Annotated in this window: 98 protein-coding genes, 4 tRNA genes and 1 pseudogene; 64 read left to right on the forward strand and 39 right to left on the reverse strand. The window is 51.5% G+C overall.

Translation table 11 applies throughout. The features are described from left to right. Window positions 1-62: 62 nt before the first annotated feature. The 3 genes from BOW06_RS06330 to BOW06_RS06340 form a co-directional block, all read right to left on the reverse strand. Complete coding sequence (locus BOW06_RS06330; RefSeq protein WP_179116188.1) at window positions 63-794, reverse strand: polysaccharide deacetylase family protein; 732 nt, start codon at window positions 792-794, stop codon at window positions 63-65. A 4-nt stretch (window positions 795-798) separates the two neighbouring features. Further along, the gene (locus BOW06_RS06335) at window positions 799-1,623 is read right to left on the reverse strand and encodes a formyl transferase (protein WP_078452991.1); all 825 of its coding nucleotides are present in this window, start codon (window positions 1,621-1,623) and stop codon (window positions 799-801) included. Window positions 1,624-1,729: 106 nt separating this feature from the next. Then, a complete protein-coding gene (locus BOW06_RS06340) occupies window positions 1,730-2,407 on the reverse strand; it encodes a sulfotransferase (protein ID WP_078454115.1) in 678 nt (225 codons plus the stop codon). Window positions 2,408-2,627: 220 nt separating this feature from the next. On the opposite strand from BOW06_RS06340, the gene BOW06_RS06345 reads away from it, so the two are divergent. Together BOW06_RS06345 and BOW06_RS06350 are read left to right on the forward strand one after the other, a co-directional pair. Continuing rightward, the gene (locus BOW06_RS06345; RefSeq protein ID WP_078452989.1) at window positions 2,628-2,813 is read left to right on the forward strand and encodes a zinc-finger domain-containing protein; all 186 of its coding nucleotides are present in this window, start codon (window positions 2,628-2,630) and stop codon (window positions 2,811-2,813) included. Window positions 2,814-2,843: 30 nt separating this feature from the next. Next, on the forward strand, window positions 2,844-3,506 hold the full coding sequence (locus tag BOW06_RS06350; RefSeq protein ID WP_078452988.1) for a sulfotransferase family 2 domain-containing protein: 663 nt from the start codon (window positions 2,844-2,846) through the stop codon (window positions 3,504-3,506). 34 nt (window positions 3,507-3,540) lie between these two features. Here BOW06_RS06350 and BOW06_RS06355 read toward each other — a convergent pair whose 3' ends face one another. The 6 genes from BOW06_RS06355 to BOW06_RS06380 all read right to left on the reverse strand — a co-directional run bounded on the left by BOW06_RS06355 (window position 3,541) and on the right by BOW06_RS06380 (window position 9,137). Next, window positions 3,541-4,257 (reverse strand): hypothetical protein, encoded by a 717-nt coding sequence (locus tag BOW06_RS06355; protein WP_078452987.1) that lies wholly within the window; start codon window positions 4,255-4,257, stop codon window positions 3,541-3,543. Window positions 4,258-4,411: 154 nt separating this feature from the next. Then, the gene (locus tag BOW06_RS06360) at window positions 4,412-5,473 is read right to left on the reverse strand and encodes a glycosyltransferase family 2 protein (RefSeq protein WP_078454528.1); all 1,062 of its coding nucleotides are present in this window, start codon (window positions 5,471-5,473) and stop codon (window positions 4,412-4,414) included. Between the two features lie 134 nt (window positions 5,474-5,607). Continuing rightward, a complete protein-coding gene (locus BOW06_RS06365) occupies window positions 5,608-6,672 on the reverse strand; it encodes a glycosyltransferase family 2 protein (protein ID WP_078452985.1) in 1,065 nt (354 codons plus the stop codon). A 72-nt stretch (window positions 6,673-6,744) separates the two neighbouring features. Continuing rightward, on the reverse strand, window positions 6,745-7,050 hold the full coding sequence (locus BOW06_RS12940) for a hypothetical protein (protein ID WP_143555887.1): 306 nt from the start codon (window positions 7,048-7,050) through the stop codon (window positions 6,745-6,747). A gap of 293 nt (window positions 7,051-7,343) precedes the next feature. Beyond that, a complete protein-coding gene (locus BOW06_RS06375) occupies window positions 7,344-8,072 on the reverse strand; it encodes a putative nucleotide-diphospho-sugar transferase (protein ID WP_078454529.1) in 729 nt (242 codons plus the stop codon). A gap of 195 nt (window positions 8,073-8,267) precedes the next feature. Next, window positions 8,268-9,137: a phosphoribulokinase gene (locus tag BOW06_RS06380; RefSeq protein ID WP_043117592.1), complete on the reverse strand. Its 870-nt coding sequence runs from the start codon at window positions 9,135-9,137 to the stop codon at window positions 8,268-8,270. Between the two features lie 362 nt (window positions 9,138-9,499). Here BOW06_RS06380 and trhP point away from each other — a divergent pair, with 362 nt between their 5' ends. From trhP to BOW06_RS06465, 17 genes are all read left to right on the forward strand, one after another. Further along, the gene (gene trhP / locus BOW06_RS06385) at window positions 9,500-10,819 is read left to right on the forward strand and encodes a prephenate-dependent tRNA uridine(34) hydroxylase TrhP (protein WP_078452982.1); all 1,320 of its coding nucleotides are present in this window, start codon (window positions 9,500-9,502) and stop codon (window positions 10,817-10,819) included. Window positions 10,820-11,024: 205 nt separating this feature from the next. After that, on the forward strand, window positions 11,025-12,275 hold the full coding sequence (locus BOW06_RS06390; RefSeq protein WP_043117589.1) for a LamG domain-containing protein: 1,251 nt from the start codon (window positions 11,025-11,027) through the stop codon (window positions 12,273-12,275). Window positions 12,276-12,466: 191 nt separating this feature from the next. Then, the gene (locus BOW06_RS06395; RefSeq protein ID WP_179115131.1) at window positions 12,467-14,428 is read left to right on the forward strand and encodes a LamG domain-containing protein; all 1,962 of its coding nucleotides are present in this window, start codon (window positions 12,467-12,469) and stop codon (window positions 14,426-14,428) included. A 176-nt stretch (window positions 14,429-14,604) separates the two neighbouring features. Next, window positions 14,605-17,556, forward strand: a complete 2,952-nt coding sequence (locus BOW06_RS06400; RefSeq protein ID WP_179115130.1) for a LamG-like jellyroll fold domain-containing protein — start codon at window positions 14,605-14,607, stop codon at window positions 17,554-17,556. Between the two features lie 90 nt (window positions 17,557-17,646). Next, entirely contained in the window at window positions 17,647-19,080 is a 1,434-nt protein-coding gene (locus tag BOW06_RS06405) for a glutamate-cysteine ligase family protein (RefSeq protein ID WP_043117583.1), read from the forward strand. A gap of 17 nt (window positions 19,081-19,097) precedes the next feature. Further along, window positions 19,098-20,126, forward strand: a complete 1,029-nt coding sequence (locus BOW06_RS06410) for a M14 family metallopeptidase (RefSeq protein ID WP_043117582.1) — start codon at window positions 19,098-19,100, stop codon at window positions 20,124-20,126. Window positions 20,127-20,139: 13 nt separating this feature from the next. Then, window positions 20,140-20,844 (forward strand): tRNA (N6-threonylcarbamoyladenosine(37)-N6)-methyltransferase TrmO, encoded by a 705-nt coding sequence (gene tsaA, locus BOW06_RS06415; protein WP_043117580.1) that lies wholly within the window; start codon window positions 20,140-20,142, stop codon window positions 20,842-20,844. 117 nt (window positions 20,845-20,961) lie between these two features. Next, a complete protein-coding gene (gene ndk / locus BOW06_RS06420) occupies window positions 20,962-21,390 on the forward strand; it encodes a nucleoside-diphosphate kinase (RefSeq protein ID WP_043117579.1) in 429 nt (142 codons plus the stop codon). Between the two features lie 3 nt (window positions 21,391-21,393). Next, window positions 21,394-22,524 carry a dual-specificity RNA methyltransferase RlmN gene (gene rlmN, locus BOW06_RS06425; protein ID WP_052132245.1) on the forward strand — a complete coding sequence of 377 codons (1,131 nt, stop codon included), beginning with the start codon at window positions 21,394-21,396 and terminating at the stop codon, window positions 22,522-22,524. Beyond that, window positions 22,521-23,147: a hypothetical protein gene (locus tag BOW06_RS06430; RefSeq protein ID WP_078454532.1), complete on the forward strand. Its 627-nt coding sequence runs from the start codon at window positions 22,521-22,523 to the stop codon at window positions 23,145-23,147. Before rlmN ends, BOW06_RS06430 begins: the two co-directional genes overlap by 4 nt. A 5-nt stretch (window positions 23,148-23,152) precedes the next feature. Continuing rightward, window positions 23,153-24,217 (forward strand): helix-turn-helix domain-containing protein, encoded by a 1,065-nt coding sequence (locus BOW06_RS06435; RefSeq protein WP_043117575.1) that lies wholly within the window; start codon window positions 23,153-23,155, stop codon window positions 24,215-24,217. Beyond that, window positions 24,217-25,482 (forward strand): histidine--tRNA ligase, encoded by a 1,266-nt coding sequence (hisS, locus tag BOW06_RS06440; protein WP_043117574.1) that lies wholly within the window; start codon window positions 24,217-24,219, stop codon window positions 25,480-25,482. Before BOW06_RS06435 ends, hisS begins: the two co-directional genes overlap by 1 nt. Continuing rightward, the gene (locus BOW06_RS06445) at window positions 25,479-26,108 is read left to right on the forward strand and encodes a YfgM family protein (protein ID WP_179115129.1); all 630 of its coding nucleotides are present in this window, start codon (window positions 25,479-25,481) and stop codon (window positions 26,106-26,108) included. Before hisS ends, BOW06_RS06445 begins: the two co-directional genes overlap by 4 nt. A gap of 14 nt (window positions 26,109-26,122) precedes the next feature. After that, a complete protein-coding gene (bamB, locus tag BOW06_RS06450) occupies window positions 26,123-27,271 on the forward strand; it encodes an outer membrane protein assembly factor BamB (RefSeq protein ID WP_179115128.1) in 1,149 nt (382 codons plus the stop codon). A gap of 24 nt (window positions 27,272-27,295) precedes the next feature. After that, window positions 27,296-28,684 carry a ribosome biogenesis GTPase Der gene (der, locus tag BOW06_RS06455; RefSeq protein ID WP_043117571.1) on the forward strand — a complete coding sequence of 463 codons (1,389 nt, stop codon included), beginning with the start codon at window positions 27,296-27,298 and terminating at the stop codon, window positions 28,682-28,684. 14 nt (window positions 28,685-28,698) lie between these two features. Next, window positions 28,699-29,142, forward strand: a complete 444-nt coding sequence (locus BOW06_RS06460; RefSeq protein WP_043117978.1) for a YtoQ family protein — start codon at window positions 28,699-28,701, stop codon at window positions 29,140-29,142. Window positions 29,143-29,151: 9 nt separating this feature from the next. Next, complete coding sequence (locus BOW06_RS06465; protein ID WP_043117568.1) at window positions 29,152-29,709, forward strand: cysteine dioxygenase family protein; 558 nt, start codon at window positions 29,152-29,154, stop codon at window positions 29,707-29,709. A 312-nt stretch (window positions 29,710-30,021) separates the two neighbouring features. Here the strand turns inward: BOW06_RS06465 and BOW06_RS06470 are convergent, their stop codons facing one another. Further along, window positions 30,022-32,847: a valine--tRNA ligase gene (locus tag BOW06_RS06470; protein WP_078459475.1), complete on the reverse strand. Its 2,826-nt coding sequence runs from the start codon at window positions 32,845-32,847 to the stop codon at window positions 30,022-30,024. Window positions 32,848-33,030: 183 nt separating this feature from the next. On the opposite strand from BOW06_RS06470, the gene BOW06_RS06475 reads away from it, so the two are divergent. From BOW06_RS06475 to BOW06_RS06555, 17 genes are all read left to right on the forward strand, one after another. Beyond that, a tRNA-Pro gene (locus tag BOW06_RS06475) sits at window positions 33,031-33,107 on the forward strand. 98 nt (window positions 33,108-33,205) lie between these two features. Beyond that, window positions 33,206-33,282 (forward strand) — tRNA-Arg (locus BOW06_RS06480). A gap of 27 nt (window positions 33,283-33,309) precedes the next feature. Then, window positions 33,310-33,385 (forward strand) — tRNA-His (locus BOW06_RS06485). 252 nt (window positions 33,386-33,637) lie between these two features. Beyond that, on the forward strand, window positions 33,638-34,600 hold the full coding sequence (locus tag BOW06_RS06490; protein ID WP_043117564.1) for a glucokinase: 963 nt from the start codon (window positions 33,638-33,640) through the stop codon (window positions 34,598-34,600). Between the two features lies 1 nt (window position 34,601). Further along, entirely contained in the window at window positions 34,602-35,927 is a 1,326-nt protein-coding gene (glgC, locus tag BOW06_RS06495; RefSeq protein ID WP_043117563.1) for a glucose-1-phosphate adenylyltransferase, read from the forward strand. Further along, on the forward strand, window positions 35,915-37,639 hold the full coding sequence (locus BOW06_RS06500) for a glycoside hydrolase family 57 protein (protein ID WP_078454535.1): 1,725 nt from the start codon (window positions 35,915-35,917) through the stop codon (window positions 37,637-37,639). The genes glgC and BOW06_RS06500 overlap by 13 nt, the downstream gene beginning before the upstream one ends. A 3-nt stretch (window positions 37,640-37,642) precedes the next feature. Then, window positions 37,643-38,998, forward strand: a complete 1,356-nt coding sequence (malQ, locus tag BOW06_RS06505; protein ID WP_043117560.1) for a 4-alpha-glucanotransferase — start codon at window positions 37,643-37,645, stop codon at window positions 38,996-38,998. A 2-nt stretch (window positions 38,999-39,000) separates the two neighbouring features. After that, entirely contained in the window at window positions 39,001-41,160 is a 2,160-nt protein-coding gene (gene glgB / locus BOW06_RS06510) for a 1,4-alpha-glucan branching protein GlgB (protein WP_078452976.1), read from the forward strand. Beyond that, window positions 41,161-42,627, forward strand: a complete 1,467-nt coding sequence (gene glgA / locus BOW06_RS06515; RefSeq protein WP_043117557.1) for a glycogen synthase GlgA — start codon at window positions 41,161-41,163, stop codon at window positions 42,625-42,627. A gap of 98 nt (window positions 42,628-42,725) precedes the next feature. Next, entirely contained in the window at window positions 42,726-45,242 is a 2,517-nt protein-coding gene (locus BOW06_RS06520; RefSeq protein WP_052132243.1) for a glycogen/starch/alpha-glucan phosphorylase, read from the forward strand. A gap of 156 nt (window positions 45,243-45,398) precedes the next feature. Next, window positions 45,399-46,655 (forward strand): serine hydroxymethyltransferase, encoded by a 1,257-nt coding sequence (gene glyA, locus BOW06_RS06525; protein WP_043117556.1) that lies wholly within the window; start codon window positions 45,399-45,401, stop codon window positions 46,653-46,655. A 3-nt stretch (window positions 46,656-46,658) separates the two neighbouring features. Next, entirely contained in the window at window positions 46,659-47,165 is a 507-nt protein-coding gene (gene nrdR / locus BOW06_RS06530; protein WP_043117554.1) for a transcriptional regulator NrdR, read from the forward strand. Beyond that, a complete protein-coding gene (gene ribD, locus BOW06_RS06535) occupies window positions 47,162-48,289 on the forward strand; it encodes a bifunctional diaminohydroxyphosphoribosylaminopyrimidine deaminase/5-amino-6-(5-phosphoribosylamino)uracil reductase RibD (RefSeq protein ID WP_230208707.1) in 1,128 nt (375 codons plus the stop codon). The genes nrdR and ribD overlap by 4 nt, the downstream gene beginning before the upstream one ends. Continuing rightward, on the forward strand, window positions 48,289-48,951 hold the full coding sequence (locus BOW06_RS06540; RefSeq protein WP_043117553.1) for a riboflavin synthase: 663 nt from the start codon (window positions 48,289-48,291) through the stop codon (window positions 48,949-48,951). The genes ribD and BOW06_RS06540 overlap by 1 nt, the downstream gene beginning before the upstream one ends. A gap of 74 nt (window positions 48,952-49,025) precedes the next feature. Then, entirely contained in the window at window positions 49,026-50,270 is a 1,245-nt protein-coding gene (gene pcnB / locus BOW06_RS06545) for a polynucleotide adenylyltransferase PcnB (RefSeq protein WP_043117552.1), read from the forward strand. After that, window positions 50,267-50,749 (forward strand): 2-amino-4-hydroxy-6-hydroxymethyldihydropteridine diphosphokinase, encoded by a 483-nt coding sequence (gene folK, locus BOW06_RS06550; protein WP_043117551.1) that lies wholly within the window; start codon window positions 50,267-50,269, stop codon window positions 50,747-50,749. The genes pcnB and folK overlap by 4 nt, the downstream gene beginning before the upstream one ends. Before the next feature lie 106 nt (window positions 50,750-50,855). Then, window positions 50,856-51,212, forward strand: a complete 357-nt coding sequence (locus tag BOW06_RS06555; protein WP_043117548.1) for a GFA family protein — start codon at window positions 50,856-50,858, stop codon at window positions 51,210-51,212. Window positions 51,213-51,368: 156 nt separating this feature from the next. Here BOW06_RS06555 and BOW06_RS06560 read toward each other — a convergent pair whose 3' ends face one another. The 7 genes from BOW06_RS06560 to metG are packed head-to-tail and all read right to left on the reverse strand — an operon-like array spanning window position 51,369 to window position 58,574. Then, complete coding sequence (locus tag BOW06_RS06560) at window positions 51,369-52,064, reverse strand: electron transport complex subunit E (protein WP_043117547.1); 696 nt, start codon at window positions 52,062-52,064, stop codon at window positions 51,369-51,371. After that, a complete protein-coding gene (gene rsxG / locus BOW06_RS06565) occupies window positions 52,061-52,705 on the reverse strand; it encodes an electron transport complex subunit RsxG (RefSeq protein ID WP_078454536.1) in 645 nt (214 codons plus the stop codon). Before rsxG ends, BOW06_RS06560 begins: the two co-directional genes overlap by 4 nt. Next, window positions 52,695-53,765 carry an electron transport complex subunit RsxD gene (gene rsxD, locus BOW06_RS06570; protein WP_078452971.1) on the reverse strand — a complete coding sequence of 357 codons (1,071 nt, stop codon included), beginning with the start codon at window positions 53,763-53,765 and terminating at the stop codon, window positions 52,695-52,697. Before rsxD ends, rsxG begins: the two co-directional genes overlap by 11 nt. Continuing rightward, the gene (rsxC, locus tag BOW06_RS06575; protein WP_078452970.1) at window positions 53,762-55,354 is read right to left on the reverse strand and encodes an electron transport complex subunit RsxC; all 1,593 of its coding nucleotides are present in this window, start codon (window positions 55,352-55,354) and stop codon (window positions 53,762-53,764) included. Before rsxC ends, rsxD begins: the two co-directional genes overlap by 4 nt. After that, window positions 55,351-55,926, reverse strand: coding sequence for an electron transport complex subunit RsxB (rsxB, locus tag BOW06_RS06580; RefSeq protein ID WP_078452969.1), 576 nt, complete (start codon window positions 55,924-55,926; stop codon window positions 55,351-55,353). Before rsxB ends, rsxC begins: the two co-directional genes overlap by 4 nt. A 10-nt stretch (window positions 55,927-55,936) precedes the next feature. After that, window positions 55,937-56,518: an electron transport complex subunit RsxA gene (gene rsxA, locus BOW06_RS06585; protein ID WP_179115133.1), complete on the reverse strand. Its 582-nt coding sequence runs from the start codon at window positions 56,516-56,518 to the stop codon at window positions 55,937-55,939. A 25-nt stretch (window positions 56,519-56,543) separates the two neighbouring features. Beyond that, on the reverse strand, window positions 56,544-58,574 hold the full coding sequence (gene metG, locus BOW06_RS06590; RefSeq protein WP_078452968.1) for a methionine--tRNA ligase: 2,031 nt from the start codon (window positions 58,572-58,574) through the stop codon (window positions 56,544-56,546). 234 nt (window positions 58,575-58,808) lie between these two features. Here metG and apbC point away from each other — a divergent pair, with 234 nt between their 5' ends. The 3 genes from apbC (at window position 58,809) to BOW06_RS06605 (ending at window position 62,635) form a co-directional block, all read left to right on the forward strand. Then, complete coding sequence (gene apbC / locus BOW06_RS06595) at window positions 58,809-59,897, forward strand: iron-sulfur cluster carrier protein ApbC (protein WP_043117538.1); 1,089 nt, start codon at window positions 58,809-58,811, stop codon at window positions 59,895-59,897. Between the two features lie 215 nt (window positions 59,898-60,112). Next, on the forward strand, window positions 60,113-61,393 hold the full coding sequence (locus BOW06_RS06600) for a thioesterase domain-containing protein (protein ID WP_162181108.1): 1,281 nt from the start codon (window positions 60,113-60,115) through the stop codon (window positions 61,391-61,393). Window positions 61,394-61,399: 6 nt separating this feature from the next. Continuing rightward, window positions 61,400-62,635: a sulfotransferase family protein gene (locus BOW06_RS06605; RefSeq protein ID WP_043117536.1), complete on the forward strand. Its 1,236-nt coding sequence runs from the start codon at window positions 61,400-61,402 to the stop codon at window positions 62,633-62,635. A 9-nt stretch (window positions 62,636-62,644) separates the two neighbouring features. On the opposite strand, the gene BOW06_RS06610 is transcribed toward BOW06_RS06605, so the two are convergent. The 6 genes and pseudogenes from BOW06_RS06610 to BOW06_RS06635 all read right to left on the reverse strand — a co-directional run bounded on the left by BOW06_RS06610 (window position 62,645) and on the right by BOW06_RS06635 (window position 73,449). After that, complete coding sequence (locus tag BOW06_RS06610; protein WP_078454537.1) at window positions 62,645-63,154, reverse strand: condensation domain-containing protein; 510 nt, start codon at window positions 63,152-63,154, stop codon at window positions 62,645-62,647. 20 nt (window positions 63,155-63,174) lie between these two features. After that, window positions 63,175-64,311 (reverse strand): condensation domain-containing protein, encoded by a 1,137-nt coding sequence (locus tag BOW06_RS06615; RefSeq protein WP_078454538.1) that lies wholly within the window; start codon window positions 64,309-64,311, stop codon window positions 63,175-63,177. A 1,436-nt stretch (window positions 64,312-65,747) separates the two neighbouring features. Further along, window positions 65,748-66,608, reverse strand: a pseudogene (locus BOW06_RS13365) (SDR family NAD(P)-dependent oxidoreductase); the annotation flags it as partial. Window positions 66,609-67,031: 423 nt separating this feature from the next. Next, window positions 67,032-70,502 carry a type I polyketide synthase gene (locus BOW06_RS06625; RefSeq protein ID WP_143556063.1) on the reverse strand — a complete coding sequence of 1,157 codons (3,471 nt, stop codon included), beginning with the start codon at window positions 70,500-70,502 and terminating at the stop codon, window positions 67,032-67,034. A 168-nt stretch (window positions 70,503-70,670) separates the two neighbouring features. After that, complete coding sequence (locus tag BOW06_RS06630) at window positions 70,671-71,360, reverse strand: hypothetical protein (RefSeq protein ID WP_078454541.1); 690 nt, start codon at window positions 71,358-71,360, stop codon at window positions 70,671-70,673. Window positions 71,361-71,574: 214 nt separating this feature from the next. Beyond that, a complete protein-coding gene (locus BOW06_RS06635; protein ID WP_078454542.1) occupies window positions 71,575-73,449 on the reverse strand; it encodes an ATP-binding protein in 1,875 nt (624 codons plus the stop codon). Between the two features lie 144 nt (window positions 73,450-73,593). Between BOW06_RS06635 and BOW06_RS06640 the strand changes: the two genes are divergently transcribed. Genes BOW06_RS06640 through BOW06_RS06655 form a run of 4 tightly spaced genes read left to right on the forward strand, consistent with a single transcriptional unit; the run spans window position 73,594 to window position 77,273 of the window. Further along, window positions 73,594-74,370 carry a class I SAM-dependent methyltransferase gene (locus BOW06_RS06640; protein WP_043117532.1) on the forward strand — a complete coding sequence of 259 codons (777 nt, stop codon included), beginning with the start codon at window positions 73,594-73,596 and terminating at the stop codon, window positions 74,368-74,370. Next, the gene (locus BOW06_RS06645; protein WP_078452965.1) at window positions 74,363-75,382 is read left to right on the forward strand and encodes a methyltransferase; all 1,020 of its coding nucleotides are present in this window, start codon (window positions 74,363-74,365) and stop codon (window positions 75,380-75,382) included. Before BOW06_RS06640 ends, BOW06_RS06645 begins: the two co-directional genes overlap by 8 nt. Continuing rightward, on the forward strand, window positions 75,379-76,506 hold the full coding sequence (locus BOW06_RS06650) for a zinc-dependent alcohol dehydrogenase (protein ID WP_043117529.1): 1,128 nt from the start codon (window positions 75,379-75,381) through the stop codon (window positions 76,504-76,506). Before BOW06_RS06645 ends, BOW06_RS06650 begins: the two co-directional genes overlap by 4 nt. A gap of 8 nt (window positions 76,507-76,514) precedes the next feature. After that, on the forward strand, window positions 76,515-77,273 hold the full coding sequence (locus BOW06_RS06655; RefSeq protein WP_078452964.1) for a class I SAM-dependent methyltransferase: 759 nt from the start codon (window positions 76,515-76,517) through the stop codon (window positions 77,271-77,273). Between the two features lie 321 nt (window positions 77,274-77,594). On the opposite strand, the gene BOW06_RS06660 is transcribed toward BOW06_RS06655, so the two are convergent. From BOW06_RS06660 to BOW06_RS06695, 8 genes are all read right to left on the reverse strand, one after another. Then, the gene (locus BOW06_RS06660) at window positions 77,595-78,527 is read right to left on the reverse strand and encodes an ankyrin repeat domain-containing protein (RefSeq protein WP_043117527.1); all 933 of its coding nucleotides are present in this window, start codon (window positions 78,525-78,527) and stop codon (window positions 77,595-77,597) included. Window positions 78,528-78,534: 7 nt separating this feature from the next. Continuing rightward, on the reverse strand, window positions 78,535-79,122 hold the full coding sequence (locus BOW06_RS06665) for a NapC/NirT family cytochrome c (protein WP_078454544.1): 588 nt from the start codon (window positions 79,120-79,122) through the stop codon (window positions 78,535-78,537). Between the two features lie 219 nt (window positions 79,123-79,341). Continuing rightward, on the reverse strand, window positions 79,342-81,819 hold the full coding sequence (locus tag BOW06_RS06670; RefSeq protein WP_230209667.1) for a glycogen/starch/alpha-glucan phosphorylase: 2,478 nt from the start codon (window positions 81,817-81,819) through the stop codon (window positions 79,342-79,344). A 101-nt stretch (window positions 81,820-81,920) separates the two neighbouring features. Beyond that, a complete protein-coding gene (locus BOW06_RS06675; RefSeq protein WP_043117524.1) occupies window positions 81,921-82,418 on the reverse strand; it encodes a hydrogenase maturation protease in 498 nt (165 codons plus the stop codon). Window positions 82,419-82,424: 6 nt separating this feature from the next. After that, window positions 82,425-83,885, reverse strand: coding sequence for a Ni/Fe hydrogenase subunit alpha (locus BOW06_RS06680; RefSeq protein WP_043117523.1), 1,461 nt, complete (start codon window positions 83,883-83,885; stop codon window positions 82,425-82,427). 11 nt (window positions 83,886-83,896) lie between these two features. Next, window positions 83,897-84,436 carry an NADH-quinone oxidoreductase subunit B family protein gene (locus BOW06_RS06685; RefSeq protein ID WP_043117521.1) on the reverse strand — a complete coding sequence of 180 codons (540 nt, stop codon included), beginning with the start codon at window positions 84,434-84,436 and terminating at the stop codon, window positions 83,897-83,899. Further along, complete coding sequence (locus tag BOW06_RS06690) at window positions 84,429-85,145, reverse strand: 2Fe-2S iron-sulfur cluster-binding protein (RefSeq protein WP_043117519.1); 717 nt, start codon at window positions 85,143-85,145, stop codon at window positions 84,429-84,431. Before BOW06_RS06690 ends, BOW06_RS06685 begins: the two co-directional genes overlap by 8 nt. Next, a complete protein-coding gene (locus tag BOW06_RS06695; RefSeq protein ID WP_162181107.1) occupies window positions 85,142-86,848 on the reverse strand; it encodes an NAD(P)H-dependent oxidoreductase subunit E in 1,707 nt (568 codons plus the stop codon). Before BOW06_RS06695 ends, BOW06_RS06690 begins: the two co-directional genes overlap by 4 nt. Before the next feature lie 225 nt (window positions 86,849-87,073). Between BOW06_RS06695 and BOW06_RS13080 the strand changes: the two genes are divergently transcribed. The 4 genes from BOW06_RS13080 (at window position 87,074) to BOW06_RS06715 (ending at window position 91,190) form a co-directional block, all read left to right on the forward strand. Further along, window positions 87,074-88,069 (forward strand): hypothetical protein, encoded by a 996-nt coding sequence (locus tag BOW06_RS13080; protein ID WP_078454988.1) that lies wholly within the window; start codon window positions 87,074-87,076, stop codon window positions 88,067-88,069. Window positions 88,070-88,117: 48 nt separating this feature from the next. Further along, window positions 88,118-89,398: a DUF1835 domain-containing protein gene (locus tag BOW06_RS06705; RefSeq protein WP_078462835.1), complete on the forward strand. Its 1,281-nt coding sequence runs from the start codon at window positions 88,118-88,120 to the stop codon at window positions 89,396-89,398. Between the two features lie 112 nt (window positions 89,399-89,510). Then, a complete protein-coding gene (gene mazG, locus BOW06_RS06710; RefSeq protein ID WP_043117518.1) occupies window positions 89,511-90,299 on the forward strand; it encodes a nucleoside triphosphate pyrophosphohydrolase in 789 nt (262 codons plus the stop codon). A gap of 27 nt (window positions 90,300-90,326) precedes the next feature. Then, window positions 90,327-91,190 (forward strand): NUDIX hydrolase, encoded by an 864-nt coding sequence (locus BOW06_RS06715; protein WP_078454547.1) that lies wholly within the window; start codon window positions 90,327-90,329, stop codon window positions 91,188-91,190. Here BOW06_RS06715 and BOW06_RS06720 read toward each other — a convergent pair. Both BOW06_RS06720 and BOW06_RS06725 read right to left on the reverse strand, forming a co-directional pair. Then, on the reverse strand, window positions 91,142-92,218 hold the full coding sequence (locus BOW06_RS06720) for a DUF3549 family protein (protein ID WP_078454548.1): 1,077 nt from the start codon (window positions 92,216-92,218) through the stop codon (window positions 91,142-91,144). The two genes, BOW06_RS06715 and BOW06_RS06720, sit on opposite strands and share 49 nt — an antisense overlap. Then, the gene (locus BOW06_RS06725) at window positions 92,215-92,655 is read right to left on the reverse strand and encodes a YcgN family cysteine cluster protein (RefSeq protein WP_043117514.1); all 441 of its coding nucleotides are present in this window, start codon (window positions 92,653-92,655) and stop codon (window positions 92,215-92,217) included. The genes BOW06_RS06720 and BOW06_RS06725 overlap by 4 nt, the downstream gene beginning before the upstream one ends. 118 nt (window positions 92,656-92,773) lie before the next feature. Here BOW06_RS06725 and ilvD point away from each other — a divergent pair, with 118 nt between their 5' ends. Further along, on the forward strand, window positions 92,774-94,633 hold the full coding sequence (gene ilvD / locus BOW06_RS06730) for a dihydroxy-acid dehydratase (protein WP_043117513.1): 1,860 nt from the start codon (window positions 92,774-92,776) through the stop codon (window positions 94,631-94,633). Then, on the forward strand, window positions 94,630-95,418 hold the full coding sequence (locus BOW06_RS06735; protein WP_043117511.1) for an inositol monophosphatase family protein: 789 nt from the start codon (window positions 94,630-94,632) through the stop codon (window positions 95,416-95,418). Before ilvD ends, BOW06_RS06735 begins: the two co-directional genes overlap by 4 nt. Window positions 95,419-95,421: 3 nt before the next feature. Here the strand turns inward: BOW06_RS06735 and BOW06_RS06740 are convergent, their stop codons facing one another. Beyond that, entirely contained in the window at window positions 95,422-95,943 is a 522-nt protein-coding gene (locus BOW06_RS06740; RefSeq protein WP_043117509.1) for a Smr/MutS family protein, read from the reverse strand. A 78-nt stretch (window positions 95,944-96,021) separates the two neighbouring features. On the opposite strand from BOW06_RS06740, the gene surE reads away from it, so the two are divergent. From surE to rpoS, 5 genes are read left to right on the forward strand one after another with little or no spacing between them, the layout of a single operon-like run. Then, window positions 96,022-96,777, forward strand: coding sequence for a 5'/3'-nucleotidase SurE (gene surE / locus BOW06_RS06745; protein ID WP_078454550.1), 756 nt, complete (start codon window positions 96,022-96,024; stop codon window positions 96,775-96,777). Window positions 96,778-96,806: 29 nt separating this feature from the next. Further along, the gene (locus BOW06_RS06750; RefSeq protein WP_078454557.1) at window positions 96,807-97,439 is read left to right on the forward strand and encodes a protein-L-isoaspartate(D-aspartate) O-methyltransferase; all 633 of its coding nucleotides are present in this window, start codon (window positions 96,807-96,809) and stop codon (window positions 97,437-97,439) included. Beyond that, window positions 97,439-98,029 (forward strand): YqaA family protein, encoded by a 591-nt coding sequence (locus BOW06_RS06755; protein ID WP_043117507.1) that lies wholly within the window; start codon window positions 97,439-97,441, stop codon window positions 98,027-98,029. Before BOW06_RS06750 ends, BOW06_RS06755 begins: the two co-directional genes overlap by 1 nt. After that, complete coding sequence (locus BOW06_RS06760) at window positions 98,026-98,871, forward strand: peptidoglycan DD-metalloendopeptidase family protein (protein ID WP_179115127.1); 846 nt, start codon at window positions 98,026-98,028, stop codon at window positions 98,869-98,871. Before BOW06_RS06755 ends, BOW06_RS06760 begins: the two co-directional genes overlap by 4 nt. Window positions 98,872-98,890: 19 nt before the next feature. After that, window positions 98,891-99,880 carry an RNA polymerase sigma factor RpoS gene (gene rpoS / locus BOW06_RS06765; protein ID WP_078454551.1) on the forward strand — a complete coding sequence of 330 codons (990 nt, stop codon included), beginning with the start codon at window positions 98,891-98,893 and terminating at the stop codon, window positions 99,878-99,880. Here rpoS and BOW06_RS06770 read toward each other — a convergent pair. After that, a complete protein-coding gene (locus tag BOW06_RS06770; protein WP_179115126.1) occupies window positions 99,877-100,239 on the reverse strand; it encodes an Mth938-like domain-containing protein in 363 nt (120 codons plus the stop codon). The two genes, rpoS and BOW06_RS06770, sit on opposite strands and share 4 nt — an antisense overlap. A gap of 34 nt (window positions 100,240-100,273) precedes the next feature. On the opposite strand from BOW06_RS06770, the gene BOW06_RS06775 reads away from it, so the two are divergent. The 3 genes from BOW06_RS06775 (at window position 100,274) to BOW06_RS06785 (ending at window position 102,639) form a co-directional block, all read left to right on the forward strand. Further along, complete coding sequence (locus tag BOW06_RS06775) at window positions 100,274-101,071, forward strand: MOSC domain-containing protein (RefSeq protein ID WP_230208705.1); 798 nt, start codon at window positions 100,274-100,276, stop codon at window positions 101,069-101,071. A gap of 100 nt (window positions 101,072-101,171) precedes the next feature. Then, window positions 101,172-101,765 (forward strand): HNH endonuclease, encoded by a 594-nt coding sequence (locus tag BOW06_RS06780; RefSeq protein WP_043117958.1) that lies wholly within the window; start codon window positions 101,172-101,174, stop codon window positions 101,763-101,765. Next, the gene (locus BOW06_RS06785) at window positions 101,758-102,639 is read left to right on the forward strand and encodes a fructosamine kinase family protein (protein ID WP_052132233.1); all 882 of its coding nucleotides are present in this window, start codon (window positions 101,758-101,760) and stop codon (window positions 102,637-102,639) included. Before BOW06_RS06780 ends, BOW06_RS06785 begins: the two co-directional genes overlap by 8 nt. Window positions 102,640-102,832: 193 nt before the next feature. Here BOW06_RS06785 and folA read toward each other — a convergent pair whose 3' ends face one another. From folA to thiS, 3 genes are all read right to left on the reverse strand, one after another. After that, the gene (gene folA, locus BOW06_RS06790; RefSeq protein WP_256857528.1) at window positions 102,833-103,324 is read right to left on the reverse strand and encodes a type 3 dihydrofolate reductase; all 492 of its coding nucleotides are present in this window, start codon (window positions 103,322-103,324) and stop codon (window positions 102,833-102,835) included. A gap of 2 nt (window positions 103,325-103,326) precedes the next feature. Continuing rightward, entirely contained in the window at window positions 103,327-104,112 is a 786-nt protein-coding gene (locus tag BOW06_RS06795) for a thiazole synthase (RefSeq protein ID WP_043117499.1), read from the reverse strand. Between the two features lie 89 nt (window positions 104,113-104,201). Beyond that, a complete protein-coding gene (gene thiS, locus BOW06_RS06800; RefSeq protein WP_043117498.1) occupies window positions 104,202-104,402 on the reverse strand; it encodes a sulfur carrier protein ThiS in 201 nt (66 codons plus the stop codon). Between the two features lie 93 nt (window positions 104,403-104,495). On the opposite strand from thiS, the gene BOW06_RS06805 reads away from it, so the two are divergent. The 5 genes from BOW06_RS06805 to BOW06_RS06825 all read left to right on the forward strand — a co-directional run bounded on the left by BOW06_RS06805 (window position 104,496) and on the right by BOW06_RS06825 (window position 108,561). Next, on the forward strand, window positions 104,496-106,298 hold the full coding sequence (locus BOW06_RS06805; protein WP_043117497.1) for an AMP-dependent synthetase/ligase: 1,803 nt from the start codon (window positions 104,496-104,498) through the stop codon (window positions 106,296-106,298). Between the two features lie 31 nt (window positions 106,299-106,329). Further along, a complete protein-coding gene (gene mutY / locus BOW06_RS06810; protein ID WP_043117496.1) occupies window positions 106,330-107,403 on the forward strand; it encodes an A/G-specific adenine glycosylase in 1,074 nt (357 codons plus the stop codon). Between the two features lie 157 nt (window positions 107,404-107,560). Next, window positions 107,561-108,073: an invasion associated locus B family protein gene (locus BOW06_RS06815; protein ID WP_179115125.1), complete on the forward strand. Its 513-nt coding sequence runs from the start codon at window positions 107,561-107,563 to the stop codon at window positions 108,071-108,073. A 29-nt stretch (window positions 108,074-108,102) separates the two neighbouring features. Beyond that, window positions 108,103-108,372 carry an oxidative damage protection protein gene (locus BOW06_RS06820; protein WP_078455130.1) on the forward strand — a complete coding sequence of 90 codons (270 nt, stop codon included), beginning with the start codon at window positions 108,103-108,105 and terminating at the stop codon, window positions 108,370-108,372. 113 nt (window positions 108,373-108,485) lie between these two features. Continuing rightward, a tRNA-Phe gene (locus BOW06_RS06825) sits at window positions 108,486-108,561 on the forward strand. 438 nt (window positions 108,562-108,999) lie between these two features. Here BOW06_RS06825 and BOW06_RS06830 read toward each other — a convergent pair. After that, window positions 109,000-109,371, reverse strand: coding sequence for a hypothetical protein (locus BOW06_RS06830; RefSeq protein ID WP_043117492.1), 372 nt, complete (start codon window positions 109,369-109,371; stop codon window positions 109,000-109,002). A 255-nt stretch (window positions 109,372-109,626) separates the two neighbouring features. Between BOW06_RS06830 and BOW06_RS06835 the strand changes: the two genes are divergently transcribed. Then, the gene (locus BOW06_RS06835) at window positions 109,627-110,583 is read left to right on the forward strand and encodes a DnaJ C-terminal domain-containing protein (protein WP_078454553.1); all 957 of its coding nucleotides are present in this window, start codon (window positions 109,627-109,629) and stop codon (window positions 110,581-110,583) included. Between the two features lie 4 nt (window positions 110,584-110,587). Next, window positions 110,588-110,917 (forward strand): chaperone modulator CbpM, encoded by a 330-nt coding sequence (locus tag BOW06_RS06840; protein WP_078454554.1) that lies wholly within the window; start codon window positions 110,588-110,590, stop codon window positions 110,915-110,917. Window positions 110,918-111,084 lie beyond the last annotated feature (167 nt).

Here is a 111,084-nt window from a genome sequence, read left to right on the forward strand (position 1 = left end):
ACTGAACAATCGTCCCCGAAAATGTCTTGGCATTAAAACGCCCAATCAAGTATTTTTCGGGATTAACCCATCCGTTGCACTAGTGAGTTGAATCCGCGCGATTTTTTTATTTCACTTTCCTGGTATTTTAAAGAGATTTTGCTCATTACTGGATGATTGACGGTGTGACTTCCAATCATCATTCCCTGGTCGTTCATTTCCCGTATTTCTGACTTGGTCATATAAAAGTCGTCGATCATACAAGATTCGTCTGGAAAAAATCTAGACATTAGATGATCGATCACACTCTCCCTGTACTTGTAATCAATAAAATAATTCAGGCAGCGTTTGACATAGTTAGTGCTGTTGTCATTATTTTGTCTTGAATATGTTTCCGATTGAAACTCTTCAACATGGTTATGAGACAGCATTCCTTCTTTAATTATGTTTTTCAATGCATTCGCGATAGTTTGCCCGCTGAACTTTCCGATTAGCATGTGAATGCGATGAACATCAATCAGTTTTCTGGTAGTAAACGGGGATGTTGGGATGTAAAAAATCCCCCAAAGGCCCAGCTTCTTAAGTTCTGGCAATACGTAATGAAAATGGTCTTTGAAGCCGTCATCAAAGGTTAGTACAACTCCATCAACAGGCTTTTTTGACTCCATACAATTAAGAAAGTCATCCTTGCTTATAAAACCATATTCATTCCCTAAATATTCCAGCTGCTTTATAAAGTCGTCGATATGCAAGTGGCGAAAATAAGGGAGAGATTGATCATCAGGCCTTACATAATGATACATAATGGATTTCATGATGTTACTTTCCATGCAAGGCGGGGTTGTCGATTATTGGTGCTTTATTACATCTCCCCTCTTTCTCAGTCAAATACCGTTCAATAAGTCCATCTTCAAAGTTCTTGTAGAGGCTAATGACGGACTTATCGGTATAATGCTTTTTCATGCATACCTTCTCATCTGGCGGAACCGGGAGTTGTTCCATCTTTTCAAGCTTGTCAAAATTGATAATGATCTTTTGAAAAACACGGCTCATTTCAACGATTAAACGATTTCCAACTTGTGAAGGCGTGTCGCCCAAAGAATAATTCGCCCGGATCTGATGGATGATCTCACCAGTATCAATTCCTGCATCAATATACATAAATGTTGCGCCAACAAATTCAGGCTCTCCATTTACCAATGGCCAGTAGTTTGTGCCACTGCCACGATAGTATGGCGATAGACCGAGATGAACATTGATAAAGCGCCCTTCGAAAGCGCTCAGGAGGGGATCCCTGATGATAGAGCAGCCATATGAAATCAGCAGGTCAGGATTGGAGTTAATAATCGCGTCGGCATATTCCGGGTTGTTGATGTCGCCTTTTGGCAGATAGACAGGATTTGAATTATCTGCTGCTGTTTCAGTGAACAATTCATAGAAGTCCTTTTCCGACTGCTCTCTGGCTGAAAGATGTTTCAGCCTGATATCATTTGTAGCCGCATTTTGTTCAGTAATATTTCGAAGGCTCTTTTCCTGGCCTTCACAATAACTGTTGATGACATCTATCTCTTCAGACAGTGCAATGTATTTGCGAAAAAATTCATGGCGCAGTTCTGATCCGGTCAAGATGACAACTCGTTTCATGGTATCTCTCTACTTGGTTAGCTTTGTAAGCGGCAAACGCCATTATTAATCAGGTCAGTGAAGCGGAACGTGATGAGAACCAGTCGACAGACTGGTTAAGAGAATGCTATTTCTTCCCAAATCTTTTCTGACGTTCTGCGGCACTGCCACGATGCGACCATTTTGCCGGGTTCAGTTTGTAATCGTCAGAAAGTGCTTCTGACAGTTCCTCTGGACCATCGCGGGTGATGTCAAAGTAAATGAACCGATCATTCCCAGAGAAATAGTCTAGCACCGCAGCTTTCTGTGTTTCGTATTGTTGTTTCCAGAGAGCAGTGACTTCGGCCTCAGTCATGCCGGTAAATGAACGATACCGACCTTTGAAGCTTCCACCAGGGCCACCCTCATGGTTCAGTCGTGATTTGATCCATGCATCGACAGGTCGGTCATTAAAAATGAAATAAGCATCAGGATATTCACTATTAAGCTCTTTGAAGTACTCGTTGGCCTCAATGACCTCTTTATCAGTTAGATGTATGAGATCAGAAAAAGCCTCGTACCTGGACATGTCGGATAATATCGGAAGCCCGGCCTCAAGGTTTTTTTTCATTCTGGCAGCTATGTTATAGCTTGTTCTTCGGAGGAAGTGATGATATCCGTGATGGGCTGAGAGTATGCCATTCCGACGAAAGAATCGATTGATTGTCTTGGTGCCGCATTTATTGAAGCCGATAATAAAAATCTTTGGCGCAGGCTTGCCCAGTTTTCTGAAGATCCAGTGTTGATGTATTTTCATCTTTTTCATACAAAATAAATTTGACCGAACAGTATCTAATTCTTTGGTGGATGTCCACTCAGGCACGTGTTTGTGCAGCGATTTACCATCTTCCAGGATGGTATAGAGAAAATTACGTTCAATAAACTGATTTTCAGGAGCAATCTGCGATAAAATCAGTGCTAATTACAGGTTTTTCAGGAATGATGTCAGGCGGATTGTCCGGCAGCATTCAGACGAGGAGTGATCAATGATGTCAGCACAGAGGAAAGAGCAGCCGGTCATCCGGGTAAAGAGAAGTGAACTGCCGCTGTCATGTCCAAGGCCGGAAGACGAGGTGTGGAACATGCATCCGCGTGTCTACCTGCCCCTGGAGAAAGAGAAGCGCTGTGAGTGCCCCTATTGTGGTGCTGTTTACCAGTTAAGCGACTCTTAATCATTTCTGTCTGCTGGAAAGGATTGGTTTATGCCGCTAGCCAAGGTTGGAGATCACTCTGTTCTGTTTGTCCATATACCAAAAACTGGCGGTTCATCGATTGAAAAATATCTTGCACAGCAAGGTGAGATATCGCTGAAGGGAAGAACACGTATCGGGCTCATACGCTGCAGCCTTCATCATCTTCATACCACACAACTCCAAAAGCGGATTGAACCCGGCTCGGTTGACTGGAGTTTCATGGTTGTCAGACATCCAGTAGCGCGTATTATCAGTGAATACCGATACCAATTGCGCAAGCGTCGCCTGATACGCAACAAGATCTCGTTTTCTACCTGGCTATCCCTCTCTCTCGGGATTTGCCGTTTCAACCCCTACTATAGAGACAATCATTTCAGGCCCCAGTCTGAATTCGAGTACCCGGGCGCTGAAATTTTTCACTTTGAAGAGGGGGTCGGACAATGTCTGACTGCAATTGCCTCTCACCTGGGGCGTCCGGTGCCTGAGATTCCAATCTGGGAAAACCCATCTCCTGAGCTTGATATTCAGATTAGTGACGAAGACTTGCAGCGTATCAAGGCATTCTATGCGGATGATTTCTTGCGATACGGTTACGGTATCGACCAGGAGAGCCTGGAAAGGGCAGGCGTCCCGGTAAAATCATCTTCAGATAAGCCGGATTCTCCGCGATAGTTCCAGGTTTTTACAAATCTGGCTGGTATGACTGTTATTTCCAGTATTTAGCGACTTCCGGGACAGTATCCGGACGCGGATCACCGTGAAACCAGATGATTTTGAAGTCTTCGAAACTGCCTTTACGCTTAACGATATCTTTTTTGTAGGAACCAATTGAGCCAGGATAGGCTTTCTGCCAGTAGTCGATATTCTTGCGCCCGATCTGTTTAGCGAACCAGTGGCGTTCGCGATAGTTACAGCGCTTGTATACTGCCTCGGGATTTTCATACAAGGGGGCGGTGATCTTATCGAACAGCCCTGTCCTGTTGTTTGTCATGATAAAGCCCCCACCCGGGTACCATCGCAATCCTCTGCGGGCACCACCTGTATGATTCATTATCAGGTTGCCATCATAATCAGCCAGGTCATCCCAGTTTTGGACAAATGCCATATCCAGATCGGTGAGAACCATTTTTTCACTGATGTCGTATGCTGGGTCATAAGCGATGAATTTGTTCGTTATGCGCTTATATACAGGCTCCATATCAATGATATGAAACCTGTGGCCCAGGTCATCGAACCAGTCACGGCGATTGGTGAACAGGATTTTCCGGTGATGCCTGTTGAGTGTGCGATCAATACCATTGGCCAGGTTAATGGCATAGAGTCGCATCAGATCGCGCTGGTTTTCCCACCAGCTATGGCGCTCATTTTTCGGAACACCGCTTTCGTCAGTCATCCAGGCAAAAGTGACTATATCCAGGGTCATGGTTCTTCAATACGTATGGGCATTTAACTTGGTGTTTCTATTATGCGTGAAATTTGACTAGTCTGTCTGTTTATACGGCGCGAACAGTCTGTTTATTGTTATTTTCTACACAGGTGTTGGTTGTTTCGGCCATGCCTGAATCCGTTGTTGAAGATCAGAAACCATCAGGTACGGTCATCAGTTCGCATTCGATGAAGTCTTCCACACTATTAAACTTTTTTGAATCTGGTCCTAATAGACTGTTCCCTGAGTCGGAGGTGGGATGCATCAGCTTCGCCAATCGAGTGTATTTCCTGCTTTTACCAGAATAGGATCGAAGTTTAATGGCCATCTTGATTCTGCGTTCGAGATCAGATGTGAATTTGAAGTGCGCAGATGTCAGGATCAAACCAGGTTGTGCTTCAATATTTGCTCTATGGCTACCCACCATCCTGACATCGCTGTCCCAACGTATCAGGGGTGTTTTGGAAATTGCAGAACTCGTTAATTGATGCTTTTTCAAATAAGGTAAGCGTTTGACAAAGGATGGTAATGGCTTCAGGAACCATGGGTTTTGGTATATGCCGTGCTTGTACAGGATCCTGCTTGATGCGCCCTTGTTCAGACGGACAATTTTTCCTTCATCCGGATCGAGGGTGATGAGTGGGATTGGGTCAAAAAAGCTCGCTTCTTTAATGAGGTCTTCGAGATTTTCGGGTGCCTCGTGTGACGTGAATGAAAGTTGAGCAGGAAAGAAGTCAACAAGACTTGCAACAACAGCTCGATAACGCCCTCGCTCGAGTCGCTTGATCAGATCCTGAACGGTTGAGATTCCAGGCGGTAAAAAGAGGAATTCATCTGCATCTGCGTAAATGGCCCACTGATTGGCCAGAAAATGAGAGGGTATGACTGTCTTCATCGGAACACCAGCGCGAACTGGCTTCTTGGTCTGCCAGTCAGTCAGTTTGATCACCTGACCATAAGAGTAGGGGCTTGATAAGACCACGCAGTCATTTTGTGATGTAAGAAACTCCTTTGTACCGTCTTCAGATCTATCATTTAATATTAAAAATTGCTCTACGCCGATAGACCTGTAGTGTGACAGGAAACTTCGAGCAAAGTAGAGTTCGTTTCTGAACATGCCATAGACTGTCAGTTTCTTTGGATCGAGTGTTCCGGAATCAATAGAAAGACTATTACCAAGGTCAGCTAAACTTAGGTGTTTAGAATGTTTCATACCCCTATTTAAGAACCTCTGGAGTAGGGTGATTGATCATATAGTTGCTCTGTTCTGTACATGTAAAGAACCAAGATTGCAGGCAATACGGCTGGACTGTGGAAATTTCTCGCATGTATTTTATCACTACTCAATCAGAATTCTGAGGGCACAGTCATTAATTTGTTTTCAATGAAATCTTCAATACCTTCAAATTTAGTTGAATCTGGCCCCAATAAGTCCATTTCTGCGTCAGAGGTCTTTGTTGGAAGAAGCTTGGCTAATTTGAAATATCTTTTACTCTTATTGGAATATGATTGAAGTTTGATTGCCATTCTGATTCTTCGTTCAAGGTCTGATGTGTACTTGAAGTGCGCAGTTGTTAAAATCAATTCTGGATGTGGCTTAATATTCGCTCTGTGGCTACTTAAAAGTTCGACATGTTCATTCCAACGTATTAATGGTGTTTTATAAGTTGGAGATCGTTGCATAATATGTTTTTTTATGTGGGGTGATCGTATGACAAAGGAAGGTAGTAGCTTCAAGTGCCAATGATCTTTATATATGCCATGATCATATAATATTCTGCTTGATGCCCCCTTGTTCAGACGGATAATCTTCCCTTTATCTGGATCGATAGTAATAAGAGGAGGCGTGTCGAAATACCCTGTCTCGTTAATGAGATCGTCCAGAGTCTCTGGTGTATTGGTGGATGCAAATGAAAGTTGAGCGGGAAAGAAGTCGACCAGGCTTGATGCGACAGATCGATAACTGCCTCGCTCCAATCGCTTGATCAGGTCTTGAAGTGTGGATATCCCTGGCGGTAAAAAGAGGAACTCATCAGCATCTGCATAAATGGCCCATTGATCGGTCAGAAAATGAGAGGGTATGACAGCCTTCATCGGGACGCCAGCGCGAACAGGCTTCTCACTATGCCAGTCAATGATTGTGACTTCTTGACCATAAGAGTAGGGGCTTGATAAGATCACACAGTCATTTTGCGATGCAAGAAACTCCTTTGTACCGTCTTCAGAGCTATCATCTAATATTAAAAATTGCTCTACCCCGATAGACCTGTAGTGCGACAGGAAACTTCGAGCAAAGAAGAGTTCGTTTCTGAATATGCCGTAGACAGTCAGTTTCTTTGGGTCGAGTGTTCCGGATTCAATAGACAGACTATTGCCAAGATCGGCCAGGCTCAGTTTTTGAATGTGTGTCATTACGATATTAGAAGTGTGCGGATGTAAGCGTATTGGCGCGAGGAAGTTTGGTAATCAAGCATATCAATACTCTCAAAAAGTATATCCCATGGACTCGATTTCTGCTCCATAGAGATCAGCAACAATGCTGCGAGTATTACTGTCGTACATATCTCGATAATCCCTAATTTTACGAGTTTTGCCCTTGGAGTTAGGTAGCCAACCATCGAAATCAATACCCGCCTCCTTACAAAAATTCATTAAATCTTCCTGCAAGGACTCATAGCGAACATAATAATCGAGTACTAAACGACCGTCTATCGAATAGCTTTCCCAATTGTCATGGAAGGCTATTGGTACTATTCCTCCCAGTCTATCCCCATCTCTTAATGCATGCACATAGGTTGAAAAGTCTGGTGGGGTTGTGGCTTTTCTTGTCCTCCAGCAATGCAGTCTGTATGACTTTGTCGGGCAGCTGTATTTTTGCCTCAACAATCTCTTTAATCGCTGACAATACCAGGTCGTCAGGGCCTAAATTACGAGAAAGACTGACCACAATAGAACTGCCTGCCGTTTTTCTACTGTGTACAAAAATATACTTGTTTTGCCAACTCACAATCATTTTAAAGTCCCGAAGAACATAGAGTCCCGATGTGACAATCTGTCAGAAAATAAAATCGTTCTTAAAGAAATCATCGATTTTTTGGCCTGAGCCGCTTGCGCAATTTATTGACAGGAGCTGTCACTCTTTCCAGAAGAGTTTTTTTGGGACGGAGTTCATTGTGAAAAACGGCATAGTGAAGAATCTTGGGATCTGCTTCCCAGGACTCCCAGAAGTCAATATATCGGCTGTAGCGAATATTGTATTCGGGTGGGAGTATATGCATGCGCAAATCTGAAATCCAGAGTAACTCCCGTAATGTCACCTGGTCCTTGGAGAAGCCGGCATGGTGATACGAATCTGACCACGCCTTCAACATGGCATTGACAGCATCTGAATTGCGGAACAGGATGACTCCGCCATTGAGTTGAGGGAAGGCATCGGGTATTTCCGTTCGCCACAGTTCAGTCGTTCCCCTCCTGTTTCTCGCATGGGCATGGGCTAAAGCGATGTCGAAACGCTCGAGCAGGTCAAACATCCCGGTGATATCGGCAACAACTTTCGTATCAGAATCAAGATAAAGGGTTTCTTCAAAACGGCTTTTTTGCAGGTAGTCAACTTTCGATCTTGGGTGTGGGTTTTCCACGATACCGATATGATCGAAAGGCGTGTCTCCCTCTGGTATGACGTCTGTATACAGATCGATGGCGAGATCAGGCGAGTGTTTGCGTACACTTTCCGCTGAGCGGAAGGCCGCTGTTCGATAAGGCTCTCCCGTCGCAATGTAGATTACGCCTCTAGTCGGGCTGCTCGAAGTCATTAGTCAGGTTGACCAAAAAGCTGGTAGAAATGACCTTGTATTTGACCATATACCAGGACAATTTAAAAGATTTGCACAGTGATCTATCGGTATCAATCTTGCGCTATTCCAGGTTGTGGCGGATAACAATGTTCTGCAATAATGAAAAAAAGCGGCCAACTGGCCGCTTTTCTATTTGGAGTCCTGGTTGCTGTATCAGCGAGCACGATCCATCATGCGCTCGATAATAGGTCCAAGGATAACCTCCATGGCGAATCCCATCTTGCCACCGGGCACGACCAGGGTGTTACGGCGAGACATGAACGAGTTTGGAATCATCGACTGCAGGTAGACGAAATCAGTGTCGAACTTCTTCGGGTCGGCGAAGCGGATGACAACAAAGCTTTCATCCGGGGTCGGGATATCACGCGCGATGAAAGGGTTCGAGGTATCGACGGTTGCAACACGCTGGAAGTTGATATCAGTACGTGAGAACTGGGGTGTGATGTGGTTGATGTAGTCCGGCATACGACGCAGGATGGTATCAACAATCGCTTCTGCGGAGTAACCGCGCTCTGCGCTGTCACGGAAAATCTTCTGGATCCACTCCAGGTTAACCACTGGTACAACGCCAATGCCGAGGTCGACGTGCTGGGCAACATCGTTTTCATCATCAACTGCGAGACCGTGCAGGCCTTCATAGAAGAGCAGGTCTGTACCGCTGGGGATCTCTTCCCACGGCGTGAATTCACCTGACTGTTTATCAACGCTAAGACGCGCATTGTGTTCAGCTGCTTCTTCGGGAGAGTGGAGGTAGTAGCGCTTCTCGCCTGTGCCTGTTTTGCCGTAGGTTTCGAAAAGCTCGGCGAGTTTGTCAAAACGGTTTGCTTCCGGGCCAAAATGACTCATTCCGCCAGCCATTTTCTCTTTCATTGCTACGCGGTCGTAACGGTGATAGCTGTCACCTTCTACGATTGCCGGGGTAATGCCTTCGCGCTGGAAGATATGTTCGAAAGCGCGTTTAACGGTTGTCGTGCCTGCACCGGATGAACCTGTGATAGCAACCACTGGGTGTTTCTCTGACATGTCCTACTCCTGTATTTCTTATCTTTTAAATTGAATTCATTGAAAAAAGCTGATGGGATAGCACTCTAATTGCTATCCCATCGACTCTTGCGGAATTCAGTCGAAATTGAATATATCATAATACTCTAACGCATTCTTTTTGCGCCGCAGTAATAAAAAAAATTGATATATCAACAAGATAGATGTTGGGGTGCCGATATAGGCTGCAACGACAGCAATTGTGCGGCATTCAGGTGTTTTTCCAGAATCTACCTCCAGGGCGGACTGTCGTAGACATCGCCATTGCAGCAATCATCAGTAACTACCACATATGAAGCGGTTATCAACCTGATTTTTCCTTAATCAATCAGTACAATACGCGCATGAAAGCACCTGAACTACTGGCTCCTGCGGGAACCCTGAGAAACATGCGCTACGCCTACGCCTATGGTGCGGACGCCGTCTACGCCGGCATGCCGCGCTACAGCCTGCGCGTGCGCAATAACGATTTTCTCGAAGAGAACCTGCGCACAGGCATCGATGAGGCACATTCGCAGGGCAAGCAGTTTTTCGTGGCCACCAATGTCATGCCGCACGGTGCCAAGCTGAAAACCTTTCTTGACGACATACGCCCGGTCGTCGAAATGGGGCCGGACGCACTCATCATGGCTGATCCGGGCCTCATCATGCTGGTACGTGAAAATTGGCCAGATATGCCGGTTCACCTGTCGGTGCAGGCCAACACGGTCAACTCGGCTGGTGTGAAATTCTGGCAGTCGGTGGGCTTGAGCCGCGTCATCCTGTCTCGCGAGTTATCGCTCGACGAGGTCGAGGCGATCCGCCAGGCGTGCCCTGACATGGAGATTGAAGTCTTCGTCCACGGCGCACTCTGCATTGCCTACTCGGGCCGCTGCCTGCTGTCGGGTTACTTTAACCACCGCGATGCCAACCAGGGCACCTGCACCAACGCATGCCGCTGGGAGTACAAACTCGGTGACGGCGAGCAGATCATGCAAGCGATGCAGGAACCGACTGCTTTTCCAGCAGAAGCGATCAAGCGTCATCCTGCAGCCGACGAAATATACTATATAGAAGAGAAGAACCGCCCCGGTGAACTGATGCCTGTGTTCGAGGACGAGCAGGGCACCTACATTATGAACTCCAAGGACCTGCGTGCCGTCGAGCATGTGCAGCGTCTCGTTGAAATCGGCGTCGATTGCCTCAAGATCGAGGGTCGCACCAAGTCCCACTACTACACGGCAAGAACCACACAGGTCTACCGACAGGCGATCGATGATGCCGTCGCTGGTAGGCCCTTTCGTCCCGAACTGCTGGACGATCTCGAGGGGCTCGCCAACCGCGGTTACACTGATGGCTTTTTCCAGCGTCATGAAACCGACGAGATGCAAAACTACCGAGCTGGAATTTCAAAGAGCATGCAGCAGCAGTTTGTCGCCGAAGTGGTTCCGCAGCAGCAGGGTGACAATGGCATGATCGAAGTGCTGGCAAAAAACAAGTTCCGCAAGGGTGATGAAGTGGAACTGCTGACTCCTGAACATAATCATCGTTTCCGCCTCGAACATATTGAGGATCTCAACGGCAACCAGATGGAGGAAGTGCCGGGTGGAGGCTACCAGGTGCGTATCAAGGCACCAGCCGAGCATGCCGACATGGGACTGTTGACGCGCTACCTCCAGTCATAACGCTAACCTACCCCATTCACCCCGGTTGCTACACCAATCCAGTTGAGGGTTGTGCTCCCGAAAGTCTGAAAACACAATTTCAAACTGCCTTCCGTCTTGAAAAATAGCTAAAAAACACTGAAGCTGTATGTATGTACAGATTTGGTAAGTGGCTTTTGTCAAGCTACCATAGTCTAGAAAACGTATTTCTGAGAGGGGTGCGGAGATGAAGAATGCTCCGTATCATCCATTTTACTGGCTGTTTATCTTTTTCTGCCTGTCCCCCACATTATCGTTTGCACAATCAAATGTCCTCGATTATGACGGAACAAATGACTACCTTCTGGCACCTGCCGGCAGTGGCTCGGTGTTTGATTTCAATACATCGGATTTCACTATCGAGGTCTGGGTCAAGTCCACAGCGACAGGTGTTGCACAGAACCTTGTGACGGTTCGTTTTTCCGATCATAACGAAGGGGATCGCTATATCTTCGCTATCGGGACGGACAACAAGGCCGTTTTTTTTATCAGTCTCGGTAATAACAATAATGATGTTGGTACGCTTTTCTCAACAACGGATGTGGCTGATGGTACATGGCACCATGTCGCAGCTGTTCGCAAGGATATACGCACAATCGAGTTGTATGTCGACGGAGCACTCGAGGACAGTGCCACGATTTCCGGCTCTACGGCGACAGGTGTGAATATCAATCAGGACCTGACTATCGGTTGTGATTACTACCCAACCCCAGCCACGACTAGTAAATACTTTACAGGCCAGATGGATGAACTGCGTTTCTGGTCAAAAGCCAAGACACTGGCTGAGATACGTGCGGAAGACGATATTGAACTGGCCGGTAACGAGACAGATCTTGTTGCCTACTATAATTTCAACCAGGGCGTTGCCGGCGGAAATAATACAAGCATTACGAAAGTCACGGGCCAAACAGCCTCCGTGGACGCGACCATCTATAATTTCACCCTGAATGGCAGCTCTTCCAATTTTGTTGCTGAAACCGCAAGGCCAACGACGGTGGCCGTGATTGGCAGCGTGGATATCAGGAGTGTTCCCGTGGATCAACTGCTCACAGGTCTTGATACAGGTAGCCTGGCTGCGCTCATCAATTCCTTTGGCGATGATACATCATCGGATGAGGTGGACCGGCCTGCGTCACCTGATGTACTGCGGCGTCTTCTCGATGCGGATGGTGATGGGCAAGTGGCAGTCATACATTGGACAACACTTGAGGAGCAGGGGACAGTTGGTTTCTTTGTTGATCGCCGTGAGTCGGGAAGTGAGGGGTGGATACGGATCAACCGAAAGCTGTTACCCGGCCTTGTTGACGCGCCGCTTGGCGGAGAGTATTTCTACGCAGACCCGGGTGCTGTGCCTGGTATTAGCTACTACTACAGGCTGAGCGAGCAGGAGGCTTGGGGCAGTACCCGGGAGTATGGTCCCTATCAAATGCGTTATTGACTGATCCACTTCACAGGTATTACTATGCTTAGAGTATAGGGGAATTAATAATAAAGTTCAGGGAGAACAACAGGATGTTGCACCAATTTTTTCAAGGCTCTGAGTGCACCCACGCTTCGCTTTCAATTCCTCAATGCGGTAGTCGCGCTATCCAACCAAAAGTGATGATTCATCATTGGCTTTTCAGGCTAATGCTCGTTCTTCTGATTTTTCCCGCGTTTCAATCCGCCCACTCAAATGCACTGGATTTTGACGGAACAAACGACTACCTGGAAATTCCATACACTAATGGCAATGCCTATGATTTTGACTCCAACCTGTTTACTGTCGAACTCTGGATCAGGCCCAAATCGGATACAGCCAGCGATAATCCTCTCCTGGCAGTTATTTCAAGTACATTTGATGGTCTTCTCATCTCGTCGAATACGACCAACGGTATCAGCGTCGAGGTTCGACTCGGCCTGGGTGCAGGTGACGTAGCCTATTTGGATTATGCAACTGACCTGGCAGACGGAAACTGGCACCATGTCGCTGTAGTCCGTGACACTGGCAATGTGTTCAGGCTCTATGTCGACGGAGACCTGAAAGATACAGATACCCTCACACCCAGTGATACCTCAATTGACATAGTGGGCAATCCTGCACGTATCGGTGTTAGCACTGTCCCGGCTACTGGTGCGCTGGGGAGTGTTTATTATGAAGGGCGGTTTGACGAACTGAGGGTCTGGTGGGAAGCAAGGACGCAGACCGAGATACAAAATAACATGTATGGCCGGTTAACTGGTACCGAGGCGAACCTGAGAGTCTATTACAACTTCAACCAGGGTGTCGCCAACGAGATCAATGTTATTTCAACAGTGTTAGATTCGGCCTCTTCCCCGTTGTCCGAGAATGCCTCGATAAAAAACTTTGCTATGGCCAATCACTTTTCCAACTTTGTTGAAGAGCCGCATTTTCTCAGTACCAACTCCAATGTGCTCGATTTTGACGGCACGAATGACTGTGTGCAGGCGCCGGGTAGTGGAACCTCCGCGTTTAATGTCGGCACCTCTGATTTCACCATTGAGACATGGCTCAAGTCGACGGTAACCGGTGCTTCACAGGTTTTGGTAGTTGCCAGAAATACAAATACTGGCGTCGGCAAGCGCTATGCACTCTTTATCGCTTCAACTAATCAGGCTGGCTTGTATATCAATCTCGGGAACGGAGAGGCAGCCACGCTTTATTCGACCACGGATGTGACCGATGAGAGTTGGCACCATGTCGCAGTTGTTCGCAAGAGTATCCGCACCGTTGAGCTGTACGTTGATGGTGTTCTGGAGGATAGCGACACGATTATTGGTACGAATGAAGACAGTGTCATAATCAACCAGGATGTGACCATCGGGTGTGGCCATTATCCAAGTCCAGCGACGCCCGTAGACTTTTTAACAGGCCAGATGGACGAGCTTCGGATCTGGCATGAAGCCAGAACGCAGAGCCAGATTTCAGGCTACAAGAACAGGGAACTGCACGGCAACGAGACAAACCTGGAAGCATATTACAAGTCCAACCAGGGCACCGCCGGTGCAAATAACACGGCGATTTCATCAGTTGTTGATGCCATCAACTCTCCCGCCCAGAATGCATCTCTTAACAACTTTACCCTCAATGGACACGTATCCAATTTTGTTCCTGGCGGATATTTGCTATATTCACCGACATCGGTATCAATCATCAGCGTTGTTCTTGAGTCTGTTTCGGTCGATGAGCTTCTTTCTTCCCTGGACGGAAAAGGACTCGAACTCCTTTTGTCTTCGTACGATCAAAGTAGAGCGGATAATTCAAGCGGCTCTGATCGGAGCAAACTTATTGACGAGCTCACAGAGCTTCTGGACCCGGACAGCGATGGCAAGGTGGCCATCTTCAAGTGGTCAACACTCGAAGAGCTTGGCACAGTCGGTTTCTATATCGACAGAAAAGATGCCGATGGAAGTCGCTGGATGCGGATCAACAGTGACCTGTTGCCGGGATTGATCGATGCGCCACTTGGCGGAGAATGCCTCTACGCAGACCCCGGCGCCCTGCCGGGTGTCGACTATCTCTACAAGCTGGCCGAGCAGGAAGTGTGGGGCAGTCAGCGAGAGTATGGGCCTTATCCTTTAGGTTACTGACAATTAGTCAGATGGTCTGAATAGCGGGATTGTGTGCCTTTGATAGTCATTCCTTGTTTTTTGTGTTGGTAAGAAAATTCAGGTTTTTTTAGAGATTCTTGCTATATAGCTATGGTATAATAACATTATTATATTGTAACTAATTGAAAAACAAGGATATCGACAATCAAATGAAGGTGGAAAAGACAATTCTACTTCTCTTTTTTTCTGTATTTTTGCCTCTGTTATTTATTCCCTCTGTTGCATTATCACAATCAAATGCACTCGATTTTGATGGCGCAGATGATCGTTTGCTGATTCCTGGTGGGGCAGGTTCGGTATTTGATTTCCAGGCATCCGGTTTCACCGTAGAGTTATGGGTCAATACACCGACTCCTGGTGTTGAGCAGACACTTGTTTTTTCTCAAAATACATCGACCAGCGATATGCTGCGTCTCTCTATTGATGCAGCAGGCCAGGCATCGTTTTTTCTTGACCTTGGCGATCGCAATGCGGTGGTGACACACCCTACGGCACTTGTTGCAGATACCTGGCACCACATTGCTGTTGTTCGATCCAGTAATGACTGGCTGAATATTTGTATTGATGGAGTCGAAGCGACCAAGCAACGCATTAACAGATCGGATGGTCTTATTGATCTGGATCAGGATATCGCGATCGGTAACGATTACATCTCTGAACCTTCATCCGGTCTGGACAACTTCTTCAGTGGACAGATGGATGAGCTGCGTTTCTGGAGCATTGAAAGAAGTGAAGCTGAAATACAGGACGCTGCGGGACTGGAACTACTCGGTAACGAGACCGGACTGGTCGCATATTACGATTTCAACCAGGGTGTGGCAGAGGGCGATAACAGCGCGATTTTGTCAGTCACAGATCGTACTGTAAATGGAAGGCATGCAGTGCTCTATAGCTTTTCTCTAAGCGGCAGCAGTTCCAACTTTGTCGAAGAATCGGGAATAGTATCTGAGTTTGCACCTGCCTGTGAAATTGGTGAGGCGTTGTTTCCTCTAGAAAACCCGAATCCCGGTGGTATTGGTGGCTGGACCGCAACGGCAAGTTCAATCTCTACTGAGTTAGGAGACTGGGACGCTAGCCACATGGTTGACAACCGGGTGAATACCTACTGGCAGTCAGAAGCTAACACTAACACACCAAATTCAGGTCACTTCATTACTATCGACATGGGCAGTGAGCAGACAATTGCAGGATTGCAGTATTTCTACAATGGTGAAAATAGTGATGTAGCAATCAGGGAATTCGAGGTCTTGGCCAGTTCGGACGGAGTCAATTTCAATTTGGTGACAACCGGGCGTCTGGCGACTGACATTGAAGCCATTGCTCAGCATATTGCTTTCGAGTCCGAGATTGTCACGCGTTACCTCCGGCTGAAATCCACCTCGCCAGAAAGGATTGTTGTTGGCGGTGCTGAGGCCACACCGCTGGTGTGTACAAGCGGTGGTGAGTTCGCGCCGACGTTCACCCTGGATACTTGCGGGGCAGATGCACTGAGTAGTGGTCATAATCCCGTTACCGGAAGCGCCTTTGATTCAACACATGATCGTTACGACATGCAGTGGCATGTTGCAAAAATTGAAAATACGAATGACACCCTGGAAGAATTCAACAAAGTGGCTGCCTGGCAGAAGGCGATTATTATCGGTGACGTTAAAGGTGACTGGATATCACCGCCACAGACTGCAGAATGGATTGGCATTTCTCATTCTGGTGAGAATGACAGGACAGTCGAACATCTCTACCGGCTGGATTTTAACGTGGACATGCCTCACCACGACTATCTGAACACGCTGAAGTTAATTACTTTTAACTTTTACAGTGATAACGGTATTTACGACATCCTGGTGAACGGTCAGAGTTTAAATGACGGCGGGCATTTGAACCTGGGATACAGCAAAAATCACGATGGTTATCCAGCAACCGCAACCCCGGTTTCCTGGGGCATGGACCCTGAACTGTTACGCCTGGGGAAAAACACAATGGTCCTGCATGTCAAGTCAGCTAAAAGATATACGGGTCTGTTGGCGTATCTTTCGTCTGGCAGCGGCTGCACTCCAGTTGATGTCGGTACTGCGCCGGAGTCTTACGGAACAAAAGAGAATGCGCCAGTTCATATTATTACCGGTGCACCGCTCTATATTGGCTCGGCTCATCCAACCCCTTTGCCTCGTGACGACAATGACGGAGTGAGTCTAAAAACTTATACCGGCGCTGATAGTGGCAAAGTCACTGCAACAGTGACAGGCAAAAACGCAACAGCTGCCCCGGCGATGCTGTGTGGCTACTTTGATGGCGCGGCAGACGGGATTGTGGATGGCACCTTTTCAAAAGGCGTAACCTATGTGGGTAGCGTTGGTGACGGAGTTGGAGAGGTTATAGCAACAGGCAACGAGGAACTCTGCATCCAGGTTCCAGGCGACAGTGCAAGTCAGTCAGTCACACTTGCGGAAGTTCCCGGATTTAATGGCGCCGAGGCTGTATGTACGACCCAGATCAACAGTAATTTCAGTTGTGATCTGCATTTCCACCCGAATTTTACTGGTGCAACACAAACCTATGCGCGATTTCGCCTGACGTCGGATAGTAAGTTTTTCAGTACCGATTCGCCTTCTCCAACCGGTGTTGCCAGTAACGGTGAAAGTGAGGATGCCGGCCTCATATACAATCCAACAGTTGCAGTGATTGGGTCAGTGAAAATCATACGAGCGCCCGTCGGAGAACTGGTGGATCAGTATGATGCCGAAGCGGTGATAGCTTTTCTTGACTCCTATGGTGTGGATTCGACAAATTTGTCAGATGAATCAGCGAACGAACTACTAAATGAAACACTTGATCCGGATGGTGACGGAACGGTTGCGCTGGTACACTGGACGACGCTTGAAGAGCTCGGTACCGTTGGTTTTTTTCTTGACCGTCGAGAAGCAGGGGGAGACGAATGGGTGCGCATTAACAACAAGATGTTACCCGGCTTGATCGATGCACCCTTTGGCGGTGAGTATCTCTACGCTGATCCAGGCGCCATGCCGGATGTCGACTACCTGTACAAGCTGACCGAGCAGGAAGCCTGGGGCAGCAGACAGGAGTATGGCCCCTATCAACTGAGCTATTGATTGCATAGCGATGTCAGGCATATTCCCGTGTGAGCGGAAAAGTGTAATATGGAGCTATTGAAAGGTTAATCATTAGGTCCTGGAGTTTTCGTGGGTCAGGAGATTGAAAGTAGCGATTTCAGTGAAGCTGATTACGATGCCTTCGCCGCGCGTCTGAAGGAAGAGACAGAGCTGCTTGGTGAAATGCTCTCTGACGATTGCCAGGGCACCTGTTTTGATGACGGCTCCTGGGTTGGTGGTTACGAGCTGGAGACCTGGCTGGTTGATGCCGACGGGATGCCTGCTGCATCCAATGGCGAATTTCTCAATCATCTCGGTAGTGAAGATGCTGTGGCCGAGCTCGCTCGCTTCAATGTCGAATTCAATGCGCCACCCTCAAGGCTGACCGGTAACCTGCTTTCGCACATGCAGGTACAGCTTGAACAGCTATGGCAATCGGGCCAACAGGTTGCCGAAGGTCTGGATACCAGCCTGTTGGCGACAGGTATACTTCCGACAGTCGAGCAGAGGGACCTCGTTCTTGCGAACATGTCCGACTCGACTCGTTACCAGGCGCTCAATCAGCAAGTTCTGCGTCTCAGGGAAGGGCGGGCGATTCATCTCGATATCAAGGGCAGTGAACACCTGCAGATGACGCATCATGATGTCATGCTGGAGGCAGCGACCACATCTTTTCAGATTCACCTGCAGTTTCCGCATCACCTTGGTGCGCGTATCTATAACGCATCGAAAATTGTTTCAGCTCCGCTAATCGCCGCATCGGCCAATTCACCTTTCCTGTTTCAGTATTCACTGTGGGATGAAACTCGCATCCCGCTGTTTGAGCAGTCGGTACCAGTCGGTGCATCAGACTACAGTCAGCGTGTCTCCTTTGGTGTGCGCTATGCGGATGAATCGCTCTTCGAGATATTCGATGCCAACCTGAAACGTTATCCCATCATGCTGCCGATGTTGATCGATGCAAAACCGGAAGAGTTTGCTCACCTGCGCCTGCATAACGGTACAATCTGGCGCTGGAACAGACCCCTGATAGGGTTTAACAGGGATGGAACGCCGCATCTGCGTATCGAGCAGCGAGTGGTGCCGGCCGGTCCGACGCTGAGTGACCAGGTTGCCAATATCGCTTTCTATTACGGCATGGTGGTTGCCATGGCGCATATGCCTGATGCACCGGAGAAGAAGCTGCCGTTTGCTGCCAGCCGTGATAACTTCTATGCTGCAGCGCGCGCGAGCCTGTCTGCATCGGTGAACTGGCTGGATGGACGCCAGGTCGGCATGCAGAAGCTCGTGCTTGATGAACTTCTACCGCTGGCCTCTCAGGGTCTGGAGCAACTCGGTATTGATCAGGATGATGCCGAGCACTATCTCTCTATCGTGCGAGAACGTGTTGCAAGCGGTCAGACAGGCGCTGCCTGGCAACGTCAGTGGGTCAGCGAGCATGGTAAGGAGTGGCGGCAGCTGGTGCTGGCATACCAAGAGCGGCAGCAGGCTGGTAAGCCAGTGCATACATGGACACTGAATTGAACAAGAGCGCCTGATTAATGATAGAACTGCAACAACTTGACCAGATCCCGGACGGATTACTCGATTGCGAGGCAATCGAGCTGGCCGACTTTCTTGGCGCGCCGACCCTGCTGCACCTGCAGGGCAAACGTGAACCTGCTCTTTTCGTCACCATACTTCTCCACGGCAATGAAACCACAGGGTGGGAGGCGATGCGCCGACTGCTGCGCCAATACCAGGCTGGCGGGGGAGAGCATCCGCTGCCACGTAACCTGAGCATCTTCTTTGGTAATCTCTCCGCAGCAAAGGCGGGTCTGCGCAAACTTGAACGCCAACCCGATTTCAACCGGGTCTGGGAAGGCGGTGATACGGTCGAGGCCGGCCTGATGCAGCATGTTCTTTCGGTCATGGATGAGCGCGGTATGTTTGCAAGTATCGATATTCATAACAATACCGGCATCAATCCACACTACGCCTGTATCAATGTTATCGATCCGCAGTTTCTGCGCCTGGCGCTGCTTTTCAGCCGCCTGGTCATCTATTTTATACGCCCCCGCGGTGTGCAATCGATTGCACTCGCATCGCGCTGTCCGGCAGTGACGCTCGAATGCGGCAAGGTTGGCGATCAACTTGGCGTCGACCATGCAGTTGAGTACGTCAACAGTGTTCTGCACTTGCAGGAGCTGGATTCCGAGCCGCTGCATCATGAGGAGATCGATCTCTATCACACCGTGGCCACTGTGAAAGTGCCGGAAAGTATCTCTTTTGCATTCGGCGATGATTCGAAAGAGCTGTCACTCTCCCCGGGGCTGGAGCGTTTCAATTTCAGTGAGATCAATGCCTCGACAATCTGGGGCGATGTGTTTGGAGATGAGTTACCACTAGAGGTGACAGGAGAGCAAGGTGAGGATGTCAGCGAGCACTATTTCAGTGTAGACGATGGACGCATCGTCAATCGTGTCGCCATCATGCCATCGATGCTGACCATGAACGAGCGTGTCATCAGACAGGATTGCCTCTGTTACCTGATGGAGCGTTACGCATTGCCGCAAGAGTTGTTGATCTGAGCGGATCTGTCTCATGCAAGATTACAGTTTCAAACCCGTAGCAATTATTGAAACGCCTTTCAGGGAGAAGTTTGCGATCCCGCGGCAGGCTGGCATCGTTACTGCTGCGAAAGGCCGTGTTGTTTTGCACGGCGAGGCTGCACAGCCGGAATGTGTCGAAGGGCTGGAAGATTTTTCGCACCTGTGGCTCACCTGGGTATTTCATGGCGTGCCGCAGGGTGAGTGGCGGCCCCGTGTGCGTCCGCCACGACTCGGTGGCAACGTGCGGGTTGGCGTGTTTGCCAGCCGGGCACCGTTTCGTCCCAATCCGATTGGTCTGTCAGTGGTGAAACTGGATGCCATTCGCATCGAATCCGGAAAGGCGGTCCTGGAAGTGTCGGGCGTCGATATGATGGATGGCACGCCGATTCTGGATATCAAGCCCTATATTCCCTACAGTGATGCAATTTCGGATGTCAGCGCCGGTTTTGCACCTGATGCACCGGAAAACAAGCTCGAGGTGCTCTTTCTGCCTGAGGCGGAAGCGGCGCTGCAGGCGAGAAGCGATGGTGATTCGGTGCGTGAACTGATCCGGGCGCTGCTTGCGCCTGATCCCCGTCCCGCCTACAAGCAGGCCCAGACAGAGGGGGAATATGGCATGTTGCTGTATGATTTCGACCTGCAGTGGAGGATTAACGGAAATCGCGCAGAAGTCGTGGATTTACGGGCCTCGAAATAGCCTTTTCCTTGCTACCCGGCACAATGGCCAGTAAACTTGGCAGGTTAATATTCAATCAACATGCCGCCTGTTCGGCTATTCTTTTATTAGTCTTTAGATTTCCGGAGAAATTTTCCCATGGCTATTGAACGTACCCTCTCTATGATTAAGCCCGATGCTGTCGCAAAAAACATCATTGGCAAAATCTACAGCCGCTTTGAGACCAACGGTCTGAAAGTCGTCGCTTCACGCATGATTCACCTGACCAAAGAGCAGGCTGGTGAGTTCTACGCTGTACACAAGGAGCGCCCTTTCTATAATGACCTGATCGAGTTCATGACTTCTGGTCCGATTATGGCGCAGGCACTTGAGGGTGAAGACGCAGTTGCCAAGAACCGCGAGCTGATGGGTGCGACCAATCCAGCCGAGGCAGCTGAAGGCACCATTCGTGCAGACTTCGCCGAGACTGTTGACGAAAATGCCGTTCACGGTTCAGATTCTCTTGAGAATGCTGCGATCGAGATTGCTTTCTTCTTCCCTGAAGGCGTTTGCGAGCGTACACGCTAAGCAATGGAAACCGCGGCAGAAAGAATCGATCTGCTCAGCCTTGACCGTGAGGGCCTGGAGGCGCTCGCGGTCAAGTTTGGTTACAAGACCTTTCAGGGTCGTAACCTGCTGAAATGGATCCATAAACATGGCGTCATCGATTTCGAGGCCATGACGGATCTGCCGCAACGTTTGCGCGATCAACTGATCGAGCAGACGGAAATTCGTGTGCCCGAGGTTGTTTTCGAACAGCCTTCGAATGACGGCACTGTCAAATGGGTTGTCGAGCTTCACGACGGCCAGCGTATCGAGTCTGTCTATATTCCAGAGGAGGGCAGGTCTACCCTGTGTGTCTCCTCCCAGGTGGGCTGTGCGCTTGACTGCTCTTTCTGTTCGACTGCCCAGCAGGGTTTTAACCGCAACCTCACGGCCGGTGAAATTGTCGCCCAGGTGTGGGTTTCTGCACATCGCATGCAGTTGCCCGTAACCAATGTCGTGATGATGGGGATGGGTGAGCCGCTGGCAAATTTTGACGCCGTGGTGACAGCCATGAACCTGATGCAGGATGATCTCGGTCTTAAGCTTTCCAAGCACAAGATCACCCTGAGTACCTCGGGCATTGTCCCGGCACTGAACAAACTGCGCGAGAAGAGTGATGTGTGTCTCGCGGTGTCACTGCATGCTGCAGATAATGCGCTGCGTGATGAACTGGTACCGATCAACAAAAAGTATCCGCTTGAAGAGCTGATTCCTGCTTGCAAGGAGTTCATCAAGAATGACAAGCGGCGTAAAATTACCTGGGAATATGTGATGCTCGATGGTATTAATGACACCAATAAGCATGCAAAGGCGCTGATCAGGTTGCTCGAGGGTGTGCCCTCGAAGATCAACCTGATTCCGTTTAATCCTTTTCCGGGTACTGATTACAAAACCTCTTCCCCTGAACGTGTTGATGCATTTCGTAACAAGCTGATGAAGGCGGGTTTGTTTACGGTGACACGCAAGACCAGGGGGGATGATATCGATGCAGCCTGTGGTCAGCTTGTGGGGCGTGTGCAGGATCGCAGCCGCAGGCAGTTGAGAAGAGTAAATTCAACCAAGGTAAAGGCCCCTTCGACTGCTACAGGAAAGCCGCTAAATGGAGAAGTGAGATGACGAATCACCTGTTCCAATTTCTGTCGATACTGCTGATCTTTGTTGTGCTCACGGCATGTCAGACCACTGCCCCGGTTACATCAGACAACGCAGCCTCGATGCACTATATCGCCAATAGTCCTGCACGAGTCTATATTGCTCTTGCACAGGCATACAGCCAGAAAGGGCAGCTTGATTCTGCAATGTCGAATGCAGACAAGGCAGTCAATATCGATCCTGCAAATCCGCGCGCACACGCAATTTTTGCTCATGTCAGTGAGCGTCTGGGAGATTACGGTGCGACAACCCGCCATTTTGAAAAGGCACGGGCACTGACTGCAACTGATCCCTTTGTGCAGGGATTTTACGGCCTTCACCTGTGCGGCAAGGGGCACTATGCAGCGGCTGATCGTGAGTTTGCCATGGCGGCCGCAAGCCATCTCAACAAAACACCGGAGACTGCCTGGCTGAGTGCCGGAAGTTGTTACGAGCAGGCAGGAGATACCGAGATGGCGCGTGCGCGTTACAGGAGAGCCTATGAAATCAATGGCACTCCACAGATAGTCCGGGCACTGGCCCGCGTTGAAAAGAAACTGGGTAACAGGCGTGAATCAAGACGCCTGTTGCGGCAAATAGATGAGTAACAGTGATGACAGCTGAAAGCAGCGAAGAGATGCAGGACGACATGTTCATAGCCATTGGCGGAGCTTTTGCGTCTGCTCGTAAGGGTGCCGGGTTATCGGTGACCGAAGCGGCGGAGAAACTCTATGTCGAGCCATATTATATCGATGCGCTCGAGAGTGAGGATTTCAGTGTCTTCGAATCTCGTGTATTTGCGCTTGGCTACATTCGCAAGTATGCCCTCCTGCTTGAACTGGATGAGAAGGAGATGCTTGACAAGGCAATGGCATTGCTTCCAGAAACCGTCAAGGATGGACCAACATTAAAGACACCGCCCGAGACACAATTTGTTTCGGAGCGACGACGCCCTGGTCAAGGTATCGACATAGCCCGGGGATTGACCTGGATGCTGCTGGGCCTGGCCGTAGTGACTGTCGCGGTGTTGTGGTGGATGGGTTTTCTGCCTCTGCCGGGAGCCAATCGTGATGCAGCTGTGACTGAACCGCAGGCACAGGAGACACAACTGCAGCAGTCGATAGAGTTGGGTGCAGAGAGCCAGGAACAGGAGTTCCTGTCAATTCCTGAAGAATCTGCAGAGTTGGAGATTCTTATTCAGGAAGATGCAGCTGAAGAGGCCGAATTACTGCAGGAGCCAATATCGGATGAAGTGCTCGAGGAAGAGAGCACAATCACTGCTGAAGAGATGGCAGTCATACCAGTAGAAGAAGCCACGCTTGTGGAAGAAGCTGCACCTGTAGAAGAAGCTATGCCTGAAGAGGTCATGCCTGCAGAAGAAGAGATCCAGGAAACAGCATTGCTTGCGGAAGCAGGTGATACATCGACTGAAGTTGAAATCTCTCTCAGTTTCAGTGGCCAGTGCTGGGTTGATATCCGTAATGCGGAAGGGGATGTTCTGGTGTCGGGCATGCTTAGATCCGGCACTTCTAAAATTATTTCGGCAACTCCACCATTGAGCATCGTTCTTGGCAAGAGCTCGGTGGTTACCATGCTGGTGGATGGCGAGCCATATGATCTGACGCGGCACTCAAACGGCGGTGTTGCACGATTCAAGATTGCATCGCGGGCAGAGTAATGGGCAAAATCCAGGCAATACGCGGCATGCATGACGTGCTGCCCGAACAGTCACAACTCTGGCAGTTTCTCGAGGATCAGGTCAGGTCAATATGCGATGGCTTTGGCTACCAGGAGATTCGCACACCGGTAGTTGAATCAACGGCGTTATTCAAACGCGCGATTGGTGAGGTCACGGATATCGTCGAGAAGGAGATGTATACCTTCGACGATCGCAATGGCGACAGCCTGACCCTGCGTCCGGAAGGAACAGCCGGCTGTGTACGTGCATGTATCGAGAATGGTCTGCTGCACAACCAGACGCAGCGTCTCTGGTATCGAGGCGCCATGTTCCGTCATGAACGTCCCCAGAAAGGCCGCTATCGCCAGTTTCACCAGATTGGTGTCGAGGCCTTCGGCATGGAAGGGCCGGATATCGACCTTGAGATTATCCTGATGACGGCGAGCCTGTGGCAGGCGCTCGGTATCGATGGTCTTGAATTACAGATCAATAGTCTCGGTACATCAGAAGAGCGTGCTGCCTATCGAGAGGAGTTGGTCAAGTTTTTGCGTCAGCATGAAGAGAAGCTCGACGATGACAGTAAGCGTCGTCTCGAGACAAATCCGCTACGCGTACTCGATTCCAAGAATCCCGATGTGCAGGCAATTGTTGCCGATGCTCCGACGCTGATGGAGTATCTCGGAGAGGAGTCACGCACTCATTTCGAAATCCTGTGCAACGGCCTCAAGGCAGCCGGGATCGAATACGTCATCAACCAGAGACTTGTGCGTGGACTCGATTACTATTCGCTTAGCGTTTTTGAGTGGGTAACCAACAAGCTTGGCGCACAGGGAACTGTATGCGCCGGTGGACGTTATGATGGTCTCATCGAGCAGTTGGGTGGCCGCGCTTCAAAAGCAGTTGGCTTTGCCATGGGGATTGAACGCCTCGTTGCCCTGCTCGAGGAGTATCATATGCCAGAGCTGCGCCAGACTGCTGATATCTATATTATCTCTGCAGACGAGGCGCGCATCCATGCACAGGCAGTTGCACAGCGACTCAGGGTGGAAATTGAAGGCTTGCGCGTGATCAGCCACTGCGGGACTGGTGGTTTCAAGGCGCAGTTCAAGAAAGCGGACCGTAGCGGTGCACAAATTGCCCTGGTTCTTGGCGAAGACGAATTGGCGCAGGGCGTGATAGGAATCAAGCCGCTGCGTGGTGATGGTGAACAACAGCAGGTCGCAATTGCCGATCTGCCGGATAAACTTCAGGAGTGGATACAGTGAGCGAAAATCTCACCGAAGAACAACAAGTTGAAGAGCTGAAAAAGTGGTGGAAGGAGAATGGTCGTTCCATTATTTTTGGTGGCGTCATTGGTATCGCATTGATCGGTGGTTGGCGCGGATGGCAGGGCTACGAGGATAGCCAGGCAGAAAAGGGTGCTGCACTCTACGACAAGTTCACAACGCATCTTGTGACACAACAGGTTGATGCGGCACGTGCAGATCGAAATGCACTGGCGGATGATTTTTCAGGTACTGTCTATGTCGATTTTGCCAACCTGCGCATGGCGATGACGGAAACAGGTGCCGGGAACATCGATGCAGCAATACTGCGCTTGCAGGATGTTATTACAGACGGCAGTGACAAGGGCCTGATGCAACTTGCTTCACTGCGGCTCGCGCGTCTCTACCTGGGACAGGGTAAAGTTGCAGAGGCCAGGCAGGCACTTGCCGGTGTCAGCGATGCGGCATTCGAGGGCGAGTCATTGGCAATTGAAGGCCAGATAGCGCTCAAAGAGGGCAACCACGAGGCTGCACGTATTGCACTCGAGGCAGCCAGAGAGAGGGGCGCAGCCGACTCTGAAATGATAGGCTATCTTCTGCAACAGCTTGAATCACCAAAATCATGATCCCGGGGGATGCAATGAAACACTTGACCATGACTATTGCAATGGCGGCCGTCATTGCAACCAGCGGTTGTAGCTGGTTAAGCAGAGAGAAATCTGCAGTAATACCGGCTGAATTGGATAAGCAGATAGATCAGCGCGGCTCAGTGGTGACCTGGAGCAAAGACACAGGATCCGGGAACGACGAACTCGCTGCCAAACTTGAAGCGACCCTGAGCGGCTCCTCGATCTACGTGGCCGATGCCGACGGCAGGGTATCTGCAGTTGATTCAAACAGCGGTGCCACCTTGTGGAATGTCGATGTTGATCTCGATCTGCGCGGCGGCCCCGGTGTTGGTGGTGGCCTGGTTGTTGTCGGTTCAACAGAAGGTGACCTGGTTGCACTGACGAGCGGCAATGGCAGCGAGAGCTGGCGTGCCAAACTTGATTCCGAGATAGCAGCAGTCCCGCTGGTTGCCAATGGCATGGTTGTCGCGCATATCACTGACGGCAAGCTGGTCGGTATTAACGCAGCGTCTGGTGAGACAACCTGGGTATTCCATCGCAGTGGGCCATCATTGCGTCTGCGTGGTGCTGCACAGCCGGTTGTCGATGGTGAGTATCTCTACTCGGGACTTGATGCCGGCAAACTGGTTAAGCTGGATATCGCCACTGGGCGGTCGCAGTGGGAAACTCCAATTTCATGGCCAAGTGGTCGTAACGAACTCGACCGCGTAGTTGATATCGACAGCCGTCCGGTTGTTACAGGCAACAGGGTATACACGGTGAGTTATCAGGGCCAGATGGCAGCAGTCGGAAAGAAAAAAGGTGCAGTTGAGTGGAGTATTCCATTTTCATCGCACCAGGGACTCGCATTTGACGGTACTGTTCTCTATGCAGCTGATGCAAGAGGTAACGTGGTTGCGGTCGATAGCGCCAACGGACATGAGCTGTGGCGTCAGAAAGCACTTCACGGTCGTCGCCTGAGTGCTCCGGCTCTTGCCAGTGGCTACCTTGCAGTAGCTGATTATGAAGGTTATGTACATTGGCTGTCACCCGCAGACGGAAGCCTGGTTGCACGTATTCGTGCAGTCAAGTCTGCCGTGCAGGCACCGCTTGTAACCTCGGGTAACCGCGTTATTGTTTACGGTAGTGAAGGGCAGCTTGCATCTGTCTCTGCACCATAAGCGCGATTATTAACGGCGATCTGAATGCTTCCGGTTATAGCCCTTGTCGGGCGCCCAAATGTCGGTAAATCGACACTCTTCAATCGCCTCACACGCACACGTGACGCCTTGGTTGCAGACCAGCCAGGGCTGACACGCGATCGTCAATATGGTGTTGGACGTCTTGGTCCTTCTCCCTATATCGTAATTGATACCGGCGGTCTCAGCGGCGTACGCGAGGGACTCGATCCGCTGATGGAAAACCAGGTCATGCAGGCGATCGAAGAGGCCGATCACCTGCTTTTCCTGGTTGATGGCCGCGAGGGCCGCAATGCCAGTGATGAGGGTATCGCAGAGCGTCTGCGCCGTACCGGCAAGCCGGTGACACTGGTTGTCAACAAGAGTGAAAATCTCGATCAGCATATTGCCGCTACCGATTTTTACGGATTGACCAGCAATGAACCGGTAGCCATCGCGGCTGCCCATGGCCGTGGGGTCAAGCCCCTGATTGAAGATGTTCTTTCAACACTGCCACCAGCGACACTTCCTGAAGAAGAGGATGATCGCATCCGTATCGCCGTGGTTGGACGCCCCAATGTCGGCAAGTCGACCCTGATCAACCGTCTCATCGGAGAAGAGCGCGTCGTCGCTTTCGATATGCCGGGTACAACCCGCGATAGTATCGATGTGCCGTTTGAGCGTGATGGTAAAAAATATACCCTGATTGATACCGCAGGAGTGCGCAAGCGCGGACGCGTCAAGGAGGCGATCGAGAAGTTCAGTATCGTCAAGACGCTGCAGGCTATCGAGGGATCAAATGTTGTCTTTCTGCTCATCGATGCGCACGAGGGTATTACAGAACAGGACGCACACCTTGCCGGGCACCTGCTTGATAGCGGCCGCGCATTGGTGGTTGTCGTCAATAAGTGGGACGGTCTCGAACAGGGCGAGCGCGAGCATGTTAAAACTGAACTCAAGCGTCGTCTGCAGTTTCTCGATTTTGCACGTTGGCATTTTGTCTCGGCGTTACACGGCAGTGGTGTCGGCAACCTGATCGAATCGGTCAACAAGGGTTATGCCAATGCCATGCGCGATATGAAGACGTCACGCCTGACCGAGATACTCGAAGATGCAGTGATGGAACATCAGCCACCGATGGTGCGTGGCCGCCGTATCAAGATGCGTTATGCACACCAGGGCGGCAAGAATCCGCCTATCATTGTGATTCACGGTAACCAGGTCGATTCGGTCCCGGCGACCTACAAGCGCTACCTGGTGAAACGATTCCGCAGCGTACTGCATCTCGATGGAACCCCCCTGCGTATCGAATTCAAGTCGGGAAGTAATCCGTTCCATGGACGCAAGAACAAGCTGACAACACGCCAGGTGCAGAAAAAGAAGCGCCTGATGAAACACGTTAAGAAAAGTAAGTAAGAGGAAACGAAATGATGATCTGGACTATCTACCTGTCAGGTGAAATTCATACCGACTGGCGACAGCAGATAATGGATGGTGCACAGGCAGCAGGGCTGCCGGTTGAGTTTACCTCCGCGGTCACAGATCATGATGCCAGCGACGCTGCCGGTGATTCACTTGGACCGGAGAGCGACGGCTTCTGGCGTGATCACAAGTCATCCAAGGTCAATGCTATCCGTACCAAAAACCTGATCGAGCAGTGCGATATCGCCGTGGTGCGTTTCGGTGATAAGTACAAGCAGTGGAATGCTGCATTTGATGCTGGCCAGCTGGCGGCACTTGGTAAGCCCTACATTACCCTGCACGACAGTGACATCATTCATCCGCTTAAAGAGGTTGATGGTGCTGCCATGGCATGGGCCCAGACCCCAGAACAGGTGGTCGGTATTCTCGAGTACGTCATCTCTGCAGGCTGAGTGAAATTAATGCAAGCTTCACAGTCTCTCGATACTTTTATCAACGGCATGACGTCACTTGTTGATATGCATGGCGACAACGAGAAAGAGATACTGCAGCAGGGCAGGGTACTGCTAGCCGAACTGATCGCCGATGACTCCTGGCTTGCCGATGAGTATCGCCAGGGTAGTGCAGATGCCTATCGTCAGTATCTTCTCTATCTCGATCCACAGTCACGTTTTTCAGTGGTCAGTTTCGTTTGGGGACCGGGGCAGAAGACGCCGGTTCATGATCACACCGTGTGGGGTATGGTTGGCGTGATGAACGGTCGCGAGTTGTGCGAGGAGTTCTCCATCGATTTCGAGACGGGCGACTTGTTGAAAACCGGGGAGCACCTGATAGATCCGGGTGGTATCGACCTGGTGTCACCAACGATTGGTGATGTTCACCGTGTTTCAAACGCGCTGGATGATCGTGACTCGATCAGTATTCATGTCTATGGCGCTGATATCGGCAGGACGTCGAGGCATATCTTTGAGGAAAACGGTTCCGTCAAAACCTTTATTTCGGGTTATTCCAACGATTAAATTCTGGTGTGATCCGGGCTTGGCCCCATTCCCAACATTCGTCATCCCGGGCTTGATCCGGGATCTGATCTTTTGCGTCGCTTCGCGACAGTTTAATTTTGATGCGCGCGGTGGCTCGCACCCACCCTACTTTCTTGTGCTGACAAGAAAGTAGGCAAAGAAACAGCTCCTCATTGACGCCTAATCGTACGTAACTTGGCTATCACAGCGTGAAAAAAACTCGCGATCTTCGATCACTCAAACAGTTTTTCACTTCTCCTGTGATACCCTGCGCCACTGACGGAGAGTCTTGGCTGTTCAGGTGCGGTGCGTTTAAAGCGCCTGAATCTTCTCCAATTGCGCCTGCAGACTGGCAAGCGTTTTTTGCGCCTCTTCCAGCTTCTCCTTCTCCTTGGCGACAACAGCCTCTGGTGCCTTGTCGACAAAGTTGGGATTCTGCAGTTTCTTGCCGGTGCGCTCGACTTCGCTCTCTGCCTTGCCGATCTCTTTCTCGAGACGCTTGCACTCTGCATCCTTGTCAATCAGTCCTGACATTGGAATCAGCAGACGCATGTCGCCGATCAGTGCAACGGCGGATTCAGGCTCCTCGTCACCCTGTTCGAGAATCGTGATGGATTCAACGCGTGCGAGGAAGTCCAGGTAGCTGCGGTTGATTTCCGAATATTTGCGATCCTGTTCTGAAGCATCTGCCAGCAGTACCGGAACACGTTTGCCGGGCGCAATGTTCATCTCGCCCTTTATTTTGCGAATCGCAAGAATGATGTTCTTGAGCCACTCGACTTCGGCAACTGCCTGTTGGTCTTCAAGTGACTCGTCTGCAAGCGGGTAGGGCTGCAGCATGATGCTGTCCCCCGACTTGCCTGCCAGCGGCGCGACCTGCTGCCAGATCTCTTCCGTGATAAATGGAATAATCGGGTGCGCAAGGCGCAGCAGCGCTTCAAGTACACGCACCAGCGTCTGGCGTGTGCCGCGCTTGGCTGCATCTGATGCTTCATCACTGTTGAGAACCGGCTTGCAGAGTTCCAGGTACCAGTCACAGTACTCATTCCAGGTGAACTCATAGATTGATTGTGCAGCATGATCGAAACGGTAGCTCTCAATCGATTTGCCGACAGCAGATGCGGTTGTCTGCAGCTGTGCCAGGATCCAGCGGTCTGCAGCCGAGAGTTCAACCTCGCTGTTTGCATCAGTTCCGCAATCCTCGCCCGCGGTATTCATCAGCACGTAGCGTGCGGCATTCCAGAGCTTGTTGCAGAAGTTCCTGTAGCCCTCGATACGTCCCATATCGAACTTGATGTCACGCCCTGTCGCTGCCAGTGCTGCGAAGGTGAAGCGCAGCGAGTCAGTTCCGAAACTCTGAATGCCGTCGGGAAACTCCTTGCGGGTCTGCTTTTCGATTTTTGCAGCGAGTTGTGGCTGCATCATGCCGCGGGTACGTTTTTCGACGAGAGTGTCGAGGTCGATGCCGTCGATCAGGTCGATCGGGTCGAGGACATTTCCTTTCGACTTGGACATCTTGTCGCCATGGCTGTCGCGTACCAGTCCATGCACGTAGACCTCGTTGAAAGGCACCTGGCCATCCATGAACTTGAGGCCCATCATGATCATCCGTGCAACCCAGAAGAAGATAATGTCGAAACCGGTGACAAGTACATTGGTCGGGTAGAAATCCTTGAGTCGTTCAGTGTTCTCCGGCCAGCCGAGTGTCGAAAAGGGCCACAGCGCAGAGCTGAACCATGTATCGAGTACATCCTCATCCTGGCGCAGCGGGTAATCGTCAGAGAGTCCGTGCTTTTCACGTACCTCGGCCTCATCACGGCCGACATAGATGTTGCCTTCATCGTCATACCAGGCCGGTATCCTGTGGCCCCACCAGATCTGGCGGCTGATACACCAGTCCTGGATGTTGCGCATCCATTCGTAGTAGGTGTTTTTCCAGTTGTCCGGAACGAAACGGATCTGTCCGTTCTCAACAGCTTCAATTGCCGGCTTTGCCAGTGGTTCAATCTTGACGTACCACTGATCGGTCAGGAAAGGCTCGATGACTGCGCCGGAGCGGTCGCCGCGCGGAACCATGAGCTTGTGGTCGACAATTTTCTCAAGCAGATCGGCAGCTTCAAGATCAGCAACAATCTGCTTGCGTGCCGCGTAGCGATCAAGACCATTGTATGCAGCAGGAATCAGATCATCCTCGTCAGCTTCATTGTCACGGATTGCCGCGTCGATGGTGAGTATGTTGATCAGTCCGCCATGCGGCTGGTCGCTGATCATGTTCTCGTCACGGTGACGCTGCCAGACAGCATAGTCGTTGAAATCGTGCGCAGGTGTGATCTTGACGCAACCAGTACCGAATTCAGGATCGGCGTGTTCGTCGGCAACGATCGGTATCTTGCGGTTGGTGAGTGGCAGTTCAACAAGTTCTCCGATGAGATGCTTGTAGCGCTCATCTTCAGGGTTGACCGCGACAGCACAGTCACCAAGCATGGTTTCAGGACGCGTGGTGGAGACCACTAGGTGCCCGGTGCCATTGGTCAGCGGGTAGCGCATGTGCCACATGTGGCCATTCTCTTCCTCGGCGAGTACCTCGAGGTCTGAGACGGCGGTGTGCAGTTTCGGATCCCAGTTGACGAGGCGCTTGCCACGGTAGATGAGTCCCTCTTCGTAGAGACGTACAAAAACCTCTTTGACCGAATTTGAGAGGCCGTCATCCATGGTGAAGCGCTCATTTTTCCAGTCGAGTGATGAACCGAGGCGGCGCAGCTGTCCGGTGATATTGCCACCGGATTCAGCCTTCCATTCCCAGATGCGATCGATAAAGGCATCGCGCCCGAGATCATGGCGAGATTTCTGTTCGGCTTCGAGCTGGCGTTCGACAACCATCTGGGTTGCTATGCCGGCGTGGTCAGTGCCCGGCTGCCACAGGGTCTTTTTCCCTTTCATGCGCTGGTAGCGGATCAGGGTGTCCATGATGGTGTTATTGAAGCCGTGGCCCATGTGCAGGCTGCCGGTCACATTGGGAGGCGGAATCATGATGCAATAGCTGCCTTCAGCTTGCTGCTGAGGCGCAAAAGAGTTGTTCTCTTCCCAGGTTTTGTACCAGCGTTGTTCGATGGCGTGAGGATCGTAGGTTTTGTCCATTAGGGGCTGCTTTACGGGCTGAATTGATCGGAGCTGCGTCAAAGCGGGCCATTATAACGCAGTCGCGGGAGAACCGAAGAGGGGAAATTTCGGAAAATATTGATAAAACAGGCTCACGGGAATTGACGAAAGCGCCTCTTGCCCGTATTATTCGTGCCCTCGCGGGTCATGCCTGCGAGAATTCGGGGTGTAGCGCAGCTTGGTAGCGCGCCTGCTTTGGGAGCAGGATGTCGGGGGTTCGAATCCCTCCACCCCGACCAGTTTTGCCATGAGAGGCCAGAGTTGTATAAACTTGGACTTTCAGGACCTGGTAGCCTGGCAGCTGCCAAATGGTCAAGCCGCACGGCGGTCAGAGTTTGCGCCCGTAGCTCATTTGGATAGAGCATCGGCCTTCTAAGCCGAGGGTAGCAGGTTCGAATCCTGCCGGGCGTGCCATTTTCCAAACAGGCCACTGTTTTAATGGTGGGTGTAGCTCAGTTGGTAGAGCCCTGGATTGTGATTCCAGTCGTCGTGGGTTCGAGTCCCATCATCCACCCCATATTGCATAACCCCTTGCCGGTCAGCTGGCAAGGGGTTTCTTTTTGTCATGGAGTGACGATTCAACAAACAGAGACGTATCAATATGCTAAGTTGTAGCATAAATATTGTTCATGCAAATTGTCATCATATTGTAGTCATAATCAGTGACTATGATTCAGATGTGCGGCACAGGAAAAATTAATGCAGGAGTACCCAGTCAAATTCCGGGTTCATCCGGATTCCGGCAGTGAGTTGATCGGGTAGAGAAGCCATGTCATCTTTACACACCTATCTCGCGGGCGATATTGGCGGAACAAAGAGCTGGATGGCGCTTGTCTCCGTCTCTCCGGATGGTGAGTGGTGCATTGAATACAGTCACAAATATCCCAACGCAGAGTTTCAAAATGTTCAGCAACTAATTGAAGCCTGTCTCAATGATGCAGGCACCGATGCCAGTCAGATTGCAGGGCTCTCTCTTGCCGCTGCAGGCCCTGTCACTAACGGCTATTGCATGATGACCAATCTCGACTGGGAGATTGATACTGCGCAGATTAAAAATCATTTTGACTTTTGTCACGTCACTCTCATTAATGACTTCCACGCTGTCGCGCAGGGGGTTACTCTTGTAGAAGATGAAGAGTTGCTGGCGCTGAATCAGGTTGTTCCAGACAGTAATGGCCTGAAGGTAGTGACGGGCGCAGGCACAGGTCTGGGCCTCGCCTGGCTTCAGCAGGGAAATGCGCACGCAACCGAGGGCAGTCACACCGGTTTTGCGCCGGCAGATGAAGAACAGAACAGATTGTTGCAGCAGTTGTGCAGCGGCAAGCCATCTGTCAGCTGGGAAGAACTGCTTAGCGGCATGGGATTACAGCGGCTTTATTACTTCGTATCGGGCGGCAAGAGACTGCCGGCAGCAGAGATCACGACGGCGGCTGAACAGGGTGACGAATCGGCAACCGCTGCAGTGGCTCTTTTCTGGAGGATTTTTGCCAACTGGGCCGGCAACCTTGCGCTTTTCTATCGCCCGGCTGGCGGCATCTATCTGACTGGCGGTGTGACGAACAGGTTGCTGCCGATGCTTGATAGAGACGAATTTATATCCGCCTATTGTGACAAGGGCGGCATGCGATCACTGGTTGAGACAACTGCGGTGTTCGTGGTGACAGATGAGCAGATCGGTCTACTTGGCGCGATCGCACAAATCAGAGACGGGATTGAGGGTTTGGAGATTTAATATGACTATTGGTGCCGATGAGCAAAAAGAGGTTCTCAAATATTATATAGAACCAAAAATGGTGACCGAACTGACCAGGGAGACCCTGGTACTGATTCTTGCCGGTGGTGAGGGTTCCAGGCTCAGGCACCTGACAAAGTGGCGTGCCAAGCCGGCTGTTCCCTTCGGTGGCAAGTACCGTATTATCGATTTTCCACTGTCGAACTGTGTCAACTCGGGCCTGCGCCGTATCGGCGTTCTTACCCAGTACAAGGCACACTCTCTGATTCGTCACTTGCAACGTGCATGGTCATTCATGCGTCCCGAGATTGGCGAGTTTGTGGAGATACTTCCCGCCCAGCAGCGTACCGGCAAGAAAGAGTGGTACCAGGGTACAGCAGATGCGCTCTACCAGAACCTTGATATCATGCAGCGTCATGAGCCCAAGTATGTGATCGTGCTCGGTGGTGATCACATCTACACCATGGATTACTCGGAAATGCTGCTGCACCATGTGCAGTCGGGTGCCGATTTTACCGTTGGCTGCATCGAGGTTCCCATCGACGAGGCAAGAGGCTTCGGCGTGATGTCGGTCGATGAGGATTTGAACATCACCAAGTTTACCGAGAAACCGACAGAACCGGATCCGATGCCGGGCAAGCCGGACAAGGCTTTGGCATCCATGGGTATCTATGTTTTCTCAACACGTTTTCTCTACCAGACACTGATCGAAGATGCTGACAAGGCGAGTTCGTCTCACGATTTCGGCAAGGATATCATTCCCTCCAAGATCGACGGCTTCAACGCAATTGCCTTTCCTTTTGCAGACGATGACGGAAGGCCCTCTTATTGGCGTGATGTGGGAACGATTGAATCCTACTGGCGTGCCAACATGGAGTTGTGTGACGTCGATCCGGAACTCAATCTCTACAACCGTAACTGGCCGATCTGGACTTACCAGACGCAACATCCGCCGGCCAAGTTTATCTTCGATGATGAAGGCCGCCGTGGCGAGGCAATCGACTCGCTGATCTCTGCCGGATGTATTCTCTCCGGAGCGAGGGTCAAGCGCTCGGTGATTTTCTTTCTCACCCGCATAGAAAACTACAGCCACATTAAAGACAGCGTTATTCTGCCCAAGGTGCATATCGGCAAGAACTGCCGTATTACCAAGGCAGTTATCGATAAGGGCTGCGCAATTCCTGACAACATGGTGATTGGCGAAGATCTCGAAGAGGACAGGAAGCGCTTTCACGTGACTGCAGAAGGTATTATCCTGGTTACACCGAAGATGCTTGGGCAGCATATCTATACACTCGAAGGGGAAGAGAGTATATGGGAGCTGTGAAACTCAACCTGGTGCTTTGTTGGCACATGCATCAGCCTCACTACCGTGAGGGTGTTGATGGCGAATACAGTTTGCCGTGGGTGTATCTGCACGGCATCAAGGACTATACGGACATGGCCGCTCACCTGGAAAACAATCCGGGTATGCGTTCGGTGGTTAATTTTGCGCCCGTGCTGCTTGAGCAGATAGACGATTATGCACACCAGTTGAAAGACTATTTTGATCATGGCAAGGCGACATCAGATCCTTTCCTTAATCAGTTGATCGGTGCTGTTGCCATCCCGCAGGATGCGAATGGCAGGAGTGAACTGGTTGGCCACTGCCTGCGCTGTAATGCGCCACGCATGATTGAGCCTTACGCGGTTTTCCATGGGCTGGTTCGCTGGTTTGACCATTTTGAAGAATTCGATGTTGCCAGTGATGCCAGGGCTGTCGAGATTCTCAATTATCTCGATGAGCAATACTTTATCGACCTGATTTGCTGGTATCACATCAGCTGGCTCGGCGAGTCAGTAAGGAGTGACGAGCGTGTTGTCAGGCTGATGGAGAAGGAGAGTGGCTTCACTGATGATGATCGCCGTCAACTGGCCGAGGTTATTCATGACAGCCTCAACGGCCTGATTGACCGCTATCGCGCACTCGCTGATTCTGGCCAGATTGAATTGTCGATGACGCCATACGGTCATCCCATCGTTCCCCTGCTGCATGATTTTGAAAATATGCGTTGTGCCTTGCCGGATGCGCCTGTACCAATGGCTGAGGGCTATCCGGGCGGTTCTGAACGCAGCCGTTGGCACATGGATAAGGGAATTGAACTGTTTCAGCATTATTTTGGACGGCGCCCGCAAGGTGTCTGGCTGTCAGAGGGTGGGGTCAGCAGCGATGCACTCAAGCTGCTTGATGAGTACCAGATGCGCTGGACCGCCACAGGTGAAGGTGTGTGGCGCAACAGTTGCCACCTTTCTAAACATGATGCTGAGGATATCAACACCAAGAAGGGGCTTTTTTCTCCGCACTCACACAACAGTGACAAGGTACGGGTTTTCTTTCGGGATGACGGCCTCTCCGACTTGATCGGCTTTGAGTACAGCAAGTGGGATACGCATGATGCTGTTGCCGATTTCATGCAGCATCTCAACAATATTGCTGACAGTATTGGTGATGATGCGGACCAGCGCGTGGTATCCGTGATTCTCGATGGTGAGAATGCGTGGGAGTACTACTATGCAAATGGCGCGCTGTTTCTCGACGGTCTCTACAAGGCTTGTGCCAGCAGCGATCGTATTGCGCTACGTACATTCAGCGAGGTTGCCGACCTGGAAGCGCGTGCCTTGACTGAACTCTGCCCGGGCAGCTGGGTGTACGGCTCCTTCTCGACCTGGATTGGCGAAAAGGACAAGAACCTGGCCTGGGACTACCTGGTGGCAGCAAAGCAGGTATATGACGAAGCAGTTGCATCAGGCAAACTGTCTGATGAGCAGAAGAGAGAGGCAACACAGCAGCTTGCTGTTTGCGAGGCTTCTGACTGGTTCTGGTGGTTTGGTGATTATAATCCGTCGGATAGTGTGCGTGATTTCGAGCAGCTCTTCCGACTTCAACTGAGACGACTCTACAGCCTGCTGCAGCTGACTCCTCCTGCTGTACTTGAGCAGCCGCTCTCAAGTGGTGGGGGGCATGGCGAGCACTCTGGCACTATGCGCAGAACAGTTTAAATTATGAAATCACTGACCGAGAGACGCGCCGGAGTATTACTCCACCCGACGTCATTTCCTTCCGGGGAGTTTGATGACGCGTTGCGTTGGCTCGACTGGATGTCCGAGGCGGGTTTTCGTATCTGGCAGTTTCTGCCGTTAGGTGTGCCGCACGATGATTTCTCGCCCTACCAGTGTTTGTCTGCATTTGCGATGCATCCGGGGCTGTTGCCGCAAGATGCAGGGCAGAGAGCCATTAACCAGGAACAGCTGCAGTTGTGGCGTCATGAGCAGGCACACTGGGTTGAAGATTATGCACTCTTCATGGCATTGCGTTGGGAGCACAATACGGATCCATGGTTCAGTTGGCCAGATCAATTCAGAAGTCGGGATCGTGACGCGCTGACAGCGTTTGCCGAGAATAATCGTGACAGTATGGATGCAATCATCGAACAGCAATTTGTTGCGCATCGATACTGGCTGGAGATTCGCGAGGCTGCTGCTGAAAGGGATATCATGCTATTCGGCGACATGCCGATTTTCGTGGCGCATGACAGTGCCGACGTCTGGTCCAATCCACATCAGTTCATGCTTGACGACTACGGTCTGCCGACATTTGTTGCTGGCGTGCCACCCGACTATTTTTCAGCAGAAGGCCAGCGCTGGGGTAATCCCCAGTACAACTGGGAAGCTATGCACAGGGATGGTTTCAGGTTCTGGATAGAGCGACTGCATCACCATTTTGAACTCTTTGACCTTGTCAGGCTGGATCATTTCCGCGGCCTTGAGGCGGTCTGGACAATCCCTGCAGAGAATGAAACCGCGATTGACGGTTACTGGGAGAAGACACCGGGCGATGAACTGTTGGCCAAGCTGCAGCAGGAGATGGGCTGCATTCCATTGATAGCAGAGGATCTTGGCATTATTACTGCGGAAGTGACAGCACTTCGTAAAAAATACGAACTGCCTGGAATGGCCGTACTTCAGTTCGGTTTTGATGCCTTTGATGACAATCCACACAAACTGCATAACATCCATCGTGATACTGCCGTCTATACAGGAACACACGACAATGACACCATCAGGGGCTGGTATGATTCCCTTGATGAACAGACACGTGGCCATGTTCTCCAGGCGATTGGTGCCGACAGTGGAGAGCAGGTCGTCGATCGCATGATCGATGCGGCTCTTGGCAGCAATGGCAACCTGTCGATTGTGCCGCTGCAGGATCTGCTCGGACTTGGCAATGAGGCACGTATGAATCTGCCTGGTACGACCGAGGGGAACTGGCAGTGGCGCTTTACGTGGGAACAGCTCGCGGATATTGATTGCGGTGACCTGAAACAACGCATACAGAAGACAGGTCGACTTGGAGAATAAAGATGCATGAGGCCCTGAAACGACTGCAAAACGGTTCACACCATGATCCATTCGAGCTGCTTGGATACCACGAGACGGAATCCGGTGGTGCTTTGATCCGTGCACTGCTGCCGCACGCCGAACAGGTCGAACTCGACGGTATCGGTGAAATGGAGCGTGTTGAGGGAAGTGACCTGTTTGAACTTCATTCCGATACCCGCTTTGTTCCTGGTCACTACACACTGAAGTGGCAGGACAAAGCAGCCGGAAACTGGCACAAGACAGTTTCCCCCTACAGCTTTCAGCCACAGGTTGGTGAGCTCGACATGCACTGGTTTGGTGAAGGCAATCACCACCACGTGTGGCATTTCCTCGGTTCGCGCATCACCACGATCGATGATGTTGAAGGTGTCCAGTTTGCCGTGTGGGCACCGGACGTGACGCGAGTCAGCGTGGTGGGGGACTTCAATGCGTGGGATGGCAGGCGCCACCCGATGCGCTGCCGTGGTGGCTCGGGCATTTGGGAATTGTTTATTCCCGGACTGACAGCCGGTGATGCATACAAGTATGAAATTCTCAGCCGGCGTAATGACGTAATCATCAAGGCAGACCCATACGGACGACACATGTCGAATCGTCCTGAAACCACCTCGCTTGTGCCTGCCGAGGTGGCTTACGAGTGGCAGGATCATGAGTGGATGTCGAGGCGCAAAACCTTCGATTGGCAAACTGCCCCAATGGCGGTCTACGAGATGCACGCGGGTTCCTGGCAGCGGAGTGAGGATGGCACATTCCTCAACTGGCGCGAACTCGCCGAGCGCCTTGTTCCCTATGTTGTGGAGCTGGGCTATACCCATATCGAACTGCTACCTGTTTCCGAACATCCGCTGGATGCCTCCTGGGGTTACCAGGTCAGTGGTTACTATGCGCCGACCGCACGCTTCGGTACACCGGATGATTTCAGGTTCTTTGTCGATGCTGCACACAAGGCTGGTATAGGCATTCTGCTCGACTGGGTGCCGGCACACTTTCCGAAAGACGATTTCGCACTGGCGCGATTTACCGGTGAGCCTGTATATGAACATGCTGATCCCCGGCGCGGTGAGCACAGGGATTGGGGTACGCTGATTTTTGATTATGGCCGTAACGAGGTAAGAAATTTTCTCATTGCCAATGCGGTTTACTGGCTTGAAGAGTTTCATCTTGACGGTCTGCGCGTCGATGCGGTCGCATCCATGCTCTACCATGATTACTCGCGTGAAGATGGAGACTGGCTGCCGAATGTACACGGCGGGCGTGAAAACCTCGAGGCGATCCATTTTCTGCAGGAGCTCAATCGTGTTGTCCTCGGTCGTTTTCCCGGTGCCGTCACCATTGCAGAGGAGTCAACCTCATGGCCAATGGTGTCGCGCCCGGTAGAACTTGGCGGGCTTGGTTTCTCGATGAAATGGAACATGGGCTGGATGAATGACAGTCTCAGTTATATCGAGGAGGACCCGGTCTACCGGAAATATAATCACAACCTGCTGACATTCAGCCAGTTGTACGCATTTACCGAGAATTTTGTCCTGCCGCTTTCCCACGACGAGGTTGTTCACGGCAAGAGAAGCATGGTCGACAAGATGCCTGGAGATTACTGGCAAAAAATGGCTAACCTGCGTCTCTTCTACGCGTGGCAGTATGGCCATCCGGGCAAGAAGCTGCTCTTTATGGGCTGCGAATTCGCACAGTGGCACGAGTGGAGTGAAGAGGGCGAGATTGACTGGGGTTTGAACGAGATCGAGGCGCATGCCGGAATCAGGAGAATAGTTGGAGACCTCAACAGGCTCTATTGCGGTGAGCCGGCAATGCATCAGCGTGATTTTACCGAGGATGGTTTCCGCTGGATCGACTGCCACGATTCGGAGCAGTCGGTATTGAGCTTTATCCGCTATGCACATGATGCGGCACCAATCATCTGCGTATTCAACTTCACCCCGGTTCCGCGCTATGATTATCGCCTGGGGATTCCACATGCAGAGAGTTATCACGAAGTGCTGAACAGTGATTCAACTCACTATGGTGGAACCAACACAGGCAATGGTGGTGATATCCAGGTTCAGGATATTAACTGGATGGGTTTTGAACAATCCATCTCGGTGACCCTGCCGCCATTGGGTGCACTCTTTTTGCGGGGGACGTGAATGCGCATTCTTTTTGTTGCCAGCGAATCTTACCCGCTGGTCAAGACAGGTGGTCTTGGTGATGTGGCCTACAGCTTGCCGCATGCGTTGCAGGAGCAGGGCGCTGATGTGCGTATGCTGTTGCCAGGCTATCGAGAATTGCTGCAGGAACTGGATGAAGTGCGCATCCTCGGCTGGCTGCACATACAGGGATCGGGCCGCAGCCATGATGTGCGCGTGCTCGAAGCGACTCACCCAGCTTTCAGCGTCAAGCTGCTGATTGCCGATTGCCAGGAGCTCTACGACCGTCCCGGCAACCCCTACCTGCACCCGGACGGCTACGACTGGCCCGACAACGCCGAACGCTACACTGTGTTTTCACGCCTGGCAGCAATGTTGTCGATGGACCTGCTGGGTCTCGACTGGCGTGCCGAAGTGGTGCATTGCCACGACTGGCAGACGGGGTTGGTACCCGCATTTCTTGCCTCTGAGCCCGATCGTCCCAGGACTGTTTTTACCATCCATAACCTCGCCTACGGCGGCCACTTTCCCCACGACGAGTTCATGAAACTGCATCTGCCCGGATACTGGTGGTCGGGCGAAGGTGTTGAATTTTACGGTGGATTCTCGATGCTCAAGGCGGGGCTGGTCTATGCAGATTCGATCACAACTGTCAGCCCGACCTACGCAGACGAGATCTGCACGGCACAATTCGGCTACGGTATGCAGGGCGTTTTGCAGGCGAACAGACACAAACTCACCGGGATTCTCAACGGTATAGATACACAGCTGTGGAATCCGTCCATCGATCCCTATATCAAGGCGCATTACAACGCAGCGCGTCGTAATCCGGGCAAGCGTATCAACAAACAAGCGCTGCTGAAAAGTTTTAGTGTCGAGGCCGGCGACGAATTTTTAGAGAAGCCGCTGATTGGCATGGTATGCAGGTTTGTCGAACAAAAGGGGATTGACCTGGTGGCTGAAGCGATTCCAACGCTTATGAAGGAGACGCAAGCCTCTTTCGTGATTATCGGGGCGGGCGACCATGTTCATGAAGAACGCTTGCTGAAATTGCAGAAGCAATATCCGGATCGTCTGTTTGTCTATATAGGCTACTCGGAAGAGTTAGCCCATCTGGTCGAGGCTGGTGCCGACATGTTTTTGATGCCGTCCCGCTTTGAACCTTGCGGTCTCAACCAGATGTACAGCCTGCACTATGGCACTCCACCGATCGTGAATCATACTGGCGGGCTTGCCGACACTGTTGTTGATACCACACCAAAAACTCTCAATGCACAGACAGCAAACGGATTTGTCATGCAGGAGCCATCTGTGACCGCATTGATCGATGCGGTACTACGTGCGATTGATGTTTACGCTAACAAGAGGTCCTGGGCGAAACTGCTTCGAACCGGGATGCAGAGCGACCTGGGCTGGAAGAACAGTGCCTTGCGCTACCTCGACCTCTACCAGCATCTACTCGCCTGATCTCTCGTACGCTTGCAGTTGCCAACTTGGTGTAAAATATAACTCGTACTTTTATTTATTTAAGGTTTCGCTGCCAGTGTGCTGCGGAAGAGGTAGCAATGAAATATTCAAATTCCAATGCAGAGATGCTTTGCAGTTTGCGCCCAGAGCCGCTTTCCAATGAACCGGAAAAACTTCAGAGGGATTATCTGCACTATCTGAATCGCCACTACGGGCGTTTTCTCGGCTGTGACTCATATTACATCTACTCGGCGATGGCACTCGTTCTGCGCGATCGCCTCACGACGAACTGGCACGACACCTGGGTGGCATACAAGGACTCCAGTGTGAAGCGTGCGTGCTACATGTCGCTCGAATACCTGATTGGACGCTCTCTCGGAAATCATATTCTCAATGCCGACCTCGGACCGGCATTGGAGAAGCTGTTGATGAACCGCGCGGTTTCACTCGAGGACATCGAGGAGAGAGAACCGGATGCAGGCCTTGGTAATGGTGGTCTTGGACGCCTGGCTGCCTGTTTCATTGACAGCTGCGCCACCCTGCAGCTTCCGGTGGTTGCCTATGGGCTGCGCTACGAGTACGGCATGTTTCGTCAGAAGATCGAGAATGGTCGGCAAATAGAAGAGCCTGATCACTGGCTGAGAGATGGCAATCCATGGGAGATTGAGCGCCCCGAATACACTGCCACGATCAAGTTTGGTGGGCGTACCGAAGAGTACTATGATGCCGATAACATCAAGAAGGTACACTGGGTAGAAACCCAGGATGTACTGGCGATTCCATACGATTTACCAGTCTCCGGGTATAAGAACAACACGGTGAATACACTGCGCCTGTGGAAAGCGACGGCAACCGACGAGTTCAACCTCGACGAGTTCAATGCCGGCAGTTATACCGAGGCGGTCTCGGAAAAAAATAACGCCGAGCACATCACCATGGTGCTCTATCCTAATGACGTTAGTGAGAACGGCAAGGTGCTACGCCTGCGCCAACAATATTTCCTCGCCTCAGCGACACTGCAGGATGTGATACGTATCTGGGAAAAGACCGGGGGTGAGGACTACAGCAAGTTTCCCGATCAGAATGTCTTTCAGATGAATGACACTCATCCGACCATCGCGGTTGCAGAACTGATGCGCATCCTGATAGATGAAAAAGGATTGGAGTGGGATCAGGCGTGGGATGTCACCACGAAAACAATGGCCTATACCAACCATACCCTGCTGCCTGAAGCGCTGGAAAAATGGCCTGTGCCCATGTTTGAGCAACTCTTGCCGCGCTTGCTTGAGATCATCTACCAGATCAACGCGAGATTTCTTGAGCTCATTTCCATGAAGTGGCCCGGGGATACTGATCGCCAGCGCCGCATGTCAATTATCGAGGAGGGTGGCGTCAAGCACGTGCGCATGGCTTATCTTGCGATTGTCGGCAGTTTTTCTGTCAATGGTGTGGCAGCACTCCATTCACGCCTGCTGGCTGAAGGCCTGTTCCACGATTTTTACGATCTGTGGCCTGAAAAATTCAACAACAAGACCAATGGTGTGACACCACGCCGCTGGATTGCATATGCGAATCCGGCAATGAAACAACTGGTCAGCGAAAAGATAGGAGAGAACTGGATTTCGGATCTCTCCGAGATCGAAAGGCTCAAGGCATTTGCACCGGACACACCGGAAAACAGGGAGTTCCACCAGGCCTGGCGTGATATGAAGCGTCAAAACAAGCAGCGCCTGGCAAATCTCGTTGAGACAAATTGCGGCGTGATATTCAATGTTGATTCGCTCTTCGATATACAGGTCAAGCGTATTCATGAATACAAGCGTCAGCTGTTGAACGTGCTGCATGTCATTCATCTCTACAACCGCATCAAGGCGGGAGATACCGAAGGCTGGGTGAATCGCTGTGTACTCATTGGCGGCAAGGCTGCCCCTGGCTACCAGCTGGCAAAACAGACCATCAAGCTGATTAACAATGTCGCACACATGATTAATGATGATCCTGCTGTTGGCGAAAGGCTCAAGCTGGTCTATTACTCGAACTATGGTGTCACTGCGATGGAGGCCATTGCTCCAGGCGCTGATCTCTCCGAGCAGGTCTCAACTGCTGGCAAGGAGGCATCGGGCACTGGGAATATGAAGTTCATGATGAATGGTGCCATTACCATTGGTACCTATGACGGCGCCAATATCGAGATTCTCGAGGCAGTTGGTGAGGAGAACTTCTTTCTTTTCGGTCTCAGGGCTGAAGAGGTGGAAGAGCAACGTCACCACTACAACCCGCAGAGCTTTATCGATACAGACGAGGACCTCAAGGCGGTTATGAACCTGCTCGAGAGTGGTTATTTCAACTTGCAGGAACCGGGTATATTCAACGACATTATCAACTCTCTAAAGAGTCCGCATGACCCATGGATGACACTTGCTGACTTCCGCAGCTATATCGATGCGCAACATGCGGTGGAGCAGGCGTGGAGGGACCAGGAAGAGTGGACAAAAATGAGCATTCTCAACACCGCGAGCAGTGGTTTCTTCTCCACAGACAGAACCATGCTGCAGTACAACGAGGATATCTGGAAGCTGAAGCAGATTCCGGTTCATTCACCAGTGGATGTCTAGCACCTGTGGTGTAAGCGAAAGCCATGGCGCCCGGGATTGGAGTTAAATACTGCATTCCCGGGCAGTTAGACAAATAACCACGCCGTTTGTGAAAAAACGCCTATTTATCCGGCACTTTTGATAAAATCTCCGCTTTGATGATCCCCGGAGTCCCCGATGTTTGATAAATCCATGAAGATCGAAGGTTTCGATGACGAATTATGGTCCGCGATCCAGGAAGAGGAGCGCCGCCAGGAAGAGCACATCGAACTGATTGCATCTGAAAACTACACAAGTCCACGCGTCATGCAGGCACAGGGTTCTGTATTGACCAACAAGTATGCTGAGGGCTATCCGGGTAAACGTTATTACGGTGGCTGCGAATATGTCGACAAGGCAGAACAACTCGCCATCGACCGTGCCAAGGCGCTGTTCGGTGCCGATTATGCGAATGTCCAGCCCCACTCGGGTTCACAGGCGAATGCAGCAGTCTACATGGCGCTGTGTGAGCCGGGTGATACCATACTCGGCATGGCGCTCGCCCACGGCGGTCACCTGACTCACGGCGCCAAGCCGAACTTCTCAGGCAAGATTTACAACGCGGTACAGTACGGCCTCAATCCGGACACTGGTGAGATCGACTACGAAGAAGTCGAGCGTCTTGCACGCGAGCACAAGCCGAAAATGATCGTTGCAGGCTTCTCAGCCTACTCACGTGTCGTCGACTGGCAGCGTTTTCGTGATATTGCCGATGAAATCGGTGCCTACCTGTTTGTCGATATGGCACACGTGGCCGGCCTGATCGCGGCTGGTGAATATCCAAGCCCGGTCAATATTGCTGATGTCACCACGACTACTACGCACAAGACACTGCGTGGTCCACGCGGTGGATTGATTCTCGCGAAAGAGAATGAAGCGATTCAGAAGAAACTCAATTCGCTGGTTTTCCCCGGTACCCAGGGTGGTCCACTGATGCACGTGATTGCCGCCAAGGCCGTCGCATTCAAGGAAGCGATGTCACCCGAATTCAAGACATACCAGCACCAGGTTGTGAAGAATGCCCAGGCAATGGCCAATGTCTTCATGCAGCGCGGCTATGATGTTGTCTCTAAGGGAACAGATGACCATCTCTTCCTGGTCAGCTTCATCGAGGCAGGACTCACTGGTAAAGCAGTCGACGCATGGCTGGGTGCAGCAAATATCACGGTTAACATGAATGCGGTACCAAACGATCCCCAGTCACCTTTCGTGACCAGCGGTATTCGTGTCGGTACTCCAGCGTTGACGACACGCGGTTTCAGCGAAGAGGAAGCTGTGGAGCTGGCTGGCTGGATGTGTGATGTTATTGACTCTCGCGGAGACGAGCAGGCAATCGCAGGGGTCAAGGCTAAAGTGCTTGAGATCTGTGCTCGTCATCCCGTTTACAGAAACTGATAGATGCGTTGTCCGTTTTGCGGTGCTGAAGACACCAAGGTCATCGATTCCCGCTTGTCGGGGGAGGGTGAGCAGGTGCGCAGGCGCCGCAAATGCACAGTCTGCAGCGAACGCTTCACCACTTACGAAAGTGTTGAGCTGAATCTGCCCAGGGTCGTTAAAACAGATGACACGCGGGTTCAGTTTGATGGCCGCAAGCTGCGCGCAGGCATGTCTCGCGCGCTCGAGAAACGTCCGGTCAGTACCGAACAGGTCGAGGCCGCAATCAATCGTATTACCCGCAAGCTTGCCTCCAGTGGCGAGGCAGAAGTGTCATCGCGCTCGATCGGTGAACTTGTCATGCATGAGTTGCGCAAACTCGACCAGGTGGCCTATGTCCGATTCGCCTCGGTCTATCGTTCTTTCGAAGACGTACGTGCCTTTACAGAGGAGATCGAACTGCTCGAGCGTGAACCAACACCGGAAGAGCGTCGCCAGCAGATGAAGCTGCTCGACGAGGATGAGAAGTGACAGCCACGGGCGACCACGCCTGGATGAGCCGAGCCCTCAAGCTGGCGCGGCTCGGACTCTATACAACTGATCCCAATCCCCTTGTCGGCTGCGTCATTGTCAAAGATGATGCCCTGGTTGCCGAAGGATGGCACCAGAAAGCCGGCGACCCGCATGCTGAAAAAATTGCACTGGCAGCGGCTGGTGAAGAAGCCAGGGGCGCAACCCTCTATGTCACCCTTGAGCCTTGCTGCCATCATGGCAAAACACCTCCATGCAGCGATGTAGTCATCAAGGCGGGTGTTGCTCGCGTTGTCATCGCCATGCAGGATCCCAATCCACTCGTTGCAGGTAAAGGTGTCAGCCAACTGCAGGATGCCGGTATCGAGGTCGAGTGTGGTGTGCTGGAACAGCAGGCAAGAGAACTGAATCCCGGTTTTGTCAGCCGCATGGAGCGTGGGCGTCCATGGGTACGCTGCAAACTGGCCATGAGTGTAGATGGCCGTACTGCGATGGCGAATGGTGAAAGCAAGTGGATTACATCAGATGCATCAAGAAAGGATGTACATCGCCTGCGTGCAAGAAGCTCTGCAGTAGTAACTGGTATCGGTACACTGCTTGCGGATGATCCTTCACTGAATGTACGTCTCAATGATGAAGAGTTGTCGGGTGTCACTCTCGATGCGCCATTAACCCTGCCACTACGCGTGATCATGGATGCCGATTTGCGCACACCGCCGGACGCCAGGGTGTTACAGCTCGAGGGCGATACGCTGATTGTTACGGCATCCACAGATAGTGAACGCAGCAGGGCACTTGCAGATACCGGAACTGAGCTGTTGGTTATTGATCGTGAATCAGGCCATCTTGACTGGCAGCATCTGCTGCGTGAACTGACCGAGCGGCAGATCAATGATGTGTTGATCGAGGCGGGAGCAACCATAGCCGGATCAGCACTGCGTGCTGGTATCATCGATGAACTGGTGCTCTATATGGCACCCCACCTGATGGGGGATGATGCTCGCGGACTGGTACATTTGCCGGGACTCGATACAATGGAACAGCGCATCGAGTTGCAGTTGACCGATTTGCGTCAGCTCGGCAATGACATGCGCATGACCTACAGAATAAAAGAGGCAGACTAGTGTTTACAGGTATTATCCAGGCAGTCGGCAGCATAGCCACCATGGAGGATCATGGTGGTGACATGCGTCTGCGAATTTCAACAGGCAAACTCTCACTCGATGACGTTGCGCTGGGTGACAGTATCGCAGTCAATGGTGTCTGCCTTACAGCGGTTGAATTGCCGGGTGACGGTTTTGTTGCCGATGTCTCGCGCGAGACCATGACACTTACCTCGCTTGCCAGTCTCAAGCCGGGAAGCAGTGTGAACCTTGAGAAAGCCCTGACACTTGCGACCCGTCTCGGCGGTCATCTTGTCAGCGGTCATGTCGATGGCCTGGGCGAGGTAGTAAGTCGCTCTGATGATGCGCGTTCTGTACACTTCGTGATACGGGCGCCCGATGAGCTGGCAAGATACATCGCGCACAAAGGCTCGATTACAATTGATGGAACCAGCCTGACAGTTAACCAGGTGAATGGCGCGGAGTTTGATCTGAATATTGTTCCGCACACCATCCAGGAGACAAATATCGGCGGTTACCAGGCTGGTACGAAGGTGAATCTTGAGGTGGACATCATTGCACGTTATCTTGAGCGACTGGTGCTTGGTGATGATGCAGCAAAGCCGGGTGTTAAGAGTGACATTAACGAGGAGCTGTTAAGAAAGACAGGCTTCATTGCGTAACGCACAGACAGGATAAGAGTATCAGCGAGCCACTCATTATTCCGCGTTCGGATCATCCGATATCGCGGTCACAGATTTCAGAAAATGCCGTCAAGGTTCTGTACCGCCTGCACAAGGCAGGCTACAAGGCCTTTCTTGTTGGCGGTGGGGTTCGTGACCTGTTACTGGGTCGCGAACCAAAAGACTTCGACGTTGCGACCGACGCGACACCGGAAGAGGTCAATTCACTGTTTCGTAACTGCCGCCTTGTCGGGCGCCGTTTCCGTCTTGCACATGTCCACTTCGGGCGTGAGATTATCGAGGTAGCGACATTCCGTGCCGCTCACGAAGGCGAACAGCTTGATGGACACAGCAAGCAGTCGGATGACGGCATGCTGCTGCGTGACAATGTCTACGGGAGCCTCGAAGATGATGCACTGAGGCGTGACCTGACGGTTAATGCGCTCTATTACAACATCGCCGATTTTTCGATTGTTGATTATGCTGATGGTGTCGCGGATCTCAAAAAGGGAGTCTTGCGCATGCTGGGTGATCCCGAGACACGTTATCGTGAAGACCCGGTTCGTATGCTGCGAGCAGTGCGTTTTGGCGGAAAGCTCGGCTTTACCCTGACGCAGGAGACCGAGGAGCCAATCTGGGAACTCGGTGAGCTGTTACAGTCTGTACCGTCAGCACGTCTCTTTGATGAATCTCTCAAGCTTTTTATGGGTGGCAGCTGCGAGGAGACATTCCATTTGCTGCGCCATTACTACCTGATTGATTATCTTTTCCCGATGACGGAAGAGGCGATCAACAGTATGGATGGTGAGCCTTTCCTTCACATGATTTGTGATGCGCTCTACAACACCGACCAGCGCATCGCGACGGGCAAGCCTGTGACCCCGGCATTCCTGTTTGCCGTGTTCCTGTGGGAGCCTGTACGGCGCCTCTATGAAGACAAGCTGGAAGCAGGGGAGCCGCCACTGCAGGCAATCCAGAGGGCCGGTTCACAGATCGTTTCCGAGCAGGTTCAGCATGTCGCCATTCCAAAGCGTTTTACCTTGATGATGAAGGATATCTGGAATCTGCAGCCGCGCTTCTTGCATCGTGAGGGCAAGCGTCCTCTGCGTCTGCTGACGCATCCCAAGTTCAGAGCGGCGTATGATTTTATGTTGCTGCGCGTGACCTCCGGTGAGGTAGAACAGGAACTTGCCGACTGGTGGACCGAGATTCAGTCTGTCGACCAGGATGCGAAAGAAAAAATGACCGGGCCGTCGGGTGGAAACAGGGGAAGGAGAAGACGTACCCGGCCGAAACAGAATCAGGGCGAAGCACAGTGACCACAGCGTACATCGGTCTTGGCAGCAATCTGGATGCGCCATCAAGGCAAATCAGGGATGCGATCAGGGAGCTTGATGAGACCCAGGGTATCGAGCTGCGCCAGGTCTCTTCACTGTATGGCTCCGAGCCCATGGGGCCGAAAGATCAGCCTGATTATGTGAATGCTGTTGTAGAGATTGAAACGCAGCTCTCGCCCGATGAGCTGTTAAAAGCCCTTTTTATAATCGAGGATCATCACGGTCGTATCAGGGAGAGGCAGGTGCGCTGGGGTGCACGAACGCTGGACCTGGACCTGCTCCTCTATGGTGATGTGCAAATGAATACACCTGAACTGACCATACCGCACGTGGGTATCTGCGAGCGCCCCTTCGTTATTTTTCCATTGCTTGAGATCGCTCCCGAAGTTGAGATTCCGGGTGTCGGCAAGGGCCATCAATGTATTGAGCATATGGATCCTGCTTCAATAACACAGCTGTAAATTTCTCCTGTTTGCCTCTTGCTCTGTCACTGGTCCCCGCAACAGTAAAAACCTGCTAGTCTTAAAGACTCATTAGAAAAATATAAAATAAGCCAGAGGATGAATTATGACGACCTATCATGGCAGTTGTCACTGCGGCGCAGTGACATTCTCATTTGAGTGTGACCCGATTGAAAAGGGGATTCGCTGTAACTGTTCAATTTGCGCACGTAAGGGTGTCATGATGACACCCGAGGTGATTCCGCCTGAACGTTTTCATATTGACTCTGGTGAGGAAAATCTCGGTGTCTACCAGTTCGGCAGTGGTGTCGCCAAACACTATTTTTGCAAGACGTGCGGTATACACACTTTTAACATGACATTGCGCGCACCTGGCCAGTACCGCGCCAATCTCGGCTGTGTTGATGAGGTTGATGAATTCAAGCTTGAGTGCGACGTTTTTGACGGCAAGCACTTGCTGTAGGAGCCCCAATCCGGGGCGATTGGGAAGCCGTCATCCCCGCGAAAGCGGGGATCTGGGTAGTGCACAATATTCGGATCCCGGGTCTCTGCCCGGGATGACGATTGTTTAGTACAAGATTGCGGTCAGAAGGCGCTCGCCTGGCAGGTACTTTGGATATTACGAGTTCGCTGCAGCTTCGGCTGATGGGATTTCTGCCCTCTCTTTCGACGCCAAACGTCTCTTTTCGAGTTGCCCGTCGATAATGTTCTTGATCGCAATCAGGAAGCCGAGACCGAGGAATGCACCAGGCGGGAGGATTGCCAGCAAGACACCCTTGTAATCGTCAATCCTGAGTGCCCAGTCTGCTGCCATTGGGCCGAACATCAAATCTGCCTCGGCGAACAGGGTTCCCTGTCCTATCAATTCGCGTAGAGCACCGAGAGCAAACAGGACCAGTGAAAAGCCGATGCCGATCGCCAGAGCATCGACGGTTGCTTTACCCACATTGTTCTTGGACGCGAATGCCTCTGCACGGCCAATGATTGCACAGTTGGTAACGATCAGCGGTATGAAAATACCCAGTACCAGGTAGAGCTCGAAAAACCACGCCTGCATAGCCAGTTCCACCGCGGTAACGAAGCAGGCGATAACCATGACAAAAACCGGCAGGCGCACTTCGGGGCGTACGAAATTACGAATCAGGGAGATCGTGGTATTCGACAGCAGCAGTACCATGGTCGTGGCCAGTCCAAGCCCGAGGCCGTTGATCGCTGTGTTGCTGACTGCTAGCAGGGGGCACAGGCCGAGTAGTGCAACAAGCGCCTGGTTGTTTGTCCAGAGGCCGTTTTTAATAATCGTGGCGTAGTCGTTCATTTGCTTTTTCCTGCCTGCATATTTTTCAGGTAGTCGGCATAAAGGTCAGCGCTATTCTCACCATGATAGATGAGTACGCTCTTGACCGCACTGACGATACTTCGCGGTGTAATCGTAGCGCCTGTGAACTGGTCGAAATCGCCACCATCCTTTTTAACTTTCCAGCGGTTTGCGGGAGGATTCTGCAGTGACTTTCCATTGAAGTCGAGAACCCAGTCAGAGCGCTTCAGCTCGATTTTGTCGCCTAGGCCGGGTGTCTCCTTGTGTGACACCACGCGTACTCCTCCAAGGCTTCCATCCTGTTTTACCGCAACCAGTAATTCGATGACGCCTGTATACCCATTTGGCACCCTGGCCTCGTAGACGATGGCATACAACGCCTGCTCGCGAGTTCCTAAGTAAAGATTGGATTGCGGCCTGCCGAGTTCCTCGAGCGCATTGACGACAGGTATATGCTCAAGCAGGTTGTTGTCGATTGAGTCTGCTGGAATCAGCTCTTCCAGTTTTGTTAACAGTGCCTGCTGGCGATTGTGTTCGATTTGCGCACGCGTGGCGGTTTCAGTCAGGCTCACCAGCGAGGTTCCGACCAGTCCGAATAGTCCCAGCAAAACACTGGCGATGACGATGCTGTTAATTTTCATCGCTCGTCACCTTTTTCTGCTCATCCTCCTCTTCAGCCTGCCCATACACTTTTGGCTGCGTGTAGTAGTCGATTGTCGGTGCAGCCATATTCATCAGCAGTACGGCGAATGCGACTGCATCGGGGTAGCCACCCCAGTTACGAATAATGTATATCAGGATACCTATCAGGGCACCATAGATAATCTGCCCTTTTTTAGTGGTGGCTGCACTGACAGGATCTGTGGCGATGAAAAAGGCACCGAGCATGAAACCGCCGCCGATGATATGGAATACCGGTACCGGATTGACATCGGGTTCAGCCAGCCATGTAGCGGAACTCAAGATGAACATTGCAGCGATCATCGACAGGGGGATATGCCAGCTGATGACCTTGCGCCATAGCATGAAAATACCGCCGACCATGAACCAGAATGCGACCTGCTCCCTGCCAATGCCGCCGAAGTCACCCCAGCCGGGGATTTCACGAATCTCGTAGATCATCTCTCCCAATTCAAGACGTGTGCGCATCTCGTCCAGTGGGGTTGCCATGGTTATGGCGTCCCAGCTGAGGCCTTCAGGCATTACGGAAGTGAAGATAATCGATAGGCTGGCTAGCAACCCCGGATCGGCTGTGACAAGTTCCAGAGGCGCATTCCAGCGCGTCATCTCTACCGGAAAGGAGATGAGCAGGAAGACATAGGCAGCCATTGCCGGGTTGAAAGGGTTGTAGCCCAAACCGCCGTAGAGCTGTTTGACAATGATGATACCAAACAGGATGCCTGCGACCGTCATCCACCAGGGCAGAAAAGGTGGTATGGCAATTGCAAAAAGTACTGCGGTCACTACTGCACTGAGATCTTTGATGACTGGCAGGGCGTCACGATTGCGCATGCGAATCACGGCAGCTTCAGCAGCCACGGCGGTGAGTGTGGCAATGGCAACCTGGATCAGTACACCCCAGCCAAAAAACCACCAGCTGGCGATAATGCCAGGTATCAGCGCCAGCAGTACTTGCGCCATCAGTCGCGTAACATGATTCTCCTGTATTCCATGCGGTGAACTGTAAAGCGGAAATCTCACTGCTGCTTCTCCTGTGCCGCTTTTTTCTTATCGGCAACGCGTTTCATGGCTGCCTCAATTGCGGCTTTTTTCGGGTCGCCGGCATCTGCTTTACCGGCAGCAGGTTTTTTCTGCTCCAGGTCCTCTTTCTTTTTACGCAGGCGTGACTTGCGTTCAGCCGCAATGCGTTCGAGACGGGCAGTGCGCGCCTCGTGGCGCCGGCGTGCATGATCAGCCTTGCGTTTCTCCTCTTCCTGTTTCCAGATCTCGGTCTTGGCAAAACGGAAGTAATGCACCAGCTGAATATTCGATGGGCACACGTGGGTACAGCAACCGCACTCAATACAGTCAAACAGGTTGTAGTCCTGCACCTTGTCGAAATCTTTTGCGTGCGAGTACCAGTAAAGCTGTTGAGGCAGCAGTTTTACTGGACACACATCTGCACATTTTCCGCAGCGAATGCAGGCACGTGCCTTTCCCGGATCAGGAGCTTCATTTTCGCTGAGTGCAAGAATGCAGTTTCCACCCTTGGTCAAAGGGATCCGGTCATCCGGGAGAGAGATTCCCATCATGGGACCGCCATAGACCAACTGCCTGGCTTTGTCCGTATAGCCGCCGGCTGCCTGGATCAGGTGTGAGATCGGTGTGCCGATCAAGGTATGCAGGTTACGAGGTTCAGCAATGCCTTCACCGCTGATGGTGACAATACGGGATATCAGCGGCCTGCCATCGAGTACGGCATCTCGTACCGCGGCCATAGTGCCGACGTTGTGGCACACCATGCCGATATCTGTAGGTAGCCCATCGCTGGGGACTTCTTCTCCTGTCATCAATTGGATCAGCTGCTTTTCACCGCCACTTGGATAGATGGTTGGAATCTCGATGACACGGGTTCTTTTCAGGCTGGTTACCTTGATGGCCTGTTGCATTGCTGCAATGGCATCTGGTTTGTTGTCCTCGATGCCTATCAGACAGCGTTCCAGTCCGAGGAGGTGCAGGATGATCTCAATCCCGGTAACGATGTCATCTGCACGTTCCTGCATCAGTATGTCGTCGCAGGTGATATAAGGCTCACACTCTGCACCGTTGATAATCAGTGTATGCAGGTTCCGTTTGAGTCCGGAGAGCAGTTTAGCGTGGCTCGGAAAGGCAGCTCCGCCCATGCCGACGATACCGCTGTTGTGAATTCTCTGCAGCAGAGTATCGGGGGATGCTGACAGATAGTCAGGAATGGCAGCAGGTTTTTCTGTCCACTGATCATTGCCATCCGGTTCAATAACAATGCAGGTGTCCGGTAGTGCGGCCGGATGCGGGATGGCGTGTACCTCGATAGCTTTTACCGTGCCTGACGTCGGTGCGTGAACAGGTGCGCTGATAGCGCCCTCAGCTTTTGCTATGCGCTCGCCCTTGAGGACCTTGTCGCCCGCCTTGACAGTTGCCTTGGCCGCATGCCCTATGTGTTGTCTGAGAGGAATGACAAGCTGCTGTGGAAGACCGGCATCGGCAATAGGGTGCTGCAATGATTCCTGCTTGTGCTCCGGAAGATGCAGGCCACCATGAAAATTGTGCAGCTTGGTCAGCAGCTTGTCGAGATCATCCTGAGAACTCATGCCTGTGCCTCCACGGGTGTCTCTTCCGGGGCGAGTTGAGGCTGGTCACCCGGGTAGGGCCACGACCAGCTACGGATATCGGCCTCAATCGGCTCCATGACAATACATTCAACCGGGCAGGGTGGAAGACAGAGTTCACAACCCGTACATTCACTCTCGATGACAGAGTGCATCTGTTTGGCAGCACCAAGAATGGCATCGACCGGACAGGCCTGAATGCACAGGGTACAGCCGATACAATCCTCTTCGATGATAATCGCAACCGAGGGCGGGCGTATCTCAATATCCTCATCCATGGCGATTGGATCACGACCAAGCAGGTCTGCCAGTGCAATGATGGTCTCGTGACCACCTGGTGCGCACTTGTTGATCTCATCCTCACCTCTGGCAATTGCATCTGCATAGGGACGACAGCCGGGATGACCACACTGGCCGCACTGTGTCTGCGGCAGCATCTGGTCGATCTGGTCGGCGATAGGATCTCCCTCGATATGAAAACGTACTGCCGCATAGCCCAGTAACAGGCCGAACAGGCTTGCGAGGATGGTCATTGTGAGAATGGCGCTCAGCATGATCCGTTCCTTAGCCCGTGACCAGCCCTGAGAAGCCCATGAAGGCCATCGACATAAGTCCTGCTGTGATCAGCGCAATGGCGTTGCCCTGAAAAATGGCTGGTACATCGGCGACCGACACGCGTTCGCGGATCGCAGCAAACAGAACCAGCACCAGCGAAAAGCCCAGTGCTGCACCAAAACCGTAGATGGCCGACTCAATAAAATTATGCTGTTCCTGGATATTCAGTAGTGCAACACCGAGAACGGCGCAGTTGGTTGTAATCAGTGGCAGGAAGATGCCGAGTACGCGGTAGAGCAGCGGACTGGTCTTGTGCATGACGGTCTCGGTGAACTGCACGACAAAAGCAATCACCAGGATAAAGGCGATGGTGCGCAGGTATTCGATACCGAGAGGTGCCAAAAGGTATTCGTTGACGAGGTATGAGCAGATCGAGGAGAGCGTCAGAACAAAGGTAGTCGCGAGACCCATGCCGGTCGCTGTTTCCAGTTTGCGTGACACGCCCATAAAGGGGCACAGGCCAAGGAATTTCGACAGGACGAAATTGTTGACCAGTATTGTGCTGACTAGAATCAGTGCGAATTCAGAAATCATCAATTGTCCTGATTATTCGTATCTATTTTACACGCATGCCCGGTTTTGCACCCTCGTCAGGATTGAGGATATACAGCTCATCGCCGCCTGGACCTGCTGCAAGCACCATGCCCTCTGACAGGCCAAAACGCATTTTACGTGGCGCAAGATTGGCAACCATGACGGTCAGTTTGCCCTCGAGATCAGATGGATCATATGCAGACTTGATACCGGCAAACACGTTGCGGGTTTCTCCACCGAGGTCGAGCGTCAGCTGCAGCAGTTTATCTGCACCCTCGACGTGCTCTGCCTTGGCAATGCGTGCAATACGCAAATCGAGCTTTGCGAAATCATCAAATTCGATTGTCGGGGCTATCGCTTCCATATCAGTTGCCGGTTTCTCCTGCTTCACCTGTTTTGCTGATGGGGCGAGATCCTCTTTTGAGCCCTCGACCATCGCTTCGATCTGCTTGCTTTCAACGCGGGTCATCAGAGCCTTGAATTTACTGATGTCGTGATCGAGCAACGGATTTGCAGCATCTTCCCATGTGAGTGCTTCCACCTTGAGGAACTCCTCTGCGGCCTCGACTGTTTTCGGCAGGATTGGCTTGAGGTAGATGGCAAGCAGGCGGAAAAGATTGATACCCATCGAGCAGATCTGGTGCAGCTCCTCGTCCTTGCCTTCTTCCTTGGCGACGATCCACGGCTTCTGCTCATCAACGTACTGGTTCGCCTTGTCGGCGAGCGCCATGATCTCACGTACTGCACGAGAATATTCGCGTCCCTCGTAGGCTGCGGCAATTGAGTCACCAGCGTTGGAAAAGCTGTCAAACAGTGCCATGTCATTGAGTTCTGCAGCCAGCTTGCCGTCAAAGCGCTTGTTGATGAAGCCTGCGAATCGGCTGGCAATATTGACGAACTTGCCAACCAGGTCTGAATTGACGCGCTGTGCGAAGTCCTCGAGATTGAGATCGATATCATCGACACCGGCACCAAGCTTGGCGGCAAAATAGTAGCGCAGGTACTCGGGATTGAGATGTTCGAGATAAGTGCTTGCCTTGATGAAAGTACCGCGTGACTTGGACATCTTTTGCCCATCAACGGTCAGGAAGCCATGTGCAAACACCGCTGTTGGCTTGCGGAAACCGGCACCATCAAGCATTGCAGGGAAAAACAGGCAGTGGAAATAGACGATGTCCTTGCCGATGAAGTGATAAACCTCGGCATCTGAATCTGTATTCCAGTAGTTTTCGAATTCTAATCCGTCAGTCTTGTCACACAGGTTTCTGAAGCTTGCCAGGTAACCGATTGGTGCATCCAGCCAAACGTAGAAATACTTGCCCGGGTGATCCGGAATTTCAAAACCGAAATAGGGGGCGTCACGCGAGATATCCCACTCCTGCAAGCCGGATTCAAACCACTCGTCGAGCTTGTTGGCCATCTCTTTCTGCAGGTGACCTGCGCGGGTCCACTTCTTCAGCATCTCCTCGAAATTGGCGAGCTTGAAAAAGTAGTGATCTGACTCCTTGTCGATTGGCTTGGCGCCGGAGACAGCGGAATGCGGATTCTTCAGTTCACTGGGCGAGTAACTTGCACCGCACACTTCACAGTTGTCACCGTATTGGTCCTCTGCACCGCACTTGGGGCAGGTGCCCTTGATGAAGCGATCCGGCAGGAACATGTTCTCGACCGGGTCGTAGGCCTGGGTGATCATGCGCTTGGCGATGTGCCCGGCATCCCGGTTATTGCAGTAAATCAGTTCGGAGTAATGACGATTCTCTTCCGAGTGGGTTGAGTGATAGTTATCGAAACCGACTGAAAAACCGGCAAAATCTGCCTGGTGCTCCTTTGCAACCCTTTCGATCAGCTCTTCGGGCTCAATACCTTCCTGGCGCGCACGCAGCATGATGGGAGTGCCGTGGGCATCATCTGCACAAACGTACCAGCACTCGTGGCCACGCATTTTCTGAAAGCGTGCCCAGATATCTGTCTGGATATATTCAACCAGGTGGCCGAGGTGAATCGGGCCGTTGGCATAGGGCAGGGCGCTGGTAATGAGAATCTTGCGTGTCATGGTGTTCTGGTCGTGTCCCGGTGCGGGCGAATCAATACGCTATTATTTCACATGCTAATGAAATACTTAACAGCTAATTGATTGAGAAATGGCAATGATTTTCCAATACCACAGTAAAAACCGAGTCAATTGCTTGGGAATTATCCATCTGTTGGTGTAGAATCGCTGGTCTTTAGCGATTATCATTGCGCGTGTTTTACTATTTGAGTGCGCATTCAGGCAGGAGAAATTCCGATGTCAGTAACAAAAGAACAGGTTGAAGAAGCGATCAAGGGCTATATCGAGCCGCATCTTCAGAAAGATTTGGTCACAGCAAAATCGATCAAGGATATTGCTGTTGATGGCGGCAACGTCAAGGTCACCGTAGAACTCGGTTTCCCTGCGAAGGGCGTCGAGGCTGATATCGCCGCAGCCATCAAGCAGGCTGTCGAGGCCGCCGACGGTGTTGATTCTGCGGATGTAGAGATGACCACGAAGATTGTTGCGCATTCTGTACAGAAAGCACTCAAGCCAATCGACAACGTCAAGAACATCATCGCTGTTGCGTCAGGCAAGGGCGGTGTGGGTAAATCGACCACGGCAGTCAACCTTGCGCTTGCACTCTCGGCCGAGGGTGCGCGTGTCGGTATTCTCGACGCTGATATCTATGGTCCGTCACAGCCGCGTATGCTGGGTGTCTCCGGCAAGCCGGATTCAAAGGACGGCAAGACGCTTGAGCCGATGACCAGCTACGATCTGCAGGCGATGTCTATCGGATTCCTGATCGACGAGGAGACGCCAATGATCTGGCGTGGCCCAATGGTCACACAGGCACTTGAGCAGCTGCTCAACGACACTAACTGGGATGATCTTGATTATCTCGTTATCGATCTGCCGCCGGGCACTGGTGACACGCAGCTGACATTGGCACAGAAGGTACCTGTATCTGGTGCAGTCGTGGTGACCACGCCCCAGGATATTGCACTGCTTGATGCGCGCAAGGGCTTCAAAATGTTCGAAAAGGTTGAGGTGCCGGTACTCGGTATCGTCGAAAACATGAGCCTGCACATTTGTTCCAAGTGTGGGCACGAGGAGCCGATTTTCGGTGAAGGCGGCGGTAAACGCATGGCTGACGAGTACGGCGTTGATTTTCTCGGTGGCCTGCCACTCGATATGCGCATTCGTGAAGAGACCGATGCAGGCAAGCCAACAGTTGTTGCCGAACCCGATTCACGTATTTCAATGATCTATCGTGAAATCGCTCGCAAGTCTGCTGCCAAGCTGGCGCTGCAGGCGAAGAGCTATGCTTCCAAGTTCCCAAATATCGTGATCCAGAACAACTGATCACGGCTAGTACTTGGCCAACTGAAAAAGCCCGCTAATATGCGGGCTTTTTTGTGGCTTGTCAGATTGTCCGGCGATATTCCATCAACATGGGACAAAATAGGTTTTGTCGTATTTGAGCATGCTTCATTTGTTAGAATGGCTTTATTGATTAGGATGACCTTCAAAATTTCATTGATATGACCGATATGGACAAAGTGGCTAAAGGCCAGGAAATGGACCAACAAACTCTCTTATCACTGCTTTCAGACCACCCGGTGATAAGAGGTGTACTCCTTCGAGATGTACAGGATGCAATAGGTCGAGATAGACAGATAGGCTACGTTGTAATAAAAGCGAGTGCTGAATTAACGCCGGAAGAGTTGCGAACCCATTACTATATAAAAAACATCGAGCCTGAATTAATACCTGATTATATTTTTGTTTTGAAGGATTTACCTTTCAAAACAGATGGCTCTATCGATGCTGAGAAACTACCTCTACCAGAGAACAATGGACCTCGTGATGCAACCGACTTGATCCTGCAACAAATCTGGGAAGAGTTGCTCGGAAAGAAATGCGGAATCGATGATGACTTTTTCGGTGAAGGCGGACACTCCTTGCAGGCTGTTGAAATGCTGGCGCATATTGAGGGGAAAGCAGGCATCAGCCTGCCTGCGTCAACATTACTCACTGCTTCAACAATCAGGACACTTTCCGATGCAATGGTTGCACAATCATGTGATGCCAGCCAGCCATCGATCGTCCAGGTCAACCAGTCAGCTCTTGACCAGTTCAACCAGGACAAAGACACAGCACCTTTCTTTCTATTGCATGGGGATTATACAGGCGGTGGTTTTTTCTCACGTCACATAGCCGCACATGCTGAGCTTGATGATCCATTCTATATCGTTCAGCCATTCGGACTGCAAAGAAACGACTCTTCCCCGCTACCGGATTCAATCGAGGAGATGGCAGCTTTACATCTTGAAGCAATCCGTTCGCTTCAGCCTGAAGGCCCTTATCGCCTCGGAGGTTACTGTAATGCTGCCTTGATTGTCTATGAGATTGCGCACTTGTTGACGCAGTCAGGTAGTGAGGTCGAATTTCTCCTGCTCATTGATCCGCCCAACCCTAAAAAGTTAGCCAAGTTCCCTGACTATATGAGCAAATCTCTGGATGATTACCGAGCGAGACGCAAGCAGCTTGGAAAACCCGTACCAAAGGACAAGGAGATAGAGCACCGTAACTGGCTGCTTTCACACTACAACAGAATTACTGCTCAGTACGATGCAGAACCATATGCCGGTACTGTTCACCTGGTAGCATTTACACATAAACAGGCTGAACAGTGGCAACAAATGGCAGAAAAGTGTGAATATATTCCAGTAGAGATTGATTCGGAGAAGCATGGTGAAGCAATCGTCAAGTCAGCAGGGCAGATTGGCGTGGCATTGGGAAACCTTCTCGTTCCTGAAGCCAATACCAGCCATGGTGCTGAGCCAGGTGTGAGTTAAAACAGGATGCAGGTAAAAGAGACCGACTTTGCACGCAGGTTACGGGCCAAGCCACGCGAACAACGAGTTGAGCCCCTGCTTGAAAAATTAATTTCATCACTCAGTGAGCAATTGAACAAGTCGGCCAGTGAAATTGATCCCGATGTGCCTTTTCAGCAAATTGCACCGCTGCTGGCAAGTGATACTCTACGCCACAATCTGTTTGTCCAACCGTGGACTGTTGAGCACCTTGGCTTCAGGTCATACCATAGCTATGAAACTACTTTATCAGCCACTCTACGAGAACTAGCCACCTATCTCGCATGGTCACTGGATCCCTTGCCTTTGCCGGAAAAGACGCTGGATGATATTGAAATCACCTGGCAGTGGAATTGGCCGGAACCGCAATCCTATGAGGGTTCCCGGGTACGAGGGCGTACTCTCTTCGTATTGAGTAGCGGACGTTCAGGCACATCACTGTTTCGTAACATGCTCGATTGTCATGAAGAAGTGTTTGCCCCGCAGGAACTTCACCTGGTTAACTTTGAGAGTATGGCAGAGCGCAGAGATGCACAAAAAAAGTTGGCTCAAGAATGGATGAATACCGGGTTACGAGACACACTCTCCAGGCTGTTTGGTCATAGTGAACATACCGCGGTACTGGAGCTTGAACGCTTTGCCAAATCAGGGCTCACAAGTAGTGATGTATACCAGCTGATTCACGATAAGCTGGAAAACCGCTGGCTTGTAGACAAGACACCAGTTTACGCCAAGCATCCAGGGTGGCTGCAACGCGCGGAGCAAATGTTTACCGAGCCATGCTACGTCCACCTGACGCGCCATCCATATGCAGTGATGGAATCCTTCATCAGCAAACGGTTTTACATGTATTCGCCCTCTATCTGGGGAGAGCGAGTGGAGAATCCATGGCATGCAGCTGAACTCTTCTGGACAATGGCCAATGAGAATATCCTGCGCTTCTCGGAAAATATACCGAACTCACGATTCCTGTGGATCACCTATGAAGAGCTGATGAAGGATAGCAAAAGTGTAATTGAACGGGTTTGCAGCTTCCTGCAGATCCCATTCCGGGAGAATATGCTTGACCCTTACTCTGGGCGTTCAATAACAGATATCAACCTGGAGGAACACTCAGCGATCGATACAAGTATGGGCGAGGCTTGGAAAGAGAGACGTCCACCACATACCCTCTCCGAGCGAACCAGGCGTGTTGCAGCCGAACTTGGCTACGACCTGATATAACCTGTTCTGTTATTCCTCTTCCTCGAAGACCACTGCCGACGGCATGTTGCACATTCTGCTGACGGTTGTCGGGAAGCGTTCAATTATCTTCTCAACCTCTGTTCCACTGACCAGCGCTGTATTGCGTGTGATCTCACAGGTCAGCTCCCTGTCATCCAAAAAAAAAGAGAATACCAGGCCCAGTGCTGCATTGTGGCCGTCGATAACGCTGCGTTGTACCTCAAGGCCAGGTATTTGCAACGATTCCCTTGGTTTATATATGAGTTGGCAAACGATACCCGCCATCATGGAGTCAGATTCATCCATGGCGAGGCTCAAAGGAATTTCGCTGTACTCAATCGCTTCAAAAAGGTTGGTTCGCAATGCGTCAGAGATGGAACTCCAGGAAGAGTCTGCTTTAACCTGGGCACGTATCGGTAACAGGTTAACAAATGGACCAAGGATGCCTGCTTCCTGCTTGGGATCGCGTAGAGAAAATGGAACATTAACTATCATATCGCGACGCTGCAGCCACTCCATCAAGGTTGCCTGTAACGCGGTCAGCAGGCAGTGATCCCACTACTGCGACAATAACCCTCTAGCGCATTGAGCTGAGAAACCTCGATAACCAATTTGCTGTGTGCAATACCCGGTTGTTCACAAGCACTGTTTGCTGGCGGTGCAGCCGGTAGACCGGCAAGTCGGGACGTCCAGTAGTCATGGGCCTTGTGCTGACGTTTAGGTGTTAGCTGGCTACGCTGTCTCTCGGCGAAAGTGTGATACTGGGCAGGAAGGCCAGAAGTCGTAGCAGGTTCCTTGCGCACCATGGTGCTGTATTTGTCCAGTAGTATGCTTGAGTAATCAAAGGAGCTGACGCAATCCATGATCAAGTGGTGAAAATGGATAAAGAGGAGATGTTCACCTTCGGGAAGCTGTATCAGCTGCAAGCGATAAAACCTGGGATCAGCGCTTGTATAACTGTAACTGGCAAATTGCCTGTACAGCTCTTCAATATGCTGATCTGCTTCATCCTGCTCCAGGACACTGCAATCAATTTCCGAGAAGAGGGGGTCTCCTTCTGAAATCAAAATGGCAGTACAGTTTTCATCAAATACGGTACGTAATATCTCTTGTTCCTGGTCCAGGCGGCTAACTGCGCGTTGCAGGCATGATTTATCCAGGAAGCCTCTGAAATGGATCCGGTGAGTGAGCGCATAGCTGAAGCCGTTCTCCTGCTGTTTCTCTTCCTTGCATAGTGACTCCTGCAGCAGGGAGGCTGGCTGGTCAGCTTGTGAATCGGAAATCTGCACATTTCCAGACTCCATATCTTCAGCCACAGCAACCGAAACGACAAATTCCCTGTTGAAGGCGCTTATCACGCTGTAGCTATGGCCTTTAAAGGTCGCCTCAATCTCCCTGTTGAAACCGATCTCCTGGATATGAACCTTATCGAGTCCCTCGGCAAGTCCAACACCAGCCGCTTTCAATACAGCCTCTTTCTGGGTAAATAGCATGATGGGCAAAATAGATTCAATATCTTCCCGGTTATCTGCTGATGTCCATTCCCGACGGTGGAATTCTTCCAGTTTTTCGAGAAGATCGGGACCACAAATATCCGATACTGTTTTCTTGGAAAGCTCACGGATGCGTTCAATGTCAATGCCGACCGCTTTTCTCCCTGTGCTGCGCAGACCCAATTATCAGTATGGCTGATAGAAAAGCAGTTAGATGTTGGTGTGGGAGAACCATCAACAGTGACACTCACAGGTGTGCCGTCGCTAAGGACTTCGATTGTTGTCAGTTGTTTCTGGTCTGGAGGTAGATCCGGGTCAAAATGATGATGTGCAAGTAACTTGACAGCCAACTTGCCGCCTGACTTTTCGCGTCGCCGCTTTGCATTGCTCTGTTTCAGAATCTCCCCTGTTTCCTCTTTGGTCATGATGTTGTTTCTATCAGCCCATTCCGACGCCTCTGAGAGATCCAGGATCAGAATCTGTACCTTACCCATGTACAGCGGCTGGTTTAATGGGAGGGGTCTGTATATCCGCAGGCCGGTGCTTTTTGAACGACTGTTTTGTAAACCGGTCATTGCCACCATTGCCTGGTTATTTTCATTAACAACCAATACATCGAAGTACTCTTCTCCATTACGATGGTACTGTCGGGTATACGCATTGCTCTCAAGAGCATCTGCACAAGCCTGGAGATTGATAGCGCAGTTCTTGATACTGGTTGGAATTCGATCCTTGTTGTCGAAAATATTCATCAGGTACCAGCGCGTACAAGAGAATAGGGCGGCTTCGATAAAATAGGCTACACGTCCAGTGTCGGTTAGTAGTGTGCCACTTTCACGCTCAGCCTTATGCATATCGATTTCTGTACATGTCATCGAACCGTTGGGCCACAGTCGAGAGATGATTTCGAAAGCAGGGCCAAAATGGCGCAGGCCGAGATCGGTTAACACAGGTAATTCACGTGGTGTGAATGGTATTATCTGGCGTTTTTTGAATTCTTCCGGAAGTTGATTCAATGTTGAAAAACTTTTCGCAGATTCAATGTCAGAATCAGACCAGCGAAGATTGCATTGCATAAAAGGATGCTGCTCATTTCCTGATGTCTCGGTCAGGCTGAAATGCTGATTATGGCGATGGAGCAACAATTCCTTGGGTTTTCCCTTCTGCAGTATCAGCGGCAAGAGAAACTCGACATCGCTGAAGATGAAACTTAAATCATTGTTAGTGGACTCTCGAAGGGCGGTTGCGATGAGCTGTCGCAGCATTACCGCAGCCGGCGTGACAACCTTACCCCCAAAACTGTGATCGATCAGAACACGATGATGTTCCAGGTCAATATCCAGAGAGAGGTTGATCTTTTTATCAGGCATTGAGAAGCGGTAGTCACATAGCGACAACGCGGTCTGTGGAGGCTCAAACAGAGAAACGCCGGACATATCAGATGGTCGTTCTCCAAATGCTGCAACGCATGTGGTTCCAGTTGGCGGCGAATTGAGAAAACCTGACAACAGGCATTCGAAGGCTTCGATACCATCATCGGGTTGAATCATCTGAACACCCTGGGCATCAAAAATCTCTTTTACCATGCCACGTGATGCCATTCCTACATCAGCCCAGGCATCCCATGCGATAGAGAGTACGGGGAGTCCTGACGGGAGAGAGCCATTAAGTACGCCGTTTGCAGCTGCATAGTCAGCCTGTCCGTTATTACCCACGTAGGAGACGACCGAGGAGAACTGGACAACGCCACGCAAATGCTGCTGGTCTATATTGGCAAGCAGATTTTCAAGGCCACCAACCTTGACCTCCAGCACCCTGGCAAACTCCTCGTCACTCTTGCTGCAGAGGTTCTTGGAAATTTCTATACCGGCACCGTGAATCATCAGGGTGATCGCATGCTTCTCGAGTTGAAGTGAAGAAACTGCTTCTGGATCTGCAATATCTGCACTCAAATATTGCGCCCGTTGCGCTCCCAGTTGAGTAATCCATTCCTCACTCTTTTGCTGCCTGCCAAGGATCAGGAAACGGGCACGAGTACGTTGTGCGAGTGACTTGGTGATTTCTGCAGTGATACCCCGGGCACCGCCTGAAACAAGCACCAAATCATTTTCAGCGAGCTGTTCGCACAGTTGATCTACAGATGCGTACAAGCCATCCAGCTGGTGTAAACGACTCTCAATGACTTCCATGTCGGCAGTTATACGGGCACCAATTTTCGGTTCTGCCAATGCTGCCTGAATCTTCGCGGTTTCGGGTTCAGGAGAATCAAAATGTGTGTAAGAGAGACGGATGTCCGGAATATCTTTTTGTGCGCTTCTTATAAATGCACTCAGGGCAAGAAATGCGCCGTCATAATAAGAAGATAAGGGTGCATAGGTAACAAGGTTAAGTGCTTCAGGCTGTTTATCTGAAGAGCTCGAGCTCTGCTCGCACAGCCAGTGATGCAGGCGAGGAAGGAGTTCTTTACGTAGTGTCTGCATCTCTTGTGGAAGTGCCTCCACCAGGCAATCCGGCAAGGAGAGATTTTCTGCAGGTAGGGTGGGCAGTTCGCCAGTGATACGAAGAGTATGAGAGTAGAGAGAGAGGCTTTTTCCGCTATTCTCCCCGGCAGGCTGATCTTCCGATTGATTATCTTTTTGTGCCACTGCGTTGATTTTTGCCACACTGGTCAGGTTGCGAAAATTCTCAAGTTTTTGTGGCAGAACCGTACCGCGTAGTCGCGACAGGATTTCAAAAATTTTCAGTGTATCTATCCCAAGATCACGTTCGAATTCGGCATCATCAGCGATCTGATCGAGGGAATAACCTGAAACTTCAGAAACCGCCAGGCGTATCTGTTCAATTATACTGAGTTGTGCTTCAGAAGAGTTTACAGGTGCCTGTTCAACACGACTTTTCCGTACCTAAACGGGTAGGGGCTGTCTTTTGATGTCGAGTGGTTCCTCGAGCCGTTCGTGTAGTCCATCAATTCTGAAGTTGGCTGGTTCAGCTGCTTTAACCAGGGGTTCGGTCTGAAAGGGTTTTCCCTGCAAAATCTGGTCAACGAGGCCGCATAGAATATTCTTTGGACCAACCTCGACGAAGCGCCTGATACCTGCCTCGTAAGCTGCATTGACCTGGGAAATAAAATCGACCTGTGAAGGGATTAGTCCGCCGAGAAGCTCTACAGCACTCACCTTATCGGTTGCATTCAACTCTTCTCCGGCGCTTTCGGGGTGAAATGGGTACATCTGGCGGCTTCGGTTAGCCGGTACAGGTATCTCACCATAACGCCAGTCGCACTGATCAAGCACTTCCAGCATTGGCGCTTCACAGTCTGCCACCAGGCGGCTGTGAAAACCGCGTTCAACCTTTAGCTTGAAAGCACGTATTCTGTGGGTGTCTGCCAAGTCTGCCAGTGCATCAATGGTTTCCAACTCACCTGAAATGACAGTTTGTTCGTAGGCATTGAGATTGGCACAAGTTGCATAGCCATCAACCTCACTAAGGAGTTGTGATGCCTGTTTTTGACTGCATGCAAGTGCAAGCATGGAGCCTGGTTCACCATTCGATGGCGCGCTCATCAACTGCCCGCGAATGCATACGATGCGGAAGGCAGTTTCGAAGTCCAGCATTCCTGCTGCGTACAGGGCGCTGTGCTCTCCGAGTGAATGACCAGCAGCCATTGCAGGAGTGATACCCGTTTCGCGCAGCTTCTCCAGCATGACTGCCGATGTCAGAAAGATTGCCGGTTGTGAGACACTCGTTGATTGAAGCATCTTTGCATAGGGCTGCAGTGCTTCATCGTCGGCATCAGGATTAGTTAGCAGCAGTTCATCAAGGGCCACATCTGAATATTCAGAGAAAATTGCCATGGCGAGATCAAGCTGTTTTTGCACCTGCTGATCATCACGCAGTGGATGCAACATGCTCGGATGTTGAGAGCCCTGTCCAGGGAAGAGGAACAGGGTCTGATTTTTTAGCTCGCCGAACTCCGGGAAGTCTGCAATGCGTGCATCCAGAACCGCTTCCCTGGCATTGTTTTGCGGGGAAGAGAGCACCATGTGGTAGTTGACGCCGCCAAAACCGAATGAGGAGACGCCTGCATATACTCTCTGACTGGAAATGGGATCGGGGCGTTTTGAGTCCCGAAGCCCCAATGATTCAAGATCGACGTCATCAGGGGCTAATTCAAAGTTTACCTGGGGCGGAATTCGCCTGAGATTAATGGCAAACAGACCTGACAGCAGAGAAACAACACCGGCTCCTGATAAAAGATGCCCGGTTACCGCTTTACTGCCACCGATGGGAATGGGTGGTTTTCCTGCTGTAGCACGGCTCTTTCCAAAACAGTGGTGAACGGTGAGTCGCTCCTCGGTATCTCCTACCAGTGTGCCGGTGGCATGGCATTCCAGGTAATCAATGTCATCCGGAGTGATGGTGCAGCGTGTGTAAGCATCTTCAACGGCTTCTCTCTGTCCTGCATAGTTGGGGGCAGTGATTCCCTTGCCGGCACCGTCGCTGGAAGCACCCCAGCTCTCGATCAGACCGTAGATAGTATCTCCGTGACGTAACGCATCGCTTTGACGCTTAAGCAGAAACATGCCTGCACCTTCGCCGATGACAAAACCGTCTGCGCGTGCATCAAGTGGAAAAGATCCTTGTGCAGAAAGGGTACTCAGGCTGGAAAAACTGACCATAGCATCAGGTGTTAGCTCAAGACCTGTGGCACCAGCTAAGGCAACATCACAACGTTTTTCGGTTAGCAGCGATACTGCATTTGATATGGCAGCTAGTCCGGAAGCGCACGCCGAGTCCATCGTGGTTGTGAGTCCGCCGAGGTCAAACACATTTGCAATCCGAGCGGCTACAAGACTGGCCAGGGTGCCTGTAACCTTGTCTTCATTGTAAACCCAGTCTTGCTGGTGTTTTTGCTCATAGCGGTCCACGACTTGTTGAAGACGCTCCTCCAGCTCCTGGTCATCTTCGATTAGTTCACTCAGCTCATCCCTGATACGTTGCCATTGAATCATTTTCTGGGAATAACGCTCAGACATATCGCCATTGGTTCCCACCACGACGGCAAAACGCCTGGTAGAAAAGCGGCGTTCAAAAAAGCCGCTATCCTGAAGAGCATTATTGGCACAAACCAGTGCGAGGAGTTGTGACTGTGCCATCTCCTTGGCCACAGTTGGAGGAATCCGGAATTTCGACAAATCATTGTCGAGGGGAGGTAACAGGCCTGCGAGACCGCTATAGCTACGACTGCGGTCAGCAGGATCGTCAGTCAGAAACTCCTTACGCTTGAACCTGGACGTATCCTGTATATCACGAATAAAACAGCGCTTTTGCAGCAGGTTATAGAAATGCTCCTCGACACTTTCGGCTCCCGGGAGATGCACGCCAATACCGACGATGGCGATCGGCTCATCTGGAGAGGTTGGTGTTGTATCGGTTTGATCGGGTGCGGGCATCACTGCAGCGTGCAGTTGAGCGATGCTGCATCTCTTCTTTAACAGTGCTGTAGCTGCACCAGCCATGTAACTGGCCGAATCATCCGGTGTGCTACTTGTAATGGCGCGTCGATGGGCTCCCTGGTAGATCTGTTCGTAGGCGGCCTTTTTTTCATTCAGATCGATGTTGGTGGTGAATATTGTCCACTCTTTTTCGAGTAGATTATATGTGCCTGTAGTAGCCAGCTGACGAACATTTCGATGCAGGGTTTCACCTGTAACGACTGTTTCATCCAGTTCAAATAACAGTTGCTGATAGCTTTCCGGTAAAGGGGTCAGTTCGAGTGCCTCACTGGTTGCCATGTAGGCACTGCCCATTTGCAGAGAGACTTTTAGCCCCTCATCCAGTTCGTAAAAGTTTAACAGTTTCGAAATCAATTCTGTGGCGAAGTGGCTGGCTATTCCACCAGCGAGGATCAGGTGGACCTGCTTTTCAATACGTTGGTCACGAATTTCTGAGAGTACCTCCTGCCATGCGCTCAGGCTTCCAAGGCGTGAAACATGACCGCCGGCCTCTTCTCCCTCGATGATGAAAGTGCGAACCCCCATATCAAAAAGTACCCGGAGCATTGCAGCATTCGGTGCATGCACCGCCAGGTTGAGATCGGTCTTCAGGAGTCTTTGTACATGATCAAGTTGTGGTGCCGCCAGTACGACAAGCTCAGGACGATGCTTTTCGAGTGTATTGACTATCTGTTCCAATGCTTCGTCGCTTTCAGAGACTGAAACAATTCCTGCTCCGTAAGGTATTCCCAGTTGGGTGGTATCGCTTAACAGCTGCTCTGCTTGCTGCGGACCGAGGCCTGCCAGTGCCATGCAGGGTAAGGCTCCCGCTCGAAAAACTTCCTCGGCAAAGGGTGGGCTGATACTGATATTTGCCATTGCGCCTTGTATGATCGGAAGCTCGCAGTGAAAGCTCTTTGCAGCCGGATTTCCTGGGGCAAAACAGGTGTTGCTGGCAAAATCACGAGGAGATAATCGGGCCAGTTGCAGGTACTGTTTCAGATGAGGCAACAATTTTGAGGATTGCAGAGGCTCTTTTGCATTCGATCATAGGCCGTCAGAGTGGCTGGTACGCAGGAATGCCTGGCTATCTTGCAGACAGCGGCTACGAATATCTATCGCTTCCGGAGCGCCGCCTTTAACCAGCAGACGCAGGCTGGCACCTCCTGCCAATGGGAAACGAAATACTTCTCCACCAGGCTCCTCGTGGAATTGGTCTGGTGACAGTACAACACCGCTTACACCAGAAGCCAGGTATGACTGGAACAGCTCATAACCGGTACGGCCATGCAGATAAAATGGATGACTCGCATGCTCTGATAGTAGATTGAATAACACCAGGGCAGAACACTCCCGACTTGGACCTGGCACCTCGAAGCTGCGCCCGATAAGCAGGTCGCATTTAAAGTGGTTGGCCTTGATTATTCCGCTTTTATTGGCAACCTCGATTGCTATTCCGCCATGCCATTCAGGAATGTCACCTTCCTCTAAATCGAGAAGATGGCTCAGAATGACCGGATGTTTATCCAGCCCTTTGGTACGCAATATCTCCAATATGGACAAATCAAACAAGCGAAAAACAGGTCTCTCTTTCGCTGAGAAAATTGGGAGTGTGGAAACATCCTCAGTACTGAACAAGTTGCTGATAAGTCCTGCATCAAGCTGCTCCGTTTCCGCCAGGTTGCAATAGAGATAAGCATCATCGAGTAATACAGGAGGGAACTTGTTCAAATTCATAATGTATACAACAACCTGGGTTAAATGGATTCAACCATTAGTGAAATATCCGTGGGCGAAACAAGATCGTCCTGATGCTTATTGTTAAACGCATTATAAAATGCTTTATCTATGCATTGGGTGTAATCCAAAGAGTTGATTCGGACACTCTTCTCCCGTTGCATCGAGATTTATCTGGTCTGACCGGATATTATGCTTGAATAGTGTGGTGTGTTCATTCTTCTGACACTGGTTGCTGATGCCGCTCCCGGGCTGCCAACATGAGCCTCGCCAGCTCTACTGCCTGCTCATCCGGCGAACCTCCCAATACTGAAACCGGATTCCGCACGGAGACATTCTCGACCAGTTCCTGCAGGCCGTTGTCGGGTGTAATGCAGACTGGTCCGGTACAGGATTGCAGAATAACTGCCAGAAAAACCGGCAGGAGGTTGTGTGAATCCGGTCCTGTCAGGGGGCCAGCCACAACCAGCAGGTCAAAACGGTCAAATGGTAATCCTGTCTTCAGGAGACTCGCATCGTTGATACTCAGGATACCGGCTTCTACTGCCGGTTCGGCGATCAGCCAGCGACCGGAGATATAGGCTCCTTTCTTGCCGCGTGAGGCAGGTTGGCCTTGAAGGTAACAGCCATCAAAATCTGCCCGGCCGACTTGAACTCCGGATTGTGCAAGCGTCTTGCCCAACCTTAGCGCCAGGTTTTGGGAATCTCCCAGGATGAGGGTAAGGGGAATCCGGCCGTTGCCCTGGATTACGCCACACAGGACTTCGGGGTAGAGGTGTCCCGCAGTCACCGGCCCAAACTGCGGTTGTGCGTTTACCTCGCAGATAGCGGCGTCAGACTCCAGCCAGGATTGCCGGATGTCCGGGATCAGCAGGTCGACACCTGCCAGATCCAGCTTCAGGGTGGCCGCTGCCCTTGCAGCCAGTCTAAGGTTGTCAGGATGTACCTGTTCAAATACCGTGACAGGTGTCCCGCCACTGGATACATTGCCGTTCCGACTCAGACGGACATAGCGATCAACTTCCGGCACTGCATCCGGTGTCAGGCCCTGCTCATCAATCAAGTCAAGTGCACCAGGGGAAAGTTCCAGGGGTTTTAGAGGGGAATTGTGTCCCTGGCGACTTGTATCCTCGTTGGCTGATTCGATCAACTCACGTACGGTGTGGATGCCATCACCGTTTACTCCAGCCGGAACACGCTCGATGGCCCAGACTGTACGACCGTTGAAAACCACCAGGCGATAATCTCGTCCTTCGACATGACGTTCGAGCATAATTTGTTTTGAGTGCTTGTGGGCCTCCCGGTATGCTCCCCGAACCATCTCACTGTTCTTGAGGCCCGCCGCAACTCCGGTGCCGCCGTCGAGGTCGGCAGGTTTTATAACTACGGGAAAGCCAAATTGTCCGGCCAGGCGTACTGCCTCCTCCTCATCGTTGACCATCTGGTGGTCGGGCACAGGCAAGCAAGCCCGTCGGAGTGCATTTGCTGTAGCCAGCTTGTTGCGTGCCAGCATGGCCGAAAGTTGAGGAGTGTGGTCAGTGAATGAACTCTCCATCAGGTGAGCCCTGATTCCCTGGCCATATTGGTAGAGTCGATTCGTCACATGTGAGTAAGGGATGCCGAGTCGCCTCGCTGCGGATAGAAAGTGACTGGTATTGCTATCCGAGGGAGCACTGAGCCTGAGCTTTTCTATCATTTTTGCCAATTGTCCTGGAGCTTCGTCCGCGGGACACTCCTGCCCGGCGCAGTTTATGATGTTGAGCAGGCCGGGGAGTATTGAAGCAAGATCGTTACTGCATCCTTCCACGGAGGGTACTACGATGACAAAAGATTGATTTAAGTTATAGAGTACTTTTCCTGCATCTGCAATGGGCTGGCCGGCGGCCTGTTGGCAGGCCAGCAGGCTGTAGAGCAGGCTGGTTATCATTTGCCCTCCGAGGCTCTCCTGGCCTGATTGGGCCGGGGTTGGGAAGGCATCAAGTGACTGCTTGAACAGGGATGCCAGGTAGCTATTCACCTGGTTGACATCGCATGATTGGTCGGCATCAATTCTGGCTTCGATGGTGAATGACAGTGTCGGACCAGGCAAATCCGCCAGGGAGCCGGGCAGTAAGCTTGTACCTTCGGCCCAATCGGTGTGCCACCGGACTACCCTGTGAAATCGACATCTTCCCTTTCAAGTAATGGGCAGTGGCCCCGAGCCGCCGGTTTTTGGCATCAAATTGGCCCTCCATTGCGACCAGTTGCTGAAGACGTTGCTCTCTTTGAAAACGCAATCAAGGCGGCCTCCACAGGGCAATCTGCCGGGTCACTGCGTGGCTTGATACTTGGGGTAACTCCGGAACTGTACAGTCTGCCATGGCCGGCAGGCTCGGAAGTGCGAGCAGCTGACCGTACCGCGGAAATGATCGAATATGTCTGGCCGGGATCAACCTCCATGGTGTTTCAGTCGGACTGGCGAGAGATTGACTCTCCGGATGCCTCCTTTAATATCATCCTGTGTGACGGTGGCTGGCACCTTCTTGATTACCCGCAGGAACAAGCTCAGCTGGCCCATCAGTTAGCGAGGATGTTAATACCTGGAGGGCTGTTCGCTGTACGTCTGTTTGTAACGCCTGTCGTGCCTGAACATCCGGATGAAGTACTCAAAGAACTGTTCAGCGGGACTATCCCGAATCTTAACCAACTCAAGCTGCGCCTGGGTATGGCCATGCAGACCAGTGCGGAGAAGGGCGTGGCACTGCATGATATCTGGACTCAACTGAACCGGCTCGAGGCTGACTGGTCACACCTGGCAGAGCGCCTGGGTTGGCCTCTTGAGCACCTGGAGGCCATAGAGGCCTATCATGATACGTCAGCCCGCTACCACTTTGTCACTGTTGAACAGGTGATCGAGCAGCTTTGTCGTGCTAGCGGAGGGAGTTTCCAGCTCGAAGATATGAGCACACCTGCCTACCCCATGGGAGGGCAATGCCCAACCCTTCTGTTTCGTCGACAAGCTGATGACTGATACTAACCAGGCAAATTCATCGGAGCGTCTGGCTACCATGATCAATGGTTATCAGGCTGGTGCTTTGCTCTATACCGCAGTCAAACTGGATCTGCCGGACCGCCTCCTGGTTCCTGTTACTGCCACTGACCTGGCCCACGAACTGGATCTGCGCGTCTCGGAACTGGAGCGCTTTCTACATGCTTTGGCCGGCCTGGATATCTGTGTACAAACTGCGCCTGAAACCTACGTTCTTACCGACACGGGACAGCTGCTGCTGAGAGAGTCGGACTCGCCACTACGCGAACAGGCAGTGCTGGCGGTGGAACAGTACTGGTCTTCCTGGACTGCCCTCAGTCATTCCCTCGTCACCGGGCAGACCGGTTTTCAGCACGCCACCGGCGTGGACGCGTGGGAATATCGTCGTGATCACCCAGAACAAGGGGCTTTGTTTCAGGATTGGCTGGCCAAGGAAACGCGAGCTATTGCTGCTGATATCATCGCCTGCCTGGACCTTTCTGATGTTACAACTGCAGTTGATATCGCTGCTGGCGGTGGGACCCTGGCGGCAGCCATGTTGGCGACTAATCCGCAACTCACAGTGACACTCTTCGATTTGCCCCATGTCATCGAGCACACGCGCCATGAACTGGATTTGCCACCAGGGCAGGAATCCCGCTGTCATTGGACCGGAGGTGACTTTTTCTCTGCCGTACCGGGTGACGCTGAACTCTACCTGCTCAAGAGCGTGCTTCACGACTGGGATTCTGAAAAATGCCTGGAGATTCTCGGGCACTGCCGGACTGCCATGCCTGGCGATGCGCGTCTCCTGGTTATTGAACGCCTGCTTTCAGAGGACCCTGTCAGTGATACCCTGGTAGCCAGGTTGGATATTCACATGATGGCGGTGAACGGTGGCCGGGAGCGACGCCTGGTCGAGTACAGAGATCTACTCGATCGGAGTGGATTCAGCTTGCACTCTGTGAGCAACAGCAAATCCGGCTTCACTATCCTTGAGGCAGTTCCCTCATGACAATATCTTCAGATACTCGTGTAGTGGTTCTTCATGCCGAGGATGCCCCTATGCCTGGTGTGGCATCCCCTGGAACCCATCAACGCTACCGTCAACCACATCTGAGTCTGGAGGAACGTCGCCTGGGACAGCTGGCGGATCACAACGTCCGCGTCGAGATGATGTACGCAGGTGTTTGCGGAACTGACCTGCATCTTGTGCAGACCGATTCTGAGACCGGCTACGTGTTGACCTCAGCGCCAGCCTCGATCCCGGCCCGGGGGCGTATTCTCGGTCACGAGGGTGTTGGCCGGGTTGTTGAAACAGGTAACTCGGTGCAATACCTGCGCCCCGGAGATGTGGTTGCTTTTGAGTCAATTCACGTCTGCCGACAATGCCGACCATGTCTGCGCGGAAACTACAACCAGTGCCACGAAGCAACCCTGGTTGGCATGCAAGAGGAGGGACTGTTTGGCACTATTGTCGACTTGCCGGCAGCGCTGGCTCACGATGTAAGTGCAATCAGTGACAGTGATGCCGGTCTGCGCGCAGCTGCTTGCCTGGAGCCTGCCGGGGTTGCATTGCTGGCCTGTGAGAGCCTTCCGATACGAGCCGGTGATCGTGTCCTGGTGTGTGGTGGTGGTCCCATTGGAATTTACTGCGCGATGCTTTGTTGTCTTGCGTTCCACGCTTCTGAAGTGATACTGATCGAGCCGATAGCAGCGCGCCGCAAGGTTGCACAGTCATGGTGTACAACTTTTCCTGATATCCACTCCTGGCTGGAGATGGACGGGATGGATATCGATGTGCTGATTGAGGCTTCAGGCAGTCTAGACAACGTGCGCCTGGCCTTCCCGCGTATAGCAGCGAATGGCCGGGTAAGTCTGCTGGCTCGTGGCGGAATGCCCTTGCATATCGATACGGTTGATCACATGATCACACAAGCGATATCAATCCACGGATCACGTGGTCACCTTGGAGGTCTGTTTCCCCGCGTGATGGATCTGTACCAGGCAGGCCTTATGCCACTCGATGCGATTGTGACCGGAGTATTGCCTGGTATCGAAGCGCTGCACGCAGCACTGCTTGCCCCGGGTGACATCGCAAAGAATCATTGCAAGGTTCTTGCTCGTCTGGGTGATTAGCTGACACCATGGCCGACACGACTCCCACCACCATCACCTTGCATTCCGCCCAGGCGCGTTACTATCGCTACCGAACTCCTTATCTACCACGTTTGTTTTCCCGGCTGGCGCAACGGTTAGATTTGACCGCAGAGTCGACACTACTGGATCTCTGCTGCGGCAGCGGTGAGGTGGCAACTGGCTGCATACGCCATTGCGGTCATATCTATGCTGTTGATGGCTCAGCTGAAATGCTGGCTCAGGCACCTCGGGCAGAACGCATCGATTACATACAGGCCGATGTAAACGACGAGGCCTACAAGGCACCGGAACTGGTGGACCATATCATTATCGGTCGTGCAATCCACTGGGTTGAAGCGGACAGCCTGGCGAGGCTCGCTCGTGCAAACCTGAAAGAGGACGGCCGAATTATCATCTGCTCAACCTGCTGGGGTACAGAAGCAGCCTGGTTCGCTGACTACCAACGCTTGACTACACCTTACAAGGGAGGGCTGGGCCAACGGCAAATTGATACCACTGGTGCTGGCACATTGGCGTCGATTGGATTCAGTGCAGAGGATCAACTCAGGGTAGGACGGAGGCTACTAGTCGATATTGATTACCTGATCGGGCATGCTATGGCGACTACTTACGGTGATCGGCAGATTGCTCTTGCCAATGATTTTGATAATTTCAGTCAGCGCATGCGCACCACCCTTTCACCGCACCTGGTAGATGGCAGGCTCGCAATGGATGTTACCAGTTGGGCAATTGTCTACTGCCGCTAACGGTTCTGTCAGTAACAGTCATTCCAAATCACATAATACTCGGTGAGATCACACTGGATTAGTATTCAATCTAATCAAGCGAGGATGATGAGAAAAAGCAGGTGTGAATATTAAAAGGGTGATTAGCCTGACACGTTTCCGTTTACGGTATCTGAAGCAGCCTGTCTCTGCTGGTCAAGATAATCTTCATAGATTCGCCTTGCCAGTTCTTCACTTGCTTTTGAAAAATATTCGGCGCTCATCGATTGTTGCGGGGCATCGAATATCAAATGCACACCAGAGGATGAGAATGGTGAGAAGCTTGCAAGCAGGTAACCGGTATCAGTCGGAAAGGAGAGTCATGACAGCGATGTCACCCCGCATCCTTGCATAATCGAGCGCTGTCGAGCCGTTAGTATCCGTCAGGGTTTTATCAGCTCCGTGTTTCAGCAGGTACTGTACCGCCTCGAGATGGCTGCCGTTAGCGCTCTCGGTGAGCGCGGTCCACCCCTCGTCATTGATTGAGTTGATGTCGATACCTTGCTGAAGCAGTTCCGCGATGACCTTGGTGTGGCCAAACTCTGCTGCCCAGTGTAATGCAGTCGCTCCGTCGAGGTCTTTCTGGTGTGCATCTGCGCCTGAGGCGAGAAGTTGCTGGACGATATCCGGGTGTCCCTTGGCCGCGGTCTTCATTAATGCCGATGCACCATAGATATCTTGCTGGTTAACATTGGCCTGTGCGAATAGCAGGGAACTGACAGCGTCTGAATGCCCCTTTTCTGAAGCCAGCATGAGAGGTGTGTACCCTTTATTATTCTTAGAATTCGGATTTGCTCCTCTCTCAAGAAGTATCTGGATGATCTTGAGTTGATTTTTCTCAGCAGCCTTGTGCAGGGCTGTCGCTCCGGTACGGGTTGGAGAGTTGACGTCAGCGCCATGCTCGATCAGCAGGTTGGTCATTTCAATATGACTGCCGCTGGCTGCACAGAAAAGCGCTGTCCAGCCATCATCGGTCCTGGAGTGGATATTTGCACCCTTGCCGAGAAGCAATTTAGCCGCTTCCATGTGATCCTCTGTAGCGGCAAACATCAGGGGTGTCTGCATCCCTTTTGATGTTGCGTTGACATTTGCACCTTGCTCGAGAAGTTCCTCAATCTTGGACAGGTTTCCCGCTTCCGTGGCATCTATGAGTTTTGCTCCCAGGCCATCTGAACCCATGGCAGCAGATACTGTGAAGAGGGTGATGCATAATGCATAGAGAAATTGCCTTGTCATGATCGTATTACTCCTTCTCTACCTGTGCGATTTCTTTGGGCTCTTCCGGTTCCTTGTGAGCGATGCCGGTATGACAATCAATGCAGGTTTGACCTCGTTCAAGGGCGCGCTCATGGCGCTTGCGTGCATAGCGACCCTGCTCACTCATATCCATCGTGTTGAAAGTATGGCAGTTGCGGCATTCGCGTGAATCGGTTGCCCTCATCGAATCCCAGACACGGTTTGCCATCGTCCAGCGGTGCTCCTCGAATTTATCCACTGTATCGATGGTTCCAAGTACCTTGTGAACAATCTCCTTGTAAGCCTTGATCTTTCTGATGACTTTGTAGGTCCACTCTTTCGGGACATGGCAGTCTGCGCAGGTTGCCTGTACGCCCGCCGCATTTTTAAAGTGAATGGTTTCCCTGTATTCCTGGTAAACAGTGTCTTTCATTTCGTGGCAGGAGATACAGAACTCCATTTTGTTTGTCCACTCCATACCTGTATTCAGGGCGCCCCAGAAGAGAATGCCAATAACGAAAAAGACAGATGCAATTTTGAGCGGAATGGATGCTATTAACCTGGATAATTTTGATTTGTTTTTTGTTTCGGGCATCTCTCTGGCTCCTCCTCATGTATGAATCAGGCATCCTGTCCTAAGGTTCCTGATCGTGGTGTACAGAAAACAGTTACCAAGGCATCATGCTGGCGCCTTGCCTGATTCTTATTATTCTTCTAACTATAAGAGAGGTTTATAATAATTACCAGAGAATCTTTACGGTAATAAGGTAATAAGATAACTGGTATTAACAGGTGAGAGCACCTGTTTGCAGGGTTAGATTTCCACTGGAACGGGATCTATTCCCCAGATATTGTCACAATAATCCTGGATCGAACGATCTGAGGAGAACTTGCCGGAACGGGCAACATTCAAAATCGACATCCTGGTCCAGCGAGACTGATCAAGGTAAGCGGCCGAAACAGATTCCTGGCACGAAATATAGGAGGCGTAGTCTGCCAGCAGCATATATGGATCGTCTGACACCAGGTTATCGACCAATGGTTTGAAGAGTTCGGTGTCACCGTGTGAGAAATAGCCGCTGCGTATGAGTTCGAGTGCTTCGGATAGCTCTTCATTTTCCTGCAGGTATTTACCCGGTTGATAACCCTCGTTGCGGATCGCTTCCACCTGGTCAATCGTATTGCCGAACAGAAAAAAGTTCTCATGCCCGACTTCGTCGCGAATCTCGATATTTGCTCCATCAAGGGTGCCGATGGTCAATGCACCATTCATGGTGAACTTCATGTTGCTGGTACCCGAGGCTTCCATGCCGGCAAGTGAAATCTGCTCCGAGAGGTCGGCCGCCGGGTATATGTTCTGGGCGCGCTTGACGTTGAAGTTCGGGCAGAAGACGACTCTCAGCAGGTCGCGGGAGACCGGATCGCGATTGACAACTTCCGCGATCGAGGTAATGAATTTAATGAGGAGTTTTGCCATCTTATAGCCAGGCGCAGCCTTGCCGCCAAACATAAAGGTGCGAGGTACCATTTTGTAATGAGGATCATCTTTAATGCGATTATAGAGTGTGATGATATGTAGTGCGTTGAGGTGCTGGCGCTTGTATTCGTGGATACGTTTTACCTGGATGTCATAGATGGAAGCCGGGTCAAGAGAGATCCCTGTGCACTCTTTAACATAGACTGAGAGTTGCTGCTTTGCTCTCATCTTTACTGCCTGCCACTGATCCTGAAAGTTCGAGTCTTCACAATATTTTTCAAGGCAATGGAGTCGGTCCATGTGGCAAATCCAGTCATCATCACCCAGTCTACTCGTGATCAGGTCGGTCAGGGGAGGGTTGCTCTGTACCAGGAATCGGCGTGGTGTCACTCCGTTTGTCACGTTGAAAAATTTTTCCGGTGAGAGATCATAGAAGTCTTTAAGCGTTGTTTTCTTAATGAGTTCACTGTGCAGTTCTGCGACCCCGTTGATACGGCTGCTCCCGATACAGGCGATATGTGCCATCCTGACATATCGATTTCCAGATTCGTCAATAATAGAGAGTCGTGCAATCTTTTCACTGTCACCATGGAATTTCAGGCGTACATCGTCAAGATGCATTTGATTCACTTCGTAGATAAGTTCCATGTGTCTTGGCAGGAGAGACTGAAACAGTTCTACAGGCCATTTCTCAAGCGCTTCGGGTAACAGCGTGTGATTCGTGTAGCAGAAAGTGTGTTTGGTGACATGCCAGGCGTCATCCCACTCCAGGTGATGTACATCGAGAAGCAGGCGTAAAAGTTCGATTACCGCGATTGCTGGATGTGTGTCGTTCAGCTGGATGACAAATTTATTGTGGAAGTGCTTCAGATCATCGTCAGAAGTATCAAGATAGATCCCGATCATATCCTGCAGTGAGCAGGAGGAGAAAAAGAACTGCTGGCGCAGGCGCAACTCTTTTCCTGCCGCTTGTTCATCATTCGGATAGAGCACCTTGGTCAGGGTTTCCGAGTGTATTTTGCACTCAACCGCAGCGTAGTAGTCGCCCTTGTTGAATGCCTTGAAATTGAATGACTCCACAGCCTCTGAACGCCACAGGCGCAACAGGTTTGCGTTGCCTACGCGGTAACCGGGAATCGGTGTATCGTAAGCAACACCAGAAATGACCTCATGTGGTACCCAGCGGGTTCGCTGGTGCCCATCATCCTTGTATTGTTCAGTGTGACCGCCAAAGAGCACAGGCATTGTCAGCTTTGGCCGCCGTATTTCCCACGGGTTGCCCGGGTGCAGCCACTTATCGGTTGATTCGATCTGCCAGCCGTCAACGATGCTCTGGTTGAAAATCCCGTGCTCGTATCGAATGCCGTAGCCGATAGCTGGCAACTGCAGTGTCACAAGTGAATCCATGTAGCAGGCAGCCAGCCTGCCCAATCCGCCGTTGCCAAGACCGGGTTCTTCCTCCTGAACGACCAGTGAGTCGAGATCAATGCCCAGCTCTGCTGTCATTGTTCTTACGTTCTCAATGATGCCAAGGTTAATCATGTTGTTAACCAGGTGAGGACCAGGAAGATATTCAGCAGAAAAATAGCAAACACTACGTGCTTTATCGTGTTTGAAAGTCTTGGATGACTGGTTGAACCTGTGGAGCAGGCGATCGCGTACTGTATAGGCGAGAGCCATGTACAGATCATTAGATGTTGCCACGTCGAGGTTGCGTCCGCGTATATAAAACAGGTTATCAAGAAAAGCGCGCTTCAGTGCATCGACACTATGACCAGTGCGAGTATGCTCTCGATCTACCGCTGTTTCACTCACTTGATATATCCTCACAACCTGCAGATGAGTATAACTCTGCTATCAGTATGCAATTAGAATGCTACAGCTTTATGCATTGTCTGTCATTGTGTCGAAATTAGTCACGCCGGCTCTCCTGCTGATTCAGTAATCTCTTTTATCAGCTGCTTTTTCAGGAATTCAACAGCCAGTGCCAGGTTGTCAGTGGCCTGTTGAGTCAATGCTTCACGAATTGAAAAGTCATAACCGCGAATCGACATGAAGTAAGTGAGCGGTGGTGGTTCCGCATACATATCGATAAAGGTTTTCAAGAGGGCGCCGGGGGTGACTGCATGAGTTGTAAAGCTGCTGTTTTCTTCAGGCTCGACTCTGATGAAATCTATAGCGGAGTTGATGCCGGCACTTGCATCGATAAAGATCACAAGATCCCGTTCCCGCAGATCCATGATGAGCTCAGCTTGCAGTTGATGTTCATGGAGTAAGTCGACAGGCAGCTCCTGTTGTCTAATCCATGGACGGATATTTTCCAACAGCATGGGGCCAAGGGCGTCATCTCCCCTGGCAAGATTGCCATACCCGAGTAGCAGGATGGGTGTAATGCTGTTCTCTTCCTGTAACATGATGCGCTATTTTTCCCGCCTGTCGATAAGCTTGCCATTGCTGTCGAGAAGCGAGATCTCCAGCGGCATTTTTCCAATGGCGTGGGTAGCGCAGGAGAGGCAGGGGTCATATGCACGGATCGCAACTTCGACCTGGTTAAGCAGTGGCTCGGTTAACTCTCGACCACCCAGGTAGTTGATTGCCACCTGTCGAATCGACTCATTCATCGCCTGGTTGTTATTCGTTGTGGGAACCATCAGCTTGGCCTTCTCAACCAGGCCCTCCTGGTTGATCCTGTAGTGGTGCAGCAGTGTACCTCGTGGCGCTTCTATTACACCGATGCCTTCCTGTTGCATCTCACCTTTAACAACGAGATCGGAACCAAGGATGTCACTGTCATGCAGCAGCTCGTTGAGAACTTCCACGCAGTGCAGTAGCTCGATCAGTCGTGCCCAGTGATATGCAAGCGTAGCATGCGCTGGTTGGCCTGCTCCCAGCTTGAGGAATTCCTGTCTCTGAGCTTCTGCGAGAGGCGTTGAGATCAGGTCACAGTTATTGATACGAGCTAGCGGACCGACCTGGTACCAGCCGTTATCTTTACCAAGCGAAGAGATAAAGGGGAACTTCATGTAGCTCCAGGATTTGACCTCCTCCTGCAGATAGTTGCCGTAGTTGCGGTAATCGACATGATCGAAAATTGTGTTGCCGGTAGAGTCATGTGCCCTCAACCCGCCATCATAGAGTTCCAATGCACCATTGGGGCGAGTGAGGCTGACACTGTTCGTTTTGAGTGCGGCAAATGACTGGTGGTAATCAAATGCCTGGTAGTAGAGCTTTTTAATCAGCTCGACAGATGATTGTGCTGCAGTGAGAACCTCATCCATGTCTCCAAGGAGATAATCTCTTTCCTCGATAGAGAGTGACTTGTTCACACCACCAGGTACGGCACATGCACCATGGATTCTTTTTCCCATGGTGAGGCGTATGACCTCCTGCCCGAACTTGCGAAGCAGGATGCCCTGCCGTGCAATTTCCGGTTCATCCTCGATAACACCGACAATGTTACGGTGTTCAATAGCGTCGTCATGGCCGAACAACAGGTCGGGTGATGAGAGGTAGAAAAAGTGCAGTGCATGGGATTGCATCACTTGCCCGTAATGCGCCAGTCTCCTGATCTTGTCAGCAGTAGGAGTGACTTGTGAAACGCCGGATAGCATGTCGATTGCTTTCGATGCTGCGAGATGATGGCTTACGGGACAGATTCCACACAGGCGTTGCACAACAACCGGAAGCTCCCAGTAGGGGCGCCCCTGGATGAATTTCTCAAAGCCGCGAAATTCAGTGATATGCAGGCGTGCCTGCTTTACGTGATTATCATCGTCCAGTAGCAGCGTGACTTTACCGTGTCCCTCAATTCGAGTGACAGGTTCAACCACGACTCGGCGGAGCTTGTCGGGATTGTCAGCTGTTTCAAGGTCAGATGCCATGCTATCACCAACTAGTCGTAACGAATTTGCGCATAAGGGATCTCCACGGATTTGCCCTCGATAATCCGCGCCAGAAAATCATATATGACTTCGGCGGGCGGCGGGCAGCCGGGAATGAAGTAGTCGATTTTCACCAGTTCATGTAGTGGTTGTACCTTGTTGAGCAGAGGTGGTAATTCCGGATCATCAGGAACTCCCGGGTTCACAATCCCGGCACCGTTGACAAAAGATTCATCAAGACATGCCTTGAGGTCAAACTGGTTGCGCATTGCCGGAACACCACCGTTGAGGGCGCAGGCGCCAAGCGAGACAAGGATGCTGCAGTTATCACGGAACATCTGCAGCACCTCGATGTTTTCCGTGTTTGCCGCACCACCTTCAATGATACCAATATCGCATGTGCCGACAGTTTTGATATCAGTCAGCGGGCTGCGATCAAATTCAACCAGTTGCACAAGATCCATGATACGCGCATCGATATCGAGCAGAGACATGTGACAGCCAAAGCAGCCGGCAAGTGATGTCGTAGCAACTTTCAGTTTTTCACTCATCACTCTTCCTGTTTGACTTCAGGTCTGCGTCATCAATTGCAGAGATGTCATAGCGACGCTCACCGATCGGCAACTCGTATCCCTTGTGTTTCGGCAATATTGCGCCGACAGGACAGATAGCTGCTGCCTTGTCAGTCACCTCGAAGAGGCTGTCACCAAGTTTTCCATTCTCCGAATTGATAACAAGAGACGTCTCGATGCCCCGACCGCTGAGTGAAAATACCCGCTTGCCATCCGTGTCACGACTGGCGCGTACACAGAGTTCACACAGGATGCAGCGATTGAAGTCGATGATCATGTCAGGATGGCTTGCATCAAGTCTGCCGGGTGGATTGAATTGGGTATAACGTGGCGTCAGCAGTCCGACGTGATAAGCCACTGCCTGTAGTTTGCAAGAACCGCTTTTTTCACAAACCGGGCAGATGTGTACGCCTTCTGCAAACAGCATTGCAACCAGTTCCCGGCGAATCGTATTGATAGACTCTGTATTGCTTTCCACTACCGATCCATCGACTGCAGGTTGTGTGCATGCCGAAATATTTCTACCGTCGAGCGATACCAGGCAGAGGCGGCAGCTTCCGTGAGGTGTAAAACCGGGTTCATGGCAGAGATGAGGGATGTATTCGCCTGCATTCAAGGCAGCGTCCATGATGGTATCGCCCTCTTTGAAGGGGATGCTCTTTCCATCAAGGGTGAATGACATCTTCATCTTTTCTCACCCTGGTGCGTGAAAAGATCGGGTGCTTGCTGCATTGCCTGCATGATCGGTCTTGAGGCGGTGTGTCCCAGTCCACATCGACTGGAGCTGTTCATGACCTCTGCAATGATATCCAGCTGCTCATAATCCTGCCGTGTCGCATTGCCATGATGGGCTTTATTGACCAGGTCCCTGATCAGGGATGTGCCTACCCTGCAAGGAGTGCAGAAGCCACAGCTTTCATGAGCGAAAAAATCACTGAAATATTGCACCACATCCAGAAGGCTTCTGCTTTTATTGAAAATCATGAATGACCCACCCGCCGGGAGATCTTCGTAACAGAGTCTCCTGTCGAAGCTGTCTTCAAGAACCAGGTTTCCAGCCGGTCCGGTGACCTGAACCGCCCGGGTTTCTGTTGCTCCACATGCATCAAGCAGTTCCCTGATTGTCAGGCCGAACGGGAACTCATAGATTCCCGGGTGCTGGCAGTCTCCGCTGATACTGAACAGCTTGGTGCCGATAGACTCAGTTGTGCCTCGGGTTGCAAACCAGTCGCCACCTCTTGTTGCAATCCATGATGCCACGAAGAAGGTCGCAACATTGTTAACCACGCTTGGTTTGCCAAGGTAACCTTCAGAAATAGGGTAGGGAGGACGATTTCTCGGGATGCCGCGCTTACCTTCAAGCGATTCGATAAGTGCGCTCTCTTCACCACAGATGTAGGCACCGGCACCCAGGTGTATTTCGATATCGAAATCTGCACCATCATGGGCAAGAATGCTTTTTCCAAGCAGCCCCTCTGTGCGTCGCCTGGTGAGGCTTTCTTCGAGGTGCTGTTTCAGGTAGCGGTATTCGCTGCGCAGATAGATCAGACCTTTTTGCGCACCCGTAATGAGTCCGCACAGGGTGATGCCTTCAATGAGTGCATCGGCATTGGTTTCTAGCAGAAACCTGTCCTTGAATGAGCCTGGTTCCCCTTCATCGGCATTACAGATGACATAGCGTTCACTGGCATCGGTGTCACGGCACATCTTCCACTTTTGCGCAGTTTGGAAGCCGGCCCCGCCTCTGCCGCGCAGTCCTGATATTGTCAGTTCTTCCAGCAGTTTTTGCGCGCCGGTTTCAAACAGCTGTGACAGGGCGCTGCCTGATTCGAAAGAGTCGGAAAGCAAGAGATCACAACGATGAACATTGCTTGAGACATGGAAGAGGTTAGATGGCCACTCTGTTACTGGTACGCTGTTATCAACCAGCTCGGCAATCCGGTCAATGCGTTGTGGATCCAGCTTGGTCAGAGGGTAGCCATTGACGAGTGCTGCAGGTGCATGATCTGCCATGCCGATACATGAGGTCGTTGACACTGTAACCCGTCCGTCTGCACGTGGTTCGGCCAGGGAGACTCCAAGCCGTTTACGCAGGTTTTGGATCAACGCCTCGCTGCCCGACATGCGGTCGATAATGTTGTCGCTGAAGTGGATTTGATAATCGCCCTGTGGAACTGGATAGAGGAAACTGTAGAACGCTATGACTCCACGAATTTCGCTTGCGGGAAGTCCAAGTTGGTTTGCAAGCCTCAGGATTGCCTTGCCTGGCACATATGAATATTGCTGCTGAATCTCAACAAGAAGCTGGAGCAGGTGGTCTGCTCTCTTGTTCGTTGACAACACCAGACTGTCGACGAATGGGATGACGTTCTCTGTATCAGATCTGGGCATATTGGTAGCCGAGTGCATCACTCTCTTAATACTACCAACTTTAAATGCTGGTTGCCTTAATCCTTCATCTCTTGTGAATAATTTGTTGCAAAGAGTACCCCGATGTTGAATAGCGCCCATATTAGGACTAGGGTTAGAAATATATGACAGGTGGTATGGAACTGTCTGAAACAGTCAGCCTGCCGCTATAAGAACCAATATGGCAATACGCTAATGGAGAAGAAAATGAAAACTATTCAGTATCTTGTTTTCCTGGTTGCAGTACTCTGGTCTGCTTCTGCCTGGTCACAGAACCTGGCTGGTGAATACAATATCAAGGTGACAGGTTCCAATGTTCACCTGCATAAAAGCCCGGCCCAATCTTCAGTCAATGCGAATACCACCCTCAAGATTACGCAGAATGGAAGTCGCATTACGATGACCTTTGGAGGCTTCGGCGGTGTTTCAGCCGCTACGATTTTCAAAGGTGATGTTGGCAACAACCGCTTTTCTGCTGTCTGGTGGTACAAGGGTTACCCGCATGAAACCAAGGTGGTGTGGGGCACGGTCAATGGCAACAAGATTAAAGGACGTATGATCTACCCGCGTGTTTCAGGCCGCCAGGGCCTGGTGCCAGGGTGGGTTGATGTGAGTTTCAGTGGTAACAAGAAGCTGGTGATCAATCCCGGCGTAATTGGTGGTATCAAGCCGGTTGTTCCGGTCATCCCTGTCACTCCGATCAAACCGGTTAAGCCGGTGATTCCGGTTATTCCCGGTCTTGCTCCGGTACTTGCAGAGGATTGCCTCTCATTCAATCCTGACAAGGTGAAGGTTGAGGATGAAGGAGATGGTACCTACCTGCTGACAGATGGACACAGCAGAATGAAGGTCTTCCCCAACAAGAAGGAGGCCCGCAGGGCGAAGAAAGTCATCCGTCATTACAGGCTCAACAAGCACTGTTTTATCGGCAGGCCGGACCCATCTTTGGAGTACTGGCTGAAAGGTAGCAAGGCTCCTAAAGGCGGCTTGAAGCATGATGATTGCATAAAGTTCAATCCATCTAACCTGACATTGAAAAAAGAGGGAAGCAGGTGGCTGCTGAGGGATGGTTCACACCGCATGCACATGTTTTCGAACAAGAAAGAGGCGAATACGGCGCTTGCTTTTATCAAGAAATACGGTTTCAAGCGAACCTGTTATATCGGTCGTCCTGATCCATCGATGACCTATTTCAGAAAGTAGTGGTCACATAAACCCCTTGCCTCACGGCAAGGGGTATCCATCGCTTGAATGATATTGAATCTTGCGGCCTTGCGTGCCGGTTTTACCTCTACTCCGCCTCTGCTTTCGTATCGTTTTGATAAGGGTGACCCGCGTCGTCTTCAAGCCCTCACACTGGAACAGCAGAAAGAGCGGGCAAAGGCGCGATTGCAGGAGTGGAACTCGTCTGTTGAATCAGAACAACCGTTACGCGAATTCGATGAAGCGCAACAGGTCATTGCCAACGAGTATGGCTTTGACGATTGGGAGCAGCTGACAAGCCACATCGGGAAAAGTGAAATCGCCAGCAAGGCGATGCAAGCTGCTAATCCAGATGCGCTTGATGGGAATGAGCGGGTGCTGCATATCCGCTGTGGAACAGATATTCAGAACACACTGGCAGTCGCAGGATTCAATGGTGATTATTTGCCTTTCTACGACCCGTACGTTCATGGTCCGGTGCCGCAGACTGATTTACTTGATGAGTTTATCCAGGTTCGGGCCAACTACATCAGTAGCGGTATTCATCCTGACTATGAGTTGGTCCTCAATGATCTTCGTCAGCAGTATTCCTCTCTTGAACTGTCTCATAATTATGATGCGGTCTATCTCTGGTTTGAATACGACTCCTTCGATCAGTTGATTCTTGCCAGGCTGCTTGATTTCTTCAGCGAAGTCAGTCGCCGTCCTGCCAGCCTGAAGTTGATCAGTGTCGATCATTATCCGGGTGTGGAGATCTTTAATGGTATCGGTCAACTGCCACCGCAGGCGCTGCGGGTTTTATGGACAGAGTTCAGTGATGTCACCCCTGAGCAACTGGTATTGGGAAAACGTGCATGGGCAGCAGTCAGATCTTCCTGTCCGGATGCTTTGCGTGTATTGATTGCATCAGGAACCACGCCGCTACCCACCATGGCCATCGCATTGGACCGTCATCTCAGGCAACTCCCCTCGAAACACAATGGTCTCAACCTTTCAGAAAACCTGACACTTCGCATCCTTGATGAAAAGGGTAGTATGAATGCTGCTTGCCTGTTCGGCTGGTATACCAACCATTATGAACCGCTCACCTTTATGGGTGACACGGGCTACTGGCAACTACTCGAAGAGTTGGCAAATGGCGACAGGCCAGCGGTCACAATGGATAGAGAGGGAGAGCAGCCGAATCAGTGGCAGGTGACATTGAGTGACACAGGTCGTCAGTTACTGGCTGATGAAGTCGATTGGGTTGAACTTAACGGTATCGATCGGTGGGTAGGTGGTATCCATCTCGATAGCCAAAAAGGGCAAGTCCCCAGGTGGTCTGAATAACAAAACCGGTACCCTGATCAACCTGGTTCTGATCCAGTCACAGTCTACTTGTCTCAATGTTATGCTATGGCTGTTTATGTAATGAGTGCCAGGATTCCAATCCAAAGTGACAATGAAGAGTATAGAAGATCTGATCGAGCTGATGGCGCGCCTGCGCGACCCCGAGAATGGCTGTCCGTGGGATCAGGAGCAAACCTTTGCCACCATTGCGCCATATACCATCGAAGAGGCCTACGAGGTTGCCGATTCGATTCATCATAATGATATGGAAGGTCTGAAGTCGGAGCTTGGTGACCTGTTGTTCCAGGTGGTATTCCATGCACGCATGGCGGAGGAGCAGGGCGCGTTTAATTTCAGTGATGTCGTTACCGGTATCGTTGACAAGATGGAGCGTCGCCATCCACACGTATTTGGTGATGCGGTAGTCGGCTCCGTCGATGAGCAGAGTGAGGAGTGGGAGAAGATCAAGTCAGCCGAGAAGGGCGGGGCAGCCAGTGCCCTCGATGGCGTAACGCTTGCGCTGCCTTCACTGGTACGTGCCGAGAAGTTACAGCGCCGTGCATCCAGGGTGGGTTTTGACTGGCCTGATATCTCCGGTGCCATCGACAAGTGCCACGAGGAGCTTGATGAAATAAAGGAAGCATTGCCAAGCGGTGATGCGGCGGCGATTGAGTCCGAGATTGGCGACATGCTGTTTGCTGTTGTTAACGTGGCACGTTTCGCTGCAGTCGATGCCGAGATGGCACTGGCTGATTGCAATCGGCGGTTTACACGGCGCTTTCAGTCCGTTGAGGCACAGGCGGTTGATGCCGGAAAGAAGCTCGAAGAGTTTTCCTTGCAGGAGCTGGATTCCATGTGGGAAGAGGCCAAGCGTCGTGAGCGTGCCGATGATAGTATGTAAGTGTAATTAAACTGCATTATTTCGATTATGTCTTACCTGCGACACATCCATTCCAATCACAATTTTCACGGTGACAGTGACGCGCCACGCTTCCTGATCAATGGTGAAGCTGTTGGCTGGATTCGCCCCGACATGGTGTCGCGCCTGCTTGATGAGTCGATCTTCGAATCACACGATGACCACGCTTTTCACTTGCACCCGGACCTGGATACATTCGACAAACGTAGCGATGCGCTGCACGAACTGGTGTTGCGTCTGCATGCCGAGGGTAAAGTTAACCTGGTGATGAATGAACCATACCCGGTGACTGCCTCAACACGCGAAGAATCCTTGTGTGTGATTGACCGACCAGTGGCAGGAATTTTTGGCTTGAAGACCTATGGGCAACATCTTAATGGCTTTGTGCGCAAAGCTGACGGGGTATACATGTGGATCGGTCGTCGTGCCAAGGACAAACCAATACTCCCCGGCAAACTCGATCAACTCGTTGCCGGTGGCCTGCCGTACGGAATTTCACTTGAAGAGAACCTCTACAAGGAGTGTTACGAGGAGGCGGGTATTCCGGTTGAAATGGCATCACGCTCGGTTCCGGTCGGTGTTGTCAGCTACGATCTGATCTCCCCGCGAGGTATCAAGCAGGAACTGCTCTACTGTTATGACCTGGAGCTGGCGGAGGATTTTGAACCTGTCTGTACAGATGGCGAGGTTGACGAGTTTCTGCTGTTGCCCATCGAGGAAGTTGCACAGATGGTGCGCGATACAGAGGAGTTCAAGCCCAACTGTAACCTGGTGATTATCGATTTCCTTATTCGCCACGGTTTCCTGCAGCCTGACGAGCGTGATTATGTTGCGCTGGTGTCCGGCTTGCGTTCTTCGCGTAGCGACTTCTGAAAAATCTGCATCTGTTGCTCAATATCAGCATTTTTAGCTGCTGACAGCAGGTGATTTCTGAGTGCGGGTATGGCAAGCAAATCCCTCATGACGGCATTGAATACTTCCTGTCCGGCACTGTTGTTTGCAAGCCGTGAGAGATAGGTAACAGCCATCTCTTCATCTGTTAGCAGGTTCCAGGCGCGTCCTGCGACTGCTGTCAGTACATCGACATGCTGCGCTGCTGTCTGCTGCATGACCCGTTCGAACATGCTGGCAAGTGTGGTTCTGCTGACGGTGCCGGAGATACCCCTGATCAGTGCGGTGACAAGAGCTATGTCGGGCTGCCCACTGTCCATTGTGTGCTGCAGACGCTCCAGCAATGCCTTGGCAATGGGCAGAGGAATCTCTTCATTTTCAAGACAGTGGCATAGTGCTGTAAGCGGTTCTGCCGGTAGCTGAGGAACTGCTTTTGTGATCAGGCTGGTGTTGTTGTTTTCAGCGAAACGGGCCGCGACATCTGCAATGCCCTGGTAGCCGACGAACTGCCACTGCTCCCAACCGGCTTCACCACTGAAATACTCTTTGGCGTGCGCATGGGAATTTGAAACAGGCTGCTTCAGGTCGACAGAGACTTTTGCATGAAAGGCTGCCATGCGTTCCTCGCGTGGCTTGAAGACAAAAGGATTATCTTTCAGTGCATCCGGAATATTACTCTCTTGCGTTTTGTTGAGCGCCCAGACTTCTGCGAGACGCTGCACGAAGTAGTCCCTGGCGGCTTGTACAAGCTTACCCTGTTCATCGAGTGGCAGTTTCAGAAACCAGATGACAGGTTCGTCGTTTGCGCTTCCGGTCTGCAGCAATGCAAGCCATGCATGCCGTGCCAGCGGGGCAGGCCATGCAATCTCGTAGCGCTCGAACTTGATAAACTGCAGGCGACTGACTCTCTGTATGCGCCGTCCCATATCGTAGAGACGCAGTTTACTACCGGTCGCCTCGAGCAGTTCGGTCAGGGTAGAAAATTGATCGGGTTTGGGTGTATCGCTCATTTCAGCCAGGTGATGATGTGATGGGAAAGTTCATCGGCATCGTCTTCACAGACGGTGCGGCCACTGATGCTGTTGCCGGATTGAAAAACAGTTTCTGTATCGCCGCTGATTAACGGATGCCATTGCGGTAGCGGTTTGCCCTCTGCCAACAAGCGGTAGGCACAGGTCGACGGCAGCCAGTAGGGATCGTCGAGGTTCTCCATTGTCAGGGTGACGCAGTCGGGCACCTTGACGGAACGATTCCAGTAATCGGTACACTGGCCGCTTGGAACATCGAGCAGGCGGCAGTGCACGTTAGTGAAATAGATCTCACGCGTGTCAGCATCCTCAAGGCGGTGCAGGCAGCACTTGGCGCAGCCGTCACACAGGGCTTCCCACTCGTCTCGATTGAGCTCTTCGAGTGGTAATTGCCAGAATTCTGCTCGTAAATTTGCCATATGGGAATGGATTTGGAGTTCCTTTGCGGAAAAGATGGTAATTTTAGCCTTTCCGGGGCTGTCTGTTGATGCTTTTTTGCGGATAATAGACAGATTAGTGTCACAACAGAGAATCGAGATGCCCAATTACCGTTCCAGAACAACAACCCACGGTCGCAACATGGCCGGTGCCCGCTCCCTTTGGCGCGCGACCGGTATGCAGGATGAGGATTTCGACAAGCCAATTATTGCAGTGTCTAACTCCTTTACCCAGTTCGTACCTGGCCATGTACATCTCAAGGATATGGGACAACTGGTTGCAAGGGAGATTGAAAAGGCGGGTGGTGTTGCAAAAGAATTCAACACCATTGCAGTAGATGACGGTATCGCCATGGGGCATGACGGCATGCTCTACTCACTACCTTCGCGTGACCTGATTGCGGACTCGGTCGAGTACATGGTTAACGCCCACTGTGCCGATGCGCTTGTGTGTATCTCGAACTGCGACAAGATCACCCCCGGTATGCTGATGGCGGCAATGCGCTTGAATATCCCGGTGGTATTTGTGTCTGGCGGCCCGATGGAAGCCGGTAAGGTGCAGCTTGCCTCAAAAGGCGGAAAAACCATCAAGCTCGATCTCGTCGATGCCATGGTTTCTGCAGCAGACCCGAACGAAAGTGATGAGGACGTTGCTTCTATCGAACGCTCTGCCTGTCCGACCTGCGGTTCCTGTTCCGGGATGTTTACCGCCAATTCGATGAACTGCCTGACCGAGGCACTGGGTCTTTCGCTTCCGGGTAACGGTTCTCTGCTTGCAACTCACGCCGAGCGTGAAAATCTTTTCCTCGAAGCCGGACGCCTGGTTGTTGATCTTGCAAAACGCTATTACGAGCAGGACGACGAGAGTGCACTGCCACGCAATATCGCAACTTTCGAAGCGTTTGAGAACGCCATGAGCCTGGATATCGCCATGGGTGGTTCAACCAACACGGTTCTGCATCTGCTGGCTGCTGCACACGAGGCCGGTGTTGATTTCACCATGAGTGATATCGATCGCCTGAGCCGCAAGATACCAAACCTGTGCAAGGTTGCACCTGCCACACAGGAATATCACATGGAAGATGTTCATCGTGCCGGTGGTGTAATCGGAATCCTCGGCGAACTCGACCGTGCCGGTCTGATCCATCGTGATGTACCGACTGTACACAGTCCGACCATGGGAGCTGGCCTGGATGCGTGGGACATCATTCGCACACAGGAACGCGATGTTCACGAGCGTTTTCTTGCAGCACCCGGTGGTATACCGACACAGGTTGCCTTCAGCCAGGATGCGCACTGGCCCGATCTTGATCTCGACCGTGAAAATGGTTGTATCCGTGATCTCGAGCATGCCTACAGCCTTGAGGGCGGGCTCGCCGTGCTCTACGGCAATCTCGCCGAGGCGGGCTGTATCGTTAAGACTGCAGGTGTTGACGAATCGATCTGGAAGTTTTCTGGTCCGGCACGTATCTGTGAAAGCCAGGATGCTGCAGTTGCTGCGATCCTCGATGATCAGATCAATCCGGGCGACGTGGTACTCATCCGCTATGAGGGCCCAAAGGGTGGTCCGGGAATGCAGGAGATGCTCTATCCCACCAGCTATCTGAAATCGAAAGGTTTGGGCAAGGAGTGCGCACTGATTACTGACGGCCGTTTTTCAGGTGGTACATCCGGTCTGTCGATCGGTCACTGCTCTCCGGAAGCTGCCGAGGGTGGCAATATCGGACTGGTGGAAGAGGGCGATATCATTGAGATCGACATTCCCAATCGTTCGATTCGCGTTGCCCTGTCAGATGAAGAGCTTACACAGCGCCGTGCGGCGATGGATAAAAAAGAGAACGGCTGGCAACCTGCTGAAAAGCGTGAACGTGCTATCAGTAAGGCACTGCAGGCGTATGCTGCGATGACCACATCTGCAGCCCGCGGTGCCGTGCGTGATGTCTCGCAGCTGAACAAATGATCGATGTTACTTCTATTGCTGCGCTACTGAAATCAGTCGCGCAGCAGGAGTTGTTGCCGCGCTTTGCGCAGATTGAACCGGGTGTCAAACCCGACGGTTCACTTGTTACCGAGGCTGATCTTGAATCGCAACGTCTTGTTGCCAGTCGCCTTGAGCAGGATTATCCGCACATTGGTTTCCTCGGTGAGGAGATGTCCGCACAGCAACAGGAGAGCCTGCTTGCTTCGGGTGAGCCGCTCTTCTGCCTTGATCCACTTGATGGCACGACCAATTTTGTCTCGGGTGTACCCTACTTCTGTATCTCGCTGTCGTTGATTCAAAGTGGTCGTGTGACACATGGAATTGTGTACGATCCACTTAGAGACGAGCTGTATACTGCCGGGCAGGGCAGAGGTGCATTTCTTAACGGAAAGCGATTGCAGGCACGTGATACCGGTCTCTCGCTGAAGCAGACGAGTGCACTGATCGATTTCAAACGCTTGCCCCCTCAGCTTGCTGCAAGACTTGTCACCGAGATACCTTATGCGTCACAGCGCAGTTTCGGTTCAGTTGCATTGGATCTTTGCTGGCTTGCCACGGGCCGTGTGCATCTCTACCTTCATGGTGCTTCCAGCCTGTGGGATTATGGTGCCGGAAGTCTGGTCTGCAATGAAGCCGGATGTCAAACAACAACGCTTGAGGGTGAGACGCTATTTGTTAATCGCCTGGAGAAGCGATCAGCAGTTGGTGCAGTCGATCAGCATCTCTTTGATGCATGGATAAAATGGCTCGGCATTCCGGGATAATTACTAATCCCAGTGCTTTTTGGATAACAGGACATAAGCCGCACCCGTACCACCATCCCATCTTGGCGCCGTGGTAAATGCCAATATATCATCGCGTTGCCTTAGCCACTGGTTGACCTTCTGCTTGAGAACCGGCTGGGTTGCAGAGCCACGCCCCTTGCCGTGGACGATACGAATTGTGCGGTAGTGCCTGTGGGCAGCCTGGGTGAGGAATTTCAACAATGCCTTGCGCGCCTCGACTACGCGCATGCCGTGCAGATCGAGAGTTGCTTCAGGTGGTAACAGGCCGCGTTTCAGGTCCTGGTAGAGTCGGTTTTGCACACCGGGGCGCTGAAAATCGAGAAAATCGGGTGTTTCGATATTGAGGTCGGCAAGGGTGTCTTCCTCCTCTTCCGGTTTTTTGAGCAGGGGCTCAGGGCGCAACTTCTTCCTGAAGGGGTCGATGCGCTCCTGTTTCAGCTGCTTGACGCCTTTCATCTCTTCGAGAAAGAGATCAAGATCCTGATTCTTTTTGTCATCGTTCACGGGATGCCTTTACTCCGGTTTTCCAGTATATTGTCCTGATTGAGAGGATTCTGCAATTTTGCCAAGTTCGCGCACCAAATGAAAATCCTGGTTAGTAATGATGATGGATACCAGTCACCGGGTCTTGTCACACTTGCCGACACCCTGCAACAGACGGGTGACGTGTTCGTGGTTGCACCAGACCGGGATCGTAGTGGTGCCTCCAATTCTTTGACACTGGATTCTCCTTTACGTGCGGGCCTGCAGCCAAATGGCTATTACAGTGTCAATGGCACGCCGACCGATTGCGTGCATCTTGCCATTACAGGTTTGCTTGAAGAGGAGCCGGATATCGTCATTGCAGGTATCAATCTCGGCGCGAATCTCGGCGACGATGTGCTCTATTCAGGAACAGTCGCCGCAGCGACTGAGGGACGTTTTCTCGGTTTTCCGTCGATGGCAGTATCAATCAACTCTTTCACTCCATCGCACTTGCAGACAGCAGCTTACGTTGTTTTACAGTTGATCAACTCTCTTGTCGATGGCAGTCATACATCTGAAGCGGTGATGCTCAATGTCAATGTGCCCGATCTTCCTCTCGAGGAGATTCGAGGTATCAGGGCGACCCGCCTTGGTCATCGTCACAAGGCTGAACCGGTCGTCAGGACAACCGATCCGCGTGGCAAGCCGATCTACTGGGTTGGTCCCCCGGGACCTGAACAGGATGCAGGCGAGGGGACTGATTTCCATGCATTGCGTAACGGCTATGTTTCGGTGACACCACTGCAGGTTGACCTGACCCACCATGCGGCATTGAAGACAACAGGTGACTGGATAAGCGAGGTTTCCTTGTGATTGCATCAAGCGGCCACAGTGGCATCGGTATGACATCACAGCGTACGCGTGACCGACTGATTGACCGTCTCAAGGAGCAGGGTATTCATAACCCGGCGGTACTCAGCGTGATGCGCAGTACGCCCAGACACCTGTTTATCGAAGAAGCGCTGGCACACCGTGCCTACGAGGATACAGCGCTGCCGATTGGCCTCGGACAGACAATCTCCCAGCCCTATATCGTTGCACGCATGACAGAGGCTCTGCTTGAGACATCACCGATGGAGAAGGTATTGGAGGTGGGCACGGGCTCCGGATACCAGGCTGCGGTCCTTGCACCATTGGTGAAACGTGTCTACACGGTTGAACGCATCAAGGCGCTTCAGAAACAGGCAGCAAGCCGCTTCCGTAGCCTCAGACTGCGTAACATTCGCGCCTACCATCGCGATGGTGGTATGGGCCTGCCCGAGCATGCACCGTTTGACGGAATTATTGTTACTGCAGCACCTGAGGGGATTCCCAAGGCGCTGGTATCGCAGCTGCGTATCGGGGGTGTTATCATCATGCCAATTGGTGATAAGGATGAACAGATTTTGATCAGAGTGACACGTACGCAAGAGGGCTACGACAAGGAGTTTCTCGAAAGGGTGATTTTCGTGCCACTGCTCGGGGGCATCTCCTGATGCGAATCTTCTCACGACTCTACGAGTGGGTTCTTCAACTCTCCCGTCACAATAAGGCGCCTTATTACCTCAGTGGCCTGAGTTTTGCCGAGTCCTCTTTTTTTCCGATACCGCCGGATGTGATGCTTGCACCAATGAGCCTGGCGCGGCCAAAGAAGGCTGTCTGGTTCGCTTTTTTGACGACACTGGCCTCGGTTGTCGGCGGCATCGCGGGTTACCTGATTGGTACGCTGGCGTTCGACCTGGTTGAGCCATTGTTACACCAGTATGGATACTACGACCGCTATCTCAAGGCTGTCGACTGGTTCGATGCATGGGGATTCTGGGCAATCTTTCTTGCCGGTTTTTCACCGATTCCATACAAGATATTTACCATTACCGCCGGTGCCATCAGCATGGCATTTCTGCCATTCGTGATTGCCTCATTTATTGGACGTGGCGGTCGTTTCTTCCTGGTTGCCCTATTGATGGCATGGGGGGGCGAAAAGATGGAGGAGAAGCTGCACCATATCGTCGACTGGCTGGGTTGGGGGCTTGTTATCCTGGTCGTTGCAGGAGCTGCTGTTTACAAACTGATGGGTACTGCATGAGATTTCTTACGGTCAACAGAGCAGGAAAGATTGCCGCATTATTATCGGCATCAGTTCTGCTCGTGGCTTGCAGTGAGCCCTGGAAGGCTCCTTATGAGAGTCGTTCTTCTATTAAAGGCAGGCAGTATGCCCCGGTAATCTCTTCTCAAGCTGCGCCACCTGAAAAAAACGTGGCCACAAAAGGGTCACCGGTTGCGACTTATACAGTCAAGCCTGACGATACCCTCTACTCAATTGGCCGCAGTCATGGTGTGTCGCCTGAACAGATCATCGAGTGGAATGGGATGTATACAACCCGGATCAGGACAGGTCAGAAACTTGTGCTCAGGCCCCCGGTTTCCGGTTCTGCAGACAAAGAAAAACAGAGCAGCGAAACACCGACTAAACAGACAACCAAAAAGCAGTCAATCGTTGCCACGCAAACAAAAAGCAATAGAACCAAGGATGTGATACCCAAGGCGGCTGAGAAGAAGGCGGGCGGACTCAGGTGGCGCTGGCCTGTCAAAGGCAAGATGACCCAGGGTTTCAGCGCTTCTGACCCGTCTCGCAAAGGTATCAAGATCAAGGGCAGTGAAGGGCGTGTTGTCAGGGCCGCAGAAGGTGGTACGATTGTCTACAGTGGTGACGGGTTGGTCGGCTATGGCGAACTTATCATCATCAAGCATAATAAAGAATATCTGAGTGCATACGCCTACAACAGGAAGCGACTCGTCAAGGAAGGGGACAAGGTCAAGCGTGGTGCCGCAGTTGCCGAGATGGGAGTGAACGGAGGCGAAGCGCTTCTTCACTTTGAAATACGTCGTCAAGGCAAGCCCGTCAACCCAATGGCATATTTGCCCTAAAGAGGACGAGAACTGATTGATGTCGGAGGATAAGGAGGATGAAAACGTTGCGGAGCTTTCTGACTCCGACAGCGACGAACTTGAAGGGCTCATTGAACCTGAAGTTGTAGAGGAACATGATGAGTCCAAGACACGCATGGCCGCTTCTCCTGCATACGGTTCGGGTGATCATGAGCGGGATGCAACCAGGCTCTACCTCAACGAGATTGGCGAAGTAAAGCTACTGACAGCTGAAGAGGAAATCGAGGTTTCTCGTGCAGCACGTGATGGTGACGAGGCAGCGCGTCAGCGCATGATCGTTTGCAACCTACGACTGGTGGTCAAGATTGCTCGCCGTTATCTCAATCGCGGCTTGCCGCTTATCGATCTCATTGAAGAGGGCAACCTTGGCCTGATCCGCGCAGTCGAAAAGTTTGACCCAGAGCGCGGATTTCGTTTCTCAACCTATGCAACCTGGTGGATTCGCCAGACCATTGAGCGCGGTATCATGAACCAGACGCGCACCATTCGTCTACCCGTACATATTGTAAAAGAGATGAATTCGATATTGCGTGCCTCCCGTCAGCTAGCACAGCAGGTAGACCACGATCCAACTCCGAGGGAGATTGCAGAACTTCTCGACAAGCCACTGGATGATGTACGTCGCATGCTTGGTCTCAGCGAACACACCGGCTCTGTCGACGTTCCCTATGGCAAGGATGCGGAGCGCCCACTGGTTGATACGATTGCGGACCTCGGCGTGGCAGATCCGAGTGAGACGCTGCTGCAGGATGATATCCGTGGTCATGTTGATGAGTGGCTTGAGATGCTCAGTGACAAGCAGCGCATGGTAGTTGAGCGTCGCTTCGGTTTACACAACCATGATGTACAGACGCTCGAGCAGGTCGCGTCGGAACTTGGTGTGACGCGCGAACGTGTCAGGCAGATCCAGATTGATGCACTGCGCCGCTTGCGCAAATTGCTCAGGGACCAGGGTTGCCAGCCTGATCTCGTTCTGAATACTGACTAAACGATAATTGCGGCAACAACGGAACGGCCTTCTGATACAAGCACGTTATAAGTCCTTGCAGCTGCGGCCGAGTCCATAATTTCGATACCGATACCGAACTGCAGCATTGGCAGATGAATATCTGCGGGCGGGAAGTACTGCTTCTCACCGGTACCGATAATAATGACATCCGGTTTACGTTCGAATGCAAGCTGTAGCGTTTCGCCGCTGATCTCAGTGGCGAGCCTTACCGGCCAGGACTCGAAACCGCTTTGATCGATGACAAGGCTCTGCTGGTAAGTCACGCCATTAATCACCAGGTTACCTGGCTGGTAGCTGTCGATCAGGTTGCCTTCGCCCTGTTCCTCGGAAAATTGCATTACACTCTCGTTATTCTGTTTTATGGGGTCAGTGATGATCAGGCTAAGCGAAATCAACATCTACCCGGTCAAGTCTCTTGCAGGCATCTCCCTGCAGCAAGGCCAACTGGATGAATTCGGCCTTGCAGGTGACCGCCGCTGGATGGTGGTCAAACCCAACGGCCATTTTATTACCCAGCGCACTCGCGCACAAATGGCACTGATTCAGCCGTCACTTGATGATAACGGATTACGCCTGCAGCATCCCGAACTGGGTGAGTGCTGTGTGCCTCCGGCGACGGTGGATTCGAAACGAATTGAGGTCAAGGTGTGGGATGACCTGGTCGAGGCGTGGCACATTGACCATGAGGTCGACAATTGGTTGTCACGCGCTGTTGGTGAAGCCTGCCATCTTGTCTGGTTCCCGTCGGATGCTTTGCGTCAGTGTGATCTAAGCTATGCGCAACAGGGTGACCGGGTTGGTTTCGCAGACGGATTTCCGTTGCTACTAATTTCTGCCGCATCTCTTGATGATCTCAACCAGCGTCTCGCTGAACCGGTTCCTATGAAGAGATTCAGACCCAACCTGGTGGTGAGTGGCTGTGATGCATTCGCTGAGGATACATGGCGCGAAATTCAGATTGGAGATTCAGGATTCAGGGTCGTCAAGCCCTGTTCCAGGTGCGTCATTACAACTGTAGATCCGGAAACCGGCAAGCGAACGGGCGCTGAACCACTTATGACATTGAGCCGTTATCGCAAAGAGGGTAGCAAGGTGATGTTTGGCCAGAACCTGGTACATGATGACAGGGGTTTGTTAACGATTGGCGACTCACTTGAGGTGATCTTTTAGACAGAGTCCGTACTTCCCGGATCACAATTTTCATGCAACAGGGTAGACAAAAGCATGAAAAATATGGAAAGTATCTGCAACCGATTTGAAACGGGAGACCCTGATGCACCTCGAACAGCAGATACTTCGCACAGATGTTGCGGGTATGCCACTGGAGTGGATCAGCTACCGTGACGCCGCAAGGCTCTACTTTCTGGATCATGTTGCATACACGGTCGGTCAGCCTCTTTTCACGATTCATGGCGGTATTAACGCCATCAGCAGGAAGCAGAGCAAGCTGCAGCTGCACTCGATTATCGCCACCCACGGCAACAGTCACGCAATTCAGAAAATGCGTGATGATTATGTACCGCCCCTGTGTAACGACACCCTGTTTCGCCGTGATGACAATATCTGCCTCTACTGCGGTAACGAATTCCCGCGTGCATCACTCTCACGTGATCATGTTACGCCAATCAGCCAGGGCGGCAGGGATCACTGGCGCAATGTTGTGACAGCCTGTGTGCGCTGTAACAACCACAAGGCAGGGCGAACACCTGAACAGGCACAGATGGAACTGATGGCGATTCCATTCAAACCGACACATGCAGAATATGTCTTTCTGCAGGGGCGCAATGTACTTGCAGACCAGATGGAATTTCTGCGTTCACACTTCCCGCGTACCAGCCCACTCTATAACCGGCTCTGTGTCTGAGCCTGACTGGCAGTCTGTCGAAAAAGCGATAGCGGCAGCGACTGGAAGCCCTTTTTCTATTCAGCGGAAAACATCCGTCGGTGGCGGCTGTATTAACACCGCTTACCGACTCAGTGACGGTAAGCGTGATTACTTCGTCAAGTGCAACAGGTCGGCGCTTTTATCCATGTTTGAAGCTGAAATGGCAGCCTTGCAGGAGATGGTCGACGCCGGAGCAATACGCGTACCACACCCTGTCAGCACGGGTGAGAGCGGGGCGAGTTCCTGGCTGGTTCTCGAGTATATTGAGTTCGGTGGTGGTACCGGGAAGAGTCAGGCACTTGCCGGTGAGCAGCTGGCGAAGATGCACAGAAAAACAGCAGATGCCTTCGGCTGGAATCTCGATAACACCATCGGTTCGACTCCACAGCTCAATGACTGGAATAAATCCTGGATCAATTTCTGGCGCGAGCAGCGCCTTGGCTACCAGTTGCAGCTTGCTGGACACCAGGGTAGCTTGCAGAGACAGGGTGAAAAGCTGCTTGAGAGTTTCCACCTGCTGATTGATCACGCGCCACAGCCATCACTGCTGCATGGCGACCTGTGGGGTGGCAACATCGGTTATGACGACTCTGGCAATCCGGTTATTTTCGACCCGGCACTCTATTTTGGTGACCGCGAGGCGGATATCGCCATGACCGAGCTGTTTGGTGGATTTGGACGAGAGTTCTACGCGGCATACAATGCAGCCTGGCCGCTTGATGCCGGCTATCCGATACGCAAGAAGCTCTACAACCTCTACCACATACTCAATCATCTCAATCTGTTCGGGTCGGGTTACCTTGGCCAGGCAGAGGGGATGATCGATTCTCTGCTTGCTGAGACTATTGCCTGATAGCAGCAGGAACGGCGCTACACCCGTTTGCCTGGCTAGACTTGTCTGCGCCTGATCGTTCCAAGCCACGGCGCGAAAGGAACTCGCTCACTGCGTTCGCTCAGACACTCTTTCGCTTACCCCGTGGTTTTCCGCTGGCTCCGCCAACGGCAAGCCAGGCAAACGGGTGTATCCCCGGTTTGATACCTTCTGACTAGATTCGCCGATAGGTGATAAAGCTGTAATCGTACGGGTTCTTCTCATCCGCAGTATGGGGTTCATGCTGACTCTGCTTCCACACAGTCTTGTCGAGTGGCGGGAATGAGGCGTCACCGTCCACTTCAGTATCAATTTTGGTTATGTAGAGGGTGTCGGCAATCTCAATCGCCTGCTGGTAGACATTCGCGCCGCCGATAATCATAACCTCGGGGACATCACCGGCTGCAGCTATCGCTTCATCGAGAGATAGGGCGATGGTTGCATCTTCGGCGACATAATCCGGATTACGCGTAACGACGATATGCTGACGTCCCGGCAACAGGCCCGGGAGTGATTCCCAGGTCTTCCGTCCCATGATGATGGGCTTGCCCATGGTGAGCGCCTTGAAATGTTTCAGATCAGCAGGCAAGTGCCAGGGCAACTCGTTGTTACGCCCGATGATGCGGTTGCGCGTCATCGCTGCGATGATTGATATATGCGGTACCACGGTCAGAAGAAGAGACCGTCAACCGGTGAAGATGCCGAGGCAAAACGTTTTGCCTGCATGCGCCCGGCCAGAAATGCCTCACGTCCTGCTTCGATACCTTTTTTCATCGCAGATGCCATCAATACAGGATTCTTTGCAGCTGCAATTGCCGTGTTCATCAACACGCCATCACAGCCCAGTTCCATCGCCATTGCTGCATCGGACGCGGTGCCAACACCGGCATCGACAAGTACAGGGAGATTGGCATTTTCTACAATGGTACGGATATTAAGCGGATTACGAATACCAAGGCCAGAACCAATTGGTGCAGCCAGTGGCATGACAGCGGCGCAGCCAAGCTCCTCGAAGCGCCTTGCCATGATGGGATCGTCATTGGTATAGACCATGATATCGAAACCATCTTTGATCAGCTCTTCGGCCGCAACAAGGGTTGCTGCAACATCGGGAAACAGGGTCTTCTCGTCACCCAGTACCTCGAGTTTGACCAGGTTGTGGCCATCCAGGAGTTCGCGCGCAAGCTGACAGGTTCGCACGGCGGTCTTGGCGTCATAGCAGCCTGCGGTGTTTGGCAGATAGGTATATTCAGTGGGTGGCAGTACATCGAGAATATTCTCAGCATCACCATCCTGGCCGATATTTGTCCGGCGTACGGCGATGGTAATCACCTCGGCACCGCTCGCCTTGATGGCCTCGCGGGTCTCATCCATATCCTTGTATTTGCCGGTGCCAACCAGCAAGCGGGAAGTAAAAGTGCGGCCGGCGACTGTAAAGGTATCTTTCTGATTCATGGTGTCAATCTGTCTGTTCGTGTGTAATTTCGGGATAGTGCCTGGTGCTCCCAGTGTGTGGCACAGGCCAGGCATTGTATCGGATAATCTCAGCCGCCGCCGATCGCTTGCACGATTTCCATTTCGTCATTCTCCTGCAACTCGTGAGTGGCGTGCTGTGTACGAGGCACCAGGGTTTCATTGATTTCAACTGCGATTCGCTTGCCCTCAAGGCCGAGTTCCTGCACCAGGTGGGCAACCGTAGTACCCCCAGGTATCTCGCGCGTATCGCCATTCAGTTTGATGATCATTGACCTGTGTGTGCTTTTGAAGGTTTAATGAGATGTATTTTACAGAAAAGCAATAATAAAAACTGCAATAAATCCTGAGAAAGTGGAGTGGGAATGACTGAAGATATTATTACAGTCGAACAGGCAACATCGCTTGATGGGCTCTTTTACAAGCGTTCAGAGCGTACACCTGACAAGGAAGCATTACGTTATTTCGACAAGGGCGAAAAGAGCTGGAATTCATATACTTGGAAAGAGTCCCTGGAAGAGGTTGCACGCTGGCAGGAGATGCTCGCAAGGGAAAACCTTTCCGCAGGTGACCGCGTCGCTATTCTGTTGCGCAATTGCCCCGAGTGGGTCTTTTTTGAGCAGGCCGCTCTCAGCCTCGGCCTGGTAGTGGTTCCTCTCTATACCGACGACCGGCCTGACAATGTTGGCTACATCATCGAGGATGCCGGTATTCGCCTGCTGCTGATCCAGGATGCCGGACGCTGGAAGCGCCTCGCCCCTTCTGTTGAAAATGAGAACAATCCCCTGCAGCGTGTCCTGATCATGGAACCGGGCAGTGAAGCGGACAAATGCGCCCGTAATGATGACCGTGTTCATCTTATCGAGAATGAGATTCCCGCACTCGGTGTTGAGTACAAGCCGCGACAGGGCGGCGATATTAATAGCCTGGCGACAATTGTCTATACATCCGGGACCACTGGTCGTCCCAAGGGTGTGATGCTCAGTCACTATAATATTCTCTCCATAGCCCATAGCGGTATGACCATGATCAGTGTCTTTGTTGAAGATACTTTCCTCTCCTTTCTGCCGCTTTCACACACCCTGGAGCGCACGGTCGGCTACTATGTCCCCGTGATGACTGGAGCGTGCATCGTCTACGCCCGTTCGGTGGGGCAGTTGGCCGAAGACCTGGTGGATCACAAGCCCACAATTCTTATTGCTGTGCCACGGGTCTTTGAACGTGTCTACAATAAAATCCAGGATCAGCTGTCCAAGGGTTCGGCTGTCAAGCGCAAACTTTTCAGTACAGCGGTCAAGATCGGATGGCGCAGGTTCGAAAAAGACCAGGGGCGTGCCGGTTGGCACCCTTCACTTCTGGCACACAAGGTTCTCGATAAACTGGTTGGTGCGAAAATTCGCGACAAGCTGGGCGGGAATATGCGTATTGCTGTCGCAGGTGGCGCACCGTTGCCTGCATCAATTGGGGAAATGTTCATTTCGCTTGGTGTTCCGGTGTTACAGGGCTACGGCTTAACAGAAACAGCTCCTATTATCAGCGGTAATCCCATCGAAAGGAACAAACCGGCGAGTGTTGGCCTGCCGTTGCGAGGGATTGACGTTAAGGTTGGTGAAAGTGAAGAGTTGCTGGTTAAGACACCGGGAATGATGCTCGGTTACTGGAATAACCATGATGCAACGTCAAATGTCATCGACAAGGATGGCTGGCTGCATACGGGTGACCAGGGACGTATCGACGAGGATGGACACATCTTTATTACCGGTCGCCTCAAGGACATCCTGGTGCTGTCGAATGGCGAGAAAATACCACCGGCTGAGATGGAGAGTGCAATCAATATGGATTCGATGTTTGACCAGGTCATGGTGATCGGTGAAGGCGAGTCCTATCTGACTGCACTGGCAGTTGTTGATGAAGCCTTCTGGACAGTATCAGCACCTGGCAAGCCCTACACAAAAGAAGCGCTTAATCAGAAAGAGGTCGTTAGTGATGCACTCAAGCGCATGCGTAATGCCCTGCATGATTTTCCGGGTTACGCAAAGGTTCGCCGTGTCGTACTCCTCAGTGAGCCATGGGGTATCGACAACGGCATGATGACACCGACACTCAAGGTAAAACGCCAGTCAGTACTGGAGCACTACGTGGATGACGTCAAATCCATGTACAGCTAATCTTGCCTAGTTCAATCGGGCCTGATTCTGTATGACGATCAACCCAAAGCTGGCTGAGGAGTTCAGGCGCTCGTTACTTGCATGGTTTGATTTGCACGGGCGCAAGAACCTGCCGTGGCAACAGGATGCGACACCCTATCGCGTCTGGATTTCTGAAATCATGCTGCAACAGACACAGGTCTCTGTCGTCATCCCTTATTTTGAGCGCTTCATGCAGCGTTTTCCGGACGTGAAACAACTGGCACAGGCAAGCCAGGACGAGGTTCTCAGTCACTGGTCCGGCCTCGGATACTACAGCCGCGCCAGAAACTTGCATAAAGCAGCCCGTATTCTTGATGAGCAACACGCTGGAGTGCTGCCGGAAAACGTTGAGAAGTTACAGCAGTTGCCTGGAATAGGCAGATCAACCGCGGGTGCCATCATGTCGCTTGGTTCCAACCGTTATGCACCGATACTCGATGGCAACGTCAAGCGTGTATTGGCTCGTGTTTTCATGATAGATGGCTGGCCAGGCCGTGCAGCCGTGCAGAAGCACATGTGGGCCCTGAGTGAGCAGCTGACGCCCACAAAAGATGTGCGTGCGTTCAACCAGGCGATGATGGATCTGGGTGCTACCTGTTGTGTTCGCAGTTCTCCAGATTGTAGTGTCTGTCCCTTGCTGCAGCAGTGCGAAGCCTTTCAGGCTGATAGCATATCCGACTATCCTGCGAAAAAACCGAAAAAAGCGCTGCCTGTCAAAGAGCGGGTGTTACTCGTCGTGCAGAATGGGGAAGGGAATTGCCTGTTGCATAAACGCCCCCAGCAGGGAGTCTGGGCAGGTTTGTGGAGTTTTCCCGAGTTCGCGAGCAAGGACGAGGCAATTGATTGGTATGAACAGTTCTCAGGTAAGAGAGAAGCAGAAGTAGGGCAGCTACCAAGGCGACGCCACACCTTCACGCACTACCATTTCGACATGCTACCGCTGCACCTGGTAACGCAGGAATCACTCTTTCAGGTGCGGGACAGTGATGACTGTGGCTGGTTTGATACGGGAGATATCTCCACAATCGGTATCGCATCACCAATTGCAGCTTTAATTCACGAGATATCCCCGCTTTCCGATTGATGAGGATACCTCCCTGTGACTATAATCCAAGGCTATTGTCGTCCGGGAACACTGGTGAAATGTGTCATTCTACCCATGGAAAGAGTGTGAAAATTTTATGAAAAAAATCAATACAATGAGAGCAATCCATATCTTGAAGCGTTTGAGATATCTTTCCATGTCCTTTTTTGTTGCAGCCGGACTCTATTCAACGACAGCCGTTGCTCAGCAGCAAGGTGAGGTCACGGTTAATGAAGGACATGGGGACTGGAGGGTCACCTGCAACAAGGTCACGCGTGAACAGGCCGAAACAACACAATGTGTACTGCCGCAGACCCAGAAGCGAAAAGATTCGGAAAAGGTACTGCTGGGCGTTCATGTCGTGCCAACAGCGGGCGGAAAGATTGCCGGTCGTATACGTTTGCCGCTTGGCGTTTCTCTCAAGGATGGCGTGACTCTGAGGATCGATGATACTGAGCCATTTGCGGCACTGGCCTACAGAACATGTCTGCCAAATGGCTGTATGGTGCCTTTCCAGTTTGATTCAGATACGGTGACACGATTGAAAGAGGGGGGAGTCCTGAAGCTTTCCCTTGTTTCGGTTAACAACAAGAAATTTGGTTTTGCGGTTTCCCTCAAGGGATTTACCGCAGCCAATGCAAGGGTAAAAGAGTTGATGGGTGTCGAATAACCGACAGCCTGTCAATTTAGGAGAAAAGAATGAGTCGTAGCGTCAACTGTATCAAGCTGAAAAAAGAGGCCGAAGGCCTCGATCGCCCTACCTATCCCGGTGAGCTGGGCCAGAAAATTTTTGATAATGTCAGCAAGGAGGCATGGCAGCAGTGGCTGCAGCACCAGACAATGCTGATCAACGAGTATCGTTTGAGTCCGATTGACCCCAAGTCACGTACTTTTCTCGAAGAACGGATGGAGAAATTCTTTTTTGAGGATGCCGCCGACCTGCCACCGGATTTCAAACCACAGGGTTAATTTCATCTTGACTTCTGACGGCGCAAACGGTTTAATTGCGCCTTCATTTTTTGAACAGCTTCAGAAAATGCGTGGTGTGAAGCCGGTTTCACCTGGCCGCACATCAAAATTTTGCCCAGGTAGCTCAGTCGGTAGAGCAGGGGACTGAAAATCCCCGTGTCGGCAGTTCGATTCTGTCCCTGGGCACCATATAAAACAAAGGCTTATGCGTTTATACGTGTAGGCCTTTGTCTATTTTTATGGCTTCTGTAAGCATTGTGTAAGCAAATTTTCGTAATGTGTAAGCGCTGTATCCTTCCAACTAAAAGTGTGCCTGTATTGCCTCCACTCATGGCATTAACTTGACAAGAAGCGCAGGCTTCGATCTTTCGCTCTGAAATTTGAATACTAGCAAGTGGGTGGCTTTGTACCAAGAAACACATCGATTTCTGATGCTCAAGCAAGATGAAATAAACCGTCATCGGATTCATGCCGCTTAATCTCTATGATGGTTTGTTCCTTGTTGTGTGAGTTTGCCGGTGAGGGAGGGTTTGATAGCTATTATGAGAAAAATGGAATTTGAATTAGTCATGGTTCATCTCCTGTGGATTGTTTTCATATAAGTTACCCAAATTTCCGCAAAACGGATCATGGATCGAGGTGCTTTTCCAACATCTCCCTGACAGACTGAGACAGCCATTCGGCGTCGGGGATGATAAAGACCAGGCCAAAATCATTATTGGCTAGGTAGATCGCCTGGAAGAAGCCGTCCCGAAGCAGGATGCCCTCCCACGGTATGTCGAGGAGGGTCCACTCGCCGTCGGGCCAGACGTCGGTGAGAGGACGTTCCAGGTCTCCCTCTTGGATGAGCACTATCCAGCCGTACGCGTCGTTGTCGTAGTGTCCGGAGGGTGAGGTCAGTGGGGTGATCAGGCGGGAGATGAGGTCCTGGGTGACGGGATGGGCGGGGTCTGAAGGAGAGAGTTGGGAGATGTCTGAGGGGTGCTTGAATTGAAGCATGGGGATGTACTCCTGTGTTGTGGGCAAAAGAAAACCCGCCGAGATGAGGATCGGGGCGGGCGATGTTGGGAAAATCTGATGGATCAGGGATCAGTAATGCACTAACATTCAAACTAGTTCAATCAGCGTGGTCAGTTAGTTGATCAAGTAGAGAAAAGCATGAGCTTTCTTAACAAGGAAATGATGACACTGACCCTTCCAACTGAAAGTATGATTCCTTGCGAGCTAATCTTCACAGCGTTACGGTGATGTTTGATGGAATACAAAGACTATTACAAAATTATGGGCGTCGAGCGTGACGCTACGCAGGATGAGATCAAGCGCTCATATCGCAAGCTAACTAGGAAGTACCATCCAGATGTCAGCAAGGAGCCTGACGCTGAAGAACACTTCAAAGAAGTCGGTGAAGCTTATGTAGTGCTCAAGGATCCCGAGAAGCGAGCTGCCTACGATCAGCTCGGAGCAAACTTGAATGATGGACAGGACTTCAGTCCACCACCGAACTGGGATGCTGGCTTTGAGTTTCATGGAGGTGCCGATGCGGGTGTTAGTGCCGGGGATCACAGCAGCTTTTTCGAAGATTTGTTCGGACACGGATACGCAGGACAGGGTCCCGGTACACGGCAGACTTTCCATATGCATGGCGAGGATCACCACGCCAAGGTATTGATTGATCTGGAGGATAGTTACACTGGCGCTACGCGAACCATCACCTTACGTGCTCCCGAGTTGACGGATGATGGTCACTTGACGCTGCGTGAGCGTAGCATCAAGCTGAAAATCCCAAAAGGTGTTCGGCCCGGTCAGCAGATTCGATTGAGTGAGCAAGGAGCTCCCGGACTAGGTGGTGCTAAACCGGGTGATCTCTACCTCGAAGTCGAGTTCAGGGAACATTCGTTCTATCGGGTAGCGGGCTCGGATGTCTATCTCGATTTGCCTGTGACCCCTTGGGAAGCGGCACTTGGTGCGGTCATCAAAGCACCGACTCCGTCTGGAGCCATAGACCTCAAGATTCCGGACAACTCTAACCAAGGAGGTAAACTGCGTCTCAAGGGCAGGGGGCTTCCTGGCAAGGAGCCCGGTGATATGTATGTGGTTCTTAAGGTGATCCTACCGCCTGCCGATAGTGAAACAGCCAAGACTTTGTACAAGCAAATGGAAGATCAACTCGAGTTCAATCCGCGTGCGACCATGACTATGGGGGCATCCTAATCTAATGGCTAACATGACCAATTTACATATTCTGTTCGGTGAACTCCTCGATGAAAGCACCGAGGTTACTCTTGTTCAGCTCTGTCGTACTTGTGCCGTACAGCCGGATACCATTGAGGCTATGGTGGACCAGGGCATTCTGGAGCCATTGAGAAAACAGGGGCAAGACTTGTGTTTTCCTGCCACAAGCATTAAGCGGATTCGCATCACTTTGCGGTTGCAGAGAGATTTGGACGTAAATTTGGCTGGCGCTGCTCTTGCGCTCGAACTGCTCGAACGGATTGACGAACTTAATGCCCGATTGCGCATCATGAAGGATGGTCTGGAGCCCTGACGAAGGTAATCGTGACATGTGTTGCATCGACCGGTTGAAATCGCAACCCAAAGCGGTCATTCCAATGTATCGCGGATTCAACTCACTAGTGCAACGGATGGGTTAATCCCGAAAAATACTTGATTGGGCGTTTTAATGCCAAGACATTTTCGGGGACGATTGTTCAG

Origin of the sequence: Solemya velum gill symbiont, from assembly GCF_002020255.1 — a bacterium.
In the GTDB taxonomy this organism is placed as follows: Bacteria; Pseudomonadota; Gammaproteobacteria; order Chromatiales; family Chromatiaceae.

Coding starts and splice junctions, on each gene's coding strand:
- BOW06_RS06675 (WP_043117524.1), bottom strand. CDS start 82,418: ATGTTACAGGAAGAGAACAGCATTACACCCATCCTGCTACTCGGGTAT.
- BOW06_RS06630 (WP_078454541.1), bottom strand. CDS start 71,360: ATGAATTTGAACAAGTTCCCTCCTGTATTACTCGATGATGCTTATCTC.
- malQ (WP_043117560.1), top strand. CDS start 37,643: ATGAAATCACTGACCGAGAGACGCGCCGGAGTATTACTCCACCCGACG.
- rsxB (WP_078452969.1), bottom strand. CDS start 55,926: ATGCTGAGCGCCATTCTCACAATGACCATCCTCGCAAGCCTGTTCGGC.
- BOW06_RS06555 (WP_043117548.1), top strand. CDS start 50,856: ATGACGACCTATCATGGCAGTTGTCACTGCGGCGCAGTGACATTCTCA.
- BOW06_RS06625 (WP_143556063.1), bottom strand. CDS start 70,502: ATGGCAAATATCAGTATCAGCCCACCCTTTGCCGAGGAAGTTTTTCGA.
- ilvD (WP_043117513.1), top strand. CDS start 92,774: ATGCCCAATTACCGTTCCAGAACAACAACCCACGGTCGCAACATGGCC.
- ndk (WP_043117579.1), top strand. CDS start 20,962: ATGGCTATTGAACGTACCCTCTCTATGATTAAGCCCGATGCTGTCGCA.
- BOW06_RS06360 (WP_078454528.1), bottom strand. CDS start 5,473: ATGAAACATTCTAAACACCTAAGTTTAGCTGACCTTGGTAATAGTCTT.
- BOW06_RS06660 (WP_043117527.1), bottom strand. CDS start 78,527: ATGACAAGGCAATTTCTCTATGCATTATGCATCACCCTCTTCACAGTA.
- BOW06_RS06840 (WP_078454554.1), top strand. CDS start 110,588: ATGGCTAACATGACCAATTTACATATTCTGTTCGGTGAACTCCTCGAT.
- BOW06_RS13080 (WP_078454988.1), top strand. CDS start 87,074: ATGAAAACTATTCAGTATCTTGTTTTCCTGGTTGCAGTACTCTGGTCT.
- rpoS (WP_078454551.1), top strand. CDS start 98,891: ATGTCGGAGGATAAGGAGGATGAAAACGTTGCGGAGCTTTCTGACTCC.
- BOW06_RS06680 (WP_043117523.1), bottom strand. CDS start 83,885: ATGGCATCTGACCTTGAAACAGCTGACAATCCCGACAAGCTCCGCCGA.
- der (WP_043117571.1), top strand. CDS start 27,296: ATGCTTCCGGTTATAGCCCTTGTCGGGCGCCCAAATGTCGGTAAATCG.
- BOW06_RS06460 (WP_043117978.1), top strand. CDS start 28,699: ATGATCTGGACTATCTACCTGTCAGGTGAAATTCATACCGACTGGCGA.
- BOW06_RS06430 (WP_078454532.1), top strand. CDS start 22,521: ATGACGAATCACCTGTTCCAATTTCTGTCGATACTGCTGATCTTTGTT.
- BOW06_RS06330 (WP_179116188.1), bottom strand. CDS start 794: ATGAAATCCATTATGTATCATTATGTAAGGCCTGATGATCAATCTCTC.
- BOW06_RS06520 (WP_052132243.1), top strand. CDS start 42,726: ATGAAATATTCAAATTCCAATGCAGAGATGCTTTGCAGTTTGCGCCCA.
- nrdR (WP_043117554.1), top strand. CDS start 46,659: ATGCGTTGTCCGTTTTGCGGTGCTGAAGACACCAAGGTCATCGATTCC.
- BOW06_RS06600 (WP_162181108.1), top strand. CDS start 60,113: ATGGACCAACAAACTCTCTTATCACTGCTTTCAGACCACCCGGTGATA.
- BOW06_RS06690 (WP_043117519.1), bottom strand. CDS start 85,145: ATGAAGATGTCATTCACCCTTGATGGAAAGAGCATCCCCTTCAAAGAG.
- BOW06_RS06350 (WP_078452988.1), top strand. CDS start 2,844: ATGCCGCTAGCCAAGGTTGGAGATCACTCTGTTCTGTTTGTCCATATA.
- BOW06_RS06695 (WP_162181107.1), bottom strand. CDS start 86,848: ATGCCCAGATCTGATACAGAGAACGTCATCCCATTCGTCGACAGTCTG.
- BOW06_RS06770 (WP_179115126.1), bottom strand. CDS start 100,239: ATGCAATTTTCCGAGGAACAGGGCGAAGGCAACCTGATCGACAGCTAC.
- BOW06_RS06335 (WP_078452991.1), bottom strand. CDS start 1,623: ATGAAACGAGTTGTCATCTTGACCGGATCAGAACTGCGCCATGAATTT.
- BOW06_RS06755 (WP_043117507.1), top strand. CDS start 97,439: ATGCGAATCTTCTCACGACTCTACGAGTGGGTTCTTCAACTCTCCCGT.
- BOW06_RS06410 (WP_043117582.1), top strand. CDS start 19,098: ATGATAGAACTGCAACAACTTGACCAGATCCCGGACGGATTACTCGAT.
- mutY (WP_043117496.1), top strand. CDS start 106,330: ATGACGATCAACCCAAAGCTGGCTGAGGAGTTCAGGCGCTCGTTACTT.
- BOW06_RS06795 (WP_043117499.1), bottom strand. CDS start 104,112: ATGAATCAGAAAGATACCTTTACAGTCGCCGGCCGCACTTTTACTTCC.
- BOW06_RS06830 (WP_043117492.1), bottom strand. CDS start 109,371: ATGCTTCAATTCAAGCACCCCTCAGACATCTCCCAACTCTCTCCTTCA.
- BOW06_RS06380 (WP_043117592.1), bottom strand. CDS start 9,137: ATGTCAGAGAAACACCCAGTGGTTGCTATCACAGGTTCATCCGGTGCA.
- BOW06_RS06470 (WP_078459475.1), bottom strand. CDS start 32,847: ATGGACAAAACCTACGATCCTCACGCCATCGAACAACGCTGGTACAAA.
- BOW06_RS06775 (WP_230208705.1), top strand. CDS start 100,274: ATGATCAGGCTAAGCGAAATCAACATCTACCCGGTCAAGTCTCTTGCA.
- BOW06_RS06720 (WP_078454548.1), bottom strand. CDS start 92,218: ATGAGCGATACACCCAAACCCGATCAATTTTCTACCCTGACCGAACTG.
- BOW06_RS06805 (WP_043117497.1), top strand. CDS start 104,496: ATGACTGAAGATATTATTACAGTCGAACAGGCAACATCGCTTGATGGG.
- glgC (WP_043117563.1), top strand. CDS start 34,602: ATGACTATTGGTGCCGATGAGCAAAAAGAGGTTCTCAAATATTATATA.
- BOW06_RS06835 (WP_078454553.1), top strand. CDS start 109,627: ATGGAATACAAAGACTATTACAAAATTATGGGCGTCGAGCGTGACGCT.
- thiS (WP_043117498.1), bottom strand. CDS start 104,402: ATGATCATCAAACTGAATGGCGATACGCGCGAGATACCTGGGGGTACT.
- metG (WP_078452968.1), bottom strand. CDS start 58,574: ATGACACGCAAGATTCTCATTACCAGCGCCCTGCCCTATGCCAACGGC.
- BOW06_RS06500 (WP_078454535.1), top strand. CDS start 35,915: ATGGGAGCTGTGAAACTCAACCTGGTGCTTTGTTGGCACATGCATCAG.
- BOW06_RS06560 (WP_043117547.1), bottom strand. CDS start 52,064: ATGAACGACTACGCCACGATTATTAAAAACGGCCTCTGGACAAACAAC.
- BOW06_RS06735 (WP_043117511.1), top strand. CDS start 94,630: ATGATCGATGTTACTTCTATTGCTGCGCTACTGAAATCAGTCGCGCAG.
- tsaA (WP_043117580.1), top strand. CDS start 20,140: ATGCAAGATTACAGTTTCAAACCCGTAGCAATTATTGAAACGCCTTTC.
- BOW06_RS06390 (WP_043117589.1), top strand. CDS start 11,025: ATGAAGAATGCTCCGTATCATCCATTTTACTGGCTGTTTATCTTTTTC.
- BOW06_RS06395 (WP_179115131.1), top strand. CDS start 12,467: ATGCTCGTTCTTCTGATTTTTCCCGCGTTTCAATCCGCCCACTCAAAT.
- BOW06_RS06650 (WP_043117529.1), top strand. CDS start 75,379: ATGACAATATCTTCAGATACTCGTGTAGTGGTTCTTCATGCCGAGGAT.
- BOW06_RS06465 (WP_043117568.1), top strand. CDS start 29,152: ATGCAAGCTTCACAGTCTCTCGATACTTTTATCAACGGCATGACGTCA.
- rsxC (WP_078452970.1), bottom strand. CDS start 55,354: ATGAGTTCTCAGGATGATCTCGACAAGCTGCTGACCAAGCTGCACAAT.
- BOW06_RS06715 (WP_078454547.1), top strand. CDS start 90,327: ATGTCTTACCTGCGACACATCCATTCCAATCACAATTTTCACGGTGAC.
- rlmN (WP_052132245.1), top strand. CDS start 21,394: ATGGAAACCGCGGCAGAAAGAATCGATCTGCTCAGCCTTGACCGTGAG.
- BOW06_RS06610 (WP_078454537.1), bottom strand. CDS start 63,154: ATGGAGTGGCTGCAGCGTCGCGATATGATAGTTAATGTTCCATTTTCT.
- glgB (WP_078452976.1), top strand. CDS start 39,001: ATGCATGAGGCCCTGAAACGACTGCAAAACGGTTCACACCATGATCCA.
- BOW06_RS06345 (WP_078452989.1), top strand. CDS start 2,628: ATGATGTCAGCACAGAGGAAAGAGCAGCCGGTCATCCGGGTAAAGAGA.
- BOW06_RS06815 (WP_179115125.1), top strand. CDS start 107,561: ATGTCCTTTTTTGTTGCAGCCGGACTCTATTCAACGACAGCCGTTGCT.
- BOW06_RS06750 (WP_078454557.1), top strand. CDS start 96,807: ATGACATCACAGCGTACGCGTGACCGACTGATTGACCGTCTCAAGGAG.
- apbC (WP_043117538.1), top strand. CDS start 58,809: ATGTCAGTAACAAAAGAACAGGTTGAAGAAGCGATCAAGGGCTATATC.
- surE (WP_078454550.1), top strand. CDS start 96,022: ATGAAAATCCTGGTTAGTAATGATGATGGATACCAGTCACCGGGTCTT.
- trhP (WP_078452982.1), top strand. CDS start 9,500: ATGAAAGCACCTGAACTACTGGCTCCTGCGGGAACCCTGAGAAACATG.
- mazG (WP_043117518.1), top strand. CDS start 89,511: ATGAAGAGTATAGAAGATCTGATCGAGCTGATGGCGCGCCTGCGCGAC.
- glyA (WP_043117556.1), top strand. CDS start 45,399: ATGTTTGATAAATCCATGAAGATCGAAGGTTTCGATGACGAATTATGG.
- BOW06_RS06665 (WP_078454544.1), bottom strand. CDS start 79,122: ATGCCCGAAACAAAAAACAAATCAAAATTATCCAGGTTAATAGCATCC.
- BOW06_RS06820 (WP_078455130.1), top strand. CDS start 108,103: ATGAGTCGTAGCGTCAACTGTATCAAGCTGAAAAAAGAGGCCGAAGGC.
- hisS (WP_043117574.1), top strand. CDS start 24,217: ATGGGCAAAATCCAGGCAATACGCGGCATGCATGACGTGCTGCCCGAA.
- BOW06_RS06490 (WP_043117564.1), top strand. CDS start 33,638: ATGTCATCTTTACACACCTATCTCGCGGGCGATATTGGCGGAACAAAG.
- BOW06_RS06645 (WP_078452965.1), top strand. CDS start 74,363: ATGACTGATACTAACCAGGCAAATTCATCGGAGCGTCTGGCTACCATG.
- rsxG (WP_078454536.1), bottom strand. CDS start 52,705: ATGAAAATTAACAGCATCGTCATCGCCAGTGTTTTGCTGGGACTATTC.
- bamB (WP_179115128.1), top strand. CDS start 26,123: ATGAAACACTTGACCATGACTATTGCAATGGCGGCCGTCATTGCAACC.
- BOW06_RS06655 (WP_078452964.1), top strand. CDS start 76,515: ATGGCCGACACGACTCCCACCACCATCACCTTGCATTCCGCCCAGGCG.
- BOW06_RS06705 (WP_078462835.1), top strand. CDS start 88,118: ATGATATTGAATCTTGCGGCCTTGCGTGCCGGTTTTACCTCTACTCCG.
- BOW06_RS06725 (WP_043117514.1), bottom strand. CDS start 92,655: ATGGCAAATTTACGAGCAGAATTCTGGCAATTACCACTCGAAGAGCTC.
- BOW06_RS06355 (WP_078452987.1), bottom strand. CDS start 4,257: ATGACCCTGGATATAGTCACTTTTGCCTGGATGACTGACGAAAGCGGT.
- glgA (WP_043117557.1), top strand. CDS start 41,161: ATGCGCATTCTTTTTGTTGCCAGCGAATCTTACCCGCTGGTCAAGACA.
- BOW06_RS06605 (WP_043117536.1), top strand. CDS start 61,400: ATGCAGGTAAAAGAGACCGACTTTGCACGCAGGTTACGGGCCAAGCCA.
- BOW06_RS06760 (WP_179115127.1), top strand. CDS start 98,026: ATGAGATTTCTTACGGTCAACAGAGCAGGAAAGATTGCCGCATTATTA.
- BOW06_RS06435 (WP_043117575.1), top strand. CDS start 23,153: ATGACAGCTGAAAGCAGCGAAGAGATGCAGGACGACATGTTCATAGCC.
- BOW06_RS06375 (WP_078454529.1), bottom strand. CDS start 8,072: ATGACTTCGAGCAGCCCGACTAGAGGCGTAATCTACATTGCGACGGGA.
- BOW06_RS06685 (WP_043117521.1), bottom strand. CDS start 84,436: ATGAGTGAAAAACTGAAAGTTGCTACGACATCACTTGCCGGCTGCTTT.
- BOW06_RS06340 (WP_078454115.1), bottom strand. CDS start 2,407: ATGAAAAAGATGAAAATACATCAACACTGGATCTTCAGAAAACTGGGC.
- BOW06_RS06365 (WP_078452985.1), bottom strand. CDS start 6,672: ATGACACACATTCAAAAACTGAGCCTGGCCGATCTTGGCAATAGTCTG.